Origin of the sequence: Streptomyces sp. NPDC001668, assembly GCF_042893155.1 — a bacterium.
GTDB lineage: Bacteria > Actinomycetota > Actinomycetes > Streptomycetales > Streptomycetaceae > Streptomyces.
In genome coordinates this window covers 115671-224519 of sequence record NZ_JBIAUQ010000001.1, presented here as the reverse complement: position 1 = coordinate 224519, position 108849 = coordinate 115671, and the positions used below count along the sequence as shown (strand labels likewise).

Sequence of the window (108849 nt, the reverse complement as noted above, 5' to 3'; positions counted from 1 at the left end):
TGGACGAGCTGCCCCAGGTCCGCAAGTCGGCGAAGGCCGGCGATCTGACCGGGCTGCCCGTGGTGATCTCCACGGCCGCCAAGTGGGGGCATGTGAAGGTCGACGAGCCGTGGGCGCACGCGATCGTGGACGAGGCGTACCAGATGCGCTCGGACTCGCTGCTGGCGGTGGCGGGGCTGTTCGAGCGGGCGCTGTTCGTGGGCGACCCGGGCCAGCTGGATCCGTTCGCGATCGTGGGCAGCGAGCAGTGGGCGGGGCTGTCGTACGACCCCTCGGCCTCGGCGGTGACGACCCTGCTGGCCCACAACCCCGAGCTGCCCCAGCACCGCCTGCCGGTGTCCTGGCGGCTCCCCGCCTCGGCCGCGCCCCTGGTCTCGGACGCCTTCTACCCGTTCACGCCCTTCCGCAGCGGCACCGGCCACGACGACCGTCGCCTCACTTTCGGCGTCCCTTCGGACGGCTCGGGCCCCGACCGGGTGATCGACGCGGCGGCCGAGTCGGGCTGGGGCCTGCTGGAGCTGCCCGCACGGCACACTCCGCGCACGGACCCGGAGGCGGTGCGGGCGGTCGCGACGGTCGTACGGCGGCTCCTCGACCGGGGCGGGGCGGCCACGTCGGAGCGCTCGCCGGATCCCGCGCCGCTGACGGCCGACCGCATCGCGGTGGGCACGGCGCACCGGGACCAGGCGGCGGCGGTCCGCGCGGCCCTGACCGACCTCGGCGTCACGGACGTCACCGTCGACACGGCGAACCGTCTCCAGGGCCGTGAGTACGACGTCACGGTCGTCCTCCACCCGCTCTCCGGCCGCCCCGACGCCACCGCCTTCCACCTGGAGACGGGCCGCCTGTGCGTCCTGGCCTCCCGCCACCGCCACGCCTGCATCGTGGTGTGCCGCGCGGGCGTGACCGACCTCCTGGACGACTACCCGTCCACGGAACCGGTCCAGCTGGGAACCCTGGTGAAGTTCCCGGACGGCTGGGAGGCGAACCACGCGGTACTCGCGCGGCTGGCGGAACACCGGGTGCCGTGGCGGCCGTGACCGGGCCCCGCCGACACCCCACCGGACGGAGTCCGGGCCGCCGCCGGAGGCGGCCGATGGATACAGCCCCGACGGCCGGGAGGCGAACCACGCGGTACTCGCGCGGCCGGCGGAACACCGGGTGCCGTGGCGGCCGTGACCCGCGTCCCGTGTGATCGCGAGTGGTCGGGAGCGGGAACACCACGGGGGCCGTATCGCTTGGTACCGCCGGAGGCACCCGGCCCTCTTGCACGGGCGCGGGACAATGGACGGTGGCCCATGCATCGGCGGGCCGTAGGTACGGACGACGTACGAGGAGGACGAAGACATGGCGGAGCCCACGCCGCGTCGGAACGAACCGCGGCTACGCCCCGCGCCCCTGCTGTTCGAGCCCGCACAGGTGGCCGACGACCCGGAGCACTTCTTCGACCTGGAGTCGATCGACGACCCGCGCGCGCTGCTGACCCGTTCCACCGAGCTGGCGCACGCGTTCCGCGCGGCGGCGGACCGTGCCGTGGAGTTCCAGGCGATGGCGGCGGCCCAGCTGGCCGACCCACGGCGGTTCGACCGCCTCACCACGGCGGACATCGCCGAGCGCGCCGAGTGGACCGAGGACTACGCGAAGAAGATGGTCGAGTTCGGCCGGGAGCTGCTGCGCGGTGCGGAGGACGGGGCGGGGCACGCCGACCCTGTCTGAGTCTGGGCCCCGTCTGAGTCCCGGCCCCGTCTGAGTCCCGGCCGCCACAGACGTCTCAGTAGGAGACGTAAAGAATCCCTGGCATATGCCAGGCGGGCAAGATACTCCTCACTGCCCCCGCCTGTCCCGGTTTCCCGCAACCCTGAGGAACCGCCCGCTCACACCCGGTAGATGTATGCGGCATGAGCACTCGCGACGAACCGCTCTCCGAACCGTTCTCCGACCGCTTCGACGTCTCCGGCGTCACCGCTGACGGGGCCGCCTGGCTCGCCTCGGCAGGAACGTATCCGCGCAGCACCCTGTCGCTCTGGGAGGAGCACCCCGCCGCCCCGGTGGTACTGCCCTGCGGCGCCGCCTTCGACGTGGTCAGCGCCCCCGCGGTCTTCGGGCGCCGGATGCTCGACCGGCTGTGGGACGAGGGGCCGGGCTCGGGCCCGGTGGCGACACTCCGGGGCCGGATGCTGCTCTTCGCGGCGCCGGGCACGGCCCAGCGACTGCCGTCCCTGCTGCGATGGGAGGAGTTCGGCCGTACGGCCGCGATCCCGCCACTGCTGTGCCACGGCACCGGCGACGCGGTGACCGTCCCGGCCCCGCTGAGCTCCGCGGAGTCGGCGCCGGCCTGCCGCTGGCTGGTCGCCCCCGACACCCGTCACCCCTGGCTGCCGGGCCCGGAAATCCTGCTCTGGGCGGCCGTCCGGGCGGCCCGCACGGCGGTGCGGATTTCAATTTTTCCCCCGGCCGATCAGGATGCTAAGGTCTACGACGTCAGCAGGCGCCGCTAGCTCAGTTGGTTAGAGCAGCTGACTCTTAATCAGCGGGTCCGGGGTTCGAGTCCCTGGCGGCGCACAGTCTGTGACCTGGGCATCCTTCCCTCCGGAAGGGTGCCCTTGGTCGTTTTCGGGGTCGCTGCCTGCGCCTGCGCCGAGAAGCCGCCCGATCAGTTGCTCGTTGTGCGTGAGTCCCTGGATGGCGAGAACATAAAGATGTCCGATTCGATACCGCATCCGCACAAATGGCGCGAAGGGCCGCGGCGCGCAGCGCCGGTGGTGATCCATGAAGGTGTCGAAAACTGCTGCCGCGTTCAGCATCGCCGTCAGTCTTGGCCTCGCGGGGTGTGCCCAGCACACTGGCACCTCCCCGACCTCGACCTCGCCCTCGACCTCGACCTCGACAGGGCTGCCGTCTCCACCTCCCAGCGCCCCGGCAACGCCCTCGACGCAATCAGCGCCGGCAGCAGCTCCCCGCAGCGATCCGGCAGATCCTGCTTCTGTCGTCGAGAGCTTCTACGCCGCGATCAATGCCCACGACTACCACCGGGCATGGGAGCTGGGAGGAAGCCACCTCGGCCGGCCCTACGCCGACTTCGCGGCGGGCTTCGCCGACACCGCCGCCGATGTGATCAGCATCGGCGACGTGAACGGAACCACGGTTGACGTCCAGCTCCACGCCGTCCACACCGACGGGAGCACCGCCGACTACGCCGGTTCGTACCGTGTCGTGAAGGGGACGATCACCAGCGGCTCACTGCACCTCGTTGCGACCACTGCGGCGACTCCAACTCCGGTCCCCACCAGGCCGGACGGCCCCGTCGGAGCCCTCAATCCGGCCGTGACCCAGTCCACGATCCACTCGACCATCTGTGTGCCGGGCTGGACGGCCACGATCCGGCCCCCGGCCAACAAGACCGAGCAGCTGAAGAAGCAGCAGCTCGCGGCGTCCAGTGCGGCCGACAAAGACCCCTCGCACTACGAGGAGGACCACGTCATCCCCCTGGAGCTGGGAGGGGCGCCCTCCGACCCAGCGAATCTTCGCCCGGTGCCGCTCTCCCAGGCACAGGGGGATGACCAGCTGGAGAACTCCCTGCACCGTGCGGTCTGCGACGGCAGGATGACGCTCACAGCCGCCCAGTCCCGGATGGCACAGGCGAAAGCCGCGGAGGCACTACCGTGATCGACCCGGTCGGCCCGGCCTGCCGCAAGGAGCTTTCACGACGGAGGCCGGGCGCGATCGCATCAGGCCACGGTCACCGGCGCCTGCAGTTCCGTCACCCAGTCGTCGCGGTTCTCGGGGCACTCCAGGTTGACCTCGCGGGGGTAGCCGTTCGACCGGTGGCCGTGGGCGTCGATCCAGCGGGTCAGGGTCTGGGCGGTGGGGAGCACGGTGTCCATCGAGCCGCGGTGCACTATGGTCGCCGCTTGTTCGAGGGGCGGCAGGTCGAGGATCCGGAAGGCGCCGTCCTGGAGAGGGGCGGAGACCTGGACGGCGGCGTGCACGCTGATCCTGCCGCCGCCCTCCGGGGCGTCCTCGTAGTAGGCGACACCGGGGCCCGTGGGGGTGATGCCCGCCGCGCCCAGGCGCCGGAACAGTTCGTCGTAGAGCGGCCCGATGACCGGGCCGATGTCCTCGGGCTCGAAACTCGCGGCGGTTGCGGTCAGCTCCGCCACCCGGACAGTGGGGACGCTCTTGATGACAACGTCGTTCGTGGGCATGTGCCCCTCGCTCTCGATCGCTCGGAGCCTCGCTTCGACCTGGACCAGCCGTGCACGCGCGGCGGCCATGGCGGTCTCCAGTTCGGCCCGCCGCAGCCGCAGCATGCCGCGCATCTCCTCGGCGCTGACCTTCTCGTCCACGATGTCCTGGACCCGCTGGAGGGTGAATCCGAGGTCCTTCAGCGCGATGATCCGGTTGAGGCGGGCGAGCTGCGCCGCGGTGTAGTAGCGGTAGCCGCTGGCAGGATCGACGTGGGCCGGGCGCAGCAGGCCGGTCGCGTCGTAGTGACGCAGCATCCGGACCGAGACGCGGCCGTGCCGGGCGAAGTCTCCGATGGTGAACATGATGTCTCCGAGCTGACCGCCTGACACGGTGTGAGGGTCAAGAAGCTACCTCGGCGGTCCGGGGACAGCGTCCCCCTCGACGCCGGTCGCCGAGCCGCCGGCCACCGAGCCACCGAGCCACCGAGCCACCGAGCCACCGAGCCACCGGCCAGGAAGTCACCCGACCGCGATCTCCACGTCCCACGCCCCCGCGGTCGTCCGTCCCGTCACCTTCACCCGTACGTCCCCCTCCCCCGGCACCGTGAAGCTCTCGCCCACGTCGAGCGGGGCGTCCGCGAGGGGTGGGTAGACGGAGTTCTCCCAGCAGGCCTCGGTGCGGGGGTGGGTGTCGATGACCTCGATGGGGCCGCCACCGGAGGCCGCGCCGCTGTGGACGCGGTAGATCAGCACACCCTGCCGGCAGACCGCCGCGTCGTTGCCCACCGCCCCGCGCGCCTCGAAGGCGAGCGCGCTGTCGGCGCCGGTGGGGACGACCGCGAGCTTGGTGCCGCGTCCGAGCCCGAAGATCCCGGCGTTGCCGGGGGCGGCCTCCAGCGGTTCCAGCGTCAGCCGCTTCGGCTCCCGGCCCCGTACGCACGCCACCTGCCGCCGTTCCAGCCAGCCCAGCTTCCACTTGTGCCAGGCGAACAGATCCGGGGCCAGCCCGAACTGGCTGCCCATCAGGTCCCAGTCGCCGACGTAGGTGTCCCAGTCGCCCTTGCCGTCCATCGGCCGGTGGTAGAGGTCCGGCAGGTCGAAGACGTGCCCGGTCTCGTGGGCCAGCACCAGCCGGTCCGGGGGGTGCTTCTCGAAGACGGTGACGACCCGGCGGATGTCCGTGCCGTCGGCACGCAGCGGCACGTCCAGGTTGACGACCTTCGTGGCGTCCGAGTCGACGCCGGGCGCGTCCGGGTCGGCGACGAAGTAGACGACGTCGTAGCGCGAGAAGTCGACCTGCCCGTCGGCCGCGGCGAGCGCGTCGCGCAGGTAGGCGCCCCGGTCCGCGGCACTCCAGTCGCGCTGTATGGCGTACGCCGTCGACGGGCGCGGCATCCGGATCCAGTGCCGCAGCGGGTGCGGGCGCAGGGTGAAACGGCCGTAGGAGGCGCGCTCGAAGAAGCTGGTGGTGGCCGGGAAGTGATCGGCGGTCAGCTCCGCGGGGGTGGTCAGGGGCGCGGCGTCCGGGAAGGACAGGAAGACCATCACCGCGTCCAGGGCGCGGGCCGGGCGCGGGTAGGCGGTGTTCCAGGTGTCCAGGCCCTCCGAGTGGTGGGCCTTGGTGCGTTCCAGGGCGCAGGGCGCCGAGGCGAAGGGTTCGGCGACCGAGGGGCCGGTGACGAGGGAGGTGGCGGCGAGGGCCGCCATGGTGGTGAACACGGCGGCGGTGCTGCGCAGTCGGGGGCGCGGCACATTGCGCGGAAACGGGCGCGGCGACGGGCGCGGCAACGGGACCTCCGGGAGCGGTTCACGGGACACCGCACCCAGCCTGTGTTGATTTGCGGTAATACGCCCTGTTTATCTGCACCGGACGAGTGACTTGGCGTGACCTCCCAAACCGGCCGACACCCCCGAATCGCTCACGGAACGTCACAACCGGTCCCGGGCCCGAAGAACCCGTCCAGCTGCGGGCAGAAACGATCTGCCAGAAGGGGTTGCCGGTCCTCGAGACTGGGCAATGGCTGGAAGGGCCCGGGGGCAGCCTCTATGATCGGCACACTTTCCTGCGCGGACAGCGATCGAGTGCACTGCGGGAGCTAGCGGTGAACGGAACGTCCGAAGGGCCGGCGCCCGCGGCAGACCTCGACGGGTCGGCCGTAACAGAGAGTGACTGCGCGACATCTGCTCGTACCGAGCCTCCGTCGCATCGCGCGGCCTTCGCGGCGGCGCCGCTGGCCATGGCCGTGGTGGACCGCGAGGGCACGGTCGTCGACGCCAACCCCGCCTTCGGCGAGCTGCTCGGCGCCGCGCCGGAAGAACTGGCCGGGGCATCGGCCGCCGATCTGGTGGACCTGGGCTCGGACACGCGCACCTGGCACAGCTATCGCGAGGTGCTGCGCGGCCGGCAGGCGAAGCTGCGCTGCAAGCGGCGGCTGAAGCATCCCGACGGGCACTCCATGTGGGCGCAGATCACGATCACCCCCCTGGCCGACGGCACGCCGGGCGTGCTGCTCTCCGTCGCCGACATCACCGCCCGGCGTGAACTCCAGGCCCGGCTGCGGCACTTGCAGATGCACGACCCGGTGACCCGGCTGCCCAACCGGACGCTGTTCTTCGAGCGGCTGACGGCCGCGCTGGAACCGGAGTCGTACGAGCAGGGCGGCACCGGCCGGATCGGGCTGTGCTATCTGGACCTCGACGGGTTCCAGGCCGTCAACGACACCCTCGGCCACCGGGTCGGCGACCGGCTCCTCGCCGCCGTGGCCGAACGGCTGACGCGCTGCGCGGGCGAGGCGGGCCACGGCCGGGCGACCACTCCCCTGGTGGCGCGGCTGGGCGGCGACGAGTTCGCGCTGCTCGTGGAGGACTCCACCGGCACGGAGCAGCTCGCCGACCTCGCCGAGTCCCTGCTGAAGGCCATCCAGGCGCCCTTCGACGTCTCCGGCCACCGCATGTCGGTGTCGGCGTCGATCGGGGTCGTGGAACGGCAGGCGGAGGGCACCTCGGCGACCGGGCTGATGCAGGCCGCCGACACCACGCTGTACTGGGCCAAGGCCGACGGCCGGGACCGCTGGACGCTGTTCGACCCGGAGCGCAACGCCCACCGCATGACCCGCCAGGCCCTCGCCTCCACGCTGCGCCCGGCCATCGAGCGCGGTGAGTTCCAGCTGGAGTACCAGCCGCTGGTGGGCATGGAGGACGGCCGGCTGCGCGGGGTCGAGGCGCTGGTGCGCTGGAACCACCCGCAGTTCGGGATGCTGACGCCGAATCGGTTCATCGCACTGGCCGAGGAGGACGGCTCGATCGTCCCGCTCGGCCGCTGGATCCTCGCCACCGCCTGCCGCCAGGCCCGGCAGTGGCAGCTGGACCACCCCGGCGAGCCGCCGATCTTCGTCAGCGTCAATGTGGCCGTCCGCCAGGTCTGGGACTCCGACCTGGTCGCGGACGTGGCGAAGACCCTCGCGGAGACCGGCCTGGCCCCGCACCTGCTCCAGCTCGAACTCACCGAGTCGGCGGTGATGGGCTCGGCGGGCCGCCCGCTCCAGGCCCTCCAGGCGCTGAGCGACATGGGCGTCGGCATCGCGATCGACGACTTCGGCACCGGCTACTCGAACCTCGCCTACCTCAGCCGTCTCCCGGTCTCCGTCCTGAAACTGGACGGCTCCTTCGTACGCGGCTTCCAGTACGAGGGGGAGGGCGTCGCCCCGAACCCGGCCGACGAGGTCGTCGTGGAGGCGATGATCCAGCTGGCCCACCGCCTCGGCCTCACCGTCACCGCGGAGTGCGTCGAGACCTCGGCCCAGGCCAGCCGCCTGCGCCGGATCGGCTGCGACACCGGCCAGGGCTGGCTGTACTCGCGGCCGGTGTCGCCGGATCGTATCTCCGGGCTGATGGGCGTGAAGGCCTGATGGGCGTGAAGGCCTAGGAGGCCGCGGCAGAGGCAGGGGCCGAGGTCGTGGGGACCTCGGTGACCGTGGGCAGTCCGTAGGCGTCCGCGATCAGTTCGTACGAACGCAGGCGTACGTCACCGCTGTGCGCGTTGCCCGTGATCATCAACTCGTCGGCGCCGGTGCGCTTGTGGAGGTCGTCGAGTCCTGTGCGGACCTCGTCGGCGGTGCCGTGGATGACGTTGGCGTTCCAGGAGGTGGCGAACTCCTCCTCCATGGGGCTGAACTCGTAGGCCTCCGCCTCCTCGGGGGTGGGGACCAGACCGGGGCGGCCGGTGCGCAGCCGGATCATGTTGAGCGCGGCGGCGCGGACCTGGCGGCGGGCCTCCTTCTCGTCGTCGGTGGCGAGGGCGGAGACGCCGATGAGGGCGTACGGCTCGTCGAGGACGGCGGAGGGCCGGAAGGACTCGCGGTACAGGTCCAGGGCCGGGATGGTGTTCTGCGCCGAGAAGTGGTGCGCGAAGGCGAAGGGCAGGCCGAGGGAGCCGGCCAGCTGGGCGCTGAAGCCGGAGGAGCCGAGCAGCCACACCGGCGGCCGGTGCGGGGACTGCACGCCACCCGGCGAGGTCGCCTGGACGGGGCCCGGTACCGCGTGGATACGGCGGTAGGGGTGGCCGTCGGGGAAGTCGTCGTCCAGGAAGCGGGTGAGCTCCCTGAGCTGCTCGGGGAAGTCGTCGGCGCCCTCGCGCAGCCGGTCGCTGCGGCGAAGGGCGGCCGCGGTGGCGCCGTCCGTGCCCGGGGCCCGGCCGAGGCCCAGGTCGATACGGCCCGGGGCCATCGCCTCCAGCGTGCCGAACTGCTCCGCGATGACCAGGGGCGCGTGGTTCGGCAGCATCACTCCGCCCGAGCCGAGCCGGATGCGGCTGGTGTGGGCGGCGAGGTGGGCGAGGATCACCGCGGGGGACGAGGAGGCCACGCCGGGCATGGAGTGGTGCTCGGCGACCCAGTAGCGGTGGAAGCCCCGGGACTCGGTGAGCTGGGCGATGGCGACACCGGTGCGCAGGGCGTCGGTGGCCGTGCGTCCGGCGCCGACGGTGACCAGGTCCAGTACGGAGAGGGGTACGGGGGCGGTGCCCTGTGCGGTACCTCGGATCTCGTCTGCCGCCACGGTGGGTGCCTCCTGCTCATGAGCCCTGCGCTGTCGTCCTGGCGACAACAGGAGAGTGTCCCCGGTTATTCCCGGGCACGGACACGCGGCTCACTGGAGCCCCATCTTCCGTATCCCGTACGGCACTTGACCGCTTGCCCCGGAGCCACTCGGGTACCCGGAACGCACAACCTCACAAAAACGGAGGGATCGCCCATGACGCGGGAGAACACGTCGCGGCCGTCCGACCTCGGACCGCTCGAACCCGGCACCAGACAGCGCGCCCAGCTGTCCATCCGTATCGCCGACATCGCGTGGACCGCGCTGAGTGTCGTCGCCGCCCTGTGGGTGGTCCTGGCCACCGTCGACGCCGTGCGCGGCACCGGCTCGTGGGCCTACTCCGCGGTGTCCCTGGTGCTGCTGGCCGTCGGCCTGACGATGCGGTTGCGCGCCGTCCGCCGCCGGGACCAGGCCGGGTCGTGAGGGAGGGCACCGTGGAACGCGTCAACACCCTGCTCAGCAGGCATCTGTGGCTTCAGTTCGCGCTGTCCGCGCTGGTCGCCTCGGCCATGGTCCTGCTGCTGTTCCCCGAGCAGTCGGCCGCCTCGGTCCTGGTGCGCGTGGCCTTCGCCTCCCTCGGCGGGATCGCCGTCGTGCTCGCCGTGCGGCGCAAGGAGAAGCGGGCCGCCGGGGGCTCGGTGGACGGCCTCGTCTCACTGGACCGCAAGCTGCGCCGGGGCGAGGTCCCGACCGCGCCCGAGGAGCGGCGGGCCATGCGTGACCTGGTGGAACAGCGCCTGCGCCGCGGCCGCCACCGGGTCGCGGCCCAGATCTTCCTCGCCGTCCTGTGCGGAGCCGTCGTGGTGCTGACGGCCCTGACCGCGGGACCGCGGCAGACAGCCGGCTTCGCCGTGATCAGCGCCGCCTTCATGGGCTGGATCGTCCTCTACGGCAACCTCCAGTACCGCCGGCTGCGCACCATGCGTGAGGCGCTCACGGCCGAGGCGCCGCAGGAGCACCGGCGGTGAGCACCTGAAGCCGCCGGCCTCACACCTGCACGATCGGTTCCCTGGTAAACAGCGCCCCCATCGCCGGCGCGTTCACCCTGCGGTCCGTCAGCCTCAGGGCCTCCCAGACCGTGACCTGGTTCGCGGTGAGGACCGGCTTGCCGAGTTCCTTCTCCAGGGCCGGGATGTGGGTGGCCGTGTGGAGGGCGGTGTCCGGGAGGAGGACCGCCTCGGCGTCCGGCGAGTCTGCCTCGCGGACCAGCGCGAAGACCTCCTCCTCGCCCCACGTGCCGACCTCCGCCGCGGTGATGATCCCGGCGCCGCGGACCTGGAGGACCTCGATGCCGCCGGCCCGCAGGAACTCGGCGAACAGTCCCGCCACGTCGTCCGGGTAGGTCGCCGCGACCGCCACCCGCCCGGCGCCGATCTCCTTCGCCGCGTGCACGAAGGCGAAGGAGGTCGAGGAGGCGGGCATGCCGGCCGTCACGGCCAGGGTGCGGACCTGCTCCTGGGCGCCCTCCCAGCCGTGCACGAAACTGCCGCTGGTGCAGGCCCAGACGACGGACTCGGCGCCCGACATGCGCAGTTCCTCGACGCCCGCGGCGAGCCGCTCGGCGGAGCCCATCTCCAGGAGGGCGTCCACGCGGTGGGCGTCCGTGCCGATGTCGGTGTGGACCACGTCCAGACGGATGTCACTGCCCAGGAGCTGCTCGATGCGGGGGTAGTCGTCCTCGGCGGAGTGGCCCGGGTAGAGGAATCCGAGTGCGGTCATGTCCAGCCTTCCTACTGCTGTTCTCCGTCCGGCAGTTCCCGGACTTCCGGCAGACCCGGAATCTCCGGGCGCGCGGGACCGGACCTCGCCGCCGGGTCGATCAGCGCCTGGTACGGTCCCACGGCTCGGGTACCCAGTCGGCGCAGCGCCGCCCACATGGTCACCTGGTTGGCCGAGATCACCGGTATGCGCAGTTCCGCCTCCAGTTGCGGGATGACGTCGTACGTCGGCAGGTTGGTGCAGCTGATGAACAGCGCCTGGGCGTCGGCCCCCACGGCCTTGTGGGCCATCTCGGAGACCTGGCGGTAGGGCACCTTCCAGATGTGCCGGGTCAGGCCCATGTAGGCGCACCCGGTGACCGAGACGCCCGCCTCGGCGACGTACTCCTCCAGCGACCTGGTCACCGACACGGTGTACGGCGTCACCAGCGCGACCCGGCGTACGTCGAGCTCGGCGAGGGCGTCCAGGAGGGCGCCGGACGTGGTCAGTGACGGGACCGCGCCCGCCCGGGTCATGGCCGCGCACATGGCGCGTTCCCCGGCGATCCCGCCGACGAAACTGCCGGAGGTGCAGGCGTAGGCGACGACCTCGGGGGCGATGGCGTTGAGGGTGCGCACGGCGTCGTGCAGGGTCTCGTGCTCGCTGACCAGGCGGGCCAGGTCGAGACTGACCTCGACGGGGACGTACGGGGTGCGGGTCAGATGGAGCGAGATCTCGTCGGGGACCCAGCGCCACAGCTCGCGGTCCAGCGCGAAGTCGAAGGGGGCGACGACACCGACACCGCGCTGCGGGCGCGGACCGCCCAGAAACGAAACGTCCATGGCAGGGACCGGCCTCACGGTGGGAGACGGGGGGACAGCGGAACGTGCGCAACGCCCGTGTTGACGAAGGTAGGTTCGGGTGCGAGCGTGGTCAATCCGCCCATGTCACGCTCACGTCACACCGGTGTCAACAGCGGCGTTTCCGCCCATGTCAGACGCCTGGCAGCCCTCGCGACAATCCGTAGAAACGGTGCCTCGATGTCCGTCCCCACCCTCCTCGTCCTCGACGCCGACCCCCCGCCACGCCTCGGCCGGCTCACCGGCCGGGCCCGTGTCGTGCACGCGGACGCGACCACGCTCGCCGAGCGGCTGCCGTTCGCCGACGCGCTGCTGGTCTGGGACTTCACCTCGACCGCGGTGCGGGACGCGTGGCCGGGCGAGGGCCCGCGGCCGCGCTGGGTGCACACGGCGAGCGCGGGCGTGGACCACCTGATGTGCCCCGAACTCGCCGCCTCCGACACGGTGGTGACCAACGCCCGCGGGGTCTTCGACCGGCCGATCGCCGAGTACGTCGCCGCGCTGGTCCTGACCATGGCCAAGGACCTGCCCCGGACGCTGGAGCTGCAACGGGAGGGCGTGTGGCGGCACCGGGAGTCCGAGCGGGTGGCGGGCACGCGCGCGTGCGTGGTCGGTTCCGGGCCCATCGGCCGGGCGATCGTCGCCACCCTCAAGGGGCTCGGCATCACCACCGCCCTCGTCGGCCGCCGCTCCCGCACCGGGATCCACGGCCCCGACGACCTCGACCGGCTGATGGCCCGCGCGGACTGGGTGATCGCCGCCGCCCCGCTCACCGCGGAGACCCACGGCATGTTCGACGCCCGCCGCTTCGGGGTGATGCAGCCCTCCGCGCGGTTCATCAACATCGGCCGCGGTCAGCTGGTCGTGGAGGACGCGCTGGTGGAGGCGGTGTCCAAGCGGTGGATCGCCGGAGCGGCCCTCGACGTCTTCGACACCGAACCGCTGCCGCCCGAGAGTCCGCTGTGGAAGGTGCCCGGCCTGATCGTGTCCCCGCACATGAGCGGCGACACCGTCGGCTGGCGCGATGAACTGGGCACACAGTTCGTGGAGTTGTACGAGCGCTGGGCGGCGGGCAGATCGCTGACGAACGTGGTCGACAAACAACGCGGGTATGTACCGGGGCACTGACCGTCGAACAGAGGGGCAGCACATGCAGGACCTCTCACACCTGACCGCCGTGGAACTCGTCGAGGGTTACCGCAAGGGCGAGTTCAGCCCCGTGGAGGCGACCCGGGCGGCTCTGGAGCGGGCCGAACGGATCCAGCCGGAGGTGAACGCCTTCGTGCGCCTGACCGGCGAGCAGGCCCTGGCGCAGGCCCGCGCCTCGGCCGACCGCTGGCGACGCGGGGAGCCGGCGGGCGCGGTCGACGGTGTCCCGGTCACGGTGAAGGACATCCTGCTGACGCGCGGGCTCCCCACCCTGAAGGGCTCCAAGACGATCGCCGAGCACGGGAGCTGGGACGAGGACGCCCCTTCGGTGGCCCGGCTGCGGGAGAGCGGGGCGGTGTTCCTCGGCAAGACGACGACCCCCGAGTTCGGCTGGAAGGGCGTCACGGACTCACCGCTGTCGGGCGTGACCCGCAATCCCTACGATCCGACGCGCACCGCGGGCGGTTCCAGCGGGGGTGCCGCGGCGGCCGTGGCGCTCGGCGCGGGGCCGCTCGCGCTCGGTACGGACGGTGGGGGCAGTGTCCGTATCCCGGCCGCGTTCTGCGGGATCTTCGCCCTGAAACCGACGTACGGCCGCGTCCCGCTCTACCCGGCGAGCGCCTTCGGCACCCTCGCCCACGTCGGCCCGATGACCCGTGACGCGGCCGACGCGGCGCTGCTGCTCGACGTCATCGGGGTCCCGGACTCCCGCGACTGGTCGGCACTCGGCCCGGCGGCCGGCCCGCACTCGGCGGCCCTGTCGGGCGGGGTGCGCGGGCTGCGGGTCGCCTACTCGCCGTCCCTCGGCGGCCAGGTGGCCGTGCAGCCGGGGGTCGCGGCGGCGGTACGGCGGGCCGTGGAGCGCCTGGCCGAACTCGGCGCGTACGTCACCGAGGCCGACCCCGACTTCACCGACCCGGTGAACGCCTTCCACACCCTGTGGTTCAGCGGCGCGGCCCGGGTGACCCAGCATCTCGGACCGCACCAGCGGGAGTCGCTCGACCCGGGGCTCCGGGAGATCTGCGCCCTCGGCGCCCGCATGAGCGCCCTCGACTACCTGGCCGCGGTGGACGTCCGGATGGAACTCGGGCGCCGGATGGGCCGGTTCCACGACTCCTACGACCTGCTGGTCACCCCGACCCTGCCGATCACCGCGTTCGAGGCGGGCACGGAGGTGCCGAAAGGCTCGGGGCATCACCGCTGGACGGGGTGGACGCCGTTCACGTACCCCTTCAACATGACGCAGCAGCCGGCGGCGAGCGTCCCCGTGGGCACGGACGGCGACGGGCTGCCGGTGGGACTCCAGCTCGTGGCGGCCCGGCACCGGGACGACCTGGTACTGCGGGCGGCTCACGCGCTGTACGAGGCGGGGATCGCGGCCCGCGTCACACCCGGCGGAAGCTGAGTGTCTCCCCCGCCGCTCCCGTGCGCCACAGGTCGTTGCAGGCCTCGGCCATCGCGTCGAGGCCCTCGACCACCTGCCCCCACACGGTGCCCGGGACCCAGCCCACGTCACCGTTGAGCAGCAGGTTGTTGCGTTCGTAGAAGAGGGCGAGGTCGACGACGGTGGTGCCGGGGCGTACGTCGGCGTCGTAGCCGTAGGCCTTGGTGCCCAGCTCCGCGCCCGCGAAGGAGAAGTAGCAGAGGTCGCCGGGTATGGGAGTGACGGTCGGGTTCTCCAAGGGCGGCTCCCTGTCGGCGAACGGCGGGAAGAGCGAGTAGATCTCGTTGCGTGCGTACTTGGCGTGGTAGACGTCGCCACTCAGCGGAAGGGCTTCCCACACCGTCGCGCAGGTGTGCGGTGCGCGCTCGTCGAGGAGCTTCGCCGTGCAGTGGACGCCTCGCTCGGCCAGGGAGACTTCGATGTGCCGGTCGGCCATGTGCCCTCCTGTGGACCTGTTTTCAGCCAGGTGTGACCGTGCCCCTGCTGCCGCTGCCCATTGGGTCACCTCCCCAAGAGCCGATGGCAGCGGTGGCACCCGGGCCACAAGACTCTTGGTGCCCGCATGCGAGGAGGCCACGCGTGACCTCGTGTGAAGCATCAGCACATCCCGTTTCAGGAGGCGCCCTCGATGACCGCACGCCGTCCCCGCAAGACCCTGCTCGGAGCACTGGCCGTCGCCGTGGCCGCCGGAACGGCCCTCGGCGCCACCCCCGCCGACGCCGCGACGGCAACGAAGAAATGCGGCGGCGGGCCGGCCAACTGCGTGCTCGCCAAAGTGCACCCCCGGAAGGGGGCCGTGAAGGTGACCGTCGACAACTACGGAGGCGGCAAGCCGTACGCGTTCGGCTGGGACATCCGCCACGCCGGCAAGATCCTGTGCACCGGAGAGGTCCGCGAGAGCTGGCGGGCCAAGACGTTCACCTGCAAGAACATGCCCAAGGGGAAGCTGACGCTGACCGTGTCGTACCAGAAGAACAGCTCCATCGGCATGAAGTGGTGACCGCTGCCCGATGACGTGCCCGATGCCCGGCAGGGCATCGGGCACGTCTCCTTTTCGCCTTGCGCCCCTCCCCGTCAGGGCTCGCAGACGGTGGGCATAGGGGCAGGCGGTCTGGGTAGGCGCGCGCCCATGGCTCCACCACAGGGGAAGATCTCAGGAAGCGACACAAGAGGCGTCCACCGCCGCGCACTGCTCGCCGGAACGGCGGCGGTGGGCGCGGCGGGTGCGCTGGGCGCGACGACCGGCTGTGCGCGGGTCGACGTCACGGGAGCGACCGGCGGCGGCCGGCTCCTGAACGACCTGCGCAGCAAGGGCACCATACGCATGGGAATAGCGAGCGAACCGCCCTACGCCTCCGTCAACGACCAGGGAGAACTCACCGGTGAGGCGCCGGCCGTGGCCGGCACCATCTTCCGGCGGCTGGGCATCAGGCACTTCGAACCGGTACCGGTCGAGTTCGGCGCACTCGTCCCCGGGCTGCTCTCCTTCCAGTTCGACGTGATCGTCGCGGGGATGTTCATCAACAAGAGCCGCTGCCAGGCGGTCCTGTTCTCCGACCCCGACTACGAGTCGAAGGACGCCTTCCTCGTACGGAAGGGCAACCCGCACCGGATCACGTCCTACAAGGACGTCGCCGAACAGGGGCTGCGCATGGGGACCGGGATCGGGTACGCGGAGTTCGACTACGCGGTGGGCAACGGCGTCCGGGCGGACACGATCCAGACGTACGGCGACCAGATCGCCGGCATGGAGGCGCTGGAGGCAGGCCGCATCGACTGCTTCGCCGGCACCGCCCTCACCATGATCGAGGCCCTCAGGACGGGCACTCACCCCAAGGTCGGGATGACCGAACCGTTCACTCCGCAGGTCGACGGCACACCGCAGCGGGACGGCGGCGGCTACGGCTTCCGGCTGGGCGAGACGCGGATCCGGGACGCCTTCAACCGTGAGCTGCACAAGATGAAGCGGAGCGGCGAGCTGCTGCGCATCGCCAAGCCCTTCGGCTTCACCCAGGAGTTCATGACGGATCTGACGGCTGAGGAGCTCTGCAAGAAATGACCGGAGCGTTGTGGGAACTCCTGTTCAAGGGCGCGTGGATCACCATCCAGCTCATGGTCTACAGCGCCGCACTCGCGGCAGCCGTCGCCTTCGGCATCGGCATGGCGCGCACCTCCCGCCTGTGGATCGTCCGCTTCCTGTCCGGTGCCTACGTGGAGTTCTTCCGTGGCACCTCGGCCCTGGTGCTGATGTTCTGGCTGTTCTTCGCCCTGCCCCTGCTCGGCTGGCAGCTCGCCGGCATCTGGGCGGGCACCCTCGCCCTCGGCCTCTCCTACGGCGCCTACGGCTCCGAGGTCGTGCGCGGTGCGCTCCAGTCGGTGCCGGCCGCGCAGCGTGAGGCGGCCCTCGCACTGAACTTCACGCCCTGGCAGCGCATGCGGAAGGTCATCCTGCCGCAGGCGGTGCCGGAGATGATGCCGCCCTTCAACAACCTGCTGATCGAGCTGCTCAAGGGGACCGCGCTCGCCTCCCTGCTGTCCATCGGCGAACTCACCTTCGAGGCCAAGCTCGCCCGGCTCTCCACCGGTGAGAGCGCCCAGGTCTACGGGATCATTCTGGTGATGTACTTCGTGATCGCGTTCGTCGTCACCCGTGTCATGCGGTTGCTGGAGCGCAGGGCCAAGGCCTCGGTCGGCCGGGCGCCGGAACGGGGCAGCCCGTTCGGCCGCAGGACGCCGGTCCCGGAGCAGGGCCCGCGGCCCGCCGTCGTCGGAGGTGGCAGCCGATGAACGACTGGTCCTGGGATTACGTCGGCGACATCATGCCGCAGCTCCTGCACGGGCTGTGGATCACCGTCCAGGCAACGCTGCTCGGCTCTCTGGTGGCGTTCGTCCTCGGTCTGGTGTGGGCGATCGCGCTGCGCTCACCGACCCGCTTCGTGACCTGGCCGGTCGGCGTCGTCGTCGAGTTCGTCCGCAACACCCCCCTGCTGGTGCAGTTGTTCTTCCTCTTCTTCGTCCTGCCGAGCTGGGGGCTGAGCTTCGGGGCGCTGACCACCGGTGTCATCGGCCTCGGGCTGCACTACTCGACGTACACCGCCGAGGTCTACCGCGCCGGTATCGACGCGGTGCCGAAGGGCCAGTGGGAGGCGGCCACCGCGCTGAGCCTGCCGCGCGGCCGCACCTGGATCGCCGTGATCTTCCCGCAGGCCTTCCGCCGTGTGGTGCCCGCCCTCGGCAACTACGTGATCGCGATGTTCAAGGACACTCCGATGCTCTCGGCCATCACGGTGAGCGACATGCTGTTCCAGGCCAACAGCATCGGCGCGACCACCTTCGACTACATGGAGCCGATCACCGTGGTCGGTGTCCTGTTCATCGTGATCTCGTATCCCACCTCTGTCCTCCTGCGAGTCCTGGAGCGTCGTCTTGTCCGCTGACAGCAGTCCCTCGAAAGAAACGGTCAATCCCGCGGTGGACGGCAGTGAGCTGATCCGCTTCGACAACGTCACCAAGCGCTTCGGCACCAACACGGTGCTGGACTCCCTGGACTTCACCGTCTCGTCCGGCAAGCACGTCACGCTGATCGGCCCGTCCGGATCGGGCAAGACCACGATCCTGCGGCTCCTGATGACTTTGACGAAGCCGGACGAGGGCACCATCAAGGTCGGCGGCGAGTACCTCACGCACGAGGAACGAGGCGGCCGTCTCGTCCCGGCCGGCGAGAAGCACGTCCGTGAGGTGCGCAAGAACATCGGCATGGTGTTCCAGCAGTTCAACCTGTTCCCCAACATGAAGGTCATGCGGAACATCACCGAGGCCCCGGTGCATGTCCTCGGCCTGTCCAAGGACGAGGCCGAGGAGCGGGCTCGCGGGCTGCTCGACCTGGTCGGCCTGACCGAACACGCGGACAAGTACCCGACCCAGCTCTCCGGCGGCCAGCAGCAGCGCGTGGCCATCGCCCGCGCCCTCGCCATGCGGCCGCAGGTACTGCTGCTCGATGAGGTCACCTCCGCGCTCGACCCCGAGCTGGTGACCGGGGTCCTGGACGTGTTGCGCGATATCGCGCACACCACGGACATCACCATGCTCTGCGTCACCCACGAAATGAACTTCGCGCGCGACATCTCCGACGATGTCCTCATGTTCGACGCGGGGCGGGTAATCGAGTCCGGTCCGCCGCAGAAGATATTCACCGAGCCCGACCACGACCGCACACGGCAATTCCTGAGTGCGGTGCTGTGACCGACGCACGGCGGTTACGTGAAGGACGTATGACCTTCCCTTCACACACCGCCCTGCACGCAATGACCCATAAGGGTATTGCCCTTGTGGACACCTCCCCAAGTCCCGATAGCCGCCAAGTACACGGGCGTTGAAGAATTTCAGCGAACTCACCGATTCCCGGTTACCTGGAGGTATCCCCCCATGGCATCGACCACTTCCCGTCGCGCTTCCGTGGTCCGCACCGCGGCCGCAGGCCTGGCCGCCGTCGCGTCCCTCACCCTGCTGGGCGCGGCCTCCCCCGCCGCCACCGCCGCCCCGTCCGGGACCACCGCGGAGGCCGGAGCCAAGGCCGTCGTCGGGAAGGCCGGGTTCGGCAAATGGACCAAGGTCGGCAGGACCGGCAACAAGTGCCGCGTCTACGTCGCGGTCAGCGCCGGAACGACCCTCAACGGCGCGGCCAACAGCCAATGCAAGAAGAAGGAGTCGCAGGTCGTGGTCGTCGGCATCAGCATCAACAACGACAAGATCAAGTACACCAAGGCCACCGGCACCGCCAAGAGCGTGTACACCAAGGCCGTGAAGGAGAAGAACCCCAGGGGCAAGCAGACCCTCTGCGCCTTCGGCTACGTCAACTCCACCTGGGACGACACCAACCCGCAGCGCAGCGAGCTGAAGGTCTGCGTCAAGGCCTGAGCCGCAGCACCACACGCACGATCTCCGGAACGGCCCGCCCTGCCACGGCGGGTCGTTCTCAGTTACCCGGGCATTCCCCCGACCACGACTCCGAATACCCCGCACTGACCAAGTCGACCTAAATTCTTTCTGCAACCGGTCAATGAGACGGTCAACTCCGGGGCGGACAGGCGGGATTGGATCCTCTGACGGATCGCGAACGCGAAGATACTGCCCTAGAGTGTCGAGCGAAGGTGAAGTGAAAAACGGGGAAGGCAACCATCACCATGCCGATCAAGGATGCGAAGCAATCTCACTGCCACGACAAACCGCACGAACCAGGAGATCCGCACTGCCCGTGCCGGCTCGCATTCCAGCCGGTCGAGAACGAGCCGGCGGTGAATGAGCTGACGGATCGCGAACGCCAGGTTCTCGTCCTCCTCGGAGGCGGACTGCCCAACCGCATTCTCGCGCGCCAACTGGGTATCGCGGAGCGGACGGTCAAGGCCCACGTCGCACACATCATCGAGAAACTGGGGCTGCGCACCCGGCTAGAAGCGGCAGTCGTCGCCAACCTTCACCACGACCTGATCTGCCCGGGCAGAAGCTCAGGCGACAGGTAGCGACAGGTAGGTGTCGGACGGAGACCGGAGGGCCCGGCCGGCCGGGCCCTCCGGCACCGGGCCTGGAGTATTTCTCGGCACGACTCGACCCCCTTCAGGGTTGAACGCGGTTCAATACCCGTGGTCCCGGACCCGGGTCATGTCGCTGGCATATGCCAGGAGGCAGCGCCCCTGCTGAGACGGCCCGGCCCGCGGACGGAATCTCGTCAACAGCCGCTCACTACAAGCCTCTTGCCCGTTATCGTGGAGGGGATCGCTGTCTGGATTACGGCCCAGTAGTAGTGCGACCGAGCGAGCGCAGGGGGAACACCGTGGCGCTGAAGCACGAACCGACCGCGCCGTACCACTCGGCCCAGGACGCGCTCCGCGTCCTGGAGACCGTGGCGCGGCACACCGCCGGAGTCACCGACACCGAACTCGCCCGAACCACCGGCCTCGGCCCGGAGCGACTGACCGCGCTCCTGAGGATGCTGCGGCGCGAGGGGTACGTCGAGCAGGTCGCCGACGGCGCGTATGTGACGGGAGCGGCCCTGACCAGGCTGACCTCCGTGCACGACCGCGACGAGGCCCTGCGCGAGCAGCTCCAGCACACCCTTGACGAACTGCGCGACTCGATCGGTGCGGCCGTGTACATCAGCCGGTACGTCGACGGCGAGGTCACCATCGCCCAGTACGCCGACGGTCCCGCGACCCCCGCGGTCAACGAGTGGGTGGACTTCCGCTCCTCCGCCCACGCCACCGCGCTCGGCAAGAGCCTGCTCAGCCAGCTCGACCACAACGGCCGCCGCGACCACCTCTCCCGGCACCGCATGACCCGCCTCACCTCGCGCACCATCACCAACGACAGGCTGCTGCTCTCCCGCCTGGAGACCCAGCCGCCGACGGTCCCCCACCTCGACCTCCAGGAGTACGCGGTGGGCACGGTGTGCGCGGCGGTCCCCATCACCGCGGGCTCCTCCGTCGGATGCCTGGCCCTGTCCCTCCCCATCGACCAGGCCCACCGGCTCCGCCAGGCGACGGACCGGTTGAACCGGGGGGCGGCGCCGGTGCTCCTGTCGCTGGTGATCTAGGAGGCGGTCTCAGTTCCCCGCGCGCCTGCGTGGGTCCACTTCGTGATGGTCAGAAGCACCCCTTCCCACCGGGTAGTATTTTCTCTGTCGCCAGCCGCCGAAGGCGGACGGCGAGAGTCATGCGCCGCTAGCTCAGTTGGTTAGAGCAGCTGACTCTTAATCAGCGGGTCCGGGGTTCGAGTCCCTGGCGGCGCACCGGTGAAGGGCCTCTCGTGGGAGCGAGGGGCCCTTCGGCGTATCCGGCCGGCGAAGTGGCGGCTGGGGGTCTGGGGGTTATCCCCCAGAAGATGCAGCATCAGCGGGTCCGGGGTTCGAGTCCCTGGCGGCGCACCGGTGAAGGGCCTCTCGTGGGAGCGAGGGGCCCTTCGGCGTTTCCGGCCGACGAAGGTGGCGGCTGGGGGTCTGGGGGTTATCCCCCAGAGGATGCAGCATCAGCGGGTCCGGGGTTCGAGTCCCTGGCGGCGCACAGACGATGTCAGGTCCTCCGTGAGAGCGGGGGCCCTTCGGCGTTCCCCATCAGGTCTGCTCTGCGGTACGCCTTCTCTCCCGGCGGACGCCACCACACCGGGCCCGTACACCCCACGCCCTCCTTCCTGAGTCGCGCCCGGTCGATCTTGTTCGTCGCGGTGACCGGCATCCGCCGCACCACCCGGACGAACCGGGGTGCCATCTTCGTGCCGAGATCCGGCTGGGCCTCCAGGAAGTCCGCGAAGGTCACCGGATCGAAGGTCCCGGCGAGCGTCGCCATCACCTGGTCCCCGGTCACCGGATCCGGCACCGCGTACACGGCGACGGCGGCCGCCCCCTCGTACCGCGCCAGGATGTTCTCGATCATCGCCGCGGCCAGGTTCTCGCCGTCGACCCGGATCCGGTCGTCGGTGCGGCCGGCGAAGTACAGGTAGCCGTCACGGTCGCGGTAGAAGAGGTCACCGGTCCAGTACCAGCCGTCCCGGCGCCGCTCGGCCTCGGCCTCGGCGTTGCGCCAGTACCCCTCGAAGGGGTTCGGCGCCTTGTTCACCAGCTCCCCTATGGCCTCGTCCCCGTTCAGCAGCCGCCCGACCGCGTCGAATCGCGCGGGCGGACACTCCACCCCCCTCTCCCGGTCGAGTACGACGAGCCCGGGCCCCGCCCGCCCGACCGCGCCCCGCGGAGTCCCGGGCGTCCACTGGATCGCCGCCCCGCCCTCGGAGGACCCGTACCCCTCCACCAGCCGGACCCCGAACCGCCGCTCGAAGGCCGCCGCGTCCACCGCCCCCGCCTCCGTACCGAAGCCGAGCCGCAACGGGTTGTCCCGGTCGTCCTCGCGCTCCTCGGTGCCCAGGACGTACTGGATCGCCCGGCCGACATAGGTGAAGTACGTCGCCCCGTACGCGCGTACGTCCGTCAGGAACCCCGAGGCCGAGAACCGCCGCCTGAGCGCGACCCCCGCCCCGGTCGCCAGCGCGGGCGCCCAGTCCGCGATCACCGCGTTGCCGTGGAACATCGGCATGCAGATGTAGTGCACGCCGTCGGGGCCGAGCCGGAACTGGTCGGCCAGTGAGCGCCCGGCGGCGGCCAGCCGGCCCTGGGAGCAGAGCGCGGCCTTGGGGGCGCCGGTGGAGCCGGAGGTGAAGTAGAGGAGGAGACGGTCGTCGGGGGCGGCGCGGGAGGCGTCCGGTTCGGCGCCGGCGTAGGGCGCGAGCAGGGTGTCGTACTCCTCGGTGCCGGTCACCAGCAGGCGGACGCCGGGGAGGTCGAGACCCCGCAGCAACGGCAGGTGGGACGGTTCGGTGATCAGCAGGCGGCACTCGGTGTGCAGGATGTCGCGGGCGAGTTCGGGACCCCGGCGGGTGGGGTTGACACCGGCGACGGCGGCACGGGCGAGGGCGGCGGCGCTCAACCACAGCGGGTATTCGGGGGTGTTGTCGAGCAGCACCCCGATGTGGGCTCCAGCGCCCGGCAGCAGCTCGGTGAGCAGCGCGGCCCGGGCGGCGGCACCCGCGGCCACCTCGTGATGGGTGAGCGCCCGCCCCTCGAACCACAGCCCTGGCCGGTGGTCGTCCCACCGCCCGGCGACCAGTTCCGCGACCGTACGCCTCCTGGAGTCCATGGAGGCGCACGCTAATTGACGGAGCGTCAGATGTGGAGAGTCGAGTTCATCTCGGTGAAGGTGACCATGAAGCCGACGCAGAACGCCACGATCACGCCGAGGAAGGCAAGGACGCCGAAGGCGGCCGCCGCGTGCCTGGCAGGGCGGGGTGCGTGGGCCGTGGCCACCACGTCCTCATCGTCCGCGTAGTACACGGTGACGAAGTCGCCCTCCAGCCGGGTCAGCGGACCGTCCTCCTCCTCGAAGCGGATCACGCGGCCGTCGCGGGCGGTGAACTCGTACACATGGTGGACGGTGGTCCTCACCGACGTGTCGTTGCCGCCGCCATGGACCGTGGTGAACATCCTGAGGCAGCGCGCCTCGGCCGTCAGCCCGCTGTTCCACGCCCTGCGCATCTGGAGCCAGCGCCGCACCACGCGATAGGCGACGAAGAGGGCTCCGGCCATGATCAGGCCGGGAATGATGTAGAAGAAGGCATCCATGGCGCTCCCCCGAGGTCAGGTACTGCTCGTGTGGGGAACGTACCCCGGGGGACGCCTGGACTGTCTCAAGCAATGCTCAGAACGTGACGTCCGAGCAGGCGTAGAACGCGTTCGCCGTGTCGGCGATCGTCCACACCGCGACGATCACATGCCGTCCGCTGAGCCCGGACGGCAGGGTGCCGCTGTGCGAGAGGGTGGAGGGGGGTCGTTGGCCGTTGTAGGGGACGGTCAGGAACGGGGTGAGGTTGAGGTCGGAGCGGGCGAGGTTGTGGTTCTGGTTCCAGCCCGCCTTGGTGACGTAGTACTTGAAGTCGGTCGCCGCGTGCATGGCGGTGAACTGCCAGCGGAAGGTGTAGCTCTGCCCGCCCGTCACCTTGGTCGCCGGCCAGGCCGCGCCCGCCGGTGTCCTCGGTGCGCTGAGCTGGCTGAAGCGGCTCACGCCGCCGTTGCATATCTGGCCGTCGGCGGGCCCGCCGGCCGGGAAGCCCTTGGGGCCCTCGACGCTCTGCGGCTCCCACTGGATGTCGCCGCAGTTCGTCACGGTGCCGTTCTGGCAGAGCTTCTGCCTGCTGATGGGGAGGTCGGTGTAGCCGTGGCCGCTGGCACCCCCGGTGGAGAGGACGAGGGTGCCGACGGTGGTGAGTCCGAGTGCGGTGGCGTACCACTTGGCCTTTCTGCGCATGCTGCTGCTCCTGGGAACGTGGGGGAGGTTCAGTGAGCTTGCAGGTCTAGACCAAGTGTCAGATTATTACCGCTACTTGAACGTGTCCATCCCCATCACGAGCCCGCTTCCTGCCGTCCCGCGCAGAACGCCACCGTCAAGTCCTTCACCAGCGCCTTGCGTTCGTAGTCGTCCAGCTCCACCAGGCCCCGCATGGTCAGCCGGGTCACGGTGTCCTCCACCGAGTCCACCACCGACGTCAGCATGGTCGCCCGGTGCTGGGCGTCCAGCGCCGCGATCCGGCGCCGGTGCATCGCGGCGGCCACCTCGGGGGCGTACTCGACCCGCAGCGGCTGGACCGAGAACACCTCGACGCCGACGGGCGCGGTCTCCGCGGCCACCAGCCGGGTCAGCGCCTCCCCCGCCGCGTCGACCGTGCCGCGGCCGGAGCCCGGCGCCTCCACCGGAACCCGGGCGAGCGCGGCCTCCACGCACTCGCGCAGGTACGTCTCGTGGTCGTCGACGCCGAGCGTGGCCCGCGCGGTGTCCCGCACCCGCCACACCACGAGCACGACGACCCGCAGCGCGACCCCGCTCGCGTCGGCGGCCGGCATCGGCTCACCGCGCCAGTGCCGCAGCCGTACGTCGACCCGGCGGCGCAGCAGCAGCGGGTTGACCCACATCAGGCCGGTGCGCCGCACGGTCCCCCGGTAGCGGCCGAACAGGCCGAGCACCCAGGCGCGGCCGGTGCGGCCGCGGGCCAGTCCGCCGAAGCCGAACAGGGCGAGGGCGCCGGCTCCGGCGTACGCCGCCCACTGCGCCGGACCGAGGGCCGCGCCCGCGAACGCCGGGACCCTGAGGGCTTCCAGGGCGAGCGGCGGCAGCAGGCCGGCCCACCATGAGGTGACCGCGCACCCGGCCAGACCGCAGGCGCCGGCGAGGACGCCCACCGAGCCCGGCAGCACCCGCGCGGGGCGCTCGGCCAGCCCGGGGTCGACGTCCGGGGCGGGGCGGGGGGTGACCTGGCCGGGCCTGCGCAGGCGGGGCTGCTCGCCGGTGCCCTGCCTGCGTGCCACCACCGCCGGCTTCAGCGGGACCGAGACCGGGTCCGGGTCGTCACGGAAGAGCAGGTGGACCGGGATCTCGGTGGTCGACTCGTTCTGAATGAGCCGGGCGGGGCGTGCGTGGCCCTCGGACTCCGGTGTGGGTGAAGTGGTCGTAGTCATGCGTGTCTCCAGCCTCCGCGCCAGATGTCACCACAGGTGGTTACGAGAAGAGCCGCCGCCAGGTCTCCGGCCCCGGGTAGCCGTCCGCCGCGCCGCCCCGCCAGCCCTGGGCGCGCTGGAAGGCCTCGACGCCCCGCCGGTCCGGCTCGCCCCAGCGCGGTCCCGGACCGGTCGTGTAGTACTTGCCGAACCCTTTCTTCACCAGCTGTCCGCCGAGCTGGGTGACGTACTTGTTGGTCGCGCCGGGCCGGAACATCGCGCGTCCCGGATAGCCGGGGACGCCGTGCGAGGAGGGTGCCTGCGGTCCCGCCGCCCCCGTCTGCCCGCCGCCCGCCTCGATGTCCTTGCCCCTGCCGGTCACCAGCAGGTTCCAGGTCTGCGGCCCCGGCAGCCCGTCCGCGGCCTCGCCCTGCCAGCCCTGCGCCTGCTGGAACGCCTGGGTGGCCCTGCGGTCCGCGTCCGTCCAGCGGGGGCCGGGGCCGGAGGTGTAGTAGCGCCCGGCACCGCGTTCGACGAGCATCCGGCCGAGCTGGGTGACGTACTTGTTGTTGGCGCCGGGACCGAAGTAGGCGGCTCCCGGGAACGGCGTCACGTCCGGTGCGCCGGGTTTGGCGGTGTCGGGCTCGGCGGGGTCCGGCTCGGCGGGGTCCGGCGCGCCGCCCGAGGTGCCGGCCACGAGCCCCTTGTAGCGGTAGGCGACGTAGTGGTCCGAGTTGCTCCAGTAGGCGTACGGGGTGTCCTGCTTGCGGGCGTACGGGCGGGTCTCCTCGTAGGCGAGGTAGTAGGTGTGCGTGTAGTCCGTCCAGCCGCCGAAGATGACGACGTGGGAGCCCTGCTCGGGGTTGGCCGGGTTGTGGAAGAGCAGGATGTCACCGGGCTGGAGGTCGTCCTTGGCGATCCGCACGCCGTACTTGTCGAGGCTGCCGGTCCACTCGTTGCCCGGCAGGCTCCAGGCCATGGACACGAAGCCGGAGCAGTCCTGGCGGTAGCCGTCGCTCCAGTACGTGGACATGCTGTACGGCACCCTCGCGGCGACCCACTGCTTGGCCCGCCGGATGATGTCGGCGCGGGTGGTGGTGGGTGTCCTGACCCCCGTCGGCTTTCCGGCGGGGCCGTGCAGCGGGGCCTTGTGGCCCTGCGGGGTGTCGGGTTCGTCACCCGCGGGAACTCCCGGACGGGCCGGGGCGTGGGGGGCGGCGAAGGCGGGGACCGCGTGGAAGGCGCCGAGCGCGGTGGTGGCCGCGGCGGCGAGGATCACGGCCCGGGCGGCCGCGGGGTGACCGCCGGTCGAGCGGGGGAGGACGCGCCGCCAGTGGACGCAACCGGGGCAGTCGCAGTCGCTCGCGGGATCGACTTCCTCGAATACCGGAGTCTCCATGGGACGCCCCTCACACTCCAGGTAGAAATGTCCGCAACTGTGCACATTCGTCAGTTTCTCAACTGTCGCCCGCACGCGCATGCTGACGGTCCGAATGATGTACGGCACCCCCGGGAGCGGTCCTGAGCACCCTCCCGCATCCGGTAGAGTCGTGCAGGTCAGCAGGCGCCGCTAGCTCAGTTGGTTAGAGCAGCTGACTCTTAATCAGCGGGTCCGGGGTTCGAGTCCCTGGCGGCGCACCGACACCGAAGGCCTCTCGCGAAAGCGGGGGGCCTTCGTCGTTGTGACGAGTTGCACCGGGACGACCGGGGGCCCGGCGAAGTTGGCTGGGGGTCCGGGCCCCCAGGAAGACGCAGCATCAGCGGGTCCGGGAGTCGAGTCCCTCGCGGCGCACCGACGATGTCAGGCCCTCCGTGAGAGCGGGGGGCCCGACCTGTTGGGGCGAGTGCCCCGGCGCACCGGGACGGCCGGGGGTCCGGCGAAGTCGGTTGGGGTTCCCGGGGCCCCCGAGACCCGGGAAGACACAGCATCAGCGGGTCCGGGGTTCGAGTCCCTGGCGGCGTGCCCCGCGTGTGGCTCGAGTACCTCCCGGCGCACGGGCACGGAAGGAACCTCGTTCCAGCAGGGGCCTTCTTGTATGTCAGGCGCCACAATGAACGCGTATGACCGGTAAACACCGCGTTTCGCATCTTGCGATCATGATGACCACCGTAGAACCCTGGTTTTCAAGATGCTGCGGATACGCGGCAGTTGGGGGGTAAGGAGCCGGTTGCCGGTGTTGCGGGGAAAGGGGGCCCCGCTTCGGAGGATGCCGAGGGGGGCGTCTGCAACCGGAAGGTCGCTGTTACCTGTCTAATGCTGTGAAGATTGTGGTGACTGCGGCCCACCACTGATACGTCTGTGAAGGTCGAGGGGGACCAGATCAGCCGTAAGGAAACGACAACACGCGGCTCGTCCGCGTGTGGGGGGATGACTCATGACGTCGACGCCGACGGGCGCCCGGCAGAATTTCGACCCGTCCGACACCACACAGCTCAGGCTGCCTTCGCATCGGACCGGCACACTGGGCCGGATAAAGAAGACCCTTCCGAAGTACGACTACGAGCACTACAGCAGACTGGCCGGTCCCCTGACGCAGCCCGACCCGAGCCGGCCCTACAAGGTGCAGTACCGCTCGCTGATCTCGCAGGAGCCGCACCGCATCAGAGTCGCCCTGATGCTCACCGCGGCCCCGCTGCTCTCGCTGGTCCTGCTGGCCTGGCTGCTCCAGCCGGAGCACTGGACCGAGCGCGACTACCCGGCCTTCTCGTGGCTGCCGGCCCTGGACATCGTCATGCTCGTCTCGATCGGCCTGATCGAGTTCTTCCGCTGCATGAACGTGCTGTCCAACGCGCACGCCACCCTGGTCGCCCGGGACCCGGTCCCGGTCGTGCCCGAGACCGGCACCAGAGTCGCCTTCCTCACCTCCTTCGTGCCCGGCAAGGAGCCGCTGGAGATGGTGACCAGGACCCTGGAAGCCGCGGTGAAGATCCGCCACCGCGGCCTCATGCATGTCTGGCTCCTGGACGAGGGCGACGACCCGGCGGTCAAGGAGGTGTGCGCGCGGCTCGGTGTGCACCACTTCTCCCGCAAGGGCGTCGAGAAGTGGAACCGGCCCAAGGGCCCGCACCGCGCCAAGACCAAGCACGGCAACTACAACGCCTGGCTGGACGCGCACGGCGACGAGTACGACTACTTCGCCTCCGTGGACACCGACCACGTGCCGCTGCCCAACTACCTGGAGCGGATGCTCGGCTTCTTCCGTGACCCGGACGTCGGCTTCGTGATCGGCCCGCAGGTCTACGGCAACTACGACAACTTCGTCACCAAGGCCGCCGAGTCCCAGCAGTTCCTCTTCCACGCGCTGATCCAGCGCGCCGGCAACAAGTACGGCGCCCCGATGTTCGTGGGCACGTCGAACGCCGTGAGGATCAAGGCGCTGAAGCAGATCGGCGGGCTGTACGACTCGATCACCGAGGACATGGCCACCGGCTTCGAGATGCACCGCCACAAGAACCCGGCGACGGGGAAGAAGTGGCGCTCGGTGTACACCCCGGACGTGCTCGCGGTCGGTGAGGGCCCGAGCGCCTGGACCGACTTCTTCACCCAGCAGATGCGCTGGTCGCGCGGGACGTACGAGACGATCCTCAAGCAGTACTGGAAGGGCTGGTACTCGCTGCCGCCGAGCAAGCTCTTCAACTACACGATGATGATCATCTTCTACCCGATGTCCGCCCTCAACTGGATCCTCGCGGCCCTGAGCTGCGCGCTGTTCCTGGGCCTGGGCGCCTCGGGTGTGAACATCGACCCCACCGTGTGGCTGATGCTCTACGGCAACGCCTCCGCGCTCCAGATCGGCCTGTACATCTGGAACCGCCGCCACAACGTCTCCCCGCACGAGCCCGAGGGCTCCGGCGGTGTCGCGGGCATGGTCATGTCGGCGCTGTCCGCCCCGCTCTACGCGAAGGCGCTGGTCGACGCGGTGCTGCGGCGCAAGAGCAAGTTCGTGGTCACGCCCAAGGGCGACTCGGCCAGCCCGGACCGGTGGTTCGCGACCTTCCGCTACCACTGGTACTTCATCGCCATCTTCGGGGGCTCGATCGGTGCCGGTGTCGCCCTCGGGCACTCGCACCCCGCGATGATCATCTGGGCGACCTTCGCCATGCTGATCACCGCGACACCGATCCTCACCTGGCGGCACATGCTGCGACAGGCGAAGAAGAAACCCACCGCGCCCGCCGAGGCGCCCCACGCACCGGTGGTCCCGGCTCAGGTTCCGGCGCAGTACCAGGCGCAGCCGCTGCCCGCGCAGCCCACGCCGGCCCAGCACGCCCCGGCCCACAAGCCGACCTGGGCCGCCGCCCCGAAGCCGGACTCCGGGGACGACGGGGGCAACGACCAGACCATGCAGATCGCCCTTGGTGGACTTGGGGGACGTAAGGAATGAACGACCGTGCAGGCCGCCGCCGCGCCCGTCGACTCGCGATCGGTACGGCGGTGGTGCTCGCGCTGGCCGGGATGAACGGCCCGTGGCTGTACCGCTTCGGGACGGCGAAATACCACCAGTACCAAATCAACAAGCCCGAGTACAAAGCCGAGAACGGCAAGTGGGAGATCGTCCAGTTCCCCGAGAAGTACCGGCAGAACACCATCCACGCGGCGCTGCTGCGCACCGGGAAGGTGCTGCTGGTGGCGGGCTCGGGCAACAACCAGGACAACTTCGACGCGAAGAAGTTCGACACCAGGATCTGGGACCCGGTCAAGGGCACGATCAAGAAGGTGCCGACGCCGAGCGACCTGTTCTGCACCGGCCACACCCAGCTGGCGAACGGCAATCTGCTGATCGCCGGTGGCACCAAGCGGTACGAGAAGCTCAAGGGTGACGTCACCAAGGCCGGCGGCCTGATGATCGTCCACAACGAGAACCCGGACCAGCCGATCACGCTCCCGGCCGGGACCAAGTTCACCGGCAAGGAGAACGGCAAGACGTTCGTGTCCAAGGACCCGGTGGTCGTGGAGCGGGCCAAGAAGGTCTTCGACAAGACGACCGGGAAGTTCCTGCGCAACGACCCCGGGCTCGGGCGTATCTACGTGGAGGCGCAGAAGAGCGGCGCCAAGTACGAGACGGGGACCCAGGACAACTACCGGATCCAGGGGCTCACCGGGACGGACGCGCGCAACACGTACGGCATCGCGCAGAAGCTGGCGCTCGACAAGAAGGACTTCCAGGGGATCCGGGACGCCTTCGAGTTCGACCCGGTCGCCGAGAAGTACATCAAGGTCGACCCGATGAAGGAGGCCCGCTGGTATCCCACGCTCACGACCCTGAGCGACGGGAAGATCCTCAGTGTCTCGGGGCTCGACGACATCGGGCAGCTGGTGCCGGGCAAGAACGAGGTCTTCGACCCGAAGACCAAGAAGTGGACCTATCTCTCGAAGATCCGTCAGTTCCCGACCTACCCCGCGCTGTTCCTCATGCAGAACGGCAAGGTCTTCTACTCGGGGTCGAACGCGGGGTACGGACCGGACAACGTGGGGCGCGACCCGGGCATCTGGGACGTGGCCAGCAACAAGTTCACGAAGATCCCGGGCCTCAGCGACGCCAAGGAGATGGAGACCTCCGGGACCGTGCTGCTGCCTCCGGCGCAGGACGAGAAGTTCATGGTGATCGGGGGTGGCGGGGTCGGCGAGTCCAAGCTGTCCAGCAACAGGACGCGGATCGTGGACATGAAGGCGGACAGCCCGAAGTTCGTGGACGGGCCGACGCTGGAGAAGGGGACGCGGTATCCGCAGGCGTCGATCCTTCCCGACGACAGCGTGCTGGTGTCCGGGGGGTCGGAGGACTACCGCGGGCGCGGTGACTCCAACATCCTGCAGGCCCGGCTGTACCACCCGGACACCAACACGTTCGAGTCGGTGGCCGACCCGCTGGTGGGGCGCAACTACCACTCCGGGTCGCTGCTGCTGCCGGACGGGCGGGTGATGTTCTTCGGGTCGGACTCGTTGTACGGGGACAAGGCGAACACGAAGCCGGGGGTCTTCGAGCAGCGGATCGAGATCTACACGCCGCCCTATCTGTACCGGGATTCACGGCCTTCGCTGTCCGGGGGGCCGCAGACGATCGCCCGGGGGGCTTCGGGGACGTTCACCTCTCCGCAGGCCTCGGTGATCAAGAAGGTGCGGTTGATCCGGCCCAGTGCGTCGACTCATGTGACCGACGTGGATCAGCGGTCCGTCGAGCTGAAGTTCACGGTGTCCGGGGACAAGGTGAAGGTGACGGTGCCGGAGAACAAGAACCTGGTGCAGTCGGGGTGGTACATGCTGTTCGTCGATGACGATCAGGGGACGCCGAGCAAGGCTCAGTGGGTGCGGGTTCCTTAGCCGGGTTCAAAAACGCTCCCGCACCTATGACTTCGGGTGCGGGAGCGTTGTGGCTGGTCGCACAGTTCCCCGCGCCCCTAGGGTGACGATGCCTCGGCCAGTTTCAAGGCGTAGTCGGACCACCACTCCCCCGCCTTCGGGCCGCCCTTGCACTCGCCGTCCGACTCGCCCGGGCGCTTGACCCACAGGTAGGCGTCCACCAGCGGATCCGCCGTCTTTATCGTCGGCGTCTCCCCCAGGGCCCTGCCCGGTGGGTTGCACCAACGCTCGTTCTCGGCACCGGACTTGTACGGGCCGTTGCCGTTGCGGCTGGTGTCGATGACGAAGTGTTTGTTGCCGACCTTGGCGGAGAGCTGCTTGCCGTAGGCGATGGAGTCCTCGGTGGAGTAGAAGTTGGAGACGTTCACCGAGAAGCCGTCGGCCTTGTCGATGCCGGCCCACTTCAGGGGTTCGAAGATCTGGTCGGGGTGGCCCCAGCCCGCGTTGCCCGCGTCCAGGTAGACCTTCGTGTTCTTCAGGGACTTGAGCTTCGCGACGGCCCCGGTGAGCAGGTCGTAGCGCTCCTCGTGGAACTCGTCCTTGGTGCAGCCGTCGACCAGGTGCAGTACGGCGTCCGGTTCGAGGATCACCGTCGCCGACCGGTCGCCGATGCCCGCGGCCACGCCGTCGATCCAGGACCGGTAGGCGTTGCCGTCGGCGGCGCCGCCCTGGGAGTACTGGCCGCAGTCGCGGTGCGGGATGTTGTAGAGGACCAGCAGGGCCGTACGGCCGGCCTTGTCCGCGGCCTCGGTGAAGCCGCGTGCCTCCTGCTCCGGGTTCTCCGTGCCGATCCACTCGCCGGTCGGCTGCTGGGCGATCTTGCGGATCTGGTCCGCCTCGTCGTCCTTGCCGCTCTTCACGTACGCGGCGACCTGCTTGGCCGCGTTGCCGTCCGGGTTGACCCAGAACGGGTCGGCCTCCTTGGGCTGCTGGGTGATCCCCGCACCGGCCTTGTCGCCCGTTTCCCCCTTGTTCCCGTCTCCCGAGGACGAACACGCGGCGAGCAGCAGTGCCGCCCCCAGCACCGCCGCACCGGTCCGTGCGCGGGCCGCCCTCCTGGCCCCCCTGCTGACGTACATCCAATTCCCCCCTGGGTGCACCGTGGCAAGTCTCAATCGTGACACACCGGTCGCGCCGCCCACGAGGTCGCCGGAGCCTTGTCCAAGAGCTGTTACAGCCCCGAAGGTCGGGGTAGGTGCGCGCCGAACGGGGCGCTCGTCGACGAAGGGGAGTGCTCAGCGATGCGGTACGCGACCAGGGAGATCCGGCTGGCCTCGGCACTGGTGGAGGCGGCGGACACCCTCGTCGAGGGCTTCGAGGCCACCCGGTACTTACAGAGGGTGTCCGACCACTGTGTGGAACTGCTCGACGCCCTGGCGGCCGGAGTGATGCTCATCGACGGCGGCCGGTCGGTGTCGCTGACCGCCAGCAGCCGGCACGAGCGGGTGGCGCTGGACCTGCTGGAGGCGCAGCACGGCGGCGGGCCCTGTCTGGACAGCTACGGCTCGGGGAAGCCCGTGGCGCCGGTGTCCATACGGGTCGCCCACGCGGCCGCCCGCTGGCCCGACTTCACCGAACGGGCCCTCAGGCACGACGTCGTGACGACGTTCGCGGTCCCGCTGCGCCGCCGCGAGAACCTGCTGGGCGCCCTCAACGTGTTCGTGCCCACGCTGCCCGGCGACACCCCCGCCGACGATGTCACCTCCGAGCTCCATGTCGCCCAGGCCCTCGCCGACGCCGCCGCCCTCGGTCTGCAGAACCGTCACGTCTACGCCCGGTACCGCACGTTGTCCGGTCAGTTGCAGGAAGCGCTGTCCAGCAGGGTCCGTATCGAGCAGGCCAAGGGCATGCTCGCCGAGCGCTGGAACGTCCCCGCCGACCAGGCGTTCATGGCGCTGCGGCAGTACGCGCGACGGCACCGGCTGCCCCTGGACCAGGTGGCGAGCACGGTCATCGAGGGGGTCGCGGACGACGGCGAACTGCGCCGCGAACGCGACGGAACGGCTGACGGACCCACTGGCGGACCCGCTGACGGACCTGCGTAGAACCCTGGACCACCAGGGCGTATGACGGAGGGCCACGGGCACGGGACTTGGCGTCAATCAGCCTCTAGGCCCGGGCGCTCATCCGTTCTAGAGTCTTCTCATAGGTATACGGCCCCAGCCCCTGGCCGCAGTCCTCACCACCGAGCCTCCCAGGCCTCCCGCTCAGTCGCCGGGTTACTCCCGCAGCCCGAGCGCGCGCGGTCGAGGACCAGCCCGGTCGGCGGCTTCGGGGGGAGCGGGTCGCCGACCGGGCCAGGTGAGGCCGCCGTCCGGTCCCTCAGAGATCGCCCGGCCCCTCGGAGATCGCCCGGTCCCTCAGAGACCGGTGCCGGTCAGGTAGGCCGAGACGATCACGTTCGCCGTGTAGCTGCGGCTCGCCCGGTCGAAGGTGCCGCCGCAGGTGATCAGGCGCAGTTCGGCGCGGCCCGGCTCGCGGGGGCCGTAGGCCTGGCGGGCGTCGAAGTCGTCGCGGGTGAGGACCCGCACGTCGTCGACGGTGAACTCGGCGACCCTGCCGTCGTCGCGGACCACCCGGACCGTCTCGCCCGGCTTCAGGGCGCTGATCTTGTAGAAGACCGCGGGCCGGGTCTCGGTGTCGACGTGGCCCACCATCAGCGCGGTCCCGGCGGCCCCCGGTTTGGCGCCGGCCGCGTACCAGCCGACGATGCCGGGCTGGTCGAGGGACGGCGGGTCGAGAGCGCCCCGGGTGTCCAGGCCGCGGGCCACCACGGGTGCCTGCACCCCGAGGTCCGGGATGTCGAGGCGTTGCGGCCGCGCTCCCTTCAAGGGCCGTGCCGCGGGCGGCAGTTCGACGGCCTCGGGCGGGCGGCCCACCGCGGCCACGTCACCGGTGGTCGGCGCGGACAGGCCGTATCGCACGTCGGTCACCTCGCGCCCCCACAGCCACAGCCCGAGCAGCAGCATCGCCCAGGCCACGCCGGTCAGCAGCCGTCCGGTCCCCGAGGTGTGCTCGTGGGGGCCGCGGTCGCCCTCCTGGTCGGAGAAGCGGTCGGCGAGACGGTCGGACATCGCCGGTCAGCCCGTCTCGCGGCTCCGGCGGCTGCGGCGCAGCACGACGGCCAGCGCCGCGACCCCGGCGAGCACCAGGCCGGTCACCGCGTGGCCGGTGCCGGGTCCGGTGGCGTGGGGCTCCATGCCGGAGAGGTGGGTGGCGGTCCAGCCGCCGCCCGCGTTCACCGGGGCGGCGGGGGTGGCGGGCGTGGCGGGGGTCGCCGAGGTGGCGCCCTTCGCCGCTACGACGGTGATGCGGCCCCGCACCTGGAAGTCGGCGCAGACGATCTTGACGTCGTAGGCGCCGGGCTCGATCGAGGAGCGGACGCGGGTCTCGCCGCTGAGGCTGCCGTCGGCCGCCGTCAGCCGGGCGTCCGCGACGAACGCGGCCGAGACGGCGGTGGCCGTCTTCCCGGCACAGCCGGTCACCCGCAGCGCGAGGTCGGCGCCGGGGGCGGGGGTGGACGGGGTGACCGAGACGCTGCCGCCGTCCGCGGCCTGCGCGGCGGGGACGGCCGGCGCGAGGGCGGCGGCGGCCAGGGCGGCGGTACAGAGAGTGAGGCGTAGAGAACCCATCGTGAACCTCCAGATATGTGGAGACTCCCCCGGGGGGCCCGGGTCCGCATCCGGAAGGGGGACGGCGTTGCTCCGTTCGGGTCAGGTCGGCCCGTTTCCGGCCCGCTCTCCGGCCCGCTCCACGGCCCGCTCTACGGCCGTTCTCCGGCCCGTCTCAGATCCGGTCGACGAGGTCCGCGATCGAGTCCACGACCTTGGAGGGCCGGTACGGGAAGGCCTCGACCTGCTCGGGCCGGGTCAGGCCGGTGAGCACCAGGAAGGTCTGCATACCGGCCTCCATGCCGGCCAGGACGTCGGTGTCCATGCGGTCGCCGATCATCGCGCTGGTCTCGGAGTGCGCGCCGATGGTGTTGAGTCCGGTGCGCATCATCAGCGGGTTGGGCTTGCCCGCGAAGTACGGCTGCTTGCCGGTCGCCTTGGTGATCAGGGCGGCGACGGCGCCGGTGGCCGGCAGCGCGCCCTCGGCCGAGGGGCCGGTCTCGTCGGGGTTGGTGCAGATGAAACGGGCGCCGTCGTTGATGAGCCGGACCGCCTTGGTCATGGCCTCGAAGGAGTAGGTGCGGGTCTCCCCGAGGACGACGTAGTCGGGCTCGTGGTCGGTGAGGATGTAGCCGATGTCGTGCAGCGCGGTGGTCAGACCCGCCTCGCCGATGACGTACGCCGTCCCCTCGGGCCGCTGGTCGTCCAGGAACTGCGCGGTGGCCAGGGCGGAGGTCCAGATGTTCTCGATCGGGACGTCCAGGCCCATGCGGCGCAGGCGGGCGTGCAGGTCACGCGGGGTGTAGATGGAGTTGTTGGTCAGCACCAGGAAGGGCTTGCCGGACTCGCGGAGCTTCTTGAGGAAGGCGTCGGCGCCGGGGATCGGTACGCCCTCGTGGATGAGTACACCGTCCATGTCGGTGAGCCACGAATCGATGGGCTTGCGGTCTGCCATGTGCGGGATCTCCTGCCGTACGCGTGTACGCCTTGCTGCGTCGGCCCCAGCCTAGACAGTGGCCGGATCTTGGGGGAATGGCCGGTTGGGGACGGGTCGCGGAAGGTCTGGCGTCAGCGGCGGCCGCGGGCCCGGAGGATGGCGCCGGCCGTGACCAGGAGGAGGGCCACGGTCGCGAGGGCGGCGGCGGCCGCGCCGGGACCGGTGCTGGCGAGTTCCTCGGCCGCGTCGGTGAAGGGGAGGCCGCCGTCGGGGGTGGGGGTGGGGATGGGGGTGGGGGTGTCGGGTCGTACGCCCGGAGCGCCTCCTTCGACGGCGAAACGGTAGTCGTTGGACTGCCCCACCCAGTCGCCGTCGTCGCCGTGGCGCTGGACGACGGCCGCGTTGGCGGTGACCTCGTTCGGTACGGCGTCCCCGGTGACCGCGAGCCGCACTCTCACGGTGAGGGTCTTGCCGGGACCGACGGTGAGCCCGGCACCGCCGAACGCCCCCACGAGTTCGTCCTCCTCGGTGCTCTCGAACCGGACGGCGCGGGTGCGGGGGCCGTCGTAGAACTCGAGCCGGAGCTGAGACGGCTTCAGTGCACGCCGCTCGTCGACGAGCACGACGACCGGGTGGATCCCGGCGCAGGTGTGGCCGGTGGTGTTGGTGAGATCCAGATCCCAGCTCTGGGACCCGCCCCCGGCCTCGTAGGAGGCGGGGCCACCGTGGATACGGGTGGTGAGGGGGAAGGCGCGGCTGGTGGGGGTGCAGGTGGGGAGTGAGGGGGGTGAGGAGGCGGCGCTGGGGAGCGCCGGGAGCGGGACGGCCACCGGCGGGAGGACTGCCGCGGGGGGCGCCTGGAGCCGGGCGGACGCCGGCGGCGCGGCTGCCGCGGGAAGGGCCGGGAGCGGGGCGGCCACCGGCGGGACGACTGCCGCGGGGGGCGCCTGGAGCCGGGCAGCCACCCCCGGGACGACCGCCGCAGCGTGCATCGGAAACGGGGCGGCCGCCGGCGGCGCGGCTGCCGCGAGGGGGGCCGGGAGCAGGGCGGCTGCCGCCGCGAGGCCGAGGAGGGTGGGCGTATGACCGTGCACATACCGTCGCATGAACACATGACCATGCCGGGCGGCGGCGGCCGACCGGGGATGCCGCTCCGTACGGCCCGGGAAGTCCCCTCGATCAGCGGACGGGAGGTGTCATTGAGGGCGGTGCGCGCCCGGCGCATGTCGTCCCCCGCGCTCCGCCGAGCGGTACACGCCGTACCGGGCTCAGGCGTCGGCCCGGCCGAACAGCGGGGCCAGCACGAGCTGGGCCGCCCCTTCGGCGACCCCGCCGACCGCCACACGGACGGGCACCGTCGCCTCGCCGGTGCGCCGGGCGCGTTCGTCGAGGACGGCTGAGATCCCTCGTAGGAACGCGTCCGGGGCGGCGGCGACGGTACGGCCGCCCAGCAGGACCAGGTCGATGTCGAGCAGGGCGACGAGGTTGCCGGCCGCGATGCCGAGGACCCGGGCCGCTTCGGGGAGGTCACCGCGGGCCACCGCCGCCAGGCACAGCGCCTCGACGCAGCCCCGGTCACCGCAGCCGCAGGGCGGACCGTCGAGCTGGACGACCTGGTGCCCGAACTCCCCGGCCGCGGTGCGCGCACCCCGGTGCACGGCTCCGCCGATGACGAGCCCCGCGCCGAGGCCCGTACCGAGATGCAGATACGCGAACGACCCCCGCTCCCCCGCGACCGCGAGCCCCAGCGCGGCCGCGTTGGTGTCCTTGTCGACCGCGACGGGCACCCCGAGCCGCCGCGCGAGCGCCTCCCGCAGCGGGAACCCGTCCCACTCGGGAAACCCGGTGACACGGTGCAGCACACCCCGGCTGTGATCGAGGGGCCCGGGGAGAGCGATGCCTACGCCGAGGAGGGAGGGCTTCCCCTCTCCGGGAAGGCCCACCACCGCGCCCACTGCCCCGTCCGCCACCCCCTCCACCAGCGCCCCCACCTCCCCCGCGACCACCGCCACGACCGCCTCCGCCCCCGCACCCCCGCCCAGGTCCAGCGCAGCGCACCGCTCCGCCACCACCGCTCCCCCGAGATCCACGAGCACCGCCCGCAGCGCGTCCCGGTCCAGGTGGACGCCCACCGCGTGGCCCGCCCCGGGCACCAGCCGCAGGACGGTCCGTGGCTTGCCGCCGGTCGAGGCACGGTGGCCCGCCTCCACCGCGAGGCCCGCCTCCCGCAGCCGCCCGGTGATCTTGCTGACGGCCTGGGGGGTCAGCCCCGTGCGTTCGGCGAGTTCCAGGCGGCTGATCCCCCCGGCGCCCGCCGACCGGAGCAGGTCGAGCACGAGCGCGGTGTTGTGGCTGCGCAGGGCCGGGAGGTTGGCGCCGCCGTTCGTCCTGTTCACGTCTGCCATTGTCCGCCACGCTTGCACTTTGGCAACAGCGTTGCGAAAGTGGAGGGCATGACTGCTGCTGACCTCCGCGTGGGCCTCGTCGGCTACGGCCTCGCGGGCTCCGTCTTCCACGCCCCGCTGATCGCCGCCACGGAGGGCCTGACCCTCGACACGGTGGTCACCTCGAACCCCGAGCGGCAGGAACAGGCCCGCGCCGAGTTCCCGGACGTCCGTACGGTCGCGGACGCCGGCGAGCTGTTCGCCCGCGCCGCCGACCTGGACCTGATCGTCATCGCGTCCCCCAACAAGACGCACGTCCCGCTCGCCACCGCCGCCCTGGAGGCCGGTCTCCCGGTGGTGGTCGACAAGCCGATCGCCGGCACGGCGGCCGAGGCGCGCGAGCTCGCCACCCGAGCCGAGGAGCGCGGCCTGCTCCTGTCCGTCTTCCAGAACCGGCGCTGGGACAACGACTTCCTGACCCTGCGCCGGCTCCTCGACGAGGGCGAACTGGGCGACGTATGGCGCTTCGAGTCCCGTTTCGAGCGGTGGCGGCCGCAACCCAAGGGCGGCTGGCGCGAGTCCGGCGACCCGGCAGAGATCGGAGGTCTGCTCTACGACCTCGGCAGCCATGTCGTCGACCAGGCGCTCACCCTCTTCGGGCCCGCCGCCTCCGTGTACGCCGAGGCGGACGTCCGCCGCCCGGGCGCCGAGATCGACGACGACACCTTCATCGCGATCACCCATGCGAACGGCGTCCGCTCCCACCTCTACGTCTCCGCCACCACCGCCCAACTCGGCCCCCGTTTCCGGGTGCTGGGCTCCAAGGCGGGCTATGTGAAGTACGGCCTCGACCCGCAGGAGGCGGCACTCAGGGAGGGCGAGCGGCCCGGTACGGCGGCCGAGTGGGGCCGCGAGCCCGAGTCGCTGTGGGGCCGGCTCGGCTCGGGTGAGTCCCCCGTGACGGGCGGCGGGACGCCCGTACCGACCCTCTCCGGTGACTACCCGGCTTACTATGCGGCCGTGGCCAGGGCCCTCTCCGGGGGCGGCACCAACCCGGTGACCGCGCTGGAGGCGGCCGCCGCCCTCGACGTACTGGAGGCGGCGCGCCGTTCGGCCCGCGACGGAGTGGCGGTGGAGCTGTGACACACAACACCGAGCTGACCCCGAAGTTCCAGCCGGAACTCACCCCGCCCCTGGAGGAGCTGGAGGCGCAGGAACGCCGCCTGGTCTTCCGGCAGTTCACGCACGAGGACGCGTGGGCGCTGGGCTCCCTGCTGGTGGAGCTGGCCCGGGAGCGGCAGGCGCCGGTGGCCGTCGACATCCGCCGCGGCGGACAGCAGCTCTTCCACGCGGCCCTGCCGGGCTCCACCCCGGACAACGACGCCTGGATCGACCGCAAGCGCCGGGTCGTGGAGCGCTACGGCTCCGCGTCCTACCTGGTCGGCGCCCGTTTCCGCGCCAAGGGCAGCACCTTCGAGGAGTCCTCGCGCCTGGACCCGGACGAGTACGCGGCCCACGGCGGCTCCTTCCCGATCACGGTGGAGGGCGTCGGGGTCGTCGGCGCGGTGACGGTCTCGGGGCTGCCCCAGCTCCAGGACCACCGCTTCGTCGTGGAGGCGCTGGAGGAGTTCCTGAGCAAGGAGCGGTAGCAGGAGCGGCAGCCGGGGCCGGAATGACACCGGGCTCCTGATCGTTGGCACCTGCCATGAAGCAGAGCATCGGAAAGTACGGCATCTGGAACGGCGGCGGTCTGCGCGGCGAGGAACCGTCCCTGGCGGGCGAACGAGCCGAGGCCGCCGCCGAGTTGGAGGAGCTCGGGTTCGGCGCGATCTGGCTGGGCGGCAGCAGTTCCGCCGCCCACGCCGCCCCGCTCCTGGAGGCGACCTCGCGGATCGTCGTCGGCACCAGCATCCAGAGCATCTGGGACCACGACGCCAAGGCCGCGGCCGCGAGCTTCACCGACCTGAACGCCGCCCACACCGGCCGTTTCGTCCTGGGCCTGGGCGTCAGCCACGCCAAGCTCACGGAGCAGTACCGGCGGCCGTACTCGGCTCTGGTGGCGTACCTGGACGCCCTGGACGAGGCGGGAGCACCGGCCGAGGGCCGTGTCCTGGCCGCGCTGGGCCCCAAGACCATCGAACTGGCCAAGAACCGCTCGGCCGGCTCGATCCCGTACCTGATCACCGCGGAGCAGACGGCTGCGTCCCGCGAACTCCTGGGCGAGGCGCCTGTGTTGGCCCCCGAGCTGAAGGTCGTCCTCGAATCCGACCCCACCCGCGCCCGCGCCGTGGCCCGCGACTACCTGGCCATGTACCTCGCCCTGCCCAACTACACCAACAACTTCCTCCGCAACGGCTTCACGGAGGACGACCTCAAGGACGGCGGCAGCGACCGCCTGGTCGACGCGGTCTACGCCTGGGGCACGGACGAAAAGATCCGCGCCCGCATCGACGAGTTCCTCGACGCGGGCGCGGACCACGTGGCCCTGCAGGTGGTGGACGGCGGCCCGCGCTTCAGCCTCCCGAGGGAGGCCTGGCGCAAGCTCGCATCCTTGCTGGCCTGAGGTTTTCAGGGGCGCGGGACTGTATCAATATGCGGCTCCGCCGCGCGGGCGCGGACAACCGCAGTCCCCCGCCCCTCAGGCATCCTTGAACTCCTGCCGCTGCCGCCCGAGCCCCGAAATCTCCAGCTCCACCACATCCCCCGCCCGCAGATACGGCTTGGGCTCGGGCTCCCCCATCGCGACCCCGGCCGGCGTACCCGTGTTGATCACGTCGCCGGGGTACAGGGTCATGAACTGGCTGACGTACCGCACCACTTCACCCACGGGGAAGATCTGCTCGGCGGTCGTGCCGTTCTGCTTCAGCTCCCCGTTGACCCACAGCTTCAGGGACAGGTTCTGCGGATCCGGGACCTCGTCCGCCGTCACCAGCCACGGGCCCAGGGGGTTGAACGTCTCGCAGTTCTTCCCCTTGTCCCACGTCCCGCCGCGCTCGATCTGGAACTCCCGCTCGGACACGTCGTGCGCCACCGCGTACCCGGCGACATGGGCGAGCGCCTCCTCGGTGGACGACAGGTACCGGGCCGTACGGCCGATCACGACCGCCAGCTCGACCTCCCAGTCGGTCTTCTCCGACTTCCGGGGCACCAGGACCGTGTCGTAGGGACCGACCACGGTGTCCGCGGCCTTGAAGAAGATCACCGGCTCGGCGGGCGGCTCGGCCCCCGTCTCGCGGGCGTGGTCGTGGTAGTTCAGGCCGATGCAGACGATCTTCCCGATCCGGGCCAGCGGCGGCCCGACGCGGAGCCCCGTGGCGTCCAGCGACGGCAGCTCCCCCGCCTCCGCGGCCGCCCGGACGCGGCCGAGTGCCGCGTCGTCGGCGAGCAGCGTCCCGTCGATGTCCTCCACGACACCGGACAGGTCCCGCAGGACTCCGTCGGCGTCGAGCAGCGCGGGCGTCTCCGTTCCCGCCGTACCGACTCGCAGCAGCTTCATGATCACTATCTCCCTAGCTCGCGGGGGCGCCCGCCGACGGGTGCAGCCATCGGATGACTGGTCGATCCTCCAAGCTGCGTGTCCGGTCCGCAATACCCGGTTCACGGACTGGACCGTCGCCACCACGGCTCAGCGGTAGAGGGCCGCCCGCTCGAGAGCCGCCCACGTCGAACTGGTCACCACGTAGAGCGCGGCCGCCAGGGGCACCACCGCGACGGTGAAGAGCGTGAAGAAGGACATGAAGGGCATGGCCTTGCTCATCACGCCCACCCCGGGCACCGGCTGCCCGTCGGTCACCGGCATGACCGGGTTCGCGGCCATCATCCGCTTGGTGCGGCGGTAGTTGAAGGTCGCCACCAGCACCACCAGCGCGAAGAGACAGACGTACACGAGCCCCGCTCCCCCGAACACCCCGCCGTGACCGAGCGCGTCCGCCCAGCGTCCACCGAGCGGGGCGGCGAACAGCTCGTGGCTGAGCAGTTCGTTCGCCTTGCCGCCGATCGTCGTGTTGGAGAAGAGGTGGTACAGCAGGAAGAACGCGGGGAGCTGGAAGAGTCCGGGCAGACAGCCGGACAGCGGTGAGACCTTCTCCTCGGCGTGCAGCGCCATCACCGCCTTCTGGAGCTCGGCGGGGTCCTCCTTGTGTTTCTTCCGCAGCTCGGCGATCTTCGGCTGGAGCCTGGTGCGGGCCTTCTGGCCGCGGGCGGCGGCACGGGACAGGGGGTGCACGAGCAGTCGTACGAAGGCGGTGAACAGGACGATGGCGGCGGCGGCCGCGGTGGCGCCGAAGAAGGGGTGGAGCAGGTCGGCGAGGTGTTGGACCAGATCAGCGAAGACGGACATGGGTGAGCCCTCCGGGGGTCTCGTCGTGCCGGGAGTGGTGCGAGGCGGCAGGACGGCCCGCGCGGAACACCCCGGTGCGCGAGGGGCTCCTACGCGGTGATCGTCCGGAGGGTGTGACCGGGCGCCCGGGGGCGGGGGCGGCCCTTGGCGTCGGGGTCGCGTTGCGGCAGGAAGGCCGTGCGGCGGGCGCGGTCGCGGATGGCGGTGCGGACCCGGGTGGGCGGTACGGCGGGCGCGCAGCGCGAGGCGAGCAGCGAGCAGGCGGCGAACGCGGAGCCGGCCGCGGCGGTCGCGGCGAGCGCGACGGCGGCGGAGAGGCTGCTCGTGTCCAGCAGGACGACGTCGAGGACGAGGAGCAGGAGCACGGCGGCGGGGCGCGGTGCCGTCCAGTTGCGGATCACGGCGCTCCCCCTCTCCCTGTGGTCGGTCCTCCCCCGGTTATACCTGATCGACCGCGACGGGCTGCAAGAGCCTCCTCGGCTTGAGCAGGGCGCGGCTGACCGGATCCGCCGGGTCCGGATCGAGTCCTGGGCCCGGCACCATCAGCACCTCCTCGACCGGTACGACGACCGCGCAGGCGGGGCATTCGCCGTAGGAGCCGAGTTCGGTGCCGCACTCGGTGTGCCGGAAGAGGCGCAGCGCGGTCTCGCCGCGGTGCTCGCGGCCCCAGCGGCCGAGGGCGCGCAGGGTGGGCCACAGCGCGAGGGCGCGGTCGGTGGTGACGTACTCGTCGCGCGGCGGGGACTCCTGGTACCGGCGCTTCTCGAGGATCCCTTCCTCGGTGAGCATCTGGAGGCGGGCGGCGAGGACCGCGCGCGGGATGCCGAGGTGCACGAGGAAGTCGTTGTAGCGCCGGACGCCGTACAGGGCGTCGCGGACGACGAGCAGGGTCCAGCGCTCGCCGACGATCTCCAGCGCGTGGGCGATCGAGCATTCCTGTGTCGCGTAGTCCTTGCCCAGTGCCATGCCGCCCACTGTAACCATTTCCCGGCGGTGGGTTCAATGACCGAACTCACTCTGCTACGGTCTCCGCCATGGCTAGGTTCAATGAACGAACTCTTACCGAGGTGAAGGCCGCCGAGACTCCCCAGGCGTCTTCCGCGCACCCCACCGCCACGCTCACCCTGACCAGCGCCGCCACCGCCGTGGCCCTCATGACCTACACGGCGCCGATGGTCACGCTCCCCGATGTCGCCGCCGACCTGCACACCCCGCTCTCCGCCCAGGCCTGGCTCCTGAACGGCACCCCGCTCGGCCTCGCCGCCCTCCTCCTGGTCGCCGGCTCCCTCGCCGACGACTACGGCCGCCGCCGGATCTTCGTCGCCGGCACCCTGGCACTCGGCCTCACCACGGCCCTCGGCGCGCTCACCTCGTCCACCTGGCTGTTCACCCTGGCCCGGATCGCCCAGGGCGCGGCCAGCGCGGCACTCCTCGCCAGCAGCCTGGGCCTGATCGTCCACGCCTTCCCCTCACCGCGCGGCCGCCTGCACGCGACCGGCGTGTGGGGCGCGTTCGTGAGCGGCGGCATCGCGGTCGGCCCCCTGCTGAGCGGCGCGATGCCGAACTGGAGAGTGTCGTACGGAGTTCTCGGCGCCGCCGCCGTGCTGGTGGCCGCCCTGTCCGCACGGTTCCTGTCGGAGTCCCGGGCACCGCGCCGCGGCCGCCCCGACCTCGCCGGCGCCGTGACGTTCGGGCTCGCCCTGGTCGCCCTGGTGGCGGCGCTGACGCTGGGCCGGGACGGCTGGCTGCGGGCGCCGATCGGGCTGTTGCTGCTGGCGTCCGTGGTCCTGCTGGCCGTGTTCGCGGTGGTGGAGCGCCGCTCGGCCGGCCCGATGATCGACCTGGGCCTGCTGCGCCACCGCCGCTTCCTCGCCTCGTCCTCCAGCGGCCTGTTCACGGGGCTCGCGGTGATCGGCCTGTTCAGCTTCCTCCCGGCGCTCCTCCAGCAGACGGTCGGCCTGTCCGCGATGGACACGGCCTGGCTGTTCCTCCTCTGGTCCGGCCTGTCCTTCGCGGTGGCCCTCCAGGCCCGGCGCCTGGCGGGCCGGGTGCCACCGCGCCGGCAGCTCGCGATCGGGTTCCTGCTGCACGCGGTGGGCGTCCTGGCCATGCTGGGCGCGCTGGACGCGGGCTCCTGGCTGCGGCTGCTGCCCGGCCTGGTGATCGCCGGCGTCGGCAGCGGCCTGCTGAACGCGGCGCTCCCGCTGCTCGCCGTTGAGTCCGTCCCGGCCGCCCGCGCGGGGATGGGGTCGGGCGCCCAGCAGACCCTGCGCTACATCGGCTCCTGCGCCGGAGTCGCCCTGACGATCGCGATCGCCACCTCCTCCGGCGGCGGCCTCGCCCACGGCGCGGACATCGCGATGCTGGTGTCGGCGGGGCTGGCGCTGGTGGCGGCCGCGAGCGTGGTGGCACTGCGGGAGCGGTGATGCCGGGTGGTGCCGGGTGATGCCAGGTGCTGCCAGGTGGTGCCGGGTGATGCCGTCAGCGCGGCCGCATCGACACGAGCTTGCCCCACACCACCAGCCGGTAGCGGGACGTGTACTCCGGGGTGCACGTGGTGAGGGTGAGGTAGTAGCCGGGCGCGGTGTAGCCGTAGCCGGGATGAACCGTCGAGCGCGGGATCGGGCGGAGCACCCCCGAGTCCCGGGCCGAGGTCTGGCGCAGCGTCCTGTCCACGGCGTACGTGTAGACCGCGCTCCGCGTCTCCACCAGGACCGTGTCCCCGCGCGCGAGGCGGTTGACGTACCGGAAGGGCTCGCCGTGGGTGTTGCGGTGCCCGGCGAGCGCGAGGTTCCCGGCCCGGCCCGGCTGTCCGGTGCCGGGGTAGTGGCCGACGTACCCCTTGTTGAGGACCCTCCGCTTGCCGACGCCCTCGGCGACGGGGACGCGGAGGTGGAGGCGGGGGATGCTGAGGACGGCGTACGCCTGGGACGGGTCGGGCGTCGGGGCGGCGGGGTCCGGGACGGTGGCCGGGGCGCCGCGCCCGGCCGGAGCCCCCGGAGGTCGCGCGGCGGTGGACGGGGACCCGGAGTCGCCGGTGGAGTCGGCGGCGGGACCGGGGTCGGCTACTCCGCCCTCCCCCCACTCCCCCTCCAGCGCCTCGACCCCGCGCCGAGCGCCCTCCTTGGCCTCCCGGTTGGTCCACCACAGCTGGTGCACGACGAGCAGCAGCAGAACCAGGCCCGCGGTGACGAGGAGTTCGCCGCCGGTCCACACCGCGCGTCGGCGACGCTCGCGCCGGCGCCGGGCTCCGTGGTGCAGGACGCGCTGCCGCATGGCTCACCCCTCCCCGGACGGGCCGCCCGCACGATAAGGGCCGGCCCCTCAAGTCACCAGGGCCGGGAGCCTCGTAGACCCGAAGCAGCCGTGGCCGCGTCCGGTATACCGAACTTCCTCCACTGGTTTTAAGAAGGGCTGTCAGAACCCTCGACAACCCCACTGGCCACACCCGATGCTTCGTCGTGGCATGAACGGGGCAGGCCACGACGCGGGTCAGAAGCCGCGTCGATCCATCGGAGTGTCGACCCATCGAAGTGTCGACCCATCGGAGTTCGGAGTAGCCATGATCCGACGCAGAACGCTGCTGACAGCCGCGGGAGGCACCCTCCTCGGCAGCGCGCTGGCCACCGGTACCGCCCGTGCGGACGCCACGATCGCCGTGAACCCGGGCACGTCGTACGGCACCTGGGAGGGCTGGGGCACCTCCCTGGCCTGGTGGGCGAACGTGTTCGGTGCCCGGGACGACTTCGCCGACATCTTCTTCACCACCAAGTCGACGTCGTACAACGGCACTTCGCTCCCGGGCCTCGGCCTCAACATCGCCCGCTACAACCTGGGCGCGTCCAGCTGGAACACCGTGAGCGGCTCGTCGATGGTCGCCTCGCCGAACATCCCGGCCTTCAAGCAGATCGAGGGCTATTGGCAGGACTGGAACAACGAGGACCCGACGTCCTCGGCGTGGGACTGGACGGCGGACGCGAACCAGCGGGCGATGCTGGTGAAGGCGACCCAGCGGGGCGCCGTGAGTGAACTCTTCGCGAACTCGCCGATGTGGTGGATGTGCAGCAACCACAACCCCTCCGGCGCCTCGGGCGGCGGCAACAACCTCCAGACCTGGAACTACCGCCAGCACGCCTCCCACCTCGCCGCGACCGCCCTGTACGCCAAGAACAACTGGGGCGTGAACTTCTCGTCGGTCGACGCCTTCAACGAGCCCTCCTCGTCCTGGTGGACGGCGACCGGCACGCAGGAGGGCTGCCACATGGACGCCTCCGTCCAGTCGGCCGTACTGCCGTACCTGCGCAGCGAGTTGAACAACCGCGGCCTGACCGGCGTGAAGATCTCGGCCTCCGACGAGACCAGCTACGACCTCGCCCGCACCACCTGGAACTCCTTCAGCTCGACGACGAAGGGGTACGTGAACCGGGTCAACGTCCACGGCTACCAGGGCTCGGACGGCCGCCGGGACCTCCTCTACACGGACGTGGTGACCACGGCCGGCAAGGCCCTGTGGAACTCCGAGACCGGCGACGGCGACGGCACCGGCTACACCACGGCCTTCAACCTCCTCTACGACTTCCGCTGGCTGCACCCCACGGCCTGGGTCTACTGGCAGGTCATGGACCCGACGGCGGGCTGGGGAGTGATCAAGTACGACGGCAGCACCCTTCAGGCCGGCGCGATCGAGACGAAGTACTACGTGCTGGCCCAGTTCAGCCGTCACATCCGCCCCGGAATGAAGATCATCGACACGGGTGTGAGCAACGCGGTCGCGGCCTACGACTCCTCCGCCAAGCGCCTGGTCATCGTGGCCCTGAACACCTCGACCTCGGCCCAGACCCTGACCTTCGACCTGTCCCGCTTCACCACGGTCACGGGCGGCTCCGGCGGCGTGGTCCCGCGCTGGAACACGGTGACGACGGGCGGCGACAAGTACGTGTCGTACTCCAACACCTTCCTGAGCGGGAAGTCGGTGGCGGTGCCCTTCGCGGCGAAGGCGGTGCAGACGCTGCAGATCGACGGTGTGACGATCTGAGGTCTGCAGATCAATGGTGTGACGACTGAGGGCCGCAGATCGACGGTGTGACGGCTGAGGGCGCGGGTGCGGGCCGGGGCCCTGTGCGGCCCGGCCCCTGGCCTGCACCTCCCTCTTCTTTGTCACTGATCGGCAGTACGGTGTCACCCATGCGCCCCGACACGCCTGCCGAGAACGTCGACCACAACGCCGAAGCGGCGCGCCTGGAGCGGACCGCCGACCGGTATCCCGAGGACGCCGAAGCCCTGCTCCTGCAGGCCGCGGCCCATCTGGAACTGGCCGGCGACCGCCCCGCCGCGTCCTCCCTCTACGACCGGTTGCTGTCCTCGTCCCAGGGCCTGGACAACCCCCATCTGGTACGAGCCCTCAAGGCAGCGAACCTCTGGGAGTACGGCCATGAGGCCGAGGCCCGCGCGATCATCGAGGGTGTCCGCACGGCGTCCCCCCGGGACCCGGCCCCGTGGGTGATCGTCGCCGAGGCCCTGGAGTCCCACGACGAGCTGGAGCAGGCGCAGGAGACGTTCACGGAGGGAGCGAGGGTCCTCCTGACGGACGTACCGGAGCCGCCGTACTCCACGCATCCTCTGTTGTTCGGCCGCCACCGCGTCCGCCGCATGCTGGGCGTGGCCCACGACGACTGGGACCTCCTGGCGGACACCGTCAACTCCTCCCCCATCTCCCTGGACGAGCTGCACGACCCGAAGCGCGTCTGGTCCCTCGGCTCGGAGAACCCGGCGGAACTCCAGGCGGAGATCTCCCGCCTGCGCGCCGAACTCGGCACGTTCCGGGAGGCGTTGTCCCGCCCCTTCCCGGTGGCGGTCCTGCACTGGCCCGCTTCCGAACTGACGGAACTGGTGAGCGCGTACCCCTCGCTGTCCTCGGAGTACCCCTCCCAGGAGGAGCACCTGGCGACGATAGAGGCCTCCCTGCGCGAGCTCTCCGCCTCCGGCACGGCGAACCTGGGCATCGTGTCGGGCACGGTCCCGTCGTACGAGGCGTTCGCGGCCTCGGAGGGCTCGTCCCCGGCCGACACGACCCTGCTCCCCCAGTACGCCACGACGCTGGCGGCCCGCGGCCGCGCGGTGGAGTGGCCGCCGCAGCGGGGGACGGCGTGCTGGTGCGGATCGGGGCGGATTTATGGGGAGTGCCACGGGGAGTGAGCGAACGCTGAGCGGGGCGGGTTCGAGGCGCTGCCGACCGGCGCCGGACCTGCCCCTGCCCCTGCCCCTGTCCTACAGATCCGCGACCGGGCTGCCCGGTATGTACGGGGACTCCCCCGTCACCAGCCAGGACTGAAGATCCCGCAACCTCGCGAGAGCGGCCTCGTAGTAGCTCGCCGGTTCAGGCCGGGGAAACCGCGGATGCTCCGTCTGCCCCGGAAGCCAGTCGGCACATATCCAGAACCCTTCCACGAGCCACCGCGGCAGGTCCTGCTGCCCCCGCGCCTCGAACGCCTCACACACCCCGCGCATGGCCCGCTCCAGCCGGGAGAAGGCCTCCTTGTCCCACCTGTGGTCCCGGATCATGATCGTGAGAAACGCGTCCTCGTACTCCGAGAACTCCTGCCGCAGCACGGCGAGATCGTCCATGGGGCCATGATGCCGGGGACCACTGACACTTCGATCGGCGCAGGCGGCAAGCCAACCCCCGAACCGTCACCTCAGGCATTGCCCAGGTCAGAGCGGCGCAAAGTGTGTGTCACCCCTTGCTTCGCAAACGTAAAAGATCCTTTCCGGAAGGCTCCCGTCCGGAGATGCTGGCCGCTGCGACAGCTTGCGAACGGGGAGCGGGATGGGCGGGCAGTTCGGGGTGGCCCCCGAGACGTTGACGGAGTTGGCGGGCAGGTTCGACCGGGAGGCCGCGGGGCTTGCCGGGCCGATCGGGACCTTCTCCGGGAGCTCGGCCGAGATCGGTGAGGCGTTCGGGCTGCTCGGGACCTGCGACGGGGCGGCGGACAAGTACCGACAGTTGCTGGACAGCACGGCGAAGGCGCTCGGCCATCTGCCGGACGTACTGCGGAGCGACGCCGACCGACTGCGGCTGAACGCCACCCACTACGCGAACTCGGACCAGATCGCCCTCGGTCATCTGCACACCGCGGCCTCGGGTGGCCGTTCGTGAGCGTCAACAGCTGGATCGACGGCAAGGTCCTGGAGATCCTCCAGGCGTCCGGCGTGGAACTGCCCGGCGGCGACGGCGACGCGCCGCGGGACGAGAACGACCAGTGAGAGCCCTCAGCGACGTGACCCTCGCGGCGGTGTGGACCCCTGACCCGGACCATCCCTACACCTGGACCAAGTTCCTCGGCTTCTGGTGCCTGGTGGCCGGGGTGGGGATCGCCGTTCTCGGCCTCACCTTGAGCGTGGTGCTCGTACGGGGCGTCGAGGACAGGAAGTGGGGCGGGTACGTGATCGGCCCGGTGATCCTCGCCCTCGGGCTTGCGATCGGGTACGTCGGGATCCGGCTTGTGTAGGAGTTTCGCGGCTGTCTTCACCCCCAACCCGGACCATCCCCTTGCCTGGACCGGATTCTTCGGGTTCGTGGCCATGGTGATCGGCTGTGCCACCGCCGCCATCGGGGCATACGCGGCGTTCAGCACCTGGCGCGAACTGGAACCGTCGCGCCGCCGCGCACAACTGCTTCCGCTCACCATCCTGGCCGCCGTCTTCCTGGCCGCGGGTCTGACAGTCGTAGCTTTCGGCATATGGCTGTTCTGAGGGCGGCCGCCCAACGGCAAGAAAGCGGTAGGCGGGACCGCCAACCCCCCAGCCGGCACTGATCGCACCGAAGCGAGCGCCGGGCAAGTGCCTTTAAAGACACACTATTTACCCAAAGGATCTTCACTGATCCCGAACCGGGTCCATAGGATGCGCAGATCAACAGGCCTGGCCAAGGGGGGACTTGGGCTGGCCCTCAGTTCCCGAGGGGGATTCATGCGTATACGCGTTGCGGCCGTCGCCGTCTCCGGTGCCGTCGTCCTGTCCGCGCTCGCTCTTCCGGTGGCCGCCCAGGCGGCGGAGCGGACAGGTTCGGCGGCGAAGCTCAGTTCCTTCGCCTCGAAGTCCGTACAGCCGAGGGACTCGTTGGGCAACACCAAGTTCTCGCACGCGGTCATCAACGGCGGCAAGGACATCGTCCTCGGCACCACAGGCACGAAGTCCGTCACCGTCACCTACACCGCGACGGACCAGAACGGCGTCGCCCTCACCGAGGCCTTCCTGTGGCAGGGCACCGACAGTTCGACCACGGACGGCATCACCGGCGGCCTGGGCACGGACGACGACCCCGACTGCACGGAGACGGCGACCCAGGGCACCTACACCTGCAAGGCCGTCTTCAACATCCACCCCGCCACCGACATGAAGGACAACGGCGTGGCCGGCACCTGGAAGCTGTTCCTGGGCGGCTGGGACCTGTACGCGAACGCCAGCTACAACGACGACGTCGCCACCACCTCGATCAAGAAGGCCTCCACGCTGACCGCCAACGCCACCCCCGAGCCGGTCAAGAAGGGCAAGACCATCACGGTCACGGGCAAGCTGGCCCGCGCGAACTGGTCGACGGGCAAGTACGCGGGCTACGTGTCCCAGCCCGTGAAGCTTCAGTTCCGCAAGAAGGGCAGCAACACCTACACCACGCTCAAGACGATCAAGACCAACAGCACCGGCGTCCTGAAGACCACCACCAAGGCCACGGTCGACGGCTTCTACCGCTACGTCTTCGCGGGCACCGCCACCACCGCCGCAGCGACGGCACCCGGCGACTTCGTCGACGTCAGGTAACCGGCCCGGCACAGCACCGCACGCCGACAATCCGCTGCCGGGCCGCCACCATGCACCACGGCGCCCGGCATCACACCATTTGAGGGCTGGCGGACGGCCACACTCAGTAGAGCGGCGTTCGCTGGAATCGCGGGAGCGCGCATGGCGGGCCCGGTCGGGAGCCTCCTGCCGAGGTGCCGGCCGCCTCGGCACCTCTCGACCGACTCGGCGACCTACCAGCCCCGCCACGCCCATCCGCACACCCCACCCACGGACCGCCGCCGAACCGCCCCGGCGTGCAGGCGAGACGCGCCCGCGCCCCAAAAACCCCGACCCCCGCCCCAACCAACCCACCCGCGAACCCACCCGGGCCCCGCTCTCCCCAGGCCGCCCGCTCGCTTCTCCCCCGTGCCGGAGCGGACTGGGTCAAGGGTCGGCCGCAGGCCGATCGCCGCAGGCGACGCGACCGCAGGGAGCGCCCTTGAGGCAGTCCGTGGAGGCACGACACTGGCCGGGAAGCGGGCGGCCGATAGACTTTACGGTCGCGTTCCCGGACACCCATCAAAGACCTCTCGGCCCTACTCGGCGATCTATCAGCCACTCACCTGTGCCGCAAACGGCTCGGCATGCGTCGGTACTGAGGCCACCAACGCGATCCACGAACCGTCCGCGAACCCCAGCTCGAAACGGCCGCGCTGGAGCACACCCTTGGGATTCGCGCGGACGCCGACGACGGCATCTCGTGGTGCCTTCCACTGCAGTTCATACGCCGTCGTGGTCTGCCAAAGTTTCGCGCGGTCCGCGAGCACGAGCACTCGTCGGTCAGTGAACGCAACCGCCAACCTGGTAGCGGGCAAACGCGCGGCACTGTAGTGCGTCACCAGGAACTGCCCGGCCTGGCTGTCCCAACCGCCGTACATGCCTTTGCCGTGGGCCGCCTGAGCGAGGGTGTCGTCAACCGCCAGCTCGACGCCCTCCAGCATTCGTTCCACACCGCCGACGGGCTTGGGTTCCCTCCGCCGCAGGAACCTCTGTACTGAGCCAGGGAGTCGGGACTTGATCCGGCGTTCCAGCTCCGACTCCTGGACCGGCTGCCGCAACCAGACCGGCCGCTCCGGCACCCCGGGGGCCATCTCCCCCTCGCACACCGCGATCAGCTGTTCTCCCGGCTGGAGGTACGGCTGGACCTGGTCGCGGCAGTCGCTGTTCATTCCCGCATCTCTCCGGTTGGACGAGGTGGTCAGCCGAACAGATTGTCCCTGAGACAGGGCCGCTCTTTGGCGCCGGGGACCCGAATGCCTGGCTTCGGCATCGAGGTCTCGCAACCGGGCGTGCTCAGGACGACGTCGTTGTCCTGACTGTCGACCGCGGGCCGGTCCTCGACCCCGCAAACGCCCGGCGTAGCGGCACACTGACGTCTCACAACCAGACGGTGGCGCGATCTCACCATCGGCTGCCTGAAAATGATCACTTTTCTACGCGACGCCTTCGACTGTCAGTGGTTGCTGTTAGAACTGATTCCTATCGGTGGGAGAGATCAAAGGAGCAGTCGTGGCGGATGCGGGGGACCCGACGCAGTTGGGCAAGGGCGTCTACGAAAAGCTCGTCACGCAGGATCTTCAGGATCAGATGCTGGGCCTCGAAGCCGCAGGATGGAAGGCCATCGACGCGGAGGTCAGCAAGGAGTCCACGCCCCACGTGTTGGCCCGTCACATCGGCGAGGTGGTAGGACGCAGGCTGGCCCAACTCCCTCAGAAGGAGCAGGTGGCCGTCGCCAACCACATCATGCGGTCGCTGGCAGCCAGCGTGCCCGACCCGGATGAGGACGGGATCGGCAGCATCATCGCCGACGGTCCTCGCCAGTTGCTGGCCGTCGCCGAACCGGAGGCACCTGGCGTATACGCGATCCGTCCGCTGACGCCTCTCTCCGAGACGGCGCTGATCACGAACGCTCCGGACGACCCCAATCTAGGCGCCGAACTGCGTGCGGAACTGGCGACGGCCAACGACATCGACTTGCTGTGCGCATTCGTCAAGTGGCACGGCATAAGGGTGCTCGAAGATTCCCTCCGCGCGGCGAGGGAGCGGGGCGCAAAAATCCGGGTCATCACAACCACCTACATCGGAGCCACGGACCGCCACGCGGTGGACCGTCTGGTGCGAGAGTTCGGCGCCGAGGTCAAGGTCAACTACGAGATCCGATCGACGCGACTGCACGCGAAGGCCTGGTTGTTCCGCCGCAACACCGGCTTCAACACGGCCTACGTAGGCAGCTCCAACCTGTCCAAGGCCGCTCTGTTGGATGGTCTGGAGTGGAATGTAAGGCTGTCGTCGGTCGCCACCCCCCGCGTGCTCGACAAGTTCGAGGCGACTTTCGACGCCTATTGGAACGACCCCTCTTTCGAGGCGTACGACCCCGATGAGGACGGAGAGCGACTGACCGAGGCCCTAGCTCGGGCGGGCGGGGGCGGGTCGGGCGATGACCTCAAGATCAACCTCTCGGGACTCGAAGTCCAGCCGTTCCCGCACCAGCGGGACATGCTGGAACGCCTTCGCGTCGAACGCGTGATTCGCGGCCACCACGAGAACCTCCTGGTCGCCGCGACCGGTACCGGCAAGACCGTCATGGCGGCTTTGGACTACCGGACCATGCGCGACCAGCAAGAGGGGAAACTCCCCCGACTGCTTTTCGTCGCGCATCGCAAGGAGATCCTGAAGCAGTCTTTGCGCACCTATCAGGAGGTACTTGCCGACGCCTCCTTCGGCGAGCTGTTGTTCAACGGCCAGGAACCCAGCGAATGGACTCACGTCTTCGCCAGCGTCCAGTCACTCAATCTCCAGCGCCTGGAACAGCTCGCCCCGGACCACTTCGACGTGATCGTCATCGATGAGTTCCACCACGCCACGGCAGGCACATACCGTCGCGTCCTGGACCACTTCAAGCCGACAGAACTACTCGGTCTCACCGCAACTCCGGAGAGGATGGACGGGCTCAACGTCCAAGACGAATTCTTCGACGGCCGGATCGCCGCCGAAATGCGACTGTGGGAAGCGCTCGAGGCCGACCTGTTGTGCCCGTTCCATTACTTCGGGATCCCGGATGGCACGGATCTGACCCAGCTGAATTGGCGTGCGGGTTCCTACGATCGGGACGAGCTCGGCAATCTCTACACGGCCAGTGACGCTCAGGCTCTCATCGTCATCAAGCAGGTTAGAGACAAGATCGCCAATCCTGCGGCCATGCGGGCACTGGGCTTCTGCGTGACCAAGGCGCACGCGCACTTCATGGCGCGCCAGTTCGAGAAGGTCGGCTTCCGGGCTGCGGCTCTCGACAGCGACTCGACTGCCGCAGAGCGCGAGCGGACACTGAGGGGCCTCAAGGACGGCAAGATCCAAGTCATCTTCTCGGTAGACCTGTTCAACGAGGGCCTGGACATCCCTGACGTCGACACCCTGCTTCTTCTGCGCCCCACGAACAGCGCGACGGTCTTCTTGCAGCAACTGGGACGTGGTCTTCGCCGTACGCCGAACAAACCGGTGCTGACCGTACTTGACTTCATCGGCCAGCACCGGGCCGAATTCCGCTTCGAGGAGCAGTTCCGGGCGCTCACGAACCTGTCCCGCAACCGACTGGTCGACAGCATCGAGCGCGACTTCCCCCAACTTCCCTCGGGCTGCCAGATCATCTTGGAGGGGAAGTCCAAGAAACTCGTCCTCGACAACATCCGCACGCAGCTCAACGCCACCATCAACACCCTCGCAAAAGAGGTCAGGGACTACAGCACGCCCAAGCTCGATGCCTATCTGCGCGAGAGCCGGCGGGACATCAAGGAGCTCTACAAGAGCGACAACTCGTGGACGAAGGTCCTGCGCAAGGCGGGCATCGTCAAAGAGGCCCCGCTACCCGGCGAAGAGGACCTCCTCAAACGCGTCCACGCTTTCCTCCATGTCGACGATCCTGAGCGGGCCCAGATGTACCTGCGCCTACTCGCCGACGACGCCCCGGATTACGACTCCCTCACCCACGCCGAACAGGCCTACGCCCGCATGCTCTTCTTCAACCTGTGGGACAAGGCGGGCGGCTTCTCCGGCTACCGGGAGGGCCTGGAGTCCTTGCGAGGCCAGCGCCTGCTCCGTGACGAACTGCAGCAGGTCCTGTCGTATGTCCTCGACCGCACGGATCACTTCCCCATCACCATCGAGGGGCCGCTCAGCCACCTTCCTCTGAAGATCCACAGCTCCTACAACCGTTCCGAGGTCTTGGCCGCTCTGGGAGTTGCACGCCTGGGCGGACAGATGCCCGGAGTGTTCGCGCAAGGTGTGAGCTGGATCGAGGAGATCAAGACGGACGCCCTACTGATCACCCTGGAGAAGAACGAGCGGGACTTCTCTCCCAGCATCCGTTACAAGGATTACGCGATCAGCCCCACCCGCTTCCACTGGGAGTCACAGAGCAACACACCGGAGAATTCCCCGACAGGTCTGCGGTACCAGCGGCACGAGCAGCAAGGGAGCCACATCCTGCTGTTCCTCCGCCGCTACAAGCGCAACGCCATCGGCAAATCGGAGCCGTGGATGTTCCTGGGGCCGGCCACATATGTCACTCACGTCGGCAGCAAGCCGATGGCGATCACATGGGATCTCCATCACCAACTCCCGGCCGATGTCTGGACGTACTCGACCATCGCGGCCGGATAACAAGGGAGGACCGGGTCACCATCGGCAGACTTGATTCAAGCAGCGCCGTCCGTGGCCCGGGTCCCTCCGCCTTCGATCAGATGGCTAGGGCTTCCATCTCTTCGGCCTCCGCCTCGAAGCGGGTCTGTGCGCGGTCCAAGGCCTCATCGGCGTCGCGTCCGTGAGCCCTCAACCAGTGGAGGACGTCGACCATCACATCGATCGCCGCTTCTTCGATCACCGCCACCGCTCCGGTCCCTGACAGCCATAGTCGTTGCCGTTCGCAGCCATAGGCGCTCAGCAAGGCCTCAACGCGGCTGACGCGAGCACCCCCACAGTGTCCTTCGGCCGACGGCAACCCCGTCGGCAGCTCGCACCATGTCACCTTCTGATCGGCCTGGAGCTGCACGCCCCAACGATCGGTCACGGCGCTGACCAGGGCCATCCCCCGACCGGACTCGGCTTCCGGCGCCGCGTCCAGGAGGGTCGGGAGGGCGCGGGTGTCGGGATCGCGTACCTCGATCCGCACACGATTCCCGCTCATCGAGACCACCAGAGTGGTGGGAGTACCGATCCCGACATGGTTGATGACGTTCGACACCAATTCACTGACACAGAGCTGAGCCGCATCGATGACACCGTGGAGTCCCCACAGCCCGAGGTGCAGCCGCATGATCCGCCGGAGCGCCGCGACCTCCTGCGGCTCCGCCGTGAAGGGAAGGCTCCAGGACTTCCTCGTGACACCAGCGATGCAGTCCATCCATCAACACCTCTACCTTCGACTCGAGTTGCCGAGTGCAACCAGTCACACACAGAGGGTTGCATTGGAACTCTCAAAATGGAACTCTCATTTCGTGCCTCTGGTGGTGTGCCCCTACGGCGAGCGCCCCCGGCGCGCGCCACCTTGCCGTCGCCTCGGGACAACCAGGACGATCTGCTGGATCGACACGAAGGGCCGCAGGAATGACAGTTGGACCCACGACCCGAAGGCGGCAACTCGGCGCTGACCTCAGGCGTCTCCGCGAGCGAAAGGGGTTGACCCTCGAAGAGGCAGGCACCCGCGTCGGCATCTCCAAAGCGACCTTGAGCCGCTACGAGACGAAGGAAGGGACCGTCAAGTGGCCGGCCGTAGACGCCCTCTGCCGCGAGTACGGCGCCTCCGACGAAGAACGTCTTGCCCTAGTAGAGCTAGCGAAGGGCGCCAAGATCCAGGGCTGGTGGCGGTCCCTCGACGACCCCATCCCCGAGTCGATGAACCTCATGCTCACACTTGAGGACGAAGTCGTACGCGAGGACCACTACGCCTGCATGTACATTCCTGGCCTGCTACAGACCCGCTCCTACGCGGAAGCCGTCCACCGGGCCTCGGAAGTGCAGTGCCCCGAGCGCGAAGTTCAGCACATGGTGGACATCCGCATGAAGAGGCAAGAGCTTCTCGAACGAGCTGAGCCCCCACTGCTCTGGTGTGTGATCGATGAGGCGGCGCTGCGCCGCAGGGTGGGTGGCCGTGAGGTCATGCAGGAGCAACTCCAGCACCTACTCACCATGACGCAACGACCGCACGTCACCGTCCAGGTACTCCCGTTCTCATCAGGCGCACACGCGGCTTCCGTAGGCAGCTTCGCCGTCCTGAGAGGGCCGACTCCCGAACTGGATGTGGTCTATGTGGACTTGCTCGGCGGTGGCCTCTTCATGGAGAAGCAACGGGAACTGGAGCGTTATAGATTGGCGTTCGAGTACCTCAGCGCACAGGCGCTCGACCTTGAGTCCTCTGCGGCGGTCATCCGCCGTATAAGCAAGGAGCTTTGATGGCGAAGGCACCGACGCACGAGTGGTTCAAGTCCTCCTACAGCGGAGGCAGCGGAACCGAGTGCGTGGAGGCCGCCTTTGTTCAGTCAGAGGTCCTGGTGCGCGATTCCAAGGCACCTGAACGCCCGTACGTCGTCATGTCTGTGGGCGCGTGGTGCGGCTTCCTGTCCGGAGTACGTCATGCCCCTTCCGAAGGCTTCTAGGAGCAGACAACCGTGAGCGGACCGTCCGCGAAGACGCCCGCACCCGTGCCACTGCCGTTGCTGACCATCGGCGATATCCGTTCCGCCCTCGGGTCCGGCCACGGGTTTTCAGAAGACCAGGCGTCGTTCGAAGCGGACCTCCAACGTGCCCTGGAGGTGTCGTCCGAGACGGATCTGAGCGCGGTCGCGTCGGTGATCGTTGATTACAGAGGCAGGATCCGCCTCTGCCAGGACCCGGACTTCGACATCGCGGTGCAGGAAGGCATCGATCTCGCAGGACGCCTGAAACGGGAGCCTGATGAGCGGTAGGTGGCCGTATTGCAGCGATGACAACCCGGCCACCCATCCTCACCAGGAGCCCATCGCGTGACCACCCTGACCGGCATCGACGTCCGTGCAACGCAGCACTGCGAGACCTCCGCCCTCGGTGTGCTCCTCCGGCACCAGGGCATCGACCTCTCCGAGCCCATGCTGTTCGGGCTCGGGCGCGGGCTGTCGTTCATCTACTGGGACAGCAAGGGCATGGGGTTTCCGTTCCTCGGGGGGCGAGTGAAGCCGTTCGAGCTCACCAGGAATCTGGCTGAGGGGCTCGGGCTCGATCTGCAGGTGCGGGAGACCAGCTCGCCCCGCAAGGCGTGGGCGAACGTCGTGGAGGTCATTGACGGCGGGCGGCCCGTGGGGCTGCAACTCGACAGTTACCACCTGGATTACTTCGCGTCGAAGGTGCACTTCGGTGGTCATGTCGTCGCCATGTACGGGTACGACGACCAGCTCGCCCACCTCGTCGACACCGAGCAGCAGGGCGGGGCGGTGTCCACCGGCCTGGACGGGCTGGCGCGGGCCAGGGCCGCGCGGGGGCCGATGACCGCCAGGCACCGGTCGTTCACGCTCACCGGTCAGCAGGATCTGCCTGTGCCCAGAGATGTGGTCCTTGCCGCCATCACCGCCTGCGCGGACACCTTTCTCCACCCGCCGATCGCCAATCTGGGCCACCGCGGCATCGAGAAGAGCGGCAAGCTGGTACCGACGTGGCTGCGGCGGAGCGACGACCCGCGGCGGGACCTTCCGCAGGCCGCGCTCCTGATGGAGAGGGCCGGTACGGGCGGCGCGCTGTTCCGCAACCTCTACCGTGACTTCCTCGCCGAGTCCGCCGAGCTGGTCGACAGTGATCATCTGCGCACCGGCCACCGGCTGTACGCCGAGGCGGCCGCCCTGTGGACACAGGTCGCGGCGCTGATCACCGAGGCCGGGGAGTCGGGCGAGGAGCAGTGCCTCGTACGGGCAGGCGCCACCCTTCTCGAACTGTCACGCATCGAGCGCGAGGCCATGCGGGCGCTCAGCCGGCTGGGGAGCGAGGGTCCCTGAGGGTGCTTCCTTCACTGTCACGTCGATCGGGAGCCCGCGTGTTCGACATCGACCGCACGGCAGGGCGGGAACGGCGGGACACACATCGCCGCTCGGTGGGGGCACCCGGTGCGGGGATACTGCCTCTCAAGCACCGATCCCGGAAGGCGGCACCATGCTCATCCTCTTTGGCACCAAGGGGTACCTGTACCAGCTCGCGATACTCACCCTGGTGTGCGGGCGGTGCGGGAATCCGGCCGCGCACACCCTGCGCAAGCGCGTCACGAAGTTCACGCTGTTCTTCGTGCCGCTGTTCCCGATCTCCACCAAGTACGCGACGCAGTGCACGTTCTGCGGCGCCGAGAACAAGGTGAGCGCGCAGGACGCGGAGCGGCTGGAGGCGCAGGCCGCCGCCGGCGGGCAGGGCGGTCAGGTGTACGGCGGCCAGGCCCCGCAGCAGCCGTACCAGCACTGAGGTCTCAGCCGAGCTTGCGGCCCGCCCCGTCGTCGGGTTCGGAGCCGTCGTGTCCGCAGTCGCCGCCGGTGGGGGGAGGGGGTGGCGTGACGGGCGTGACGGGCGTGACCGGCGTGACCGGCGTGACGGGGGGTTCCGGAGTCTCAGGGGGGTCAGTTACGGCCGGGGGATCGGGTACGGCCGGGGGATCCGAGTACGTCGGTGGGGCCGGTGTCTCCTCAACAGGCGGGGGGTCGGCGGGGGTCGGGGCGCCGGGATCCGGTACGGGCGTGTCCTTCCCCGGTGCGCCGGGCTTCGGCTGCTCGGGCTCGGGCTCAGGCTCGGGCGCGGGCGCGGGCTGCTCCCCCTTCGGCGGCTCCGGCGCGGGCTCCGGCGCGGAGGGCGACTCCACGGGCGGCTCCATCGGCGGCTCCGCAGGCGGCTCCGGTTCCTCATCCCCCGGCGCGGGGGCCACGGGCGTGGGACTCGGGTCCGGCACCTCCGGAGCGGGCTCCACAGGGCTGGGGCCCGGGTCCGGCACCTCCGGCGCGGGCTGCTCCGGCACCTCCGGGACGTCCACGACATCCCCGCCGCCCGAACCGCCCGAGCCGCCCGAGCCGCCCGAGCCGCCCGAGTCGTCCGAGCCGCCCGAGCCGCCCGAACCCCCCGAACCGCTCGAACTCCCAGAACCAGTGGAGTTGGCAGCGTCCCCCACGTCCTCGGCCACCGTCACCACAGTCCCCGCCCCACCGCCCCGAGTCCGACCAGGCTCCGCCTCATCCTCGACCTCAACCGGCCCAGAACTCCCCGGCGTCTCCCCCGCCGCCCCCGCGGACGGTCCCGCCACCGGCCCCTGTGCCACCGGCACCCTCCCCGGTGAAGTCACCGTCGCGGGAGACTGGTTCACGCCGAGGGACAGCACGACCGCGACCGCCGCCGCAGCCGCCGTACCGGAGGCCAGGGCGGCCTTGGTCTTCGGGCCCGCCGCACGGGCCGTACGGAAAAGCCCCTGTCCGGTCAAGGGAACGGACCCCACGGACCCCGCGGACCCCGCCGTGAGCGACGCCAGGAACTTCCCCGCTCCCCCGCCACCCACCGCGAAGACCAGCAGCGCCGGCCCGGCGAGCGCGGGCAGCCGGTTGTTGGCGCGGATCAGGACGGCGAGGCGCCCGCGGCACCCGTCGCAGGTGTCGACGTGGGCGAGGAGGCGCTCGGACTGGCGCGGGGTCGCGCCGCCGCGGACGTAGGCCGGCATGCGGACCCAGTGGACCTCGCACGCGGGATCGTCGGGGGCCTCGGTCTGCGAGCGCAGGAACGCCTGACGCATGCCTTCGCGGGCGCGGTGCAGCAGGACGGCCGTGGCGCCCTGCTTGGCGCCGATCTGGCGGCCGACCGTCTCCAGGGGCTGGCCCTCGGCGTCGGCGAGCCACAGGGCCCGTACCCAGCGTTCGGGGAGTTCGCCGAGGACGCGTACCAACAGGTCGGTGGAGGAGACCTGTTCGGCCGGGTCGTCCACGTGACGGTCCGAGGCGGCCCAGCCCTGTTCGGGGATCTGCGGGTCCCGCGGGGTCTCGTGGGTGGCGCTCGCGGCGGAGGACGCGAGGTGCCGGACGGTCGTCATGAGGTACGCCGGGACGTTGTCGATCTCGTGTCCCGCGGCCAGCCGCCGCCACACGCGGAAGTGCGCCTCGGCGACGAGGTCTTCGGCCGCCCAGGTGTTGCGGGTGAGCGAGCGGGCGTACGCGACGAGGCGTGGCTGTTCCTCCTCGTAGACGCGCACGTACGCGGCGGTCGCGGAGGCGGAGGCCTGAGCGGGCACTCTGGCCGGTTGGTCGGTCATGCAGGAACGCTCCAGTTCCCGGCGGTCGGGCCGCGGAAGGGTTTGTCAGCGTAGATGACAAAACTTTCAATCATTCAGTTCCGGCCGTGATTCAGATCACAGGAAAGAACTCCGGTCCCCGCGTAATGGAGAGGCACGTCCGCGGCTCGACAGGGCAAGTGACCCCAAGGGACCCAAACCGCACACCGGAGACGGAGACCACCGCCCATGCGCCCCACCACCCTGGAACAGACCGTCCGCGCCCGCCTGATCACCGCCGGCCACCCCGAACTCCCGGTGCGCCCCACGCTGCGCTACAGCTCCGCCGAGCCGTTCGCCGTGCACATCGACTTCCCCGCCCATGTCTCCGCCGACGGCGAGGGCGTGACGTGGATGTTCGGACGGGCGCTGCTGGAGGAGGGGCTCGGGAGACCGGCCGGGGAGGGGGACGTACGAATACGGCCGCACGGCTGGGCGAGAACCGTCATCGAGTTCCACTCACCGCTCGGCCTGGCCGTGATCCGCTTCGGCACGGCCACCCTCCGCCGCTTCCTGCTGCGCTCCTACGACGTCGTCGAGCCCGGCGCCGAGGACCTGGGCCCGGACCTCGACCACGGGCTCGCGTCGCTGCTCGACGAGGTGTGAGGGGGCGATCTCGACGGGGGGGGGAGCGGAACATGGGATTTTCCGCACATCAGCCGCGTAAGGGCCGACAGGCTCCTGCACCACCAGCGGCGTAAGGCCGACAGCCCCCGTCACAGGCCCATGGCGAAGTCCGCGACCGCCTCGAAGTCGGGGGCCCGCAGGCCGAGTCGGGGGTCGATCCGGCGCAGCAGAGCCCGGCCGTCGTGGTGTACGGCGACGAACTCCCGGTCCGTCTCGTCGAGTTCGTCGTCGAGCCAGGCGAAGGGGCGGCCGTGGGCGTGGGTGACGAGGTGGTGGGTCTTCCAGAAGGTGCCGTTCGGGCCGGGTGTGACGGTGGTCGGCCAGTCGACCACGGGGAGGGCCGGGAGGCCGAGGACGGGGGCGATGAAGGTGTTCGCCTCCTGGCGCCAGGTGGTCGCCCAGACGAGGTCGTAGCGGTCCGTCAGGGCGAGCAGCGCGCGTCCGTGGTCGGGGTTGAGCCAGACCCGCAGGGGCTTGACGGCGGACGGGGGCAGGCCGGGGTGCTGGGCGATCCAGCCGTCGGGCTTCATGCGGTGGGTGGTGTAGCCCTCGGGCCGGCGTTCGCGCTGGGCGGCGTACGGGTTGAGGGGGCCGTCGACGTCCAGGTAGAGGAGCGGGCGGCCGGCGTTCACGGCTGCTCGCGTCGGCGCTGTTCCCAGTCCGCCCGGGTGAGTTCGTACTCCACCTCGCCCTGTTCCGACCCTTCGATCGCCTCCGGCCAGTCACCGAAGAAGGTGCGCACGAAGCTCAGGCCGGACTTCTCCATCACGCGGCGGGAGCCCCGGTTGACGGTCATGGTGTTGGCGGTGACGCGTTCGACACCGAGGTCGGCGAAGCCCTTGCCGATGAGGGCGCGGGAGCCTTCGGTGGCGTAACCCCGGCCCCAGGCGGCCCTGTTGAGGCGGTAGCCCAGTTCGACGACGGCCGGGCTGTCGTCGTCGAGGGGCCGGAACTCGAACCAGCCGAGGAAGGTGCCCGTCGGCTTCTCCTCGGCCGCCCAGTAGCCGCGGGTGCCGAGGCCGGGGTGGTCGTGGAGGAGGCGGGGCAGGGTGCGGGTGCGGACGGTCTCGGGGGGTGTCGGGGCGCCCCCGGTGAGGAAGCGCATCACCTCGGGGTCGCCGTCCAGGGCCACAAGGTGCTCGGCGTCGGCCTCGGTGAACGCCCGCAGCCGCAGCCGTCCGGTCTCCAGGAAGACGTACGTCACCGGCCCCTCCTCCTCTGTTCGTCCGCCAGGAGCTGAGCCAACTGCCCGCCCCCTCCCGTCGCTTGCGTGCCTGAGGGAAGAGTCGCCGCCCCGCGGCCTCGGCGCCAGCCGTTTTCCCCGCCTTCCTCTGTGACAGCCCTGTTGCCGGAACTGTGGGGTCCGTCACAGCCGTTCGGCTGCCGGGGTGCTGGACTCGGCCGACCGGGGAACGCGAGTGGTCAGGGGGCCGGGATGTCGTCGTCGATTCGGCGTCTGCGGGGCGCCGCCACGCTGGCGGGGGTGGTGGCGCTCGTCGTGTACGTGTGGGGGCTGCTGCATCTCGCCGGCTCGGTCCTGGAGGCGGAGGACGGCGGCACGGACTCCGCGCCGCTGCCGCCGTGCCGTGGCAACGACCAGGCCGTCCATGTCATCGACTACTCGGTGAGTTTCCTCCCCCTCTCCTTCGACTGCGAGATGACGGGCGGCGGCAGCTACGCGGCCGGGGTGATCCCGGGGTACGTCAATCCCGTCGCCGTGGGCTCCGCCCTCGCCGCCGTCGGCTGTGCCGTGGCCTCCGCCTATGTCGCGGAGCTGCGGCTGCGCGCCGGGGCGCGCGAGGACGGGGCCCCCTAGGTACGGCGGGCGGGTCAGGCCGCGGGAGCCAGCTCCGCCTTGCCGAACAACAGCGCGTAACCGGAGGGCAGTTGGGCCAGCACGCGGTCCACCAGCTCGTCACCCACCAGCTGGGGCAGCACGCTCAGGACCGAGCTGACGTGCCAGCGCGCCGTCGCCGGGGTCGCGCCCTCGAGACGGCCGGCCACCGCGTCCACGAACTCCGGTGCGGCCAGGGGCGTGTTGAGCGGGATCCGGGAGGCGACAAGCCTGGCGGCCTCCTCGGGCAGGGCCCGGGCGAGGTCGACACGTTCGTCGCCGGTGACATGGTCGCCGAGGGCGGAGAGGACGACGCGGACGACCTGTTCCGCCTCCGCTCCGCTCGCGTACTGTCCGGCGTCCCGCACGGCGTCGACGAGCTCGCTCCACCGTGCCGTTCTGGTCACTCGATCCGCGCTGAGTGCGCTCATGTACGGGTCTCCTGGGGGTCGTTGCGCCCCGCGGGCGAAGGGGCCGGCCCGCGGGGGCGCGACTGCGTTGTACGTTCCTGGGCCTACGTTCGTGGGCCTGGGTTCCTGGGCCTGGGTGCCTGGGGTTCCTGGGCCGCCGAGGTCAGCCGCTGATCTGCTTGCGGCCGCCGTCGCCGCCCGTGATGTGGATCCGGCGCGGCTTGGCCTGCTCGGCCACCGGGATGCGCAGGGTGAGGACGCCGGCGTCGTACGAGGCGTCGATACGTTCCGTGTCGAGGGTGTCGCCGAGGAAGAGCTGACGGGTGAAGGTGCCCGTGGGGCGCTCGGCGACGATCATCTCCGCGCCCTCGGGGGCGGGGACACGGCGCTCGGCGCGGACGTTCAGGACGTTGCGTTCGACGTCCAGGTCGATCGTCTCGGGGTCGACACCGGGGAGGTCGAAGTGGACGACGAAGTCGTCCCCCGCCCGGTACGCGTCCATCGCCATCGCGGCGGGACGGGCGTTGGAACCGAGTACCTGCTGCGCGAGCCGGTCGAACTCACGGAAGGGGTCGGTACGCATGAGCATCACAGTCCATCTCCTTTCCACAGACTCTGCGGTGCGATGCCCTACGCCTTCTTATATAGCTCGGAGCCAGGAAACTTGACAAGCCCCGACTCAGGTTCGGTTGCCGATCCCGGTCCGGAGTTAGCCTCGGGGCACATCGACCGAGGAGGCAGACATGGCGAGGGTTCCCAGCGCGGCGATCGCGGCGGGCGGGCTCGTCGGCGGCTACGGCGTGGCCCGCTGGACGAAAAAGCGGCAGCTGGGCGGGGTGGTGCTGGCCGTCGCCGGGGCCGCGGCGGCCCAGCAGTGGCGGGCGCGGGCCGGCGGGAAGGCGGCCGGAGCCCTGTCGGCCGCCTACGTGGCCGCCTTCGCCGGGTCCCACCCGCTGGCCAGGAAGGTGGGTGCGTGGCCCTCCGTCTTCGGCGTGGCGGGCGCGGTGGCCCTGGCGTCCTGGGCGGTGGCCGACCGGAACGCCTGACCTCTCACCGGTCTCCCCGGGCCCGGTGGGTGAGCACGTTCACCACCCGCCCGTTCGGATCCCGGACGAAGAAGCGCCGTACACCCCACTCCTCGTCCCGCAGCTCCCGTACGACCTCCGCACCGGACGCCACGACCTGGGCGTACACGGCGTCGACGTCCTCGACCTCCACGCTCAGGTCGGGGACGACGGGCGCGGTGCGCTCCTCGGTGAGGAAGCTGATCTGGGCGGTCGGGTTGGCGGGCGACGCCATCGTCACCACCCACCCCATGTCCATGACCTCCTCGAAGCCGAGGAGGCCGTAGAAGTCACGGTTGGCGGCCAGGGCCTCCCCGGACGCGACGTGGATGTCGGGCATGATCCTGCGAATACTCATGGGCAGGCCACCTTCGTCTCTTCCCTCATTCCCTTTTCTGTTATCGACCGTCCCACCCTCGCGTCTCCTGACCGTCCCAGCCACCGGCACGCGAGGAATGACGCACGTGACTTCGACCGCACAGATCAGCCGCCGCAGCATGCTCAAGGCGGCGGGAGCCGCGGGTGTCGCGGTCTCCGCCGTCACCGCCGCGCCGGCCACCGCGGCCGGCGCGGGCTTCGCGCACCCGGGCCTGCTGCACACCGCCGCCGACCTCGCCCGCATGGCCGCCAAGGTGAAGGCGGGCGCCGCGCCCTACACGGCGGGCTTCGCGCGACTGACCGCCAACCGGCACGCGCAGAGCGGCTGGACGCCCCACCCGCAGACCACGGTGTACCGCGGCTCCGGCACCCCCCAGAACTACGCGACCCTCTACAACGACATCCACGCCGCCTACCAGAACGGCCTCCGGTACCACGTCAGCGGCGACGACGCGCACGCCGACACCGCCGTGGCGATCCTCAACGCCTGGTCGTCGAAGCTGACTTCGGTCGAGGGCAGCGCGGACCGCTTCCTCGCCGCCGGGCTCTACGGCTACCAGTTCGCCAACGCCGCCGAACTCGTCCGCGACCACCCGGACTTCGACCTCGCCCGCTTCCAGGACATGCTCAGCAAGGTCTTCGCCCCGCTCAGCGACGACTTCCTGGTCCGGCACAACGGCGCCGTCGTCACCAACTACTGGACCAACTGGGACCTGTGCGCCATGGCCTGCGTCCTGGCCACGGGCATCTTCTGCGACGACAAGGACCAAGTCGCCCGCGCCATCGACTACTTCAAGCACGGCGAAGGACTCGGCGCGATCACGAAGGCGATCCCCGTCGTGTACGACGACGGCCTCGCCGAGTGGCTGGAGGCGGGCCGGGACCAGGGGCACGCACTCCTCGGGGTCGGTCTCATGGGCACGTTCTGCGAGATGGCGTGGAACCAGGGGTACGACCTGTACGGCTACGACGACAGCCGGTTCCTCAAGGGGGCCCAGTACGTGGCGAAGTGGAGCCTGGGAGGGGACGTCTCCTACACCGCCAACACCCGCGCCAAGGGGGCCGTCGGAGGCTGGTCCGGCAGGGAGACCGCGTCCGCGGCGGCCGGCGTCGACCCCGCGATGACCCGCCCCATCTGGGCGATGATCGCCAACCACTACACCAAACGCCGGGGCCTCCCGGCGTCGTACGTCACCCGCATCGCGGCGAAGTCCTCGCCGGAGGGGGGTGGCGGGGACTACGGCCCCAACAGCGGGGGCTACGACCAACTGGGCTTCGGCACGCTGGCGTTCACACGGGACCGGGTACCGGACACGGGGGCGTCTCCTGCCCCTACGGCCCCCTCGCCCTCCGGTGCGCGGCCCCAGACCGGGGGTACGGCGTCCCCCGCCGGGGGCCAGGACCTCGCGGCCTCGGGTTCCGGCGACGTGGTGGGGTGGGCTGCGGCTGCGGGGGTGACGGCGGTGGCGGGGGGACTGCTCTTGCTGCGGCGACGGGGGCGCGCCTAGGGGGTGCCGGGTTCGGTTGTCGGGCGGGTGCGGGCCGGTGGGGGCTGGTCGCGCAGTTCCCCGCGGGGCCGCTGCGCTGGGCTTGGGCGGGGCGCCTAGGGGGGTGCCGGGTGCGGTGGTCGGGCGGGTGCCGGTGCGTGGGGGCTGGTCGCGCAGTTCCCCGCGCCCCTAGGGGGTTGCAGTTGCCCTGCGCCACGACGGACCGTTCGCTACGCCTCGCGCGCCACCGCGGGCCGTTGGCCGCGTACGGCGCGCAGGGGACGGGGTGGGGGGTGTCCGCCCGCAGCGGCCGGCGTCCGTTACCGAGCCCATTTGAAATGACCGAGCCGCCGGACCGAGGACGGATACCCCCCACCCCGGCCCCGACCCACAACCCACCGCACGCGCTACACCAGCCCCCACCGAAGCCGAGCCAGGCCGCCGCAGGCATCTCAGGGGCGCGGGGAACTGCGCAAAACGCCCGCCCCCACCCACCCGCACCCCGAACAAGAACCGCTCAACCGCCGGAAGCAGTAAGCGGAGTAGCAATATCCTCCAACGACCGCCGCTCCGCCCGCACCGCCAAGAACCACGCCACCAGACCAGCCGCACACATCAGCCCCGCACCGATCTGGAACGCCAGCACCGTGTCCCCCACCTTCCCCGTACTCGTGAGGTCGGCGAACAGCAGCGGTCCGCTGATGCCGCCCGCCGCCGTGCCCAGCGCGTAGAAGAACGCGATCGACATCGCCCGCGTCTCCATCGGGAACACCTCGGACACCGTGAGGTAGGCACTGGACGCCCCCGCCGACGCGAAGAACAGCACCGCGCACCAGCACGCCGTCAGCGTGCCCGCGCTCAACGCCCCCTGGTCGAACAGCCACGCCGTCCCGAACAGCAGCAGCCCGGACAGCAGATACGTGGACGAGATCATCACCCGCCGCCCCACCGTGTCGAACAGCTTCCCCAGCAGCAGCGGGCCACAGAAGTTGCCGATGGCGATGACGGCGAAGTAGTACCCGGTGTCGCCCGTCGGCACGTCGAAGAACGTCGTGAGGATCGCCCCGAACCCGAAGGTGATCGCGTTGTAGAGGAAGGCCTGCCCGATGAAGAGCGAGAACCCCAGCACCGACCGGCGCCGGTAGTCCGAGAACACGGTTCGCGCGATCTCGACGAACGTCACACTCCGCCGCTGATGGATCGTGATCTCACCTTCGGGCCGCGGCAGAGCCTCGTCACCCCGCTCCGCCGCCACCCGCTTCTCGATCGAGGAGACGATCCGCTCGGCCTCCGCGTCCCGCCCGTGGATCAGCAGCCACCGCGGACTCTCGGGCACGTGCCGCCGTACGAGAAGGATCACCAGCGCCAACACCGCGCCCAGCGCGAACGTCAGCCGCCACCCCACGTCCTTCGCGAAGATCTCCGTGTTCAGCGCGACGATCGACAGCAGCGATCCGCCCACCGCGCCCAGCCAGAAGCTCCCGTTGATCATCAGGTCGACCCGGCCCCGGTACTGCGCCGGGATCAGCTCGTCGATCGCGGAGTTGATCGCCGCGTACTCCCCGCCGATCCCGAACCCGGTCAGGAAGCGGAACAGGAAGAACCACCACGACTCGAAGGACACCGAGGTCAGCGCCGTAGCAGCCAGATACACCGCCAGGGTGATCATGAACAGCTTCTTGCGGCCCCACTTGTCCGTCAGGCGCCCCCAGAACAGCGCCCCCACGCACGCCCCGGCCACGTACAGCGCCGCCGCGATCCCGGTGACCTGCCCGGAGGAGATGGCGAGCCCGCTCCCCGGTTCGGAGAGCCGGCTCGCGATGTTTCCGACGACCGTGACCTCCAGGCCGTCGAGGATCCACACGGTGCCTAGTCCGATGACGATCGTCCAGTGCCAGCGGGACCAGGGAAGCCGGTCGAGTCTGGCGGGGATGTTGGTCGTCACGGTGCGGCCGGTATCGGCCTGGGCGGTGGTCACGGACGGGCTCCCTCCTCGTCGAGCGGTACTCGAACGACCCCACCCGGGTGCCCCCGACCTGCCCGCCTACGCCCCCAGCGCGCGCGACACGGTGTAGATCAGCAAGCCCACCAAAGAGCCCACGACCGTGCCGTTGATCCGGATGAACTGCAGGTCCCGGCCGATGTGCGCCTCGATCTTCCTCGTGGTGTGCTCGGCGTCCCACCCGGCCACGGTGTCCGTGATCAGGGAGGTGATCTCGCCCCGGTAGGTGGTGACCACGTACACCGCGGCCCCCTCCACCCAGCCGTCGACCTTCGTCTGCACCTTCGGGTCCACGGCCATCCGCGCGCCCAGCGACAGCAGCGACGCCCGCACCCGCAGCCGCAGCTCACTGCGCTCGTCCTCGGCGGCGGAGACGATCATCGACCGTACGGAGGTCCAGGCGGAGGCGATCAGGTCCTGCACCTCACCGCGCCCCAGCACCTCGCCCTTGAGCCGCTCCACACGCGCGCGGGTGTCCGTGTCGGACTGGAGGTCGGAGGCGAAGTCCGTCAGGAACCGGTCCAGCGCGCCCCGCGCCGGATGGGACGGCATGTCCCGCATCTCGGTGACGAACCGCAGCAGTTCCTTGTAGACGCGTTCGCCGACCTTCTTGTCGACGAACCGCGGGGTCCAGCCGGGCGCGCCGCCCTGCACCGCGTCCATGACCTGCTCGTCATGGAGCACCAGCCAGTCGTGGGCCCGGGTCACCACCAGGTCGACGACCCGCCGGTGCCCGCCGTCGGCGACGACCTTCTCCAGCATCTTCCCGATGCCGGGCGCGATCTCCTGGGCGTCGGCCCGCCGGGTGATGGCCTCGCCGACCACGGCCTGGACGTCGGAGTCCCGCAGGACGGTGAGGGCGCCCCTGAGCGCGGCCGACAGCTCAGCCGTGACCCGGTCGGCGTGCTCGGGCTCCGCCAGCCAGGCCCCCAGCCGGCTGCCGATCCCCACGGCACGCAGCCGCTGCCGTACGACGTCCTCCGAGAGGAAGTTCTCGCCGACGAACTCGCCCAGCGACACCCCCAGCTGGTCCTTCTTGGTGGGGATGATCGCGGTGTGCGGGATGGGCAGGCCGAGCGGGTGCCGGAAGAGGGCGGTGACCGCGAACCAGTCGGCCATCGCACCGACCATGCCGGCCTCGGCGGCCGCGGCGACATAGCCGGCCCAGGCTCCCGCACCCGAGCTCTCGGCCCATTTCGCGAGGACGTACACCAGCGCCACGAACAGCAGCAGGGCGGTCGCGGTGAGTTTCATCCGGCGCACACCGCGCTGTTTCTCCTCGTCGGCGGCGCTGAAGGTGTTCATCGCGCGTACGGCCGAAGCGGGGACGGCACGGTTCGCGTCCGGTGCCGGCCGGGCGTGCCGCGCTACGTCAGATGGTCCGGTTTCCTCAGTTTTCGTACGTTCCATCCGCTCCACCCGTTCGGTGATCCCCCACACATTGTCCCTTCCTGACCGACTCCTGGAACAGAACAGGAGTTCCCGGCGTCTGTCCGGAAGAGGTAACCGGAGGGGGTCTCGTCACTTGTCGGCAGGTTCATGCCTCATCATGAGCTCATCAGATCGGAGCCCCGGGTTCCCATCTCCTGAGGAGAACAGCACCACATGACTCGGCGTCATGGTTACGCCCTGCTCGCCGCGATCGTCTCGGTGATCGTGGCCCTGTCCACCGCCATCTACGTCGGAGTGGCGGCCGACAACGGCACCACGGGCCGGACCTCACTGTCCGGCGCCCGGCCCGCACACCCGTCCGCCGCACCCGCCTCCGCCGGAGTCTGGGTCGGCACCTGGTCCGCCTCTCCCGTCGGCGCCGAGCCCGGCACCGCGAGCGAGGGCATGACCGGCCGCTCCGTCCGCAACGTCGTCCACGCAGGCGTCGGCGGTACGAGTGCCCGCGTGACGCTGTCCAATCTCTACGGCCGGACCGCGCTGACCATCACGCACGCCTCCGTCGCCCTCGCCGCCGGCCGGGAGACCGCCGCGGCACGGGTGGGGACCATGCGGCGGCTCACGTTCGCCGGCAGCACCTCGGTCGTCATCCCGGCCGGCGCGCAGGTGCTCAGCGACGCCGTCACCCTCGCCGTCCCGGCGGGCGGCGACGTCCTGGTCACCACCTACTCCCCCACCCTCTCCGGCCCGGTCACCTACCACCCGACGGCCCGGCAGACCTCGTACGCCGGCGAGGGCGACCTCACCGAGGACGCCACCGGCGCGGGGTACACCGAGCGGGTCGACCACTGGCGGTACCTCACCGCGCTGGACGTGCTCAGCGGCGAGGCCGACGGCACGGTGGTCGCCTTCGGCGACTCGCTGACCGACGGCAAGAACTCCACCGCCGACGCCAACGCCCGCTGGCCGGACTTCCTGAACCGGCGCCTGCGCACAGCGCTCGCCGCGGGCCGGGAGCTGCCCCGCTACAGCGTCGTCAACGAGGGGATCGGCGGCAACCGGGTCCTCGAGGACGCCCGGGGCCGCCCCCTGGAGAACCAGGCCGGCATCCGCCGCTTCCGGCGGGACGTGCTCGACCGGCCCAACGTCAAGGTCGTCGTCATCGACCTCGGCATCAACGACATCCTCCGCACGCCGGGCACCGTCGACGCCCAGAAGCTCCTCGCCGGCCTGCGCGACCTGGTCCGCCAGGCCCACGCCCGCGGCATCAAGGTCGTCGGCGCGACCCTCATGCCCGTCGGCAAGCGCGCCACCTGGACCGAGGCCCGCGAGGGCGTCCGCCAGACCGTCAACGCGGCCATCCGCTCGGGGAAGGTGTACGACGCGGTGGTCGACTTCGACAGGGCGCTACGGGACCCGTACGACCCGCGCAGGCTCGCCTCGATGTACGACTCGGGGGACCGGCTGCACCCCAACGACCGGGGGTACGAGCGGATGGCGGACTCCTTCGATCTGGAGTACCTGAAGGGATCGACGGCGGCACGTCTTTAGCCGCAGGCCGGTGGGGGCTCGTCGCGCAGTTCCCCGCGCCCCTGGGTGGGTGCAGTCGAAGCAGGCCTGGCTGCACCCGCCGACGAACCCCTCAGTCCTCCCCCCGCCGGCGCCGCCCCCTCCGCTCGCGCCGCTCCTCGCGCCGCGCCTCGTGCCGTTCCCACATCACGTCATGGCGCCCCTCGATCATCCGCCGATGGGTGTCGCGGACCTCCTCGCGGACCGAGTCCCGCAGCTCCCGCGCGGCCTCCCGGCGGTCCAGCCTCTCCTGCCGCCGCTCCTCGCGGATCCGCTGCCGCTCGGCACGCGTCAGCTTGCGCTCGACCCCGACCCCGCCCCAGAACGCGAACCCGGTCACGACCACCCGAGGCGCTCCCGGCTCCCCCGGGACGCCCTCCTCGCGGTGGTCGAAGCCGCCCATGATGCCGATCCCGCGCACCACGACCTCGACCCCGGGCGGCACGATCACCTGGACCCCGCCCATGATCGCGACGCAGTTGATCTCGACCTCGCCGTCGGCGAAGTTCGCCTCCCGCAGGTCGATCTCCCCGCCGCCCCAGAAGGCGAAGCAGGTGAAGCGCCGGGGCACGGTCCACCGCCCCTTGCGCTGGAACCCGGACATCACGGCGACCGCCCACGCCGAGGAGCCCTCCCCGCCGACGATCCTGGACGCCCAACTCCCGTCCGGCTCGGGCCTCTTCCTCATGTCGACCTTGGGAGCGGCCACCTGGCCGACCGGCAAGTCCCTGGTGATCGGCGCGAGTTCGCCGTAGGTCCGCGCCTGGTAGGTCGCCTCCAGCCGCTCCTCGAACTCCTCCATGTCGAGCCGCCCCTCCGCGAGGGCGTCCCGCAGGACCTCGGCGACTCGCTCACGATCGGCGTCGGAAGCACGCAGCTCCGGGAGTTCCTCCGTCATACAGGGCAGCCTACGAGTTACCTCACCCCACGGCTACGACACCGCCTTCTCCGCCTCCCCCGCGTACATTTTCGCGATCACCGCCTCGATGTCCGGCTCCCGCACCGACAGGTCCACCAGCGGGTACTCCGCCGCGATCCGCGCCACCAGCGCCGCCGCCGACTCGGCCGCCGGGAACGCCAGCCACTGCCGCGGGCCCTCCACCTTCACCACGCGCGCGGGAGCAGCCTCGATCGGCGGCACCTCCCGCTCCAGGTCCACCACCAGGGTCCGCTCGCTCTCGCCCACCTCATGGAGGCCGGCGAGCGGACCGTCGTACATCAGGCGCCCGTGGTCGATGACCATCACGCGCGAGCAGAGCTGCTCGATGTCCTGGAGGTCGTGAGTGGTCAGCAGGACCGTGGTGCCGCGCTCGGTGTTCAACTCCCGCAGGAATCCACGCACCTTGGCCTTGGAGATGACGTCGAGCCCGATGGTCGGCTCGTCCAGGTACAGCACCTCGGGGTCGTGCAGCAGGGCCGCCGCGATGTCACCCCGCATGCGCTGGCCCAGGGACAGTTGGCGTACCGGAACGTCCAACAGGCCGGACAGTTCGAGGAGTTCGACACAGCGGTCGAGGTTCTCGCGGTAACGGGCGTCCGGGATGCGGTACATGCGGTGCATCAGCTTGTAGGAGTCGATCAGCGGGAGGTCCCACCACAGGGTCGTGCGCTGGCCGAAGACCACGCCGATGCGGTGGGCGAGCCTCGTCCTGTCCCGGGACGGGTCGATGCCCGCCACCCGCAGGCGGCCGCCGGACGGGGTCAGGATGCCCGTCAGCATCTTGATCGTCGTCGACTTGCCGGCGCCGTTCGGGCCGATGTACCCGACCATCTCACCGCGCGCCACGGTGAAGGAGATCGAGTCCACCGCCCGCACCTGCCGCCGCTCCCGCTTCAGGAAGCCGGTCTTCTTGCGCACGTCGAAGACCTTCTCGACACGGTCGAGCTCGATGAAGGCGTCCGCCGCACGGTCCACGGCCCCGTCCACCGCCCCGTCCGTCGCCCCGTCCATCCCCACATCCATCCCCACGTCCATCGCTAACTCCCCGTACTCCGGTACGCCCCGAGCCCCGCCCGCCACGCGAGCCCGGCCAGTGCACAGCACGCCACCGCCACCAGTGGCGAGGTGAAGGCCGCCCAGTGCGGCAGATCCAGCGGGTACGGCCTGCCCAGCACATAGGAGGCCGGAACCCAGTTGACGAAGGCGAGGGGCAGCACGAACGTCACCCCGCGCACGAAGTCCTTCCCGAACACGGCCGGCGGGTACTGGAGCAGGGTCGTACCGCCGTACGTGAACGCGTTCTGCACCTCGCTCGCGTCCTGCGCGTAGATCTGGAAGGCCGCGCCCGCCACGAACACCGCGCAGAAGATCGCCGCGCCGCTGACCACCATCACCGGCACCAGCAGCACCTTCGCCGCGCTCCAGGAGACGTCCACCGAGGCCAGTGCCCACACCAGCACCACCGCGCCCTGGGTGATCCGGCCCAGGCGGCGCACCGCGAAACGGTCGGCGCCGATCTGCGCGAGCACCGGCGCGGGCCGCACCAGCAGGATGTCGAAGGAGCCGTCCCGGATCCGCGAGCCCAGCACGTCCATCGAGCCCAGCACCAGGTCGGCGATGCCGAAGGCGGTCACCGAGAGGCCGTAGAGGAAGGCGATCTCGGGCAGGGACCAGCCGCCCAGCGAGTCGACCTGCGAGAACATCAGCAGGATTCCGACGAAGTCCAGGCCGGTCATCAGCAGGTTGCCGCACATCGTGACGACGAAGGAGGTGCGGTAGGTCATGGCGGACCGGATCCACATGCCGGCGATCAGCCAGTAGGCCCGCACACCCTCGCCCAGCCGGGACGTCTCAGCCACCCTGCACCACCACCCGCCGGGTCGCCGCCGACTGCAGGAGCCGCCCGGCCCCCAGCAGCACCACCGCCCACGTCGCCTGGAAGGCGTACGCCCCGAGCGGGTCCGTCTCCCCCATCAGGACGTCCGCCGGCATCTGGAGCTGCGCGGCCCACGGCAGCGCCCGCACGATGTCGCCGAGGACCCCGGGGAAGGCGTTGAGCGGGAACACTATGCCCGAGCAGAAGACGCCCGTGATCATCACGCCCTGCATGATGCCCATGCCGTCCATCAGCCAGAACACGCTCAGCGCCGCGAGGTAGCGGATCCCGAAGCTGACCAGCATCGCGAGCAGCAGCGCCACGAACAGGGCCGCCCAGGACGTGACGTCGGTGGGCAGGGCCATCGGGAAGAACAGCGCGCCGAAGACGAAGGGGATCACTCCGCGTCCGACCAGCTGGAACAGTGAACGGCCCAAGTCGCTGGCCAGCCACCACAGTTGGAGGTCGGCCGGCCGGTACAGGTCGACCGCGATCTCACCCGTGCGGATCCTCTCGATCACGTCCTTCTCGGCACCGCCGCCCTGGATGGCCAGCGTCGAGTACAGGCACTGCCCCAGCCATACGTAGGTGACCGCCTGCGCCTGGTCGTAGCCCCCCAGATGGGGCTTCTGGTCCCACAGCGCGAGATACGTGCAGACGAGGATCACACCGAAGACGGTGTTGGTGAACACCCCCGCGAACGTGGCCGCGCGATATGTCGCGTACCGTCGGAATCCCCCTGCCGCGACGGCCGCGTACAACCGCCAGGAACCCACATCAACAGCCCTCCTCGGCCCGCCGGCACCAAAGCGCAGGAGCCTAGTGCGCAGGTGACGGGGCGGGCCACCCATTTTCCGGGCGAGACGCGCGCCATATCCGGGAACGGAACGCGGGGTGCGAGAGTCTTCAACAGGGGACGCAGAAGGCGTACGAGGTCGTACGGGAACGTACGACGCGAAACAGGAGTCCGTGCACGAGATGAGCGACCAGCCGCAGCAGCCGACGACCGAGGCCTGGGCACCCGGAGACCCGCAGGCGGCTGAAGAGCCCGGCGGGAAGAAGAAGGCCAAGCGGCCCAAGCGCACCGGCTGGCGACGGGTGATCCCGACCTGGCGCATGGTGCTGGGCACCTTCGTCCTCGGACTGATCGTCCTGGCCGGCCTGTTCTTCCTCGGCTACTCCATGGTCAAGATCCCGCCTGCCAACGCGCTCGCCATGAAGCAGTCCAACGTCTTCCTCTACGCCGACGGCAGCCAGCTCGCCCGCGACGGCGAGGTCAACCGCGAGAACGTCTCCCTCGCACAGATCTCCAAGGACGCCCAGCACGCCGTACTGGCCGCCGAGGACCGCGACTTCTACTCGGAGTCCGCGATCGACCCGAAGGCCATGCTGCGCGCCGGCTGGAACACCGCCACCGGCAAGGGCAAGCAGTCCGGCTCGACGATCACCCAGCAGTACGTGAAGAACTACTACCTGGCCCAGGAACAGACCGTCACCCGCAAGGCCAAGGAGTTCTTCATCTCGATCAAGCTGGACCGCGAGAAGTCCAAGGACGAGATCCTCGAGGGCTACCTCAACACCAGCTTCTTCGGCCGCAACGCGTACGGCATCCAGGCCGCCGCCCAGGCCTACTACGGCATGGACGCCGTCGACCTCGACCCGGCCCGCGCCGCCTACCTCGCCGCGCTGGTCAACGCGCCCAGCGAGTACGACGTCGTCGCCCACCCCGAGAACAAGGCGGCCGCCCAGGCCCGCTGGAACTACGTCCTCGACGGCATGGTCAAGAAGGGCTGGCTGACCCAGTCCGCGCGCACCGGCCTGAAGTTCCCGATGCCCAAGGAGCAGACCGTCTCCACCGGCCTGTCCGGGCAGCGCGGCTACATCGTGCAGGCCATCAAGGACTACCTCACCAGCAACAAGATCGTCACCGCGGACGAGCTGGAGGCCGGCGGCTACCGCATCACCACCACCCTGGACAAGACCAAGCAGGACGCCTTCGTGAAGGCGGTGAACGACCAGGTGATGAAGAAGCTCGACAAGAAGAACAACAAGGCCGACAACTACGTCCGCGCGGGCGGCGCCTCCGTCGACCCGAAGACCGGCAAGGTCGTCGCGATGTACGGCGGCATCGACTACGTCAAGCAGTACACGAACGGCGCGACCCGCGGCGACTTCCAGGTCGGCTCCATCTTCAAGCCCATCGTGTTCGCCTCGGCCGTCCAGAACGACTCCGAGACGCAGGACGGCCGGCCCATCACCCCGAACACCTACTACGACGGCACCAACAAGCGCCCGGTGGTCGGCTGGAGCGGCGGCAGCTACGCCCCCGAGAACGAGGACCAGGGCTCCTACGGCGAGATCACCGTCCGCGAGGCCACCGACAAGTCCGTCAACTCGGTGTACGCGCAGATGGCCGTGGACGTCGGCTCCGACAAGGTCAAGCAGACCGCGATCGACCTGGGCATCCCCTCCGACACCCCGGACCTGACGGCGTCCCCGTCCATCGCGCTCGGTGTGAACACCGCGAGCGTCCTCGACATGGCGGAGGCCTACGCCACCCTCGCCAACCACGGCCGGCACGGCACGTACACGATGATCGACAAGATCACCAAGGACGGCGCGGCCACCGTCGAACTGCCCGAGGAGAAGACCAAGCAGGCCGTCAGCCGCGAGGCCGCCGACACCACCACCTCGATCCTGCAGAGCGTCGTCGAGAACGGCACCGCCACCGCCGCCCAGGGCGCCGACCGCCCCGCCGCGGGCAAGACCGGCACCGCCGAGGAGGACACCGCGGCCTGGTTCGCCGGCTACACCCCCGACCTCGCCACCGTCGTCTCCGTCATGGGCCAGGACCCGGTCACCGCCGCGCACAAGTCGCTGTACGGCGCGATGGGCCTGGAGCGCGTCAACGGCGGCGGGCCGCCCGCCGAGATCTGGGCGCAGTACACCAAGGCCGCCCTCAAGGGGAAGCCGGTCACCGACTTCGACCTCGAACTCCAGCCGGGCGCCGAGAACCAGGCCCCGAGCTCCCAGGCGCCGGTCGACCCGACCACCGGGGGCCAGGACAACGGCGGCACCACCGGCGACACCACCGGCGGCCAGGAGACCCCGGGCCAGAACCAGGGGCAGACCCAGGGACAGACCCAGGGCCAGGACAACGGCGGTACGACCACCACCGGCGGCGGCGCCACGACGGGCGGCACGACCGGGGACCCGACCACCGGCGGCGGCACCACCGGCGGCACGACGAACGGCGGGACCACCGGGGGCACGACGAACGGCGGCACCACGACCGACGGCGGCACGACAGGCGACCCGGCCGGGGGAACCACCGGAGACACACCGAGCGGCGGGGCGACCACGGAGGGCGCGGGCCTGGTGACCACGTCCGGACGGGACTGACCGTCCCGCGCGCGGCACGGCGGAAGGGGCCGGTGACTGGCGTCACCGGCCCCTTCCTGAACTACGAAGGCGTGCCTACAGGTACAGGCCGGTCGAGTCCTCGGAGCCCTCGAACCGGTCGGCCGCCACCGCGTGCAGATCACGCTCACGCATGAGGACGTAACCCGTCCCGCGGACCTCGACCTCGGCCCGGTCCTCCGGGTCGTACAGCACCCGGTCCCCTGGCTCCACCGTCCGTACGTTCTGCCCCACGGCGACGACCTCGGCCCAGGCCAGCCGGCGCCCGACGGCCGCGGTGGCGGGAATCAGGATGCCGCCACCCGACCGCCGCTCGCCCTCACCGTTCTCCTGCCGCACGAGCACGCGGTCGTGCAGCATCCGGATGGGCAGCTTGTCGTGCGGGGTGTCGTTTCTCTTGGCGCTCACGCCACTGAACCTACCTGTCTTCGGCGCCCGTGTACGAGGCCGGGTCAGCCCTTGCGGCGCCGGGTGCCCAGGGCGAGCAGCCCCACGAGTCCCACGGCGACGAGGGCGACGGGCACCACGCGCTCCAGGCGGGGCGCCCCCTCCTCGTCCACGAACTGGGCCTTCACCTCGGTGACGGCCTTGTTGACGGAGACGTACGCCCGCCCGAGCGTGTGGTCGATGTTGGAGACGACTTTGGCCTTCGCGTCGCCGACGATCGTCTTGGGGTGCACCCGCACCCCGATCTCGTCGAGCGTCTCGGCCAGTAGTTCGCGGCGGCGCTTGATGTCCGCCTCGATCTGCGCCGGGGTTCTGATGTCCGACGTGTCCGCCACGGTGGGGCCTCCGGGATCGCTTCTGGTTGTCCTGGACAGTCTGTCAGTTCCGCGCGCGACCGCACTGTCAGGACCCCCGGTTACGCTGACCCAATGAGCGAGCGACTCCAGCCCGGGGACGTGGCCCCCGCCTTCACCCTGCCCGACGCCGACGGCAACGAGGTCTCCCTGTCGGACCACAAGGGCCGCAAGGTCATCGTCTACTTCTACCCGGCCGCCCTGACCCCCGGCTGCACCAAGCAGGCCTGCGACTTCACCGACAACCTGGAGGTGCTGGCCGGCGCGGGCTACGACGTCATCGGCATCTCCCCGGACGCCCCGGAGAAACTGGCGAAGTTCCGCGAGAAGGAGTCCCTGAAGGTCACCCTCCTGGCCGACCCGGAGAAAACCGTCACCGAGGCCTACGCGGCCTACGGCGAGAAGAAGAACTACGGCAAGACCTACATGGGCGTCATCCGCTCCACGATCATCGTGGACGAACAGGGCAAGGTCGAACGCGCCCTGTACAACGTGCGGGCGACGGGCCACGTGGCGAAGATCATCAAGGACCTGGGTATCTGAACGAGATCCAGCAGTCGGGAGCCAGGTCGGGCCGCTCGGGCACCGGCCTGCGCTCCTCGGTCCAGGCCCCGGGCGCGATCTCCTCGCCGACCCGCCGCCAGAACCGCACAGCCCTCGCGTTGCCCTCCTGAAACGCGACCTCCCACGCCCCCGGACACCGCGCCACCACCTCCCGCACGGCCCACAGCCCGACCCCGGCACGCCGCACACCCCGCACCACGAAGAAGCTGTTGAGCACACGGGTGGCCCGCCCGAGCCCCCGCACCAGGACAAACCCGACGGGCCGGTCACCGAGCCCGATCACATACGGCGCCCAGTCGCCGGAGTCGGAGAAGGCCGCCTCCAGCCGCTCACTCCGAAAACTCCCGTCAGGGTTCGGCACTCCCCCGACGAACTCGGACATGTCGTGCTGGAACATGAGCCAGAGCCGGTCGAGGACGGGGCGGTCGGCGGGGGTGGCTTCTCGAAGACTCGGATCCGCGGTCATGTCTGAGCTTTACATAACGGGCGTGACTGTCGGATAGGCAGTTCGTTACTCCGTACGAGGTTGCGAACATGCGGCCGAGAACGAGAGGGCGATGGACGTGCGGAACTCATACACAAAGGAACAGCTCGCATCAGCCGTAGCCGAGTCACGCAACTGGACCGATCTCATGCGGAGGCTCGGGCTGACGGCGAGCGGAGGACAACGGCGCGTGCTGCAGGGGAAGGTTACGGAGCACGGGCTCGACACCAGTCACTTCATCAAACGCAGCGCTTGGCGCAAGTACCCGGATGCCGCCATCGCCGAAGCTGCCGCCGCGTCGTCCTCACTGCGCGAAGTGGCATTGAAGCTGGGGGCCACTCCAGCCACCGGCACCCTGTCTCACATTCGCCGCCGCATTCATGCCGCCGACATCGACATCAGCCACTTCCCGGGCATCAACCAAGCCGACTTGGAGCTGCCTTTCACCACTGAAGAACTCAGGGCGGCAGCAGCAGCGGCTACCAGCGTGCGCGGCGTTGCTCGAGCCCTCGGTGTACCGGACGACAGCCGGTCCCGTGCGACTCTGCACCGCATGATGCGCGCCCGGAGCATCAGCACGGAACACTTCTCACACCAACGTGTACTGATCCCCGAGGACAGGCTCCGTGACCTCGTCCGCAACTCCACGAGTTACGCCGACGTGATGCGCGGCCTCGGCCTGGACGTCAACGACACGAATCACCGGAGGGTCCGACGAGCGGCGGCTCGACTCGGCCTCGACACGAGCCACTTCAAGCGCCGGGCGTGGGCGCAACCGGAGCGTCCGGCACCCGAGCCCATCGCGCAGCGAGTTCTTGTCATCCTGCCCTCCGACGCCGGGCGGACCAACAGATCCCAGCTTCACCGCGCACTGACAGAGATGGGAGTGCCGTATTCATGCGAGACCTGCGGTAACACAGGCGAGTGGCTGGGCCGGTCGATCACGCTGCAAATCGACCACGTCAACGGAGACTGGCGGGACAATCGCCGGGAAAATCTCCGGTATCTGTGCCCCAACTGTCACGCGTTGACGGAGACGTGGTGTCGCCAGAAGGGGAAAACCTCCCTCGTCGCGTGACGTACCGAACGCGTACACTGAACGCTGCCGGTCACGCGTGATGACCGTTTTTGAGCGGCCGTGATGGAATTTGGCAGTCATGCTGGGTTTAGGTCCCAGTGGGTTAACACCCGTGTGGGTTCGAGTCCCACCGGCCGCACGCATCAAGGGGGCCGCCCTGGCAGGGCGGCCCCTCCGGCTTTCTCAGCCCAACAGCTCCCGCACCACCGGCACCAGCGCCCGGAACGCCTTCCCCCGGTGGCTGATCGCGTTCTTCTCCTCCGCTGTGAGTTCGGCGCAGGTCCGGGTGTCGCCGTCGGGCTGGAGGATCGGGTCGTAGCCGAAGCCGTTCGTGCCGGTGGGGGTGTGACGGAGGACGCCTCGTAGTTGGCCCTCGACCACGCGCTCCGTGCCGTCCGGGAGGGCCAGGGCCGCCGCGCAGGCGAAGTGGGCGCCGCGGTGTTCGTCGGCGATGTCGGAGAGCTGGGCCAGGAGCAGGTCGAGGTTGGCCTTGTCGTCGCCGTGCTTGCCTGCCCAGCGGGCCGAGAAGATGCCGGGGGCGCCGTGCAGCACGTCGACGCACAGGCCCGAGTCGTCGGCGACCGCCGGCAGTCCCGTCGCCTGGGCGAGGGCGTGGGCCTTCAGCAGGGCGTTCTCGGCGAAGGTGACGCCGGTTTCCTTGACGTCGGGGATCTCGGGGTACGCGTCCGCGCCGACGAGGTCGAAGGGCAGGCCTGCGTCGGCGAGGATCGCGTGGAGCTCGGTGATTTTCCCGGAGTTGCGGGTGGCGAGGATCAGGCGGGTCATGCCCACCAGTATCCAGCGCGGGTCAGGGGGTGCAGACCTTCGTCAACTCGCCCGCGGCGTCGGTGATGGGGCTCAGGTCGGGGGTCTCGTCGCCGTTCTTGACGGCGGTGCGGACGTTGGTGACGGCCGCGCTGAGGTCGTCGACCGCCTTGTTGACGTCGGCGTTGTCGGTCTTGTCGCCGATCTCGTCGAGGTTCTGGTCGATGGAGGTGAGGGCCTCGTCGATCTGGGTGGGGTCGTTCGACGCGTTCTCCACGGCCTGCTGGAGGTCGGTGACGCTGTCGGCGACGGCCTCGGCGGTCTGGACGCAGTCCAGTGCCTTGCTGACCGCGTCGCAGCCGGTGGTGAGGCCGGCCGTGAGTGCTACGGCGGCCACCGCGGCGGCGATGGTGATACGGCGACTACGGCGGCGTCGGCTCGCGGCCATGGATCTGTTCCTCCCTGTGGCAGGCCTGAGGAGGCCCCCGTTGACTGGCCGGGCGCCCGTTGTGCACAGCGGGCGCCCGTACTCCCGAAGACGCCGGGACGGCCGGTCGGGTTGCGCGCGCCGGCCACCGTTCTTGGCGGTCCCTTTACCTTTCGAGGACCGTGTCGAGCGCCTTGTTCTGCAGGACGGCGAGTTCGGAGCAGCCGAGGACGGCGAGGTCGAGGAGGGAGTTGAGCTCCTCGCGGGCGAAGGGTTCGGCCTCGGCGGTGCCCTGGACCTCGACGAAGCGGCCGTCGCCGGTGCAGACGACGTTCATGTCGGTGTCGGCCTTCACGTCCTCCTCGTAGCGGAGGTCGAGGAGGGGGACTCCGCCGACGATGCCGACGGAGACCGCGCTCACGGTTCCGGTCAGCGGCTGGCGGCCCGCCTTGATCAGTTTCTTGCCCTGGGCCCAGGCGACGGCGTCGGCGAGGGCGACGTAGGCGCCGGTGATGGCGGCGGTGCGGGTGCCGCCGTCGGCCTGGAGGACGTCGCAGTCCAGGACGATGGTGTTCTCGCCGAGTGCCTTGTAGTCGATGACCGCGCGCAGGGAGCGGCCGATGAGGCGGCTGATCTCGTGCGTGCGGCCGCCGATCCTGCCGCGGACCGACTCGCGGTCGCCGCGGGTGTTGGTGGCGCGGGGCAGCATGGAGTACTCGGCGGTCACCCAGCCCTCGCCGCTGCCCTTGCGCCAGCGGGGGACGCCTTCGGTGACGGAGGCGGTGCAGAAGACCTTCGTGTCGCCGAAGGAGACGAGGACGGAGCCCTCGGCGTGCTTGCTCCAGCCGCGTTCGATGGTGACCGGGCGGAGTTGTTCGGGGGTGCGGCCGTCGATTCGAGACATGGCGTTGAGCCTATCGGCCTCCCGGGTGGGCGTTCGGCGCGCTCAGTTCACATCATGTCCTCGATCTCGGCGGCGATCGGGTCGGCGTCGGTGCCGATGACGACCTGGATCGCGGTGCCCATCTTGACGACTCCGTGGGCGCCGGCGGCCTTGAGGGCGGCTTCGTCGACCTTGCCCGCGTCGACGACCTCGGTGCGCAGGCGGGTGATGCAGCCCTCGACCTCTTCGATGTTCTCGATGCCGCCGAGTCCGGCGACGATCTTCTCTGCCTTGGTGGCCATGTCCTTCTCCTCATGCACAGTCGGCCCAACTTCGCGGGCGATCGCGCTGTACGTACCGAAAGATGACGTCACAGCTTCCAATCGTCCGTGACTGGTCTACACCACCCGACAGGCGGTCGCCAACTGATGAGTTCGGAGACGGAGATCTCACCCGCGCGCCGACGGTGGCAGTCGGCGTTCCAGGGACTGCAGAAGATGGGCCGCAGTCTGCAACTTCCCATCGCCGTCCTGCCGGCGGCGGGCATCCTCAACCGGCTCGGCCAGCCGGACGTGTTCGGGGACGACGGTCTTGGCTGGACGAACGTCTCCAAGGTGATGGGGGGTGCGGGCGGCGCGCTGCTCGACGGCCAGCTGGGGCTGCCGCTGCTGTTCTGCGTGGGTGTGGCCATCGGGATGGCGAAGAAGTCGGACGGGTCGACGGCGCTGGCGGCGGTGGCCGGATTCCTGGTCTATTTCACGGTGTTGAGGCAGTTCCCCGAGGACTGTCCGAGCGGGGCGAAGGCGGTGCCGGGCATCGGGTGCCAGGCGGCGGTGGACCACACGGTGGTGGCGTTCACGTACCAGAACCCCGGGGTGTTCGGCGGCATCGTGATGGGGCTGCTGACGGCGTTCTTCTGGCAGCGGTACCACCGCACCAAGCTGGTGGACTGGCTCGGGTTCTTCAACGGGCGCCGGCTCGTCCCGATCATCATGGCGTTCGTCGCGATCGTCTTCGCCGCGCTGTGTCTGTGGGTGTGGCCGCCGATCGGTGACGGGCTGGAGAACTTCAGCGACTGGCTGAAGGACGCCGGGGCGTGGGGTGCGGGTCTGTTCGGTGTCGCGAACCGGGCGCTGCTCGTCATCGGGCTGCACCAGTTCCTGAACGTGCCCATCTGGTTCCAGTTCGGGACGTACACCAAGCCGGACGGGACCGAGGTGCACGGTGACATCAACATGTTCCTGGCGGGCGATCCGAACGCGGGGCAGTTCACCTCGGGGTTCTTCCCGATCATGATGTTCGCGCTGCCGGCGGCGGCGCTGGCGATCACGCACTGCGCGAAGCCGGCCCGTCGCAAGGAGGTGGCGGGTCTGATGCTCTCCGTGGCGCTGACGTCGTTCGTGACGGGGATCACCGAGCCGATCGAGTACTCGTTCCTGTTCATCGCGCCGCTGCTGTACGCGGTGCACGCGGTGCTGACGGGTGTGTCGATGGCGGTGACGTGGGGGCTCGGGGTGCATGACGGCTTCAGCTTCTCGGCCGGTCTCATCGACTACATCATCAACTGGAACCTGGCGACGAGGCCCTGGGCGATCATCCCCATCGGGCTGGGGTTCGCGGCCCTCTACTACGTGATCTTCCGGTTCGCGATCACGAGGTTCGACCTGAAGACGCCGGGCCGGGAGCCGGAGGAGGAGGTCGAGGACGTCACCAAGGTGTAGTCCTCCGGTTGCGGAACTGACGGGTTCCTTATAACGCCCCCATCGTGTACAACAGGTCTACACCACTGAGTGGTGTAGACCACCACCCGATGGAGGAAGCGTTATGAGCACCGCCACCGCGCCCTCGGCGGCGCCCACCAAGAAGTGGGGATCAGGCCTTTTCCAGGGCCTCCAAAAGGTAGGCCGCAGCCTGCAGCTCCCGATCGCCGTGTTGCCGGCGGCGGGCATCCTGCTGCGCCTCGGCCAAGCGGACTCCCAGGAGCGATTCCACATACCCGCCGACGTGGCGAAGGTGTTCGCCGGTGCCGGCGGCGCCCTGCTGGACAGCTCCTTCGGTCTGCCTCTGCTGTTCTGCATAGGCGTGGCCATCGGCTTCGCGAAGAAGTCCGACGGCTCGACGGCGCTGGCCGCGGTGGTCGGCTTCCTCGCCTACTACGCGGTGATCCACCAGTACCCGATCAAGGACGGGCACGAGGGCGCCACCTACACGGCGACCGGTCTCGGCGGCGGTTTCTGGCAGAAGGGCACCGAGGCCGCGACGACCGCGAGCTTCCAGAACCCGGGCGTGCTGGGCGGCATCATCCTCGGTCTGCTGACGGCCGTGCTCTGGCAGCGCTACCACCGCAAGCAGCTCGTCGACTGGCTCGGCTTCTTCAACGGGCGCCGGCTCGTCCCGATCATCACGGCCGCCGTCGGCACGATCCTCGGTGTCCTGGTCGTCCTGGGCTGGGAGCCCATCGGCGACGTCATCACGAACTTCGGCGAGTGGATGACCGGTCTCGGCTCCTTCGGCTCCGCTCTCTTCGGTCTCATCAACCGCGCGCTGATCCCGATCGGCATGCACCAGTTCGTCAACTCCGTGGCCTGGTTCCAGATCGGCGAGTTCACCAACTCCGCGGGCACCACCTTCCACGGTGACCTGCCGCGCTTCTTCGGCGGCGACCCGACCGCCGGTATGTTCATGACCGGCTTCTTCCCGATCATGATGTTCGGCCTGCCCGCCGCCGCCCTCGCCATCGCGCACTCGGCCCGCCCCGAGCGCCGCAAGGCGGTGCTGGGCATGATGATGTCGATGGCCCTGACCTCGTTCTTCACGGGCATCACGGAGCCGATCGAGTTCACCTTCATGTTCATCGCCCCGGTGCTCTACGCCATCCACGCGGTGCTGACGGCGGTCTCGATGGCCGTCACCTGGGCGCTGGGCATGCACATGGGCTTCAGCTTCTCGGCCGGCTTCATCGACGTGTTCATCAACTGGGGCATCTCCACCAAGCCCTGGCTGCTGATCCCGGTCGGCCTGGTCTTCGGCGCGATCTACTACGTCGTCTTCCGCTTCGCCATCGTCAAGTTCAACCTCCCCACCCCCGGCCGCGAGCCCGAGGAGGAGGTCGAGGACCTCACCAAGGCGTGACAGCCGGCTGACGCACGACGAAGGCCCCCGGAGCCCTGAACCGCTCCGGGGGCCTTCGTCGTGCCGTGGGCGTCAGATCTCGTACGACTCCCTCGGCGTCGCCAGGGACACCGGGCCGTCGAACACCGCGCGCGCGTCGGCGAGGTTGACCTGGGGGTCGGTCCACGGCGGGATGTGGGTGAGGACCAGACGGCGGGCGCCTGCCCGGGTCGCCGTCTCACCCGCCTCGCGGCCGTTGAGGTGCAGGTCGGGGATGTCTTCCTTGCCGTGCGTGAAGGCGGCCTCGCACAGGAACAGGTCGGTGTCGCGGGCGAGTTCGGTGAGGGCGGGGCTCAGGCCCGTGTCACCGGAGTACGTCAGCGACTTGCCGCCGTGTTCGACGCGGATGCCGTACGCCTCCACAGGGTGCGCCACGCGCTCGGTGTGCACCGTGAACGGGCCGACCTCGAAGGTGGACGGCTTGACCGTGTGGAAGTCGAAGACCTCGCTCATGGAGGAGGCGGTGGGGGTGTCGGCGTAGGCCGTGGTCAGACGGTGTTCGGTGCCCTCGGGGCCGTAGACCGGGAGGGGGTCGCAGCGGCCGCCGTCGTGGCGGTAGTAGCGCGCGACGAAGTACGCGCACATGTCGATGCAGTGGTCGGCGTGCAGATGGCTGAGGAAGATCGCGTCGAGGTCGTAGAGACCGCAGTGGCGCTGCAGCTCGCCAAGGGCACCGTTGCCCATGTCGAGAAGCAGCCGGAAGCCGTCGGCCTCGACGAGGTAGCTCGAGCAGGCCGATTCCGCGGACGGGAACGACCCCGAGCAGCCGACGACGGTGAGCTTCATAAAAAAGAAACCTCCGCGGGCGGGACTGTTTCTGGGATAGGGACGGGGGTCGTGCGGTCCGTCGAGCGTAAGGCGCAAAACCTCCGGTCGCTCCTCCGCCAAGGTCTGTTGTGGGCGAACTCACCTGTGCTGTCACCGGTTCGGCTGGACCGGGGGCGTGTGGGAGGTGAGAGAGGGATCACGGGTTCAACAGAGGGCGCGCGGGGCAGTTCGCGCGCCGGTAACGTCGTCCTCATGGACACGTCCTGGTGGCTCGCGCTCGCGGCGGTGGTACTGCTCGCGCTCGTCGCCACGCTCGTGGACGGGTGGGGGCGGGGGCATCGGCCCCGGGGGCGTGCGGACCGTACGACTCGGCCGTCCGGGCGTACGACGGGGGTGCGGCCGCGGCCCGCCGAGATCTGGTGGGCGCAGGTGCCGTACGAGGACGGGCCGGGGGCCAAGGACCGGCCGTGTCTGGTGCTGGCGGTGCACGGCCGGCGGGCGACGGTCGCGAAGATCACCAGCAAGTACCACGACGAGCGGGCCGGGGTGATCCCGTTGCCTCCGGGCTCGGTGGGCGACGCTCAGGGCCGCGCGAGCTTCCTGGAGACGGACGAACTGCGTCAGGTGGCCGTGGGGGACTTCCGGCGCAAGGCGGGGGTGGTGGACCCGGTCCTGTGGGACCAGGTCCGTCACCTGGCGACCTAGGTCAGGCCCAGAGCTGGCCCTGCAGGGTCTCGATCGCTTCCTCCGTCGTCGCCGCCGTGTAGACGCCGGTCGACAGGTACTTCCAGCCGCCGTCGGCCACGACGAAGACGATGTCGGCGGACTCCCCCGCCTTCAGCGCCTTGTTGCCGACGCCGATCGCCGCGTGCAGGGCGGCGCCGGTGGAGACGCCCGCGAAGATGCCCTCCTGCTGGAGGAGCTCACGGGTGCGGGTGACCGCGTCCGCCGAGCCGACGGAGAAACGGGTGGTGAGGACGGACGCGTCGTACAGCTCGGGTACGAAGCCCTCGTCGAGGTTCCTGAGCCCGTACACCAGGTCGTCGTAGCGCGGTTCGGCGGCGACGATCCTCACGTCCGGCTTGTGCTCGCGCAGGTAGCGGCCGACGCCCATCAGGGTGCCGGTGGTGCCGAGGCCCGCGACGAAGTGGGTGATCGAGGGGAGGTCGGCGAGGATCTCCGGGCCGGTCGTGGCGTAGTGGGCGCCCGCGTTGTCGGGGTTGCCGTACTGGTAGAGCATCACCCAGTCGGGGTGCTCGGCGGAGAGCTCCTTGGCGACCCGTACGGCGGTGTTGGAGCCGCCCGCGGCGGGCGAGGAGATGATCTCGGCGCCCCACATGGCGAGCAGGTCCCGGCGCTCCTGCGAGGTGTTCTCGGGCATCACGCAGACGATCCGGTAGCCCTTGAGCTTGGCCGCCATCGCGAGGGAGATGCCGGTGTTGCCGGAGGTCGGCTCCAGGATCGTGCAGCCCGGGGTCAGACGGCCGTCCTTCTCCGCCTGCTCGATCATGTGCAGGGCGGGGCGGTCCTTGACGGAGCCGGTGGGGTTGCGGTCCTCCAGCTTGGCCCAGATGCGGACGTCGGCGGACGGCGAGAGCCGCGGCAGGCGCACCAGAGGGGTGTTGCCCACCGCGGCCAGCGGGGAGTCGTAACGCATCGACGATCAGGCCATGCCGCCGGCCACGGCCGGCAGGATCGTGACGTTGTCGCCGTCGGTGAGCTTGGTGTTGATGCCGTCGAGGAAGCGGACGTCCTCGTCGTTCAGGTAGACGTTGACGAAGCGGCGCAGCTCACCGCCGTCCACGATGCGGGCCTGGACGCCCGCGTGCCGGGTCTCGAGGTCGGCGAAGAGCTCGGCGAGGGTGTTCCCGTTGCCCTCCACCGCCTTCTGGCCGTCGGTGTAGGTGCGGAGGATGGTCGGGATGCGGACCTCGATGGCCATGGTTGCGGGCTCCTGTCGGGAAGTGTTCTGGTCGGTGGGCGCACGACGACGCGCGCCGCGGCTCACGGCCGTACGGCGGCAGGGAATGTCAACAGATGGCGCTGTTCAGCCTGCACAGGTCGACGTGCAGCCGCGCCACGAGCAGGATGCCCGGCGCCTTCTCGCTCACGTCATTCAGAACCATGGGCTCATCGTATCGATTCCCCATCCGGGTCCTGGAATGTGATCCCACCATGTGGACGTAATCCGGCCGCTGACTGAGATACGGCAGCTCAGGCGGACCGCCGCAGGACCAGTCCGGTGGGCACGACCACCGAGGACGGCTGCGCGGGCCGGTCGAAGAGCAGGCGGGCCATCAGCCGGCCCATCAGCCCGACGTCCTGGTGGACGGTGGTCAGCGGCGGGTCGGTCGACTCGCTGATCGCGGTCAGGTCGTCGAAGCCGATGACGGCGACGTCGTCGGGGACCTGGCGGCCGTACTCCCGCAGGGTGCGCAGGGCGCCGGCGGCCATGAGGTCGGAGGCGACGAAGACGGCGTCCAGGGCGGGGCAGCGGTCGAGGAGCGCGGCCATGGCGTCGGCGGCGCCCTGCTCGGTGTAGTCGGCGCGTTCGGTCAGCTCGGGCGGGGCGTCCGGCAGGACGTCCCGGTATCCGGCGAGCCGTTCGGCGGCGGAGTGCTCCTGGTCGTGGGGGCCGGTGACGGTGGCGATGCGGGTGCGGCCCAGGGAGACCAGGTGCCGGACGGCCTGCCGGGCTCCTCCGCGGTTGTCGCCGTCGACGTAGGCGTGGGCGGTGTCGCCGTCGCGCAGCAGGGGGCGGCCGCCGAAGACGACCGGGATGTCGAGCCGGTCGGCCATCTCGTGCAGCCGGTCGCCGGGGCGCAGGGAGAACAGCACGGCGCCGTCGACATGGCCGCCGCCGAGGTAGTCGGCGACGCGGGTGTGGTCGTCGGGTTCGTCCAGGAAGAGCAGGACGGCCTGGGAACCGTGCTCGGCGAGTTCGCGGCGGACCCCGCGCAGCAGGCAGTCGAAGAACGGATCGAGGAAGAGCCGGTTCTGCGGCCGGCTGGCGACCACGGCGACGGCACCGGTGCGGCGGGTGACGAGCTGGCGGGCGGCCTGGTTGGGCACGTAGCCGAGTTCGGCGATCACCTGCCGGACCTGCTCGACGACCTCGGCACGCACTCTGGGCTCGCCGTTGATCACCCGGGAGACCGTGGACCTCGACACCCCCGAGCGCCGTGCGACATCCTCCAGGGTGGGCCGTCGTCCGTTCGCGTGCCGCGTCAACACCTGCTCCGATACGGGAAGTTGATCGTGCGTACGAGACTAGTACGCGGCGACGATCTCCACCTCTTCCTCGGTGACCTCGCCGTCGACGATCCGGTAGGAGCGGAACTGGAAGTCGCCGAGGCCGTCGGTGTCGGCGGTGGAGACGAGGACGTAGTGGGCGCCGGGCTCGTTGGCGTAGGAGATGTCGGTGCGGGACGGGTAGGCCTCGGTCGCGGTGTGGGAGTGGTAGATGACCACCGGCTCCTCGTCGCGGTCGTCCATCTCGCGGTAGAGCTTGAGCAGGTCGCCGGAGTCGAACTCGTAGAACGTGGGCGACATGGCCGCGTTGAGCATGGGGATGAAGCGCTCGGGCCGGTGGGACCCCGCGGGCCCGGCGACGACTCCGCACGCCTCGTCGGGGTGGTCCTTGCGCGCGTGCGCGACGATCTGGTCGACGAGGGCCTGGGTGATGGTCAGCATGCCGAAAGGATAAGCAGAGGGCCGTCCCGTACCGGGGATCGGTACGGGACGGCCCATATGCCGGACGATCTAGCCGCCGACCTTCTCGAACTCAGGCTCACGCCGGTTGGCGATCTGCGGGTTGCGGGTCTTCAGGACGGCCCAGCCGATCCCCAGCGCCACGGCCCATCCGGCCATCACGTACAGGCAGACGCGGGACTCGGCGTCGTAGGCGATCAGGCCGGTCACGAAGAGCAGGAACACGATGGCGATCCAGCTGCCGACCGAGCCGCCGGGTGCCGGGAAGGGGGAGGCGGGCAGACGCCCCGCCACGACCTCACGCCGGTAGCGCACATGGCTGACCAGGATCATCAGCCAGGTCCAGATGCCCGCCGCGGTCGCGACCGAGACGACGTATCCGAAGGCCTTCTCCGGCACGACGTAGTTCAGCACCACGCCTATGCCCATGAAGAGCACGGAGACCGTGATGGCCAGCGCCGGGGTGCGGGTGACGGAGAGCTTGTTGAAGGCCTGCGGGGCCTCGCCGCTGTCGGCCAGGGTGCGCAGCATGCGGCCCGTGGAGTACATGCCGGAGTTGCAGGAGGACAGGGCCGCGGTGAGGACGACGAAGTTCACGATGCCGGCGCCCGCGGGGATGCCGATCACGGCGAACGCCTTCACGAAGGGGCTGACGCCGGCCGCGAACTCGGTCCACTTGACCACGCACAGGATGACGGTGAGGGCACCGACGTAGAAGAGCCCGATCCGCCAGGGCAGGGTGTTGATCGCCTTGGGGAGGGTCTTCTCGGGGTTCTCGGACTCACCCGCGGTGACGCCGACCAGCTCGACGGCGAGGTAGGCGAACATCACGCCCTGGAGGGTCATGAGGGACGAGCCGACACCCTTGGGGAAGAAGCCGTCGAAGGCCCAGAGGTTGGAGACCGCGGCGGTGTCGCCGGCCGCGCTGAAGCCGAAGGTGAGGACGCCGAGGCCGATCACGATCATGCCGATGAGGGCGGTGACCTTGATCATCGAGAACCAGAACTCGATCTCGCCGAACAGCTTCACCGAGATCAGGTTCGCCACGAACAGGACGACCAGGAAGACCAGAGCTGTCGTCCACTGCGGGACGGCCGGGAACCAGTAGTTGACGTAGATCGCGGCGGCGGTGAGTTCGGCCATACCGGTGACGACCCACAGCAGCCAGTACGTCCAGCCGGTGAAGTAGCCGAAGAACGGGCCGAGGAACTCGCGGGAGTACTCCGCGAAGGAGCCCGAGACCGGGCGGTAGAGCAGCAGCTCACCGAGGGCCCGCATGATGAAGAAGATGATCACGCCGGCGACGGCGTACATCAGGATGAGGCTCGGACCGGCCTTGGCGATGTTCGCCCCGGCGTTGAGGAAGAGGCCGACGCCGATGGCGCCGCCGATCGCGATCATCTGGACCTGGCGGCTGCCGAGTCCGCGCTCGTACCCCTCTTCGGACGCGTTCGGGGCCTTCTCCTGGCCTGAGCCCTTGTCTTCGACCTGAGCGGAGGTCATTGGTGGTGCGCCTTTCTCCATACCGGACCGGGCCTCTCGTCGGCCTCGGACCGGTTCTCGATCCCCCCGGATTGATGGAGTGGTGCCAGGCCGACGGTCGTCGGCGCTGTGGCGCACCCGGCTGAACATACGGGTGGTGTTCGCCGGGCGGTCGTGAAGATTTATCACGGCCGCAACAGTGATCACCGGGGTGGGATGTGACGCGGACCACAGGGAGAAGGGGACAAAGAGCACCTGCGGCGGGCATACGCGGCCATCACGGTGACATGATCGTTATCCGGATTTGAGCGTCCTCTGAGCGAACACGTCACCGTCGAAAACCGGGCACAAAACCGTCACATGTCACGGCATAAGGGTCGTCACCAGGGTCTCCTGGAGACCGCCCAGCCACAGGTACGCCATCACCATCGGCTTACGGGGGTCCTCGTCCGGCAGCCGGTAGAGGAGGTCGGTGTCCTCCTCGTCGGTGATGTCGAGGCGGGAGCCGATGGCGAGCCGCAGGTCGTTGAGGGCGCCGAGCCACTGCTGGGACTCGCCGGCGGACAGCTTGAGGACCGCCCCGCCGTCGCCCGCGGAGTGCAGCGCGTCCAGGGAGCGGACCACCGCGAGGGCGTTCTCGCGCTTGCCGGCCCGCAGGTCGTTCTCGGTGAAGCGGCGGAACTCCGAGGAGTACGCCCGCTGCTCCTCGGCCTCCTCGGCCTGGGGCGTGCCCTCGGGGTCGCTGTAGGCGTCCGGGAAGAGCCGCTTGAGCACCGGGTCGGAGGGCGGCTCGCTCGGGCCCTCGGCGAAGAGCTCGGCGAGCGGGTCGTCGGGGGCGTCCTCGGCGGGCCCGGGGCCGATGAGTTCCAGGAGCTGGACGGCCAGCGACCGGATGATGGAGATCTCGACGTCGTCGAGGGCGACGGCCGCGCCGCCGCCGGGGAGCGGTTCGAAGGTTCCTGGCATCAGGGTGTGTCGCTACTTCCGGTCCTGCTGGAGGGTGGCCCACAGACCGTAGCCGTGCATGGCCTGCACATCGCGTTCCATCTCCTCGCGGGATCCGCTGGAGACGACCGCCCGGCCCTTGTGGTGGACGTCGAGCATCAGTTTGGTGGCCTTGTCCTTCGAGTAGCCGAAGTAGGTCTGGAAGACGTAGGTCACGTAGCTCATGAGGTTGACCGGGTCGTTGTGGACGATCGTGACCCAGGGGACGTCCGGCTCGGGTACGGCGAAGACCTCTTCCGCCGACTCGGTGCGTTCGATCTCTACGGGAGCGGGTGACGTCACACGGCCCATGCTGCCACGCACTCCACAAATCGTCACACTGACGCGAAGTGGGGTAGCATCTCTTGTTATGAACACAGCGGACCTTGGGCTGCCGGTGGACGTTCCCTCGACGGCGCTCTTCACGGACCAGTACGAGCTGACCATGCTGCAGGCCGCCCTGAAGGCGGGTACCGCCGAACGGCGCAGCGTGTTCGAGGTCTTCACCCGGCGGCTGCCGGAAGGGCGGCGCTACGGCGTCGTCGCGGGCACCGGCCGCGTCCTGGACGCGGTGGAGAACTTCCGCTTCGACGGGGACGTCCTCGGCTTCCTGCGCGAGCGCTCCATCGTCGACGAGGAGACCCTGGACTGGCTCGCCTCCTACCGCTTCAGCGGCGACATCTGGGGCTACCCGGAGGGCGAGGTGTACTTCCCGGGCTCGCCGATCATGCGGGTCGAGGGCTCCTTCGCCGAGTGCGTGCTGCTGGAGACCGTGATCCTTTCGATCCTCAACCACGACTCCGCGATAGCCGCGGCCGCCTCCCGGATGTCCTCGGCCGCGGGTGACCGGCCGCTGATCGAGATGGGCGCCCGCCGCACCCACGAGCTGTCCGCCGTGGCCGCCGCCCGCGCCGCCTACGTCGGCGGCTTCGCCACCACCTCCGACCTCGCCGCCGGCTTCCGCTACGGCATCCCGACGGTGGGCACCTCCGCCCACGCCTTCACCCTGCTGCACGACCAGGAGCGGGACGCCTTCCAGGCCCAGGTGGACTCGCTGGGCCGGAACACCACCCTGCTGGTCGACACGTACGACGTCACCGAGGCCGTCCGTACGGCCGTCGAGGTGGCCGGGCCCGAGCTGGGGGCCGTGCGCATCGACTCCGGCGACCTGCTCCTGGTCGCGCACCGGGTGCGGCAGCAGCTGGACGAGCTGGGCGCGAAGGGGACGCGGATCATCGTCACCTCCGACCTCGACGAGTACGCCATCGCCTCGCTGGCCGCGGCCCCGGTGGACGCGTACGGCGTCGGCACCCAGCTGGTGACCGGGTCCGGGCACCCGACGGCCTCGATGGTCTACAAGCTGGTCGCGCGCGCCGAGTCCGACGACCCGAAGGCGCCGCTGATCCCGGTCGCGAAGAAGTCGTCCGGGGGCAAGAGCTCGGTCGGCGGCCGCAAGTGGGCGGCCCGGCGGCTGGACGCGGAGGGCATCGCGGAGGCCGAGGTCGTGGGCACCGGGCCGGTCCCGGCGGAGCTCGCGGACCGGCAGCTGCTGGTGGAGCTGGTCAAGAGCGGCGAGGTCGTCGCCCGCGAGCCGCTGGACGTCGTACGGGACCGGCATGCCGCCGCCCGGGCCAACCTGCCGCTGTCGGCGACCCAGCTCTCGCGCGGGGAGCCCGTCATTCCGACGGAGTATGTCAACGCGCGCACGGGTAGCTAGTCGGCTGTCGCCCCGAACGCGCCCCGCAATGCCCCCTCCCGCACGGTCCCCGAAGTCTCTAGGCTCGTAAGTTCACTCTTAGTCGAAGGACACCCACCATGCGCCGCGCCTTGATCGTCGTCGACGTGCAGAACGACTTCTGCGAGGGAGGCAGTCTCGCGGTGGCCGGAGGGGCCGACGTGGCCGCCGCCGTCACCGAGCTGATCGGGCAGGCGGCGGGCTCCGGCTACCAGCACGTGGTGGCCACCCGGGACCACCACATCGCCCCCGGCGGCCACTTCGCCGACAACCCCGACTTCGTGCACTCCTGGCCCGCGCACTGCGTCGCCGGGACCGAGGGGGTCGGCTTCCACCCGAACTTCGCGCCCGCCGTCGCCTCGGGGGCGATCGACGCGGTCTTCGACAAGGGGGCGTACGCGGCGGCGTACAGCGGGTTCGAGGGCGCCGACGAGAACGGCGTGACGCTGGCCGACTGGCTGCGGGCGCGGGAGGTGACGGAGGTGGACGTGGTCGGGATCGCCACGGACCACTGCGTACGGGCCACCGCGCTGGACGCGGCCCGGGAGGGCTTCCGTACGCAGGTCCTCCTCGACCTCACCGCCGGGGTCGCCGAGGCGACGACCGAGCGGGCGATCGAGGAGCTGCGGGAGGCGGGCGTGGAGCTGTCCGGGAAGCCGGTCGTCTAGGGCCTGTCGTTCGGATCCAGGGCAGGGCCGGCGGCCTCAGGCCCGTGCCGTCGGCCTCCTCAGCAGTGATCTGATCGGATGCCACAGTTCCTGGGCCAGCTCGGGACCGCCCACGACAGCGTTGTCGGGGGCGGTTCGCCATATCAGCCCGTCCGGGTGGTGGAGTACGGCGGTGACCTCGTCCGGGGTCGGGGGCGCGCCGTTGCCGCGCAGGTACACCGCGCGCAGCCCCAGGTTGCGCAGCCTGGTCAGGGCGCGCGCCCGGTTCTGGGCGTGGACGAGCACCCGCACGTCGCCGTAGCCGTCGGCGGGCGGGCGGGGCAGGTTCAGCGCCACCACCACCCTGCCGTTCGGCAGCTTGCAGAAACCTCCTGCGGCCATGCGGTCACACCCCCGTGTGCGTCGGTGTCAATAAGGAAGCCACAGGACGCACCTAAACACGATCGGCGGCAACCCGCCAGGGGTTGCCGCCGATACGCTTCTGACCTGCGGTTTTACTTCTTCTTGGCCGAAGGTCCGACCTGGAGCGTGATCATCGAGCCGTCCAGGGGCTCCTTGACGATCTTGATCCGGGTGTCGGTGTCAGTGATGTTGACACCGGCGAACGGGTTCGACGCGTCGTAGTAGCTCGACGTGCCGTCGTCGAAGACCGGGACGCCCGGCTTGGACTTGATCTTCGTCGGGACGTCGGCGTTGTGCAGCGTGACCGAGTCCGTCGGGTACCAGCTGAAGGTGGAGTCGTAGGCCTGGATGCGGTTGCGCATCAGCGTGCCGTCGGACCACTTCAGCGCGGTCGGGTGGGAGTCGACCGGGAGGATCAGACCCTCGCCCGGGTGCTGGCTGGTGTTGTCGTCCGCCTGGGAGGTGTCCCACTTCCAGATCAACAGGCCGTTCTGGTAGGCGTAGTGCTCCACCCAGTCCGGACGGGTCTTCGAGAAGCCGTAGTTGTACGGGCCGACCTTCAACACCTTGTCGTAGGACACGTATTGGCGGTTCTCGGCGAGGTAGTACTGCGCGTAGTCGTCCGTGATGGAGGCGCCGATGCGCGAGAAGCCGTTGGCGGCCCAGGCGGCGTCCGCCGTCTCGGCGTTGTCGGAGAACAGGGTCGCGCCGTCGGCGGTCACCGTGATCTCGTCGGCCGTGAAGCCCTTCAGGGCGACCCCGCCGTCGGTGGCGTAGCGGAAGCGCAGCTGGATCTTCTGGCCCGCGTAGGCGTTCAGCGGGAAGGTCAGCTTCTGGTGGGCGTCGACCGAGCCGGTCAGGGCGGGCTTGTCACTGCCGTCGCGCGGGATGGCGGTGCCGTCGGCCAGAGTGCCGTCGATCGGCGTCCAGTTGGCGCCGTCGGTGGAGACCTCGGTGTAGAGGTAGTCGAAGTCCTTCTCGATGTCCCACCAGCCGGCGAGGGTCAGCGCCGCCGAGGACTTTCCGGTCAGGTCGACCGGGCGGGTCAGGGTGTTGCGCAGGTCGTTGCCACTGCCGCTCCACCACTGGGTCGCGCCCTGCGCCGGGGTGACCACCGGGGTGGTGACCGTCTTCCTCGGCAGCTGGACCACGAGCGCCTGCGGGTTCTTGGTGTTGTACTCCGCGACGCCCAGCTTGTGGGCGGAGCGCTTGCCGGCCGTGGCCACGTCGTAGTCGAGCCAGCCCAGTTGGAGCTTGTCCCAGGCGTTCATGTCGCCGGGCAGGTCGCCGATGGACTCCTTGCCGGTGCCGAGCCAGGAACCGGAGGACATCAGCGTCCAGAAGCCGGTGGAGTTCTCGCCGCCGCCCGAGGTGTCGTACTCGTCGGGCAGGCCGAGGTCGTGGCCGTACTCGTGGGCGAAGACGCCCAGGCCGCCGTTCTCCGGCTGGATGGTGTAGTCGCCGACCCAGACGCCGGTGTCGCCGATCTGGGTGCCGCCGAGCTTGTTGCCGGCCGGGCCGGTGGCGCCGGAGTCGCTGGCGAAGGCGTACCAGCGGTGCGCCCAGATGGCGTCCTCGCCCTGCGCGCCGCCGCCCGCGGACTCGTCCTCGCCGGCGTGCACGATCTGGAAGTGGTCGATGTAGCCGTCGCGCTCGTTGAAGTTGCCGTCGCCGTCGAAGTCGTAGCGGTCCCACTGGTCGAACTCGGCCAGTTCCGCGCTGATCTCGGCGGGGGTGTCCCCGGCGGCCTCGCGCTGGGCGACCCAGGCGTTGACGCCGTCCTGGACCGCGTACCAGGCACAGTTGTCGGGGTCGCACTTGTTGGAGCCGTAACGGGCCTCGTTGTAGGGCACCTTGACCCAGTCGGTGACCTCGCCGTCGACCGAGTAGCGGCCCGAGGACTGCTTCTCGTAGTACTTCTTCAGCGACTCGGTCTTCTTGCCGGTGCCGAAGTAGAGGTCCTGGAAGTGCGCCTGGTTGTAGTCCGCCTGCCAGGCCGTGCTGTTGTCCTTCTTGCGGTCCGGCTGGGCGATCTGGTTGTGCAGCGGGCCGGGCGTGCCGCCGTAGCGGGGGTCGACCTTGTCGCCGAACTCGACCAGGATGGTGAAGATCTTGTCGGTCTTCTCACGGCCGAGTTCGACGTACTTGCTGTCGCCCTTGCGGCCCTTGAGCTCGACCACCTGGGAGCCGTCGCGGTTCCTCACCGCCGCGTCCCCGGATATGACCTGGTCGAGCGCCTCCTTCCGCTGCGCCTCCTGGGTCTTGGTCAGCGGGCCGTCGAAGTCGTGCTCCCTGGCCTTCGCCGGCTGCGGGTCCTGCCGGTCGACCGCCGAGGTCCCGGCGGAGGTTCCGGTGGAGTTGTCGGCGGCCTGCGCCACGGCGAACGTGGAGAACGTGGCCGAGGCCGCGGCTATCGCCACGACCGTCGCTGCCGTCCTGAACGTCCAGGATCTGTCTGTCACTTGTACCTCTCCCCTATCAGGCAAGTGACCGGTATTTGACTAAAGTTTGAGGAGAAAAGACAGACCTTGACTTGGACGCGACAAGTGCATTATTGGGAGCCGGTGTTCGCATTGCGGACGCGTGACGGTCACCCGACAGGCGCGTGCGGCCGTCCACGTGGTGGACGTCATGACTCCGTGCGCCCCCTGTGCACCGGCACTGTTGGTTAGGTCACGCTTACCGTTCGTTCCACTCGGGCAGACAGCCGATTAGAGTCGATTGGCGGAACGCCCGGGTGTCGGCGGAATGCCAGGCCGACACCCCCCGTGGACCCCCAATTCCGAGGACACGATTGCCATGCCTCGTCCGACCGCCGCACAGCTCGCCTACGGTTCGATCACCGTCATCTTCTCGACGCTCGCCATGCTGCTGCTGTCACAGACGAGTTCGGCCGTGGGGACAGCGGTCATCGCCGTCTCGGCGCTCGCCCTCGGCCTGTTGGTCGCCATGACGGTGCCCCAGCCCAAGCCCCGCGTCGTCGCGGTGAGCAGGCCCGTGGAACACGCGGCGGAAGAGCCCGTACCGGCCGCGGCCACGAGCTCCAAGACCGCTGCCTGAACACTGCGTCGGCTGAACCGGGTGCCGCGGGCCGGGCCCGGTACGCCCGGGCTGCCCCCGCTGTCCCGGAGACATGGGTGACTGTCTCCGTCGCCCACGGTTCCTGGACCCTGTGGACGTGCCAGCGGGGGCGGGTTCCAAGACCGACCGGAGGGACGGCGTTCGACGGTACGCCGGCCCCCGGCGCCCTGCCTCGGGCCCTGCCCGACACCCGTCGGCCACCCACAGACACCGGACCACCCAGGGCCCGGCACGGCCACCAGGCCGCCGCGCCGGGCGTCAGCGCGGCGGGTTCCAAAGTCGGCCGGGAGAAAGACGCTCGGCAGCGTGCCGGGGCAACTCCCGGTATCCGGACCAGTCAGCCCGGAGAGACGGCTCGGCCCCTGCCCGACACCCGTCGGCCACCCACAGACACCGCCGCCCCCCAAGGCCCGGCAGAGCCACCAGGCCGCCGCGCCGGGCGTCAGCGCGGCGGGTTCCAAAGTCGGCCGGGAGAAAGACGCTCGGCAGCGTGCCGGGGCAACTCCCGGTATCCGGATCAGTCAGCGCGGAGAGACAGCTCGGGCCCTGCCCGACACCCGTCGGCCACCCACAGACACCGGACCGCCCAGGGCCCGGCAGAGCCACCAGGCCGCCGCGCCGGGCGTCAGCGCGGCGGGTTGCAAGGTCGGCCGGGAGAGCACCAGGACCGCTGGCCCCTCGCCCGGACGGGAAGAAGGGCAGGCCCGACTCCCGGGCAGCACGGCAGATTCCCACGCCGGTCGGGAAGGAAGCGACCGCCGGTCTATCTGGCCGCCCCCGGCTCAGGTTGCCCATCGGCACTGGATCGCGCACGCCCGCCGGCACGTCACGCAGCCGGGGACGAGGGCAAGCGCAACTCCCGGGCGGCGTAACGGATTCCGAGCCCGTCGGGAGCAATGCGTCCGCGCATACCAGCGGCCCCCGGCCCCGGCTCGGGCCCTGCCCGGTGGCCGTCGGTCGCCCATTACCGGACCGCGTAGGCGCGCCAAGGCCGCCAGGACACCGGGCGAGCCGCCAGCGCGGCGGGTTCCAAAGGCCACGGACACCGCCGGCCCGTCTCCCAGACCGGGACGAGGGCAAGCCCAACTCCGGGCAGCGCGACGGGGTTTCCGAGCCCGTCGAGCGAAGAGCCTCCGCCGACAGGCCGGGGCGGCGTCGGCGCCCGGAGACACGGCTCGGGCCTGGAAGGCGTCCGGTGCCGAAGCCGTACCGGGTACGGGGTACTGGGGCCGAAGCCGACCCGGAGGATGACCACCGGGCCCGCCCGGTTCAGGTCGTGCTGACCACCACCGTCTTCGCCGCCTTGTCGTGCAGGCCCTGCTTGTACGGCTTGTCGAAGTAGCTCCAGCCGCCCGAGATGGCGGTCCAGATGCAGGCGCAGCAGAACGCGAACGGGATCCACAGCACCGCCGAGCGGATCAGCGTGGTCTGCACGGAGGGCGTGGAGCCGTTGTCGAGGTTCGCCACCCGCATGCCGAGCCACTTCTTGCCGAGCGTCTGCCCGGACCGGGTGATCAGGACGGTGTCGTAGGCGATGTAGAGCACCGCGGCGAGCGCCGACTGGGCCAGCGACTTGCCGTACTGCATGTCGTCGCTGTCCACGTTGTACTCGCTCACCCCGAAGCCCCAGGTGATCAGTCCGACGACGATGGCCACCAGGATCATGTCGATGATGCGGGCGAGCGTGCGCCGGCCGCTCGACGCCAGCGGCGGCATGCCGGCCAGCGGATCGGCGGGCCCGGAGCCGCCGCCGTACGGGTCGCCGCCGTAGGGACTGCCCCCGTAGGGCGGGGGTGGCGGCGAGCTGTACGGCGGTCCCGAACCCTCGCCGGGCGGGGGCTGCTTCCTGAACGGGTCGTCATCCGGCGGCTGCTGACCGGGGCCGGGAGGCGGTTCACTGCTCATGGCCCGAGTCGACCGCGAACCCCCCGGCTCCGCATCCGGCGAGCGGCCGTCCGGAGTACCGAATTCTGTACGCCGTTCGGGGGATCCGCTCAGCCCGCCACGAACGTATGCGCCGCCTTGTCGTGCCAGCACTGGCGCCAGGGCCGGTCGAACAGGCACCAGGCGACGCCCACGAGGCCGATGCCGAGCAGGCCCGGCACGCTGTAGACCAGCCAGCGGCGCAGCGCCCCGCCGAAGGACGGCGGCTCATGGGCCTCGATGTCCCGCACCTCCAGACCCAGCAGCTTCTTGCCGAGGGTGCGGCCCCACTTGGCGGTGGGCAGCGCCTCGTACAGGGCGCCGGCGACGAGGAGGACGGCGACCACGATGCCGAGGTACACCGACGTGGTGCCGTCGAGCAGCCAGACCGTCACGGTCTCCCCGGACAGCTTGGCCGCGTCGATCTTCTCGTTGATGTGGTCGGCCGCCTTGGCGCCGAGGGGGACGGCGGCCACGGCGGTGACCGCGCCGACGACGAGGGTGTCCAGGAGGCGGGCGGCCAGGCGCTTGCCGAGCCCGGCGGGTCTGGCCGAGGCCTGACGGCGGGCGGCCGCCTGGAAGATGTCCTCGACCGGCGGCTTCCAGGGGGCGGGCTGCTCCTCGTCGGGCCCGGCGAGCCGGTGCACCTGCTGGGCCCAGGAGGGCTGACCGCCACCGGGGCCCGGGCTCATGGGCGTGGCGGCGGGCAGGACCCCGGCGCCCTGCGGCTGTCCCTGCTGGGGTACGCCCGGAGGGGCCGCCAGGGGACCGGGGGCAGAGGCGGGACCCTGGTGGCCGACGGCCCCGGCCCCGGCACCGGCACCGGCACCGGCAGCCCGCTCTGCGGCGGCCTTGCCCGCGCCGAAACCGGGGGCGTTGGGGTGACCGGCGACCGCGCTGCCGTCGGCCGCGCCCTGACCGCCGAAACCGCCGCCCTGTGCGGTGGGACCGGAATACGCCGGTCCGGGCGTGCTCCCGTTCTGCGCCCCGGGACCCGCGCCCTGCTGCGCCGTGCGCGGGGAGAGCGCGCGGAACTTCATGGTGCCGTCGTCACCGTCGTCGGACCGCTGGGCGGCCCCCGCTCCCCCGGCCCCCGCTCCCCCGGCCCCCGCCGTGGGCCTGCGGAAGACGCGCGTGCCGCCGTCCTCGTCGGGCTCGGCGGGCGGGATCGTCGCGGTGCCGTCGGTACGGGCCGCGTGTCCGTCCGGCTGGGCCGGAGCCGAGCCGTCGGCGGGCCGCCCCGGACCGGGCACCCTGGGATCGGCGCCCTGCGGAGCCCGCGGTACGCCGGGCCGGGCGCCCTGCGGTCCCTGCTGAGCCCCTTGCGGAGGAACCCCCTGCGGCGCCGCCTGCCCGGCCTGCGCGGCCGGCTGCGGGGATCCCCACGACACCCGGCGGTCCTGGTCGCCGCCGAAGCCCGCCTGGTGGGCCCGGTCGGCGGCCCACGCGGAGGCGGGTTCGGGGCGGCTGCCGTGCTGGGTCCCGGGGTGCGGGGGCTCCTCGGCCGGGTCCTCGTCGAAGAAGTGCGGGCCGGTCTCCTCCACCGGGGACGGGGCCGGCGCGGAGCCGCCGCCACCGGACGGCGGCGCGAGCGGTTCGCCGTCCGCCGGGGCGGGACGGCTGGTGCCCGGTACCCAGGAGGCGCCGTTCCAGTAACGGACATATCCAGGAATGGACGGGTCCGGGTAGTAGCCCTCGCGGGGCCTGTCGTCACCGGGTGCCGGGGTTGGGGCGCTCATGTCCGTCGTCCCGTATCTGCTCGGGGGTCAATAGAGGGGGCTCCACATCTATCAGACCGGCGCAAGACCCACCGCCAGTCCCACCGGACCCACCCCTTTTGAGCACGACCTGACACCGGCCGTGGTACCCGGCGTGGTACCGGCCGTGACACCGGCCCCGGCGCGGCCGGAAAAAAGTTCGCCGAACCCGCGTAATGATCCCGGCCCCTCCCCCCTCTCCACTCGTACGGGCCCACCGCAGGACCCGGACGAGAGCCGAGAGAGGAACGAACGACATGCACCACACCGTGGTAGAGCGCGAACTGGAACTCCACCTCATCCTGTCGCCCGAGCGCAGCATCCCGGTCCCGGCCCGCCTGGGCTACCGCAGCGACGACCCCTTCGCCGTCCACGTCACCTTCCACATCGGCTCGGACCACCCCGTCCACTGGACCTTCGCCCGCGAACTCCTGGTGGAGGGGGTGTTCCGCCCGTGCGGGCACGGGGACGTGCGGGTGTGGCCGACGAAGGTCGCGGGGCGCGGCGTCGTGCTGATGGCGCTGAGCTCCCCCGACGGCGACGCCCTCCTCCAGGCCCCGGCCGCGCAGGTCTCGGCCTGGCTGGAGCGCACGCTGACGGCGGTCCCCCCGGGCTCCGAGGCGGAGCAGCTCGGCATCGACGACGGCCTCGCCGAGCTGCTGGCCCCCACTCCGGCCGACGATCTCTGGCTGCGCGACCCCTGGCCGAGCGAGGGGTCGGCGGACGGGGAGTGACGCCGGAGCGGACGGGCGTGACGTCGCGGCGGACGGGCGTGACGCCGGAGCCGGCCGGGGGTCAGAACAGCTTGCCCGGGTTCAGGATGCCCAGCGGGTCGAAGACCCCCTTCACCGCCCGCTGCATCTCCACGCCCACCGGTCCGATCTCGCGCGCCAGCCACTCCTTCTTCAGTACGCCCACGCCGTGTTCCCCGGTGATCGTGCCGCCGAGTTCCAGGCCGAGGGCCATGATCTCGTCGAAGGACTCGCGGGCACGCCGGGACTCGTCGGGGTCGGCCGCGTCGAAGCAGACGGTGGGGTGGGTGTTGCCGTCGCCCGCGTGGGCGACGACACCGATGGTGAGCCGGTACTTCTCGGCGATCCGCTCGGTCCCCTCGATCATCTCGCCGAGCCGCGAGCGGGGCACGCACACGTCGTCGATCATCGTGGTGCCCTTCACGGCCTCCAGCGCGGTGAGGGAGAGCCGGCGGGCCTGGAGGAGCAGTTCCGACTCGGTCGCGTCGTCCGCGGGGACGACCTGCGTGGCCCCGGCGGCCTCGCACAGCGCGCCGACGGCGGCGAGGTCGGCGGCCGGGTCCGTGGTGTCGAAGGCTGCGAGGAGCAGGGCCTCGGTGGCCTCCGGGAGTCCCATGTGGGCCAGGTCGTTGACGGCCTTGACGGTCGTACGGTCCATCAGTTCGAGGAGGGACGGCACGTGCCCGCCCTCCATGATCCGGCACACGGCGTCGCAGGCGGCGGCCCCGGAGGAGAACTCGGCGGCCAGCACCAGCTGCTCGGGCGGTTTCGGCCGGAGCGCCAGGACGGCCTGGACGACGATGCCGAGCGAGCCCTCGGAGCCGACGAAGAGGCGGGTCATGTCGTATCCGGCGACGCCCTTCGCGGTACGGCGGCCCGTGGACATGAGCCGTCCGTCGGCGAGGACGACGTCCAGTCCGAGGACGTACTCCGCCGTCACCCCGTACTTCACACAGCACAGCCCGCCGGACGCGGTGCCGATGTTGCCGCCGATCGTGCACATCTCCCAGCTGGAGGGGTCCGGCGGGTAGTAGAGGCCGAGTTCACCCACCGCCCGGGAGAGGGTCGCGTTGACGACACCGGGTTCGACGACGGCGATGCGGTCGACCGGGTTGATCTCCAGGATGCGGTCCATCTTCGTCAGGGACAGCACGATGCAGCCGTCGGAGGCGTTGGCCGCGCCCGACAGGCCGGTGCGGGCGCCCTGGGGGACGACCGGGACGCGCAGTTCGGTGGCGATGCGCATGACGTGCTGGACCTGTTCGACCGTGCGCGGCAGGACCACCACGGCGGGGGTGCCGGCCGGGCAGAAGCTCGCCATGTCGTTGGCGTAGGCGACCGTGACGTCCGGGTCGATGAGGACGGCCTCGGCGGGCAGCCCGCTGAGCAGGCGGTCCACCAGGTTGCCGGTGACCTCGTCGCGGGGGGCTTCGATACGGCTCATGATCACAGCGTCGCACCGGGGGCCATCGGTGTGAACCCCGGCAGCGGCAGCTGGCGGGTGCCGGGGTGCGCTCGTCGTGCTGACGCACAGTGAGCGCCATGGAGAACCAAGCCACGGAGCACCGGCCGCAGGAGCGTCGGCAGGAGGCCCGGGAGGAACGTCGGCAGGAGGCCCGGGAGGAGCCTCGGCAGACGCGCCGCGAGGAGCGGCGGCAGGAGCGGCGGGCCCGGTTGCACGGGCGTCTGGTGATCGCCGCCGTCGCGGGCTGCGTGGTGCTCGGTACGGTGCTGATGCTGCTGCCAGCGGAGCGGCCGGTGCGCCGCGCCGCTCCCGCCCCGGCCCCGGGGGCGCAGGCGCTGACGGCGGTCGCCGCCGGGGTGCCGGCCTCGCTGCCCGACCTGGCGGCGCTGATCCGTGAGCGGGAGAGCCATCTGCGCGGGCATCCCGAGGACGCCCGGTCGTGGGCGGTGCTAGGGACGGCGTATGTCGAACGGGGGCGGCGGGCGGCCGACACGGCGTTCTTCCCGAGGGCCGAGGACGCGCTGCGGACCTCCCTGAAGGTGCGCGAGAACGCGGAGGCCCTCGGCGGTCTGGCCGCCCTCGCGAACGCGCGCCGGGACTTCCGGACCGCGCGGACCTGGGGCGAGGCGGCGCGGCGGCTGGAGCCGGGGCGGTGGACGACGTATCCGGCGCTGATCGACGCGTACACGGGGCTCGGCGACTACAAGGCGGCGCGCGGGGCGCTGGAGCGGCTCATGAAGCTGCGTTCGGGGCCTGCGGTGATGGCCCGCGCGGCGGCCGTGTACCGGGACCGGGGCTGGCGCGAGGACGCGGCGGCCCAGCTGGCCGACGCGGCGGCGGGGGCGCGGGCGCCCGCCGAGCGGGCCGCGTATCTGGAGCAGGCCGGGCAGCTCGCCTGGGAGCGCGGCGACCTGGAGGACGCGCTGCGGCACTTCCAGGAGGCGGTCCGTGTCGACCCCGACCAGCGGGCCGCGCAGGCCGGGCAGGGACGGGTCCTTGCGGCGCTGGGCCGCACGACGGAGGCACTGAGCGCCTACCGGATGGCCCTCGCGAAGCAGCCGCTGCCGCAGTACGCCCTGGAACTGGGCGAGTTGTACGAGTCGCTGGGGCTGGGGCAGGCGGCGCGGGTGCAGTACGACCTGCTGCGGGCGGCGGTGGAACGCGCCGAGGCGGGCGGGGCGGACGAGCAGCTGGTGCTCGGGCAGTTCGAGGCGGACCACGGTGAACCGGCCGACGCCGTACGGCGGTTGCGGGCCGAGTGGCGACGGCAGCCGGGGATCGCGGTGGCCGACGCCCTGGGCTGGGCGCTGCACCGGGCGGGCGAGGACCAGGAGGCCCTGCGCTACGCCCGGATCGCGACGGACGGGGCGCACGGGGGCGGGGTGCGCAGCGCCCTGTACATGTACCACCTGGGCATGATCGAGCGGGAGTCGGAGCGGTACGCCCCCGCGCGCCGGCATCTCCAGGAGGCCCTGCGGATCAACCCCTGCTTCTCGCTCTCGCGGGTGCGGGAGGCGCGGGAGGCGCTGGCGGCGCTGGGGGACGTACCGGACGAGCCGCCCGGGGACTGGTCGGGACCGGTCGGGGACTAGTCGAGACCGGTCGGGACCGGTCGGAGGCTAGAGGTTGCCCCGCCTCTCCTGCTCCCGCTCGATGGCCTCGAACAGGGCCTTGAAGTTGCCCTTGCCGAAGCCCATCGAGCCGTGCCGTTCGATGATCTCGAAGAAGACGGTCGGCTTGTCCTGGACCGGCTTGGTGAAGATCTGCAGCAGATAGCCGTCTTCGTCGCGGTCGGCGAGGATCTTCAGCTCCCGCAGCGTGTCGACCGGCACCCGGGTCTCGCCGACCCACTCGCCGAGGGTGTCGTAGTAGGAGTCGGGGGTGTCGAGGAACTGGACGCCCGCCGCGCGCATGGTCCGCACGGTCCGCACGATGTCGTTGGTGTTCAGCGCGATGTGCTGGACGCCGGCGCCGCCGTAGAACTCCAGGTACTCGTCGATCTGGGACTTCTTCTTGGCGATGGCCGGCTCGTTGATCGGGAACTTCACCTTGAGCGTGCCGTCGGCCACGACCTTCGACATCAGCGCGCTGTACTCGGTGGCGATGTCGTCGCCCACGAACTCCTTCATGTTCGTGAAGCCCATGACCTTGTTGTAGAAGCCGACCCACTCGTTCATCCGGCCGAGCTCGACGTTGCCGACGCAGTGGTCGACGGCCTGGAAGGTGCGGTGGGCGGGGGGTTCGACGATGGGCGCGGCCGCGGCGAACCCGGGCAGGTACGGACCGTCGTAGCCGGTGCGCTCGACCAGGGTGTGGCGGGTCTCGCCGTAGGTGGCGATCGCGGCGAGGACGACCGTGCCGTTCTCGTCCTTCAGCTCGTACGGCTCGGCGACCGAGCGGGCGCCGTGCTCGATCGCGTAGGCGTAGGCGGCACGGGCGTCCGGGACCTCGATGGCGAGGTCGATCACGCCGTCGCCGTGCTCGGCCACGTGCTGGGCGAGGAAGTGGCCCCAGGGGGTGGCGGGCTTGATGACCGAGGTGAACACGAAACGGGCGGAGCCGTTCTCCAGCACGTACGAGGCGGTCTCGCGGCTGCCGTTCTCCGGTCCGGAGTAGGCGACAAGCCGCATGCCGAAGGCGGTCGAGTAGTAGTGCGCGGCCTGCTTGGCGTTGCCGACGGCGAAGACGACCGCGTCCATTCCCTTGACCGGGAAGGGGTCGGCCT

General features: G+C 70.3%; 111 protein-coding genes and 4 tRNA genes (2 of these 115 running past the window's edge). 56 read left to right on the top strand and 59 right to left on the bottom strand.

Translation table 11 applies throughout. The features are described 5' to 3' along the window. The 5 genes from ACFYZ8_RS01085 to ACFYZ8_RS01065 all read left to right on the top strand — a co-directional run. Window positions 1–1040: the 3' portion of an AAA domain-containing protein gene (locus tag ACFYZ8_RS01085; protein ID WP_388536425.1), read on the top strand. The gene continues 325 nt to the left of window position 1, outside the view; 1040 of the gene's 1365 nt are visible here — the last part of the coding sequence; its start codon lies beyond the left edge, outside the window; the stop codon is at window positions 1038–1040. 307 nt (window positions 1041–1347) lie between these two features. Then, the gene (locus ACFYZ8_RS01080; protein ID WP_359030422.1) at window positions 1348–1716 is read left to right on the top strand and encodes a hypothetical protein; all 369 of its coding nucleotides are present in this window, start codon (window positions 1348–1350) and stop codon (window positions 1714–1716) included. A gap of 182 nt (window positions 1717–1898) precedes the next feature. Beyond that, window positions 1899–2498 (top strand): bifunctional DNA primase/polymerase, encoded by a 600-nt coding sequence (locus ACFYZ8_RS01075; RefSeq protein WP_359030423.1) that lies wholly within the window; start codon window positions 1899–1901, stop codon window positions 2496–2498. Then, window positions 2489–2562, top strand: a tRNA-Lys gene (locus ACFYZ8_RS01070). Before ACFYZ8_RS01075 ends, ACFYZ8_RS01070 begins: the two co-directional genes overlap by 10 nt. A 207-nt stretch (window positions 2563–2769) precedes the next feature. Then, window positions 2770–3666, top strand: a complete 897-nt coding sequence (locus tag ACFYZ8_RS01065) for a hypothetical protein (protein ID WP_388536423.1) — start codon at window positions 2770–2772, stop codon at window positions 3664–3666. A gap of 62 nt (window positions 3667–3728) precedes the next feature. Here ACFYZ8_RS01065 and ACFYZ8_RS01060 read toward each other — a convergent pair whose 3' ends face one another. Next, complete coding sequence (locus ACFYZ8_RS01060; protein ID WP_388536422.1) at window positions 3729–4550, bottom strand: MerR family transcriptional regulator; 822 nt, start codon at window positions 4548–4550, stop codon at window positions 3729–3731. 156 nt (window positions 4551–4706) lie between these two features. Continuing rightward, window positions 4707–6005 (bottom strand): M6 family metalloprotease domain-containing protein, encoded by a 1299-nt coding sequence (locus ACFYZ8_RS01055; RefSeq protein WP_388536420.1) that lies wholly within the window; start codon window positions 6003–6005, stop codon window positions 4707–4709. A gap of 284 nt (window positions 6006–6289) precedes the next feature. Between ACFYZ8_RS01055 and ACFYZ8_RS01050 the strand changes: the two genes are divergently transcribed. Further along, the gene (locus ACFYZ8_RS01050) at window positions 6290–8095 is read left to right on the top strand and encodes an EAL domain-containing protein (protein ID WP_359030426.1); all 1806 of its coding nucleotides are present in this window, start codon (window positions 6290–6292) and stop codon (window positions 8093–8095) included. A gap of 13 nt (window positions 8096–8108) precedes the next feature. Here ACFYZ8_RS01050 and ACFYZ8_RS01045 read toward each other — a convergent pair whose 3' ends face one another. Beyond that, complete coding sequence (locus tag ACFYZ8_RS01045; RefSeq protein ID WP_388536418.1) at window positions 8109–9242, bottom strand: LLM class flavin-dependent oxidoreductase; 1134 nt, start codon at window positions 9240–9242, stop codon at window positions 8109–8111. A gap of 195 nt (window positions 9243–9437) precedes the next feature. Between ACFYZ8_RS01045 and ACFYZ8_RS01040 the strand changes: the two genes are divergently transcribed. Next, window positions 9438–9704: a hypothetical protein gene (locus tag ACFYZ8_RS01040; protein WP_359030429.1), complete on the top strand. Its 267-nt coding sequence runs from the start codon at window positions 9438–9440 to the stop codon at window positions 9702–9704. 11 nt (window positions 9705–9715) lie between these two features. Beyond that, complete coding sequence (locus ACFYZ8_RS01035) at window positions 9716–10249, top strand: hypothetical protein (RefSeq protein WP_359030430.1); 534 nt, start codon at window positions 9716–9718, stop codon at window positions 10247–10249. A 19-nt stretch (window positions 10250–10268) separates the two neighbouring features. Here the strand turns inward: ACFYZ8_RS01035 and ACFYZ8_RS01030 are convergent, their stop codons facing one another. Beyond that, window positions 10269–11000, bottom strand: a complete 732-nt coding sequence (locus ACFYZ8_RS01030) for an aspartate/glutamate racemase family protein (protein ID WP_388536416.1) — start codon at window positions 10998–11000, stop codon at window positions 10269–10271. Window positions 11001–11011: 11 nt separating this feature from the next. Further along, entirely contained in the window at window positions 11012–11821 is an 810-nt protein-coding gene (locus ACFYZ8_RS01025; protein WP_359030432.1) for an aspartate/glutamate racemase family protein, read from the bottom strand. Window positions 11822–12019: 198 nt separating this feature from the next. Here ACFYZ8_RS01025 and ACFYZ8_RS01020 point away from each other — a divergent pair, with 198 nt between their 5' ends. Both ACFYZ8_RS01020 and ACFYZ8_RS01015 read left to right on the top strand, forming a co-directional pair. Then, window positions 12020–12967: a D-2-hydroxyacid dehydrogenase gene (locus ACFYZ8_RS01020; protein ID WP_388536414.1), complete on the top strand. Its 948-nt coding sequence runs from the start codon at window positions 12020–12022 to the stop codon at window positions 12965–12967. Between the two features lie 22 nt (window positions 12968–12989). Continuing rightward, entirely contained in the window at window positions 12990–14393 is a 1404-nt protein-coding gene (locus ACFYZ8_RS01015; protein WP_359030434.1) for an amidase, read from the top strand. Here the strand turns inward: ACFYZ8_RS01015 and ACFYZ8_RS01010 are convergent. Continuing rightward, complete coding sequence (locus ACFYZ8_RS01010; RefSeq protein ID WP_388536412.1) at window positions 14374–14868, bottom strand: DUF3830 family protein; 495 nt, start codon at window positions 14866–14868, stop codon at window positions 14374–14376. The two genes, ACFYZ8_RS01015 and ACFYZ8_RS01010, sit on opposite strands and share 20 nt — an antisense overlap. A gap of 192 nt (window positions 14869–15060) precedes the next feature. Between ACFYZ8_RS01010 and ACFYZ8_RS01005 the strand changes: the two genes are divergently transcribed. The 9 genes from ACFYZ8_RS01005 to ACFYZ8_RS00965 all read left to right on the top strand — a co-directional run bounded on the left by ACFYZ8_RS01005 (window position 15061) and on the right by ACFYZ8_RS00965 (window position 21216). Then, the gene (locus tag ACFYZ8_RS01005) at window positions 15061–15432 is read left to right on the top strand and encodes a hypothetical protein (RefSeq protein WP_388536410.1); all 372 of its coding nucleotides are present in this window, start codon (window positions 15061–15063) and stop codon (window positions 15430–15432) included. A 129-nt stretch (window positions 15433–15561) separates the two neighbouring features. After that, the gene (gene ehuB, locus ACFYZ8_RS01000) at window positions 15562–16491 is read left to right on the top strand and encodes an ectoine/hydroxyectoine ABC transporter substrate-binding protein EhuB (RefSeq protein ID WP_359030437.1); all 930 of its coding nucleotides are present in this window, start codon (window positions 15562–15564) and stop codon (window positions 16489–16491) included. Beyond that, window positions 16488–17219, top strand: coding sequence for an ectoine/hydroxyectoine ABC transporter permease subunit EhuC (ehuC, locus tag ACFYZ8_RS00995; RefSeq protein WP_359030438.1), 732 nt, complete (start codon window positions 16488–16490; stop codon window positions 17217–17219). Before ehuB ends, ehuC begins: the two co-directional genes overlap by 4 nt. Further along, the gene (ehuD, locus tag ACFYZ8_RS00990; RefSeq protein ID WP_359030439.1) at window positions 17216–17869 is read left to right on the top strand and encodes an ectoine/hydroxyectoine ABC transporter permease subunit EhuD; all 654 of its coding nucleotides are present in this window, start codon (window positions 17216–17218) and stop codon (window positions 17867–17869) included. Before ehuC ends, ehuD begins: the two co-directional genes overlap by 4 nt. A gap of 34 nt (window positions 17870–17903) precedes the next feature. After that, a complete protein-coding gene (gene ehuA, locus ACFYZ8_RS00985) occupies window positions 17904–18674 on the top strand; it encodes an ectoine/hydroxyectoine ABC transporter ATP-binding protein EhuA (RefSeq protein ID WP_388536851.1) in 771 nt (256 codons plus the stop codon). A 183-nt stretch (window positions 18675–18857) separates the two neighbouring features. Further along, on the top strand, window positions 18858–19349 hold the full coding sequence (locus ACFYZ8_RS00980; protein ID WP_359030441.1) for a hypothetical protein: 492 nt from the start codon (window positions 18858–18860) through the stop codon (window positions 19347–19349). Window positions 19350–19615: 266 nt separating this feature from the next. Further along, entirely contained in the window at window positions 19616–19951 is a 336-nt protein-coding gene (locus ACFYZ8_RS00975) for a LuxR C-terminal-related transcriptional regulator (protein ID WP_359030442.1), read from the top strand. Between the two features lie 311 nt (window positions 19952–20262). Next, complete coding sequence (locus tag ACFYZ8_RS00970; RefSeq protein WP_359030443.1) at window positions 20263–21021, top strand: IclR family transcriptional regulator C-terminal domain-containing protein; 759 nt, start codon at window positions 20263–20265, stop codon at window positions 21019–21021. Window positions 21022–21142: 121 nt separating this feature from the next. Next, window positions 21143–21216 (top strand) — tRNA-Lys (locus ACFYZ8_RS00965). A 280-nt stretch (window positions 21217–21496) separates the two neighbouring features. On the opposite strand, the gene ACFYZ8_RS00960 is transcribed toward ACFYZ8_RS00965, so the two are convergent. From ACFYZ8_RS00960 to ACFYZ8_RS00940, 5 genes are all read right to left on the bottom strand, one after another. Then, window positions 21497–23110 (bottom strand): AMP-binding protein, encoded by a 1614-nt coding sequence (locus ACFYZ8_RS00960; RefSeq protein ID WP_388536407.1) that lies wholly within the window; start codon window positions 23108–23110, stop codon window positions 21497–21499. Between the two features lie 26 nt (window positions 23111–23136). Then, window positions 23137–23592 carry a DUF3592 domain-containing protein gene (locus ACFYZ8_RS00955; RefSeq protein ID WP_388536405.1) on the bottom strand — a complete coding sequence of 152 codons (456 nt, stop codon included), beginning with the start codon at window positions 23590–23592 and terminating at the stop codon, window positions 23137–23139. Window positions 23593–23668: 76 nt separating this feature from the next. Then, window positions 23669–24274 (bottom strand): lytic polysaccharide monooxygenase, encoded by a 606-nt coding sequence (locus ACFYZ8_RS00950; RefSeq protein ID WP_388536403.1) that lies wholly within the window; start codon window positions 24272–24274, stop codon window positions 23669–23671. A 95-nt stretch (window positions 24275–24369) separates the two neighbouring features. Beyond that, on the bottom strand, window positions 24370–25479 hold the full coding sequence (locus ACFYZ8_RS00945; protein WP_388536401.1) for an SPFH domain-containing protein: 1110 nt from the start codon (window positions 25477–25479) through the stop codon (window positions 24370–24372). A gap of 40 nt (window positions 25480–25519) precedes the next feature. Beyond that, window positions 25520–26857 carry a peptidoglycan-binding protein gene (locus ACFYZ8_RS00940; RefSeq protein ID WP_388536400.1) on the bottom strand — a complete coding sequence of 446 codons (1338 nt, stop codon included), beginning with the start codon at window positions 26855–26857 and terminating at the stop codon, window positions 25520–25522. A 165-nt stretch (window positions 26858–27022) separates the two neighbouring features. Between ACFYZ8_RS00940 and ACFYZ8_RS00935 the strand changes: the two genes are divergently transcribed. The 3 genes from ACFYZ8_RS00935 to ACFYZ8_RS00925 all read left to right on the top strand — a co-directional run bounded on the left by ACFYZ8_RS00935 (window position 27023) and on the right by ACFYZ8_RS00925 (window position 31777). Further along, window positions 27023–27096, top strand: a tRNA-Lys gene (locus tag ACFYZ8_RS00935). 737 nt (window positions 27097–27833) lie between these two features. Beyond that, on the top strand, window positions 27834–29843 hold the full coding sequence (locus ACFYZ8_RS00930; RefSeq protein WP_359030449.1) for a glycosyltransferase family 2 protein: 2010 nt from the start codon (window positions 27834–27836) through the stop codon (window positions 29841–29843). Next, on the top strand, window positions 29840–31777 hold the full coding sequence (locus ACFYZ8_RS00925; protein ID WP_388536398.1) for a galactose oxidase-like domain-containing protein: 1938 nt from the start codon (window positions 29840–29842) through the stop codon (window positions 31775–31777). Before ACFYZ8_RS00930 ends, ACFYZ8_RS00925 begins: the two co-directional genes overlap by 4 nt. Before the next feature lie 77 nt (window positions 31778–31854). Here the strand turns inward: ACFYZ8_RS00925 and ACFYZ8_RS00920 are convergent, their stop codons facing one another. After that, complete coding sequence (locus ACFYZ8_RS00920; protein WP_388536396.1) at window positions 31855–32895, bottom strand: glycoside hydrolase family 6 protein; 1041 nt, start codon at window positions 32893–32895, stop codon at window positions 31855–31857. Between the two features lie 162 nt (window positions 32896–33057). Between ACFYZ8_RS00920 and ACFYZ8_RS00915 the strand changes: the two genes are divergently transcribed. Further along, window positions 33058–33861, top strand: coding sequence for a GAF and ANTAR domain-containing protein (locus tag ACFYZ8_RS00915; protein WP_359030452.1), 804 nt, complete (start codon window positions 33058–33060; stop codon window positions 33859–33861). A gap of 315 nt (window positions 33862–34176) precedes the next feature. Here ACFYZ8_RS00915 and ACFYZ8_RS00910 read toward each other — a convergent pair whose 3' ends face one another. From ACFYZ8_RS00910 to ACFYZ8_RS00890, 5 genes are all read right to left on the bottom strand, one after another. After that, window positions 34177–34890, bottom strand: coding sequence for a class F sortase (locus ACFYZ8_RS00910; protein ID WP_388536394.1), 714 nt, complete (start codon window positions 34888–34890; stop codon window positions 34177–34179). Window positions 34891–34896: 6 nt separating this feature from the next. Beyond that, the gene (locus ACFYZ8_RS00905) at window positions 34897–35448 is read right to left on the bottom strand and encodes a hypothetical protein (protein ID WP_359030454.1); all 552 of its coding nucleotides are present in this window, start codon (window positions 35446–35448) and stop codon (window positions 34897–34899) included. Window positions 35449–35602: 154 nt separating this feature from the next. Beyond that, entirely contained in the window at window positions 35603–36382 is a 780-nt protein-coding gene (locus ACFYZ8_RS00900; protein ID WP_280851281.1) for an HAD-IIA family hydrolase, read from the bottom strand. Window positions 36383–36495: 113 nt separating this feature from the next. Beyond that, a complete protein-coding gene (locus ACFYZ8_RS00895; protein ID WP_388536850.1) occupies window positions 36496–37356 on the bottom strand; it encodes a hypothetical protein in 861 nt (286 codons plus the stop codon). A gap of 276 nt (window positions 37357–37632) precedes the next feature. Then, window positions 37633–38769: an ROK family protein gene (locus ACFYZ8_RS00890; RefSeq protein WP_388536392.1), complete on the bottom strand. Its 1137-nt coding sequence runs from the start codon at window positions 38767–38769 to the stop codon at window positions 37633–37635. A 48-nt stretch (window positions 38770–38817) separates the two neighbouring features. Between ACFYZ8_RS00890 and ACFYZ8_RS00885 the strand changes: the two genes are divergently transcribed. From ACFYZ8_RS00885 to ACFYZ8_RS00875, 3 genes are read left to right on the top strand one after another with little or no spacing between them, the layout of a single operon-like run. Beyond that, entirely contained in the window at window positions 38818–39891 is a 1074-nt protein-coding gene (locus ACFYZ8_RS00885) for a Gfo/Idh/MocA family oxidoreductase (protein WP_388536390.1), read from the top strand. Further along, entirely contained in the window at window positions 39888–40397 is a 510-nt protein-coding gene (locus ACFYZ8_RS00880; protein ID WP_359030457.1) for a heme-degrading domain-containing protein, read from the top strand. The genes ACFYZ8_RS00885 and ACFYZ8_RS00880 overlap by 4 nt, the downstream gene beginning before the upstream one ends. A gap of 56 nt (window positions 40398–40453) precedes the next feature. Beyond that, complete coding sequence (locus ACFYZ8_RS00875; RefSeq protein WP_388536388.1) at window positions 40454–41311, top strand: LLM class F420-dependent oxidoreductase; 858 nt, start codon at window positions 40454–40456, stop codon at window positions 41309–41311. Window positions 41312–41386: 75 nt separating this feature from the next. Here ACFYZ8_RS00875 and ACFYZ8_RS00870 read toward each other — a convergent pair whose 3' ends face one another. The 4 genes from ACFYZ8_RS00870 to ACFYZ8_RS00855 form a co-directional block, all read right to left on the bottom strand. Continuing rightward, the gene (locus tag ACFYZ8_RS00870) at window positions 41387–42244 is read right to left on the bottom strand and encodes a fumarylacetoacetate hydrolase family protein (protein ID WP_359030459.1); all 858 of its coding nucleotides are present in this window, start codon (window positions 42242–42244) and stop codon (window positions 41387–41389) included. 129 nt (window positions 42245–42373) lie between these two features. Continuing rightward, the gene (locus ACFYZ8_RS00865; RefSeq protein WP_359030460.1) at window positions 42374–43087 is read right to left on the bottom strand and encodes a YidC/Oxa1 family membrane protein insertase; all 714 of its coding nucleotides are present in this window, start codon (window positions 43085–43087) and stop codon (window positions 42374–42376) included. Between the two features lie 89 nt (window positions 43088–43176). Next, the gene (locus ACFYZ8_RS00860; protein ID WP_388536386.1) at window positions 43177–43488 is read right to left on the bottom strand and encodes a DUF6412 domain-containing protein; all 312 of its coding nucleotides are present in this window, start codon (window positions 43486–43488) and stop codon (window positions 43177–43179) included. A 37-nt stretch (window positions 43489–43525) separates the two neighbouring features. After that, complete coding sequence (locus ACFYZ8_RS00855; protein ID WP_388536384.1) at window positions 43526–44053, bottom strand: winged helix-turn-helix transcriptional regulator; 528 nt, start codon at window positions 44051–44053, stop codon at window positions 43526–43528. A 68-nt stretch (window positions 44054–44121) separates the two neighbouring features. Here ACFYZ8_RS00855 and ACFYZ8_RS00850 point away from each other — a divergent pair, with 68 nt between their 5' ends. After that, window positions 44122–45513 carry an MFS transporter gene (locus ACFYZ8_RS00850; RefSeq protein WP_388536382.1) on the top strand — a complete coding sequence of 464 codons (1392 nt, stop codon included), beginning with the start codon at window positions 44122–44124 and terminating at the stop codon, window positions 45511–45513. Window positions 45514–45568: 55 nt separating this feature from the next. Here the strand turns inward: ACFYZ8_RS00850 and ACFYZ8_RS00845 are convergent, their stop codons facing one another. Continuing rightward, window positions 45569–46363, bottom strand: a complete 795-nt coding sequence (locus ACFYZ8_RS00845) for a class E sortase (protein ID WP_388536380.1) — start codon at window positions 46361–46363, stop codon at window positions 45569–45571. 286 nt (window positions 46364–46649) lie between these two features. On the opposite strand from ACFYZ8_RS00845, the gene ACFYZ8_RS00840 reads away from it, so the two are divergent. Then, window positions 46650–48122 carry a beta-1,6-galactanase gene (locus ACFYZ8_RS00840; protein WP_359030464.1) on the top strand — a complete coding sequence of 491 codons (1473 nt, stop codon included), beginning with the start codon at window positions 46650–46652 and terminating at the stop codon, window positions 48120–48122. A gap of 149 nt (window positions 48123–48271) precedes the next feature. Further along, window positions 48272–49282 carry an SEC-C domain-containing protein gene (locus tag ACFYZ8_RS00835; RefSeq protein ID WP_388536378.1) on the top strand — a complete coding sequence of 337 codons (1011 nt, stop codon included), beginning with the start codon at window positions 48272–48274 and terminating at the stop codon, window positions 49280–49282. 72 nt (window positions 49283–49354) lie between these two features. Here the strand turns inward: ACFYZ8_RS00835 and ACFYZ8_RS00830 are convergent, their stop codons facing one another. Beyond that, on the bottom strand, window positions 49355–49711 hold the full coding sequence (locus ACFYZ8_RS00830) for a hypothetical protein (RefSeq protein ID WP_388536376.1): 357 nt from the start codon (window positions 49709–49711) through the stop codon (window positions 49355–49357). Between the two features lie 202 nt (window positions 49712–49913). On the opposite strand from ACFYZ8_RS00830, the gene ACFYZ8_RS00825 reads away from it, so the two are divergent. From ACFYZ8_RS00825 to ACFYZ8_RS00810, 4 genes are all read left to right on the top strand, one after another. After that, complete coding sequence (locus ACFYZ8_RS00825) at window positions 49914–50243, top strand: WXG100 family type VII secretion target (RefSeq protein WP_388536375.1); 330 nt, start codon at window positions 49914–49916, stop codon at window positions 50241–50243. 103 nt (window positions 50244–50346) lie between these two features. After that, entirely contained in the window at window positions 50347–50595 is a 249-nt protein-coding gene (locus tag ACFYZ8_RS00820; protein ID WP_359030468.1) for a hypothetical protein, read from the top strand. Continuing rightward, window positions 50588–50839, top strand: a complete 252-nt coding sequence (locus ACFYZ8_RS00815) for a hypothetical protein (protein WP_388536373.1) — start codon at window positions 50588–50590, stop codon at window positions 50837–50839. The genes ACFYZ8_RS00820 and ACFYZ8_RS00815 overlap by 8 nt, the downstream gene beginning before the upstream one ends. Before the next feature lie 216 nt (window positions 50840–51055). Next, window positions 51056–51904 carry a hypothetical protein gene (locus ACFYZ8_RS00810; RefSeq protein ID WP_388536372.1) on the top strand — a complete coding sequence of 283 codons (849 nt, stop codon included), beginning with the start codon at window positions 51056–51058 and terminating at the stop codon, window positions 51902–51904. A 572-nt stretch (window positions 51905–52476) separates the two neighbouring features. Here the strand turns inward: ACFYZ8_RS00810 and ACFYZ8_RS00805 are convergent. After that, window positions 52477–53094, bottom strand: coding sequence for a hypothetical protein (locus tag ACFYZ8_RS00805; RefSeq protein WP_388536370.1), 618 nt, complete (start codon window positions 53092–53094; stop codon window positions 52477–52479). A 418-nt stretch (window positions 53095–53512) separates the two neighbouring features. Here ACFYZ8_RS00805 and ACFYZ8_RS00800 point away from each other — a divergent pair, with 418 nt between their 5' ends. Beyond that, entirely contained in the window at window positions 53513–56581 is a 3069-nt protein-coding gene (locus tag ACFYZ8_RS00800; RefSeq protein WP_388536848.1) for a DUF3427 domain-containing protein, read from the top strand. A gap of 76 nt (window positions 56582–56657) precedes the next feature. Here ACFYZ8_RS00800 and ACFYZ8_RS00795 read toward each other — a convergent pair whose 3' ends face one another. After that, window positions 56658–57320, bottom strand: coding sequence for an ATP-binding protein (locus ACFYZ8_RS00795; RefSeq protein ID WP_388536368.1), 663 nt, complete (start codon window positions 57318–57320; stop codon window positions 56658–56660). A 203-nt stretch (window positions 57321–57523) separates the two neighbouring features. On the opposite strand from ACFYZ8_RS00795, the gene ACFYZ8_RS00790 reads away from it, so the two are divergent. From ACFYZ8_RS00790 to ACFYZ8_RS00770, 5 genes are all read left to right on the top strand, one after another. Continuing rightward, window positions 57524–58369 carry a helix-turn-helix domain-containing protein gene (locus tag ACFYZ8_RS00790; RefSeq protein WP_388536366.1) on the top strand — a complete coding sequence of 282 codons (846 nt, stop codon included), beginning with the start codon at window positions 57524–57526 and terminating at the stop codon, window positions 58367–58369. Further along, window positions 58369–58572 (top strand): DUF397 domain-containing protein, encoded by a 204-nt coding sequence (locus tag ACFYZ8_RS00785; RefSeq protein ID WP_388536365.1) that lies wholly within the window; start codon window positions 58369–58371, stop codon window positions 58570–58572. The genes ACFYZ8_RS00790 and ACFYZ8_RS00785 overlap by 1 nt, the downstream gene beginning before the upstream one ends. Window positions 58573–58584: 12 nt before the next feature. Then, on the top strand, window positions 58585–58881 hold the full coding sequence (locus tag ACFYZ8_RS00780) for a hypothetical protein (RefSeq protein WP_388536363.1): 297 nt from the start codon (window positions 58585–58587) through the stop codon (window positions 58879–58881). Window positions 58882–58938: 57 nt separating this feature from the next. Further along, window positions 58939–59937: a BtrH N-terminal domain-containing protein gene (locus tag ACFYZ8_RS00775; RefSeq protein ID WP_388536361.1), complete on the top strand. Its 999-nt coding sequence runs from the start codon at window positions 58939–58941 to the stop codon at window positions 59935–59937. A 154-nt stretch (window positions 59938–60091) separates the two neighbouring features. Then, on the top strand, window positions 60092–60391 hold the full coding sequence (locus ACFYZ8_RS00770; RefSeq protein WP_359030485.1) for a zinc-ribbon domain-containing protein: 300 nt from the start codon (window positions 60092–60094) through the stop codon (window positions 60389–60391). A 4-nt stretch (window positions 60392–60395) separates the two neighbouring features. Here the strand turns inward: ACFYZ8_RS00770 and ACFYZ8_RS00765 are convergent, their stop codons facing one another. Next, a complete protein-coding gene (locus ACFYZ8_RS00765; RefSeq protein ID WP_388536359.1) occupies window positions 60396–62210 on the bottom strand; it encodes a sigma-70 family RNA polymerase sigma factor in 1815 nt (604 codons plus the stop codon). A gap of 207 nt (window positions 62211–62417) precedes the next feature. Here ACFYZ8_RS00765 and ACFYZ8_RS00760 point away from each other — a divergent pair, with 207 nt between their 5' ends. Continuing rightward, window positions 62418–62834, top strand: a complete 417-nt coding sequence (locus ACFYZ8_RS00760; RefSeq protein ID WP_359030488.1) for an SsgA family sporulation/cell division regulator — start codon at window positions 62418–62420, stop codon at window positions 62832–62834. Window positions 62835–62944: 110 nt separating this feature from the next. Here ACFYZ8_RS00760 and ACFYZ8_RS00755 read toward each other — a convergent pair whose 3' ends face one another. Both ACFYZ8_RS00755 and ACFYZ8_RS00750 read right to left on the bottom strand, forming a co-directional pair. Next, window positions 62945–63487 carry an HAD domain-containing protein gene (locus ACFYZ8_RS00755; protein WP_388536358.1) on the bottom strand — a complete coding sequence of 181 codons (543 nt, stop codon included), beginning with the start codon at window positions 63485–63487 and terminating at the stop codon, window positions 62945–62947. Beyond that, on the bottom strand, window positions 63484–64059 hold the full coding sequence (locus tag ACFYZ8_RS00750) for a GNAT family N-acetyltransferase (protein WP_388536356.1): 576 nt from the start codon (window positions 64057–64059) through the stop codon (window positions 63484–63486). The genes ACFYZ8_RS00755 and ACFYZ8_RS00750 overlap by 4 nt, the downstream gene beginning before the upstream one ends. 231 nt (window positions 64060–64290) lie before the next feature. Between ACFYZ8_RS00750 and ACFYZ8_RS00745 the strand changes: the two genes are divergently transcribed. Further along, window positions 64291–64671, top strand: a complete 381-nt coding sequence (locus tag ACFYZ8_RS00745) for a hypothetical protein (RefSeq protein ID WP_388536355.1) — start codon at window positions 64291–64293, stop codon at window positions 64669–64671. Window positions 64672–64685: 14 nt separating this feature from the next. Here ACFYZ8_RS00745 and ACFYZ8_RS00740 read toward each other — a convergent pair whose 3' ends face one another. Together ACFYZ8_RS00740 and ACFYZ8_RS00735 are read right to left on the bottom strand one after the other, a co-directional pair. Then, the gene (locus ACFYZ8_RS00740; RefSeq protein WP_359030492.1) at window positions 64686–65120 is read right to left on the bottom strand and encodes a DUF2267 domain-containing protein; all 435 of its coding nucleotides are present in this window, start codon (window positions 65118–65120) and stop codon (window positions 64686–64688) included. 142 nt (window positions 65121–65262) lie between these two features. Further along, the gene (locus ACFYZ8_RS00735) at window positions 65263–65688 is read right to left on the bottom strand and encodes an Hsp20/alpha crystallin family protein (protein ID WP_359030493.1); all 426 of its coding nucleotides are present in this window, start codon (window positions 65686–65688) and stop codon (window positions 65263–65265) included. 154 nt (window positions 65689–65842) lie between these two features. Between ACFYZ8_RS00735 and ACFYZ8_RS00730 the strand changes: the two genes are divergently transcribed. Then, a complete protein-coding gene (locus ACFYZ8_RS00730; protein WP_359030494.1) occupies window positions 65843–66145 on the top strand; it encodes a hypothetical protein in 303 nt (100 codons plus the stop codon). A gap of 4 nt (window positions 66146–66149) precedes the next feature. Here ACFYZ8_RS00730 and ACFYZ8_RS00725 read toward each other — a convergent pair whose 3' ends face one another. Further along, a complete protein-coding gene (locus tag ACFYZ8_RS00725) occupies window positions 66150–66521 on the bottom strand; it encodes a VOC family protein (RefSeq protein ID WP_388536353.1) in 372 nt (123 codons plus the stop codon). Between the two features lie 97 nt (window positions 66522–66618). Between ACFYZ8_RS00725 and ACFYZ8_RS00720 the strand changes: the two genes are divergently transcribed. Then, on the top strand, window positions 66619–68049 hold the full coding sequence (locus ACFYZ8_RS00720; RefSeq protein ID WP_388536351.1) for an alginate lyase family protein: 1431 nt from the start codon (window positions 66619–66621) through the stop codon (window positions 68047–68049). 496 nt (window positions 68050–68545) lie between these two features. Here ACFYZ8_RS00720 and ACFYZ8_RS00715 read toward each other — a convergent pair whose 3' ends face one another. Continuing rightward, a complete protein-coding gene (locus tag ACFYZ8_RS00715; protein ID WP_388541976.1) occupies window positions 68546–70006 on the bottom strand; it encodes an MFS transporter in 1461 nt (486 codons plus the stop codon). Window positions 70007–70072: 66 nt separating this feature from the next. Further along, entirely contained in the window at window positions 70073–71440 is a 1368-nt protein-coding gene (locus tag ACFYZ8_RS00710) for a DUF445 domain-containing protein (RefSeq protein ID WP_388541979.1), read from the bottom strand. Window positions 71441–71635: 195 nt separating this feature from the next. Between ACFYZ8_RS00710 and ACFYZ8_RS00705 the strand changes: the two genes are divergently transcribed. Continuing rightward, window positions 71636–72970 (top strand): SGNH/GDSL hydrolase family protein, encoded by a 1335-nt coding sequence (locus ACFYZ8_RS00705; RefSeq protein WP_388541981.1) that lies wholly within the window; start codon window positions 71636–71638, stop codon window positions 72968–72970. A 91-nt stretch (window positions 72971–73061) separates the two neighbouring features. Here ACFYZ8_RS00705 and ACFYZ8_RS00700 read toward each other — a convergent pair whose 3' ends face one another. The 4 genes from ACFYZ8_RS00700 to ACFYZ8_RS00685 are packed head-to-tail and all read right to left on the bottom strand — an operon-like array spanning window position 73062 to window position 76580. After that, window positions 73062–73886 carry a DUF1707 domain-containing protein gene (locus tag ACFYZ8_RS00700; RefSeq protein WP_388541983.1) on the bottom strand — a complete coding sequence of 275 codons (825 nt, stop codon included), beginning with the start codon at window positions 73884–73886 and terminating at the stop codon, window positions 73062–73064. Between the two features lie 33 nt (window positions 73887–73919). Continuing rightward, a complete protein-coding gene (locus ACFYZ8_RS00695; RefSeq protein WP_388542083.1) occupies window positions 73920–74939 on the bottom strand; it encodes an ATP-binding cassette domain-containing protein in 1020 nt (339 codons plus the stop codon). 26 nt (window positions 74940–74965) lie between these two features. Beyond that, window positions 74966–75787, bottom strand: a complete 822-nt coding sequence (locus ACFYZ8_RS00690) for an ABC transporter permease (RefSeq protein ID WP_359030501.1) — start codon at window positions 75785–75787, stop codon at window positions 74966–74968. Beyond that, complete coding sequence (locus ACFYZ8_RS00685) at window positions 75780–76580, bottom strand: ABC transporter permease (protein WP_388541986.1); 801 nt, start codon at window positions 76578–76580, stop codon at window positions 75780–75782. Before ACFYZ8_RS00685 ends, ACFYZ8_RS00690 begins: the two co-directional genes overlap by 8 nt. Before the next feature lie 202 nt (window positions 76581–76782). Here ACFYZ8_RS00685 and ACFYZ8_RS00680 point away from each other — a divergent pair, with 202 nt between their 5' ends. Next, window positions 76783–79206: a transglycosylase domain-containing protein gene (locus ACFYZ8_RS00680; protein WP_388541989.1), complete on the top strand. Its 2424-nt coding sequence runs from the start codon at window positions 76783–76785 to the stop codon at window positions 79204–79206. A gap of 75 nt (window positions 79207–79281) precedes the next feature. Here ACFYZ8_RS00680 and ACFYZ8_RS00675 read toward each other — a convergent pair whose 3' ends face one another. Both ACFYZ8_RS00675 and ACFYZ8_RS00670 read right to left on the bottom strand, forming a co-directional pair. Continuing rightward, window positions 79282–79632, bottom strand: a complete 351-nt coding sequence (locus ACFYZ8_RS00675) for a co-chaperone GroES (protein WP_123761009.1) — start codon at window positions 79630–79632, stop codon at window positions 79282–79284. A 44-nt stretch (window positions 79633–79676) separates the two neighbouring features. After that, the gene (locus ACFYZ8_RS00670; protein WP_359030504.1) at window positions 79677–80006 is read right to left on the bottom strand and encodes a DUF3618 domain-containing protein; all 330 of its coding nucleotides are present in this window, start codon (window positions 80004–80006) and stop codon (window positions 79677–79679) included. 93 nt (window positions 80007–80099) lie between these two features. Here ACFYZ8_RS00670 and bcp point away from each other — a divergent pair, with 93 nt between their 5' ends. Next, complete coding sequence (bcp, locus tag ACFYZ8_RS00665) at window positions 80100–80567, top strand: thioredoxin-dependent thiol peroxidase (protein WP_359030505.1); 468 nt, start codon at window positions 80100–80102, stop codon at window positions 80565–80567. On the opposite strand, the gene ACFYZ8_RS00660 is transcribed toward bcp, so the two are convergent. After that, window positions 80548–81054, bottom strand: a complete 507-nt coding sequence (locus ACFYZ8_RS00660; protein ID WP_388541995.1) for a GNAT family N-acetyltransferase — start codon at window positions 81052–81054, stop codon at window positions 80548–80550. The genes bcp and ACFYZ8_RS00660 overlap by 20 nt on opposite strands. A gap of 208 nt (window positions 81055–81262) precedes the next feature. Between ACFYZ8_RS00660 and ACFYZ8_RS00655 the strand changes: the two genes are divergently transcribed. Both ACFYZ8_RS00655 and ACFYZ8_RS00650 read left to right on the top strand, forming a co-directional pair. After that, a complete protein-coding gene (locus ACFYZ8_RS00655) occupies window positions 81263–82150 on the top strand; it encodes an HNH endonuclease (protein ID WP_359030507.1) in 888 nt (295 codons plus the stop codon). Window positions 82151–82204: 54 nt separating this feature from the next. Continuing rightward, window positions 82205–82289 (top strand) — tRNA-Leu (locus ACFYZ8_RS00650). A 44-nt stretch (window positions 82290–82333) separates the two neighbouring features. Here ACFYZ8_RS00650 and rdgB read toward each other — a convergent pair. The 4 genes from rdgB to ACFYZ8_RS00630 all read right to left on the bottom strand — a co-directional run bounded on the left by rdgB (window position 82334) and on the right by ACFYZ8_RS00630 (window position 84527). After that, complete coding sequence (rdgB, locus tag ACFYZ8_RS00645; RefSeq protein WP_388541999.1) at window positions 82334–82936, bottom strand: RdgB/HAM1 family non-canonical purine NTP pyrophosphatase; 603 nt, start codon at window positions 82934–82936, stop codon at window positions 82334–82336. A 22-nt stretch (window positions 82937–82958) separates the two neighbouring features. After that, complete coding sequence (locus ACFYZ8_RS00640) at window positions 82959–83363, bottom strand: hypothetical protein (RefSeq protein ID WP_388542002.1); 405 nt, start codon at window positions 83361–83363, stop codon at window positions 82959–82961. Window positions 83364–83508: 145 nt separating this feature from the next. After that, window positions 83509–84246: a ribonuclease PH gene (gene rph / locus ACFYZ8_RS00635; RefSeq protein ID WP_388542004.1), complete on the bottom strand. Its 738-nt coding sequence runs from the start codon at window positions 84244–84246 to the stop codon at window positions 83509–83511. Between the two features lie 47 nt (window positions 84247–84293). Further along, window positions 84294–84527 carry a glucose PTS transporter subunit EIIB gene (locus tag ACFYZ8_RS00630; RefSeq protein ID WP_123989592.1) on the bottom strand — a complete coding sequence of 78 codons (234 nt, stop codon included), beginning with the start codon at window positions 84525–84527 and terminating at the stop codon, window positions 84294–84296. A 126-nt stretch (window positions 84528–84653) separates the two neighbouring features. Here ACFYZ8_RS00630 and ACFYZ8_RS00625 point away from each other — a divergent pair, with 126 nt between their 5' ends. Both ACFYZ8_RS00625 and ACFYZ8_RS00620 read left to right on the top strand, forming a co-directional pair. Then, a complete protein-coding gene (locus ACFYZ8_RS00625; RefSeq protein WP_359030511.1) occupies window positions 84654–85946 on the top strand; it encodes a PTS transporter subunit EIIC in 1293 nt (430 codons plus the stop codon). Between the two features lie 103 nt (window positions 85947–86049). After that, window positions 86050–87357, top strand: a complete 1308-nt coding sequence (locus tag ACFYZ8_RS00620) for a PTS transporter subunit EIIC (protein WP_388542008.1) — start codon at window positions 86050–86052, stop codon at window positions 87355–87357. A 72-nt stretch (window positions 87358–87429) separates the two neighbouring features. Here ACFYZ8_RS00620 and ACFYZ8_RS00615 read toward each other — a convergent pair whose 3' ends face one another. Beyond that, a complete protein-coding gene (locus ACFYZ8_RS00615) occupies window positions 87430–88182 on the bottom strand; it encodes an MBL fold metallo-hydrolase (RefSeq protein WP_359030513.1) in 753 nt (250 codons plus the stop codon). Window positions 88183–88416: 234 nt separating this feature from the next. Here ACFYZ8_RS00615 and ACFYZ8_RS00610 point away from each other — a divergent pair, with 234 nt between their 5' ends. Further along, the gene (locus tag ACFYZ8_RS00610; RefSeq protein ID WP_359030514.1) at window positions 88417–88869 is read left to right on the top strand and encodes a type II toxin-antitoxin system PemK/MazF family toxin; all 453 of its coding nucleotides are present in this window, start codon (window positions 88417–88419) and stop codon (window positions 88867–88869) included. A 1-nt stretch (window position 88870) separates the two neighbouring features. Here ACFYZ8_RS00610 and ACFYZ8_RS00605 read toward each other — a convergent pair whose 3' ends face one another. The 8 genes from ACFYZ8_RS00605 to clpS all read right to left on the bottom strand — a co-directional run bounded on the left by ACFYZ8_RS00605 (window position 88871) and on the right by clpS (window position 94653). After that, window positions 88871–89821, bottom strand: a complete 951-nt coding sequence (locus ACFYZ8_RS00605) for a cysteine synthase (RefSeq protein ID WP_359030515.1) — start codon at window positions 89819–89821, stop codon at window positions 88871–88873. A 6-nt stretch (window positions 89822–89827) separates the two neighbouring features. Further along, complete coding sequence (locus ACFYZ8_RS00600) at window positions 89828–90106, bottom strand: MoaD/ThiS family protein (protein WP_007382355.1); 279 nt, start codon at window positions 90104–90106, stop codon at window positions 89828–89830. Window positions 90107–90194: 88 nt separating this feature from the next. After that, entirely contained in the window at window positions 90195–90290 is a 96-nt protein-coding gene (locus tag ACFYZ8_RS00595; RefSeq protein ID WP_356021866.1) for a putative leader peptide, read from the bottom strand. 88 nt (window positions 90291–90378) lie between these two features. Beyond that, window positions 90379–91395, bottom strand: coding sequence for a LacI family DNA-binding transcriptional regulator (locus ACFYZ8_RS00590; RefSeq protein ID WP_359030516.1), 1017 nt, complete (start codon window positions 91393–91395; stop codon window positions 90379–90381). A 39-nt stretch (window positions 91396–91434) separates the two neighbouring features. Then, window positions 91435–91857 carry a M67 family metallopeptidase gene (locus ACFYZ8_RS00585; RefSeq protein ID WP_359030517.1) on the bottom strand — a complete coding sequence of 141 codons (423 nt, stop codon included), beginning with the start codon at window positions 91855–91857 and terminating at the stop codon, window positions 91435–91437. 69 nt (window positions 91858–91926) lie between these two features. Continuing rightward, the gene (locus ACFYZ8_RS00580) at window positions 91927–93378 is read right to left on the bottom strand and encodes an amino acid permease (RefSeq protein WP_388542015.1); all 1452 of its coding nucleotides are present in this window, start codon (window positions 93376–93378) and stop codon (window positions 91927–91929) included. Between the two features lie 342 nt (window positions 93379–93720). After that, complete coding sequence (locus ACFYZ8_RS00575; RefSeq protein ID WP_359030519.1) at window positions 93721–94323, bottom strand: DUF2017 domain-containing protein; 603 nt, start codon at window positions 94321–94323, stop codon at window positions 93721–93723. A gap of 12 nt (window positions 94324–94335) precedes the next feature. Continuing rightward, window positions 94336–94653 (bottom strand): ATP-dependent Clp protease adapter ClpS, encoded by a 318-nt coding sequence (gene clpS, locus ACFYZ8_RS00570; protein ID WP_007382360.1) that lies wholly within the window; start codon window positions 94651–94653, stop codon window positions 94336–94338. A gap of 58 nt (window positions 94654–94711) precedes the next feature. On the opposite strand from clpS, the gene ACFYZ8_RS00565 reads away from it, so the two are divergent. Together ACFYZ8_RS00565 and ACFYZ8_RS00560 are read left to right on the top strand one after the other, a co-directional pair. Further along, the gene (locus ACFYZ8_RS00565; protein ID WP_388542019.1) at window positions 94712–96058 is read left to right on the top strand and encodes a nicotinate phosphoribosyltransferase; all 1347 of its coding nucleotides are present in this window, start codon (window positions 94712–94714) and stop codon (window positions 96056–96058) included. A 98-nt stretch (window positions 96059–96156) separates the two neighbouring features. Then, window positions 96157–96744 (top strand): isochorismatase family protein, encoded by a 588-nt coding sequence (locus ACFYZ8_RS00560; RefSeq protein ID WP_359030522.1) that lies wholly within the window; start codon window positions 96157–96159, stop codon window positions 96742–96744. Window positions 96745–96780: 36 nt separating this feature from the next. On the opposite strand, the gene ACFYZ8_RS00555 is transcribed toward ACFYZ8_RS00560, so the two are convergent. Both ACFYZ8_RS00555 and ACFYZ8_RS00550 read right to left on the bottom strand, forming a co-directional pair. Next, window positions 96781–97125 carry a hypothetical protein gene (locus tag ACFYZ8_RS00555; protein WP_359030523.1) on the bottom strand — a complete coding sequence of 115 codons (345 nt, stop codon included), beginning with the start codon at window positions 97123–97125 and terminating at the stop codon, window positions 96781–96783. Window positions 97126–97238: 113 nt separating this feature from the next. After that, the gene (locus ACFYZ8_RS00550) at window positions 97239–99608 is read right to left on the bottom strand and encodes an immune inhibitor A domain-containing protein (protein WP_388542023.1); all 2370 of its coding nucleotides are present in this window, start codon (window positions 99606–99608) and stop codon (window positions 97239–97241) included. Between the two features lie 337 nt (window positions 99609–99945). On the opposite strand from ACFYZ8_RS00550, the gene ACFYZ8_RS00545 reads away from it, so the two are divergent. Further along, a complete protein-coding gene (locus ACFYZ8_RS00545) occupies window positions 99946–100206 on the top strand; it encodes a hypothetical protein (protein WP_359030525.1) in 261 nt (86 codons plus the stop codon). A gap of 1290 nt (window positions 100207–101496) precedes the next feature. Here the strand turns inward: ACFYZ8_RS00545 and ACFYZ8_RS00540 are convergent. Both ACFYZ8_RS00540 and ACFYZ8_RS00535 read right to left on the bottom strand, forming a co-directional pair. Continuing rightward, window positions 101497–102132 carry an RDD family protein gene (locus ACFYZ8_RS00540; protein WP_388542027.1) on the bottom strand — a complete coding sequence of 212 codons (636 nt, stop codon included), beginning with the start codon at window positions 102130–102132 and terminating at the stop codon, window positions 101497–101499. An 89-nt stretch (window positions 102133–102221) separates the two neighbouring features. Then, complete coding sequence (locus ACFYZ8_RS00535; RefSeq protein WP_388542030.1) at window positions 102222–103889, bottom strand: RDD family protein; 1668 nt, start codon at window positions 103887–103889, stop codon at window positions 102222–102224. A 275-nt stretch (window positions 103890–104164) separates the two neighbouring features. Between ACFYZ8_RS00535 and ACFYZ8_RS00530 the strand changes: the two genes are divergently transcribed. After that, window positions 104165–104641: an SsgA family sporulation/cell division regulator gene (locus tag ACFYZ8_RS00530; RefSeq protein WP_359030528.1), complete on the top strand. Its 477-nt coding sequence runs from the start codon at window positions 104165–104167 to the stop codon at window positions 104639–104641. A 61-nt stretch (window positions 104642–104702) separates the two neighbouring features. Here ACFYZ8_RS00530 and ACFYZ8_RS00525 read toward each other — a convergent pair whose 3' ends face one another. Beyond that, window positions 104703–106109: an FAD-binding oxidoreductase gene (locus tag ACFYZ8_RS00525; protein WP_388542033.1), complete on the bottom strand. Its 1407-nt coding sequence runs from the start codon at window positions 106107–106109 to the stop codon at window positions 104703–104705. A 92-nt stretch (window positions 106110–106201) separates the two neighbouring features. Between ACFYZ8_RS00525 and ACFYZ8_RS00520 the strand changes: the two genes are divergently transcribed. Further along, entirely contained in the window at window positions 106202–107716 is a 1515-nt protein-coding gene (locus ACFYZ8_RS00520; RefSeq protein WP_388542035.1) for a tetratricopeptide repeat protein, read from the top strand. A 27-nt stretch (window positions 107717–107743) separates the two neighbouring features. Here ACFYZ8_RS00520 and hppD read toward each other — a convergent pair whose 3' ends face one another. Continuing rightward, window positions 107744–108849, bottom strand: partial view of a 4-hydroxyphenylpyruvate dioxygenase gene (hppD, locus tag ACFYZ8_RS00515; protein WP_359030531.1) — the 3' portion only. The gene runs 40 nt beyond the window's last position; 1106 of the gene's 1146 nt are visible here — the last part of the coding sequence; its start codon lies off the right edge, out of view — the gene reads right to left on this strand; it ends in the stop codon at window positions 107744–107746.

What these genes read in the sequence shown, in the direction of transcription:
- ACFYZ8_RS01080 (WP_359030422.1), top strand. Translation starts at nt 1,348, where the DNA reads ATGGCGGAGCCCACGCCGCGTCGGAACGAACCGCGGCTACGCCCCGCG.
- ACFYZ8_RS01075 (WP_359030423.1), top strand. Translation starts at nt 1,899, where the DNA reads ATGAGCACTCGCGACGAACCGCTCTCCGAACCGTTCTCCGACCGCTTC.
- ACFYZ8_RS01065 (WP_388536423.1), top strand. Translation starts at nt 2,770, where the DNA reads ATGAAGGTGTCGAAAACTGCTGCCGCGTTCAGCATCGCCGTCAGTCTT.
- ACFYZ8_RS01060 (WP_388536422.1), bottom strand. Translation starts at nt 4,550, where the DNA reads ATGTTCACCATCGGAGACTTCGCCCGGCACGGCCGCGTCTCGGTCCGG.
- ACFYZ8_RS01040 (WP_359030429.1), top strand. Translation starts at nt 9,438, where the DNA reads ATGACGCGGGAGAACACGTCGCGGCCGTCCGACCTCGGACCGCTCGAA.
- ACFYZ8_RS01030 (WP_388536416.1), bottom strand. Translation starts at nt 11,000, where the DNA reads ATGACCGCACTCGGATTCCTCTACCCGGGCCACTCCGCCGAGGACGAC.
- ACFYZ8_RS01025 (WP_359030432.1), bottom strand. Translation starts at nt 11,821, where the DNA reads ATGGACGTTTCGTTTCTGGGCGGTCCGCGCCCGCAGCGCGGTGTCGGT.
- ACFYZ8_RS01020 (WP_388536414.1), top strand. Translation starts at nt 12,020, where the DNA reads ATGTCCGTCCCCACCCTCCTCGTCCTCGACGCCGACCCCCCGCCACGC.
- ACFYZ8_RS01015 (WP_359030434.1), top strand. Translation starts at nt 12,990, where the DNA reads ATGCAGGACCTCTCACACCTGACCGCCGTGGAACTCGTCGAGGGTTAC.
- ACFYZ8_RS01010 (WP_388536412.1), bottom strand. Translation starts at nt 14,868, where the DNA reads ATGGCCGACCGGCACATCGAAGTCTCCCTGGCCGAGCGAGGCGTCCAC.
- ACFYZ8_RS01005 (WP_388536410.1), top strand. Translation starts at nt 15,061, where the DNA reads ATGACCGCACGCCGTCCCCGCAAGACCCTGCTCGGAGCACTGGCCGTC.
- ehuB (WP_359030437.1), top strand. Translation starts at nt 15,562, where the DNA reads ATGGCTCCACCACAGGGGAAGATCTCAGGAAGCGACACAAGAGGCGTC.
- ehuC (WP_359030438.1), top strand. Translation starts at nt 16,488, where the DNA reads ATGACCGGAGCGTTGTGGGAACTCCTGTTCAAGGGCGCGTGGATCACC.
- ehuD (WP_359030439.1), top strand. Translation starts at nt 17,216, where the DNA reads ATGAACGACTGGTCCTGGGATTACGTCGGCGACATCATGCCGCAGCTC.
- ACFYZ8_RS00980 (WP_359030441.1), top strand. Translation starts at nt 18,858, where the DNA reads ATGGCATCGACCACTTCCCGTCGCGCTTCCGTGGTCCGCACCGCGGCC.
- ACFYZ8_RS00975 (WP_359030442.1), top strand. Translation starts at nt 19,616, where the DNA reads ATGCCGATCAAGGATGCGAAGCAATCTCACTGCCACGACAAACCGCAC.
- ACFYZ8_RS00960 (WP_388536407.1), bottom strand. Translation starts at nt 23,110, where the DNA reads ATGGACTCCAGGAGGCGTACGGTCGCGGAACTGGTCGCCGGGCGGTGG.
- ACFYZ8_RS00955 (WP_388536405.1), bottom strand. Translation starts at nt 23,592, where the DNA reads ATGGATGCCTTCTTCTACATCATTCCCGGCCTGATCATGGCCGGAGCC.
- ACFYZ8_RS00950 (WP_388536403.1), bottom strand. Translation starts at nt 24,274, where the DNA reads ATGCGCAGAAAGGCCAAGTGGTACGCCACCGCACTCGGACTCACCACC.
- ACFYZ8_RS00945 (WP_388536401.1), bottom strand. Translation starts at nt 25,479, where the DNA reads ATGACTACGACCACTTCACCCACACCGGAGTCCGAGGGCCACGCACGC.
- ACFYZ8_RS00940 (WP_388536400.1), bottom strand. Translation starts at nt 26,857, where the DNA reads ATGGAGACTCCGGTATTCGAGGAAGTCGATCCCGCGAGCGACTGCGAC.
- ACFYZ8_RS00930 (WP_359030449.1), top strand. Translation starts at nt 27,834, where the DNA reads ATGACGTCGACGCCGACGGGCGCCCGGCAGAATTTCGACCCGTCCGAC.
- ACFYZ8_RS00925 (WP_388536398.1), top strand. Translation starts at nt 29,840, where the DNA reads ATGAACGACCGTGCAGGCCGCCGCCGCGCCCGTCGACTCGCGATCGGT.
- ACFYZ8_RS00920 (WP_388536396.1), bottom strand. Translation starts at nt 32,895, where the DNA reads ATGTACGTCAGCAGGGGGGCCAGGAGGGCGGCCCGCGCACGGACCGGT.
- ACFYZ8_RS00915 (WP_359030452.1), top strand. Translation starts at nt 33,058, where the DNA reads ATGCGGTACGCGACCAGGGAGATCCGGCTGGCCTCGGCACTGGTGGAG.
- ACFYZ8_RS00910 (WP_388536394.1), bottom strand. Translation starts at nt 34,890, where the DNA reads ATGTCCGACCGTCTCGCCGACCGCTTCTCCGACCAGGAGGGCGACCGC.
- ACFYZ8_RS00905 (WP_359030454.1), bottom strand. Translation starts at nt 35,448, where the DNA reads ATGGGTTCTCTACGCCTCACTCTCTGTACCGCCGCCCTGGCCGCCGCC.
- ACFYZ8_RS00900 (WP_280851281.1), bottom strand. Translation starts at nt 36,382, where the DNA reads ATGGCAGACCGCAAGCCCATCGATTCGTGGCTCACCGACATGGACGGT.
- ACFYZ8_RS00895 (WP_388536850.1), bottom strand. Translation starts at nt 37,356, where the DNA reads ATGCACGCTGCGGCGGTCGTCCCGGGGGTGGCTGCCCGGCTCCAGGCG.
- ACFYZ8_RS00890 (WP_388536392.1), bottom strand. Translation starts at nt 38,769, where the DNA reads ATGGCAGACGTGAACAGGACGAACGGCGGCGCCAACCTCCCGGCCCTG.
- ACFYZ8_RS00885 (WP_388536390.1), top strand. Translation starts at nt 38,818, where the DNA reads ATGACTGCTGCTGACCTCCGCGTGGGCCTCGTCGGCTACGGCCTCGCG.
- ACFYZ8_RS00875 (WP_388536388.1), top strand. Translation starts at nt 40,454, where the DNA reads ATGAAGCAGAGCATCGGAAAGTACGGCATCTGGAACGGCGGCGGTCTG.
- ACFYZ8_RS00870 (WP_359030459.1), bottom strand. Translation starts at nt 42,244, where the DNA reads ATGAAGCTGCTGCGAGTCGGTACGGCGGGAACGGAGACGCCCGCGCTG.
- ACFYZ8_RS00865 (WP_359030460.1), bottom strand. Translation starts at nt 43,087, where the DNA reads ATGTCCGTCTTCGCTGATCTGGTCCAACACCTCGCCGACCTGCTCCAC.
- ACFYZ8_RS00855 (WP_388536384.1), bottom strand. Translation starts at nt 44,053, where the DNA reads ATGGCACTGGGCAAGGACTACGCGACACAGGAATGCTCGATCGCCCAC.
- ACFYZ8_RS00850 (WP_388536382.1), top strand. Translation starts at nt 44,122, where the DNA reads ATGGCTAGGTTCAATGAACGAACTCTTACCGAGGTGAAGGCCGCCGAG.
- ACFYZ8_RS00845 (WP_388536380.1), bottom strand. Translation starts at nt 46,363, where the DNA reads ATGCGGCAGCGCGTCCTGCACCACGGAGCCCGGCGCCGGCGCGAGCGT.
- ACFYZ8_RS00840 (WP_359030464.1), top strand. Translation starts at nt 46,650, where the DNA reads ATGATCCGACGCAGAACGCTGCTGACAGCCGCGGGAGGCACCCTCCTC.
- ACFYZ8_RS00835 (WP_388536378.1), top strand. Translation starts at nt 48,272, where the DNA reads ATGCGCCCCGACACGCCTGCCGAGAACGTCGACCACAACGCCGAAGCG.
- ACFYZ8_RS00830 (WP_388536376.1), bottom strand. Translation starts at nt 49,711, where the DNA reads ATGGACGATCTCGCCGTGCTGCGGCAGGAGTTCTCGGAGTACGAGGAC.
- ACFYZ8_RS00825 (WP_388536375.1), top strand. Translation starts at nt 49,914, where the DNA reads ATGGGCGGGCAGTTCGGGGTGGCCCCCGAGACGTTGACGGAGTTGGCG.
- ACFYZ8_RS00810 (WP_388536372.1), top strand. Translation starts at nt 51,056, where the DNA reads ATGCGTATACGCGTTGCGGCCGTCGCCGTCTCCGGTGCCGTCGTCCTG.
- ACFYZ8_RS00805 (WP_388536370.1), bottom strand. Translation starts at nt 53,094, where the DNA reads ATGAACAGCGACTGCCGCGACCAGGTCCAGCCGTACCTCCAGCCGGGA.
- ACFYZ8_RS00800 (WP_388536848.1), top strand. Translation starts at nt 53,513, where the DNA reads ATGCTGGGCCTCGAAGCCGCAGGATGGAAGGCCATCGACGCGGAGGTC.
- ACFYZ8_RS00795 (WP_388536368.1), bottom strand. Translation starts at nt 57,320, where the DNA reads ATGGACTGCATCGCTGGTGTCACGAGGAAGTCCTGGAGCCTTCCCTTC.
- ACFYZ8_RS00790 (WP_388536366.1), top strand. Translation starts at nt 57,524, where the DNA reads ATGACAGTTGGACCCACGACCCGAAGGCGGCAACTCGGCGCTGACCTC.
- ACFYZ8_RS00785 (WP_388536365.1), top strand. Translation starts at nt 58,369, where the DNA reads ATGGCGAAGGCACCGACGCACGAGTGGTTCAAGTCCTCCTACAGCGGA.
- ACFYZ8_RS00770 (WP_359030485.1), top strand. Translation starts at nt 60,092, where the DNA reads ATGCTCATCCTCTTTGGCACCAAGGGGTACCTGTACCAGCTCGCGATA.
- ACFYZ8_RS00765 (WP_388536359.1), bottom strand. Translation starts at nt 62,210, where the DNA reads ATGACCGACCAACCGGCCAGAGTGCCCGCTCAGGCCTCCGCCTCCGCG.
- ACFYZ8_RS00760 (WP_359030488.1), top strand. Translation starts at nt 62,418, where the DNA reads ATGCGCCCCACCACCCTGGAACAGACCGTCCGCGCCCGCCTGATCACC.
- ACFYZ8_RS00745 (WP_388536355.1), top strand. Translation starts at nt 64,291, where the DNA reads ATGTCGTCGTCGATTCGGCGTCTGCGGGGCGCCGCCACGCTGGCGGGG.
- ACFYZ8_RS00740 (WP_359030492.1), bottom strand. Translation starts at nt 65,120, where the DNA reads ATGAGCGCACTCAGCGCGGATCGAGTGACCAGAACGGCACGGTGGAGC.
- ACFYZ8_RS00735 (WP_359030493.1), bottom strand. Translation starts at nt 65,688, where the DNA reads ATGCTCATGCGTACCGACCCCTTCCGTGAGTTCGACCGGCTCGCGCAG.
- ACFYZ8_RS00730 (WP_359030494.1), top strand. Translation starts at nt 65,843, where the DNA reads ATGGCGAGGGTTCCCAGCGCGGCGATCGCGGCGGGCGGGCTCGTCGGC.
- ACFYZ8_RS00725 (WP_388536353.1), bottom strand. Translation starts at nt 66,521, where the DNA reads ATGAGTATTCGCAGGATCATGCCCGACATCCACGTCGCGTCCGGGGAG.
- ACFYZ8_RS00720 (WP_388536351.1), top strand. Translation starts at nt 66,619, where the DNA reads ATGACGCACGTGACTTCGACCGCACAGATCAGCCGCCGCAGCATGCTC.
- ACFYZ8_RS00710 (WP_388541979.1), bottom strand. Translation starts at nt 71,440, where the DNA reads ATGGAACGTACGAAAACTGAGGAAACCGGACCATCTGACGTAGCGCGG.
- ACFYZ8_RS00705 (WP_388541981.1), top strand. Translation starts at nt 71,636, where the DNA reads ATGACTCGGCGTCATGGTTACGCCCTGCTCGCCGCGATCGTCTCGGTG.
- ACFYZ8_RS00700 (WP_388541983.1), bottom strand. Translation starts at nt 73,886, where the DNA reads ATGACGGAGGAACTCCCGGAGCTGCGTGCTTCCGACGCCGATCGTGAG.
- ACFYZ8_RS00695 (WP_388542083.1), bottom strand. Translation starts at nt 74,939, where the DNA reads ATGGACGGGGCGACGGACGGGGCGGTGGACGGGGCCGTGGACCGTGCG.
- ACFYZ8_RS00680 (WP_388541989.1), top strand. Translation starts at nt 76,783, where the DNA reads ATGAGCGACCAGCCGCAGCAGCCGACGACCGAGGCCTGGGCACCCGGA.
- bcp (WP_359030505.1), top strand. Translation starts at nt 80,100, where the DNA reads ATGAGCGAGCGACTCCAGCCCGGGGACGTGGCCCCCGCCTTCACCCTG.
- ACFYZ8_RS00660 (WP_388541995.1), bottom strand. Translation starts at nt 81,054, where the DNA reads ATGACCGCGGATCCGAGTCTTCGAGAAGCCACCCCCGCCGACCGCCCC.
- rdgB (WP_388541999.1), bottom strand. Translation starts at nt 82,936, where the DNA reads ATGACCCGCCTGATCCTCGCCACCCGCAACTCCGGGAAAATCACCGAG.
- ACFYZ8_RS00640 (WP_388542002.1), bottom strand. Translation starts at nt 83,363, where the DNA reads ATGGCCGCGAGCCGACGCCGCCGTAGTCGCCGTATCACCATCGCCGCC.
- rph (WP_388542004.1), bottom strand. Translation starts at nt 84,246, where the DNA reads ATGTCTCGAATCGACGGCCGCACCCCCGAACAACTCCGCCCGGTCACC.
- ACFYZ8_RS00630 (WP_123989592.1), bottom strand. Translation starts at nt 84,527, where the DNA reads ATGGCCACCAAGGCAGAGAAGATCGTCGCCGGACTCGGCGGCATCGAG.
- ACFYZ8_RS00625 (WP_359030511.1), top strand. Translation starts at nt 84,654, where the DNA reads ATGAGTTCGGAGACGGAGATCTCACCCGCGCGCCGACGGTGGCAGTCG.
- ACFYZ8_RS00620 (WP_388542008.1), top strand. Translation starts at nt 86,050, where the DNA reads ATGAGCACCGCCACCGCGCCCTCGGCGGCGCCCACCAAGAAGTGGGGA.
- ACFYZ8_RS00615 (WP_359030513.1), bottom strand. Translation starts at nt 88,182, where the DNA reads ATGAAGCTCACCGTCGTCGGCTGCTCGGGGTCGTTCCCGTCCGCGGAA.
- ACFYZ8_RS00610 (WP_359030514.1), top strand. Translation starts at nt 88,417, where the DNA reads ATGGACACGTCCTGGTGGCTCGCGCTCGCGGCGGTGGTACTGCTCGCG.
- ACFYZ8_RS00605 (WP_359030515.1), bottom strand. Translation starts at nt 89,821, where the DNA reads ATGCGTTACGACTCCCCGCTGGCCGCGGTGGGCAACACCCCTCTGGTG.
- ACFYZ8_RS00600 (WP_007382355.1), bottom strand. Translation starts at nt 90,106, where the DNA reads ATGGCCATCGAGGTCCGCATCCCGACCATCCTCCGCACCTACACCGAC.
- ACFYZ8_RS00595 (WP_356021866.1), bottom strand. Translation starts at nt 90,290, where the DNA reads ATGGTTCTGAATGACGTGAGCGAGAAGGCGCCGGGCATCCTGCTCGTG.
- ACFYZ8_RS00585 (WP_359030517.1), bottom strand. Translation starts at nt 91,857, where the DNA reads ATGCTGACCATCACCCAGGCCCTCGTCGACCAGATCGTCGCGCACGCG.
- ACFYZ8_RS00580 (WP_388542015.1), bottom strand. Translation starts at nt 93,378, where the DNA reads ATGACCTCCGCTCAGGTCGAAGACAAGGGCTCAGGCCAGGAGAAGGCC.
- ACFYZ8_RS00575 (WP_359030519.1), bottom strand. Translation starts at nt 94,323, where the DNA reads ATGCCAGGAACCTTCGAACCGCTCCCCGGCGGCGGCGCGGCCGTCGCC.
- clpS (WP_007382360.1), bottom strand. Translation starts at nt 94,653, where the DNA reads ATGGGCCGTGTGACGTCACCCGCTCCCGTAGAGATCGAACGCACCGAG.
- ACFYZ8_RS00565 (WP_388542019.1), top strand. Translation starts at nt 94,712, where the DNA reads ATGAACACAGCGGACCTTGGGCTGCCGGTGGACGTTCCCTCGACGGCG.
- ACFYZ8_RS00560 (WP_359030522.1), top strand. Translation starts at nt 96,157, where the DNA reads ATGCGCCGCGCCTTGATCGTCGTCGACGTGCAGAACGACTTCTGCGAG.
- ACFYZ8_RS00555 (WP_359030523.1), bottom strand. Translation starts at nt 97,125, where the DNA reads ATGGCCGCAGGAGGTTTCTGCAAGCTGCCGAACGGCAGGGTGGTGGTG.
- ACFYZ8_RS00545 (WP_359030525.1), top strand. Translation starts at nt 99,946, where the DNA reads ATGCCTCGTCCGACCGCCGCACAGCTCGCCTACGGTTCGATCACCGTC.
- ACFYZ8_RS00540 (WP_388542027.1), bottom strand. Translation starts at nt 102,132, where the DNA reads ATGAGCAGTGAACCGCCTCCCGGCCCCGGTCAGCAGCCGCCGGATGAC.
- ACFYZ8_RS00535 (WP_388542030.1), bottom strand. Translation starts at nt 103,889, where the DNA reads ATGAGCGCCCCAACCCCGGCACCCGGTGACGACAGGCCCCGCGAGGGC.
- ACFYZ8_RS00530 (WP_359030528.1), top strand. Translation starts at nt 104,165, where the DNA reads ATGCACCACACCGTGGTAGAGCGCGAACTGGAACTCCACCTCATCCTG.
- ACFYZ8_RS00520 (WP_388542035.1), top strand. Translation starts at nt 106,202, where the DNA reads ATGGAGAACCAAGCCACGGAGCACCGGCCGCAGGAGCGTCGGCAGGAG.